Source organism: Chryseobacterium sp. UNC8MFCol, assembly GCF_000482305.1.
In the GTDB taxonomy this organism is placed as follows: Bacteria; Bacteroidota; Bacteroidia; order Flavobacteriales; family Weeksellaceae; genus Chryseobacterium; species Chryseobacterium indologenes.
In genome coordinates this window covers 211420-326762 of sequence record NZ_KI535291.1, presented here as the reverse complement: position 1 = coordinate 326762, position 115343 = coordinate 211420, and the positions used below count along the sequence as shown (strand labels likewise).

The following is a 115343-nucleotide window of genomic DNA, read 5'->3' as shown; positions in this document are numbered from 1 at the left end:
TTTTGAAGAAAAGGCAAGAGAGTCTTTGTGTATCAAACTTGAAAAGTTTGTATATACAAAGACACATCTTGCTATCAGAACGCACGAGTTTTTTAGAGAAACAAAAAAACAATATAAATATTTGATTATAAATATTTTAAAAGACATTATTATGCAATCAAAAAAAATAATAAAATGAAGATATCTTATTACACACTTTTTTGTTCAGGTTTGGAGTGAAACTGTAAACTTTCTACTGAGGTCTTAACAAAACCTGTAAATTACTTTTACAGGATTGCGGTTCATATTTATGATTTTATTGCAGGTAAAATGCTAGGTTATAAGATTTTTTTGGCTGCAAATATTTTATGCAGGTTAAGGTAACAATGCCATATTAGAAGTTTTTAGTTGTGTACTAGTTAAACTCCGCTACAATACTCACTGTCAATTTGACACATTCCAAATTGGTACATTGCTTGTGATAATCTACTAATATTTAAACTATGCCATTAATTACTACAGCAGCCATTGCTGCATTGTACCCATTTTTAATTGAATTAGCTAAGAAAAGTGCTGAGAAAGTTGTTGATACATCAAGTGAAAAACTAACCGAAGGAAGCATTGATTGGTTAAAGTCTTTATTTTTCAAAAATAATGAACCAAAAAATGCACTTAAAGAATTAATTGATGCTCCTGAAGACAAAGAAAGACAAAATGTCATTAAAGCAATAATTGAGAATTCTATTGAAGATAATCCTGAAAATGACAAATTTCTAAAGGAAATTCTTAACAAAGTTCCAAAAACAGAAACTTCTATATACAAAAGTAAAAACGTAAATACTGGTGACGTAAATACCCAAGGTGGTAATTTTAGGATAGGCGACGATTATGGAGTATAAAAATGTAAACACTGGAAATATTGATGCTGAAAGCGTTGAGATTGGAGATAAAATTTATAATAATATTACTCAATTTATAGATGGATTAGGTCTTTTACTTACAGAGTATAAGCAACAGCTTGATGAAATCAACCACCTGATTCTGGCTTTCAAACCCAAAACAGCTCTTGTTTTACTTCAAGCTCTTGAAAAAAGAATAAATGACAGCCAGACTACAGTAGATAATAAAACAAAAAGCAAGTTATTATTCTTAAAAGCTCTTTGTAAAAGAGAATTGTCTGAGTTTACAAGTCAAGAATCTGCAAAAGATTTCATTCACGCTTATAATCTCAATAAAGAGGATGAAGTTTTAAAAACCAAAGCCTGCATAGAATATCTTCATATTCCAGATTCTCAAAAAGCTGTAATATTAGCAGACGAATTATTAAGTATTGATGAGTATAATCTTACAGCTTGGATAGTAAAGACAATAACGTCCAGTAATATCAAACAATTTTTAAAAACTGTTCCTAATGTAATAATCAACGATTACGGTTTTCGTCACAGTATAATTTATCACATTATAAGAGTCGAGAAACTTAATTATCTAGAAGATTTGAGACAATATAATCTTAAGCTAACTTTTGATTTCGAGAAGTACAAAGAAATTAATTTTCAGAACAAGGACTCATTTTTAGTTGCTATAGATCTTTTTGTAAATAGAACTTTCAATGACCATCCTATTCGATACATCAACGGAAAACATTTTTCTATTGAACGTTTTCCAGAATTGAATAGTGGTTTGAGCCTCATCGAGAAATATGTAGTTGGTCTAGAAAACTCAGAAATCGCAGATTCCACCAAAAATCAAAAATTTTATCTCCATTTTTTAAAATACTTAATATCCAATAGCCCTGAAGATATACAGATATTAGAAAGTTTATACAATGAAATAGAAAAACCTAAATGGTTTTTCACTAATGCAATATGCCAGATTTATAATCACCAAGAGCATTACCAAAAGGCATTGGATTCTTTAAATCTATATGAAAAATCAGGAGAAGAACTACATTCTGAATTTTACCTTTTCAAATCAATCGTTCTTTATCTTCTTGAAAAGAATGATGATATTGATGAATTGTATAAAAATTATTTGGAATCGACAGATATTCTTGATGAACGACATTTGTTCAACATTATCAGTGCATTTTTCAATGTTCAAAGGCAAATCGGAAATAAGCACAAATATGTTGAATATCTAGATTTAGCCCTGCAAAAAAACTTTTATCCAAACGAGATTAAGACTTTATTAAAAACAATTGTAGATTTAAGATATATTGAGAAATATGATGAAAAAGAAGTTTATAAATCCCTGAATAGCATAAAAGATAGTGTGGAGTTAAATATTAACTGTAAAAATCTTATTGCTGAGGATTTAGATTTTATAGGGAAAACCAACGAAGCAATACAATATCTGGATTCATATTTAGACAAATCAAAAGTTTCTGGCACCCTACGACTTTACATATTATTACTTGATAAACAACTCTCTGATAAAAATGATTCAGAACAGTTTCGTTACAAAGAATTACTAACTCTTTTAGAGTTTTGGAGGTTAAACAGCAGTTTTGTAGATGAACACCTTTGTAAAATCGAGTATAATCTTTATCTAACAATTAATGACTTTCCAAAGCTAAAAACAATCAGTGAATTTCTATATATTAAATTTCCAAGTAACGAACGATATTTGTATTCTTATTTAGTTTCGCTTGAGAGATCTAGTGATTTTGATAAAATCAAAGATATTTCTGACAGTATGTCTGAGATCTTTAATGATGAAGAGGTAGGAGTTTTTATTTCTGGAATCTTGGGAAGAAATGACATTAATCCAAAAAAGGGATTCGATATACTTTACAACCTGGCAAAAAATCCTAGTAATACAATGGCCAGAAAAAACTATATGGTGGGATCTACTCTATATGATTCATTTTTTGAAAGATATGACGAGATTTGTTTTGGATACTATGTGGTGTATACAATTGGTGATCAAAAATTTCGCGAACAGATTTCTCCAGGTAATGAATTTCATAAGAATTTAATTGGGAAAAAAATTGGAGATCAAGTGTCTATACCTTCCCCAATGACCAATAGAATTAATTCTGTAGTGATTATTGAGATATTCAATGATGCTGTAAACTTATTCCGAGAAATCAATGAAGAGGCACATAATCCGCTAAACAATCTGGGATTTGAATCTTTTCAGACACCTACAAATCCTAAGGATTTTGAGAAAATGCTTATTGAGCAATTTGGCATTAGTGGTTCCCAAGAAAATGAACGAATTAGAGAATCACTAAACAATTATTACAGCTGGAAAATTGGATATACGGAAGTTGTAAGAGCTGTATTCAAAGATAATTTTATAGATGCCTATCTACATCTAACAACTGACTCTGGTAGTAAGTTCACTACACTTCCCAATAGATTAGTCAGGTCAATCACAGATAGTCCTGACATTCTATTCGCATTGGATTTTAGTTCTTTGATGCTTTTTTATTTCTTGGAAAAAGAACTTGATTTCAAATTCATTCATAAGTTTAAAATATCTTATTACATAAAGGAACATATTGAAAATAAAATTTTAGAATTAAAAGGTTCTCACAAAACGTTTATGTATGTTCAGATAACTATGGATGGTGTCAGACCAAGCCCAGTTCCTGAAGATTACAATGAAAAAAGAACTACCTTTTTTCAATCGATTTTAGATTGGGTAAATGAAAATTGTGAAATCGATTATGTTGAAGAAAAGCTAAATGTTCTTCCTAAATTAAAACAAAATGAATCTGATTTCACAGGTAATTTTTCAAATTTAATGGTAGACAATATGTATTTTTCATCTAATGATAAGTACAGATTGATAAGCAGTGACAGTTCTTTAATAAGAATAAAATCTGAACAAAACCTATATTATAATTATATAAATCCAGAAAAATATTTGCTCAGTTATTATCCCGAAAAATGTAACAGTGAGTTTTACAGATTTCTTCTGAAGTCAAAATATTTGGGAATAGGAATAGGACTTGACACCTTAAAAAACGAATTCTATGACTTTATAGCAGGTAGAGAGAACTATTACCCTTTAGTATTAGAGAATCTACAGTTTACAATACACGGTGATGAATCAGTCATTAATACTTGTATTAAATTTCTAAAGCATCTATATTTAATCAATTCATTATCTATGAATGATAAAAACAGATATGCTTCTGAGATATTTAGAAATACATTCTACGGTATTCCATCAAATTTAATTCTTAAATATAAGTCCCAGCTCGCAACCGAGTTTAAGTTGTTAGGAACCAGTTATGATGAAATATTAAAAGAATTTGATTTAGCGGTCAAATTATATTACAATAAATCTTAGAAATTCTTTCAAAAAGATTGCAACCTTTTTTCGAAAGCATCTAAAGTCTTTGCACGGAAATGTTTTTGAAATGGGGTTGCTTCAGACGTCTCAAAAATGCGTTTCCGACCACAGGGAGCAATTGCATTTTTGACAACTTTTTACAAAAAAAAGAGCCAATTGGAATTTATCCCAATTGGCTTTATTATAACTAATTACATTTTAGTCTGCAATAATCGTTGAAGATTTTTAGATTTTCTGAAATTAATCAACTTTTTAAACTCCGGAGTTTTTGAAAATTTTTGAAGTGCCGCAATAGTATCTATGTCTTTGTCGGAAATACTTGAGATTTTAATGCAGACAGTTCCTATATCTCCAAAACAATTTCCTAAACCAAAAAGAAGAGAATAGTAAGTTTCTTTGGAAATAGGACGTTTAAAATGTGGTAAATTAGTTATACCTTCCTCATCTTCATTCATAAATCGTAAGTCCTCATTAAACATCTCTTGCGAAAAGAATAGACCATAATCTATCCCATTGTAAGTTTCATACTTTAGATTATATTGTTCTTTGAGAAGTTCATTTACCTCTATCGCTTTTTCTGGTTTTTTCAAATATATTATCGAGTAAGTTCCCATTTTAAATATTTTTAATTTAAAAAAATACGATTGCCTGTACATCGTGAGGTTCTTTTTGATTAATGTTCACTGGTAGGAGTAAAACATTATCTTCTTTCCAGATTGTAAACTCATTAAAGAAGAAATCAGAAAACTCAATATCTTGTGTAGCCAGAACATTATCATTTCCGTCAGTCGCAGAAAGGTTGAATCTATTCGCTTCAATTCTTTCGATTTTCCAGACTTGGAATTCTTCTTTTTGAAATTTTTCTGAATATTGGTAGGATGCAATGCAGTCAAGAAACCAAAAGCAAGATTCTTCCCGAGCTATAGTTATGACACCATCTGTTAATAACAATTTTCCTATGTAGGAGTAATAAGATTCTGTTCCCATAAAACTGTCATAAAAATCATTGGCTGAAATGTTTGGATTTTTCATAATTGAAATTTTAAAAATGTTTGTATTTTGTTTTATTTTTCGGAAAAGTCACAGATTGCTGTGTTTTAATTTTTTCTGATTATGGAGTTGTTTTTCATTGCTTTTTGACGATAGAAATCCAGTTTCAGCCAAAACCGGAATGGAAAAATGAAATGAAGGCTTCGAAATCTTTTTGCCCGAAGGATTTTAGGAGTGTCTGGAAAAATTATTGAAGCGATGTGGAAAGAATTTTTTAGAAACCCAAAAAGATTTTTTGAGCAGAAAAGGATTTATACTTTTGCAAACTGAAAACAACCTATGTAGTCAGAAAAAAAGCATAAGAATTAGAACCCTTTTTCGATTGTAAAACAAGAAATAAAAATCAATAATTGTATATTTGAATATCCAACAAACACATTATTAAAGAGGGTTTATGAAAAAACTAATTATATTATCACTACTTTTAATCGGAATATCAGGATTTAGCCAAACGAACTGTGAAGCTCTAAAAAAAGAAAACGAAGCTTTGCAATCAACCAATAAAGTTTTGACTTCTGAAAACGATTATCTAAAAAAAGTGCTTGAAATCAATAAGCCAATTCTTGAAACAGAAACAGAAAATTCTTCTTATAGAATCACAAAAGTTACAGGTAATAAAGCTGGGAAAAACATTGAAATAAGTTTCCTTATTATGTCCAAGGATGAGAATAAAAAAATGACAATCGAAGATATTAGTATTGTGGATATCGAAGGTAATGAACACAAAATTGACTTGTATAAATCCAGCAAACCATTTCCTGAATTGGCCAAAAATGTTCCTTTCAGACTAAATTTTTCATTTAAAGATATACAAGGTGAGCCATTGTTTATCAAAATATTTAAATTCAAAACGACCTCACAGCCTGAAAGAAATACATTTGAGAAAACGAAATCAAACTTAGAATTTAAAGATTTAAAAGTTGTTTGGAACTAAGATGACTGAACAAGATTTTTTGAATCTACTTGATTTTAATAATTCAAAAAAATAAAATACTCCGCATCCTTTTTTCAAAAATATCTAAAGCCAAAACAAGGCAATTTTTTTGAAATAGGGTTGCTCCTTATTTTGCAAAAATGCGTTTCCGACCTCAGGAAGGAATTGCATTTTTGCCGCCCGACTTTCATCGGACAGCAAAATCTACAATTTAATCGCTTGAGAATGGAAGTTCTTTAGATTAAGAAAAAAACCTCTGTTCTCAGTTAATCCATCACAGAACAAATTCCACAAAAGCGAACATCCCATTTGAGCCAAAGTTGAATTGATAAACAAATCTTGTCTTGCTAAAGCTTCTGCCAGACTGCAACTTGGCGTATCGTCCTCAGTCTCGGATTGTTTTAGAAGTTCTCCGAATTCCTCAGTAATAAATGGAAGATTACTTCTTGTTTCATATTTATCGGATTTTGGTTGTGCTAAGCTTCCAACAGTAGATAACAAGACTTGCCCCGTATGTTTACCATTCCCAAAATCAATCCAATATTTAGGTTGATTGCTGAAACTTTTATAATCATCTCTCTCTTTTAAAATTTCTGCAACACCAAACCTTGCCTGTACATTATCTACGCAGGTCATTGTAATCGTTGCTTTAGCATCTTCTGAAAATCTGCCGAAGCTATCTTTTTCAAACTTTTGTGTTTCGGCTTTCCAATTGGTTCCTGCCCATCGATTGATGCGGTTGATTAACGCAACGGATTTATACAATCCTCTTTCACATTCTGCAAACCGTTGTCTGCCTATATTGGCATTTGTGACAATATCATCATCCCAAAGACGAACCTGTAATCCTGCGTGTCCTAATTCAATAAGACTGTGGTTCATTTCCATTAAAGCTGTTAAAACTTTAGAACCTGTCCCTCCTCCTCCAATTAGGTTTAATGAAATTGGGTTGGTCGGACTAAGCAAAGAATTGTCTGCAAAATGAACCATTATTTTTGTTGCAATCATCGTAATAAATTTTTGAGGGTTTTATTGTTTTTCTTTAACATTTTGACAGGAAAAGCTTCATTTGATTCAAGCAATTTTTTCCAAAGGTTGACTAAGTTCCCATCAATAGGATTATGATTACCTACCAAATGGCTGAAATAAGAATTGAAAAAGTAGTTCTCCCATTGTTCTATAAATTCTTCGACCGAAGCTGAGTTTTTAATTTTTATATCTACAGTTCCCATACAAACATCACCGTCATTATAGACGTTGAAAAATGGAGCATAATGCAATGGTGTTTTTTCTGTTGGTCTTTTATCGTTTGATAATGCAAAAACAGAAAGAGTTTCTTTATCCGCAATCCATAGCATTGCAGGAACTTTTGCTTTTCCGCTGGGTATTTCCAGATTTTTCACAAAATACATTTGTCGTTCTTGTGCTTTGGTGTACCAAATCACTGAACCTTTTTGGCTTGGGTTAATATGCAAAATGTTATTGGCTAAGATTCCTTTAGATTTTAAAAAGGCTTTCTCGATTTCTTCATCAATGACTAATGATTTTGCTAACGCTTTTGCTTCATTAACAGTTAACGGATGTGCATTGACTGGATTTCCATTTCTGTCCATATCAAAATGTTCAACGTACATTTCATTTTTATCTAAAGATTCGTAAAAAACCAATGCAGATTTTGGTTCGTACAGTATTCCGAAATATTTGTTGGTGTCAATTACATTATTCATTCTAATTTTTTACAGGTTAATACTTGATGTAATTTTTCCATTAAAGCGAATAAACGATATTCAAAATCAAAATCCGCTTTTGGAATTTCTGTTCCATTAATAGGTAAGTAAATAGTTGGCTCTTCAATGCTTCCGTATTCATTGAACTCCGCATTAATGCTATCTTCAATATTATTGTACAAACAGCCTTTGGTGTTAGCTACAAATGAAATGTACATATCCATTGATATAGCTTTATTGGAATAATCGTCATCGTGCGGGTTTTCTTCAGATGATGGTTTATTTCTGAAAATTGTTGTATTTGGATATTCTGAATAAAGAGCAAAAGCTTCGGAAGCAACTTTGTGGCAAATGATGTCAAATTCATTTTGGATTTTAAAACACTTCAAACGCTGTTCAAAAAAATCCAAATTTTTAATATTAAAAATTTTTCGTTCTATTTTGTCTCCTATATTCTTTGACATTTCAAACTCTCTGCAATAATGATGTGAATCCTCTCCTGCTTCATCCTCCTCCATCCATCCTTCGTGCATTTCGTATATCCAATACAGATAACTAGCTTGTTGTCTATAATATGGAACGTTGGCAATATGATAAAGGTAACTAAAAACCGAAAGTAAAAGTTGAGCATTCTTTTTACACATTTTGTCGTGAAGCATTTTAAAAAGTGGTACAACGGGAATAAAATAAAGTGATGTATTAGTGCAGAACTGTTCTTCTTTTGCAAAATGAAACTTTTTGTTAGTTCGTATGAGTTTGAATTGATTCCAATCCGCATTAGCCTGTTTCATTTTCGTTTTTATATCCCACATTGCCAAAGCCAAATTATATGGAAAACCAAAGTCTTTTGTTTGCATTGGCTCTACTCCATACTGTTTGGAAAATTTAGAAAGGGACTTATAAAAGTCCCTTTCTGTGTTAAGTATTTTCTTGCTACCTTGAAAATGTGAAACTTCTTCTTGTTTTGGTAGAAACTTACATTTCAGAAAACCATTGGAAGCATTGCTATTGGTACAGACTTCTGTTTGTCTTTCCGAATTTCGTTCAAGGTCTTTGGTTTTTGAAGCCAATGAGCGAACCTGCCCAATTGTTGATGTAACTCTTCTTGTTGTCTTTCTTCCGGTAACTTGATTTTTCCCGATATGATTTTTTGTTGCATTCATTTTTATTTTGTTGTTGGTTGCTGAAAAATGAGGACTGGATTTAAAGTTATTTGCTCTTAACAAGTCGCAATATTTATCTATCCCTTAGTCCCCATTACACTTTCAAATTTGTACTGTATAGTATCATCTTTAATCTGCGGTGCTGAAACTTTTGCAGTGGTTAATATTGGGTAAGTATTAGCGTAAAAATTCATCACAGCTTCTACACTCCATTTAGGTTCGGGGTCTGTAAGTTTTATTTCGTGTCCATTGTGTTTCAAAACAAAAACTCGTTCTAATAGTGTTGCAAGTAACATTTTTAAGATTTTTAAGGTTAGGTAGTTTCAGTTGGTACATTGTTGTCATTGCTTTCAGTAAAAAGATTGGGGGCAAGAAATTTGGAGTACTCGTCTTGTTTACCGCGGATAACTTCGGCGAAGTCGGGATAATCTGATGCTTTTGGAAGTGCTGTCCAAGCATCTTTATATTTTCCCTCTTTTTCAAGTTCTTCGGCTTTTTGCAATGCTTCTTTATACTTTTTTTCTTTGGTATCTTTTTCCTTTTTTTCCTTGTCCGTCTTTTCCTTTTCCATTGCCGATTTCTTTTTAACTTCTTCAAGTTGCTTCATAAAAGCTTCCATATCCACCATCAATCCAGAAGCGGTTTGCAATGGTGTCGTTATTTGTTCAAAAAAACCGTTATCGAGTTCCTCTGCTGTACCACGAAGATTGAGAGGTGGAATCAATTTCCTTGCTTCGTCTCCACACTGCTCATTACTGAGCAGTATGGAAAGAACAAAGCAATTTTCAGTCGTTGGACGAAGTGTGATTTGCAAATCTCCTGTTAAGTCCATTTTTGCTATATGTCTGAAAAAATTGGTCTGCATAATTCTTATGATGTGAAATTTTGAATCTATAAATTATTTTGTGAATTCCTCCAATGAAAATTCTTCTGTAAAAAATTCTTCGCTTGTGTGTTTTCCGAATGCGTTGTAGATGGCATTTCCGCTCTTAAAAACTTGCATTTGACGGTTGTGCAAATCGTGTTCGGGTTGTAAAAGTTGTTTCAAATCATCTTTTTCCAATTCGACGAAAAATTGATTTTTTTCTGAAAGCCATTCTTCAATTTGAGGGTAGTTTTCTTTAGAGAATTTGAAAAACTCAACTTTGACATCTTCATAGTTGAGCCATTTCAAATCAGAATCATTTTTCACAATTTTCACAACTTCCAATCTTTTCTTTTGGATTTTTTTCCATTCTTCGGTGATATGTATAATTGCAAAATCACAGTCGTCCCATTCGCTCTTTGCTTTTATTAAAAAATATTCGGTTGGTTTGATTGATTTTTTCATTTTCTAATTTTTCTTGTTAATTGGTTTCGTAGATATAAGTTCCACTTACTTTAAGAGGTTCTGCCCCTTGTGTTAATCGGATTTCTGATTTAAAGATCTTGGAAATCTTTCTTGCATATCGTACTGCTGTAGTTCTGTCACATTCGGTGAGATAATAAACTTCTATGTCTTCCCATCCTCGTTTGTCTTTTTTCTGCTTTATCTGAAAATTAAATTGTGCTTCCATAAATTTCACTAATTAGAATGGTAGATCGTCGTCTGTATCTTCCGCAAATGTTTTTTTGTCTTGCGCTTTTTCTGTCACAAAGTTTTGTACATCTTCTCGTTTTCCTCCTCCGTGAAACTTTATATTTGAAGTATGGAAGTTTAATCCAGACCTTATCTCTCCATCCTTACCTATCCACGCATTTGAACTCGTTCTGCCTGATAGTTCAACCAAAGTTCCCTTAGTTAAAGATTTTGCGACATTAGGACTTTGCCAATATGCGCAATTATAATAAGTGGTCTGCTCCACCTTTTCTCCTTGTCTATTTTTGTAGCTGTCATTGATGGCTATTGAAAAATTCACAACTTGCTTGTCGTTTTTTAAGATGTTGATTTCTGCGTTTTTGGTAACTCTACCGATAATTGTGTTCATAATGTTTCGATTTATTTTGTTAATGATTTCGTTGATAATTATTTATTTTATTAATGATTAAAATCTTGAGTGATTTGATTTGGTATCGAGGACACTCGGCTCTCTTTTTTATATTTAAGTTTTGAAAAACAGTATATTTTGTTGTTTTTCTATTTGTTTTTTCGTTGATGTCAAAGAGCGTCTTGAGTTGAATTGATTAGTATAACTGAGGTTCCGGCTTTTTCTTTGCCTATGATTATAGGAAAGCATCAGGCACACAAAACCCGATTCACTTCCCGTAATGGATTACAGTGGTGAATCGGGCTTGAAATCTTTTTGTCCGAAGGATTTAGGAGTGTCTGGAAAAATTATTGGAATGAAGTGGAAAGAATTTTTGTAGAAACCCAAAAAGATTTTTTTGAGTGAATGATGCTATCCTACATTTGCAATAGTAAAAAGCACAAACCACAGTTATGAATTGGTTCAATGAAGTTTTTGTCAACGAAAAACAAAGGAAAATCCATTAGAAAAAAATCGTTTTTCACATTCTGACTTTTGTAAAATGAAATTCAAATAGTTTGATGATTTATCATTCTATAAAAAATTTGCAAATAGGCTTAAAAGTGCTTATAAAAAGGAATAAAAATTTATATTTGCGGTCTTATTAAATATATAAACATACATTATGAAAGAACTTATCGAAAAAATCAACGCAGAATTTGAGGCGTTCACTACAGAAGCAAACCAACAAGTTGAAAAAGGAAACAAAGCAGCTGGAACTAGAGCAAGAAAATCTGCTTTGGAACTAAGTAAATTATTTAAAGACTTTAGAAAAATCTCTGTTGAAGAATCTAAGAAATAATAATTGATAAAAAATAAATCCCAGCTTTTCAGTTGGGATTTGTTTTTGAATACCAAAATAAAAATCTATGCTCAAAAATAAATCCCAACATCTATTTGTTATTACCGGCGGACCTGGAGCTGGAAAGACAACTTTACTAAATGCACTTGAAATTAAGGGAAAACGTGTCATTCCTGAAGATGCCCGCCAAATTATTAAACAACAGATGCAGATTAATGGTGAAGGACTGCCGTGGAAGAATAAAATTTTATATGCGGAGTTGATGTTTGAGGCTTCTTTAAAAACTTATCAAAAAGTAACAAGCGAAGTTTTGGATAAAACAGTTTTCTTTGATAGAGGAATTTTGGGTGCAATCTGTTATATGGAAATGGAGAATATTCCTGTATCCGATGAGATAGTGGCTGTTGTACGCTCAAATCCATATAATCAAAAAGTATTTATCCTGCCACCTTGGTTAGACATCTACGAAACAGATAATGAAAGAAAACAAACTTGGAAAGAGGCAGTATATACTTTTGATTTAATGAAACAGACTTATACAAAATTTGGTTATAAAGTTATTGAAGTTCCTAAGGAAAATATCGACAAAAGATGCGAATTCATTTTCAGTAATATTTGAAATAATTTTATTTCTCCATCATTTTTTCTCGTAATATTTAAATAAAAAACACCCTCTAAATGTTGCAGTACCACTCGTTCAAATCATTATACGACTCATAAATCACGGAACAGTCTTCTACATTTTTGTATCGTTTTTCAATTTTAGACTTGACAGATTTTCCATTGGAGTCATTATCTAAAAACAGTGAGATTTTATTATACTTCTTCAATTCGTTTTCAACTTTAAAAAGCATTGATGTAGAATTGAGAATCAGATAATCTGAGCTTTGTTCTTTTTCCATATTTCTGTAAGTAAGGTAATCGAAAAAGCCTTCAAAGATTGCAATTTCATCAAAGTTATTATTTTGAGTTTTTATTAATGTAACATCTTTCTTACTCAAACAGATTTTAGAATATTTGTTTCGTATTTCGAAACCACCAGAGTCATTTAAAAAGCCTATTCCAAAATACTTTTTTCCATTCATTTTGTAATGAATCTCTCTGACCAAATCCTTTTGCTCATAAACTCTTCGTGATGTTAAATACTGAACTAATGCAAAGTGCCTAATTTCACTCGTTTTTAAGATTTCGTATTCCAATTCTTGATTAGAATCAACTTTCTGAATATCATTCTGGACAGAAAAGCCAAACCTTGCCAAGTATTTCAAAGCATCAGAAACAGAACATTGATTAATTTGCTGCACAATTGAAATCACATCATAGCTTTTGCCAGTCCCGAAATCAAATGCTCTATTTTTCACAAAATCAACAGATAAACTGGGTGTCCTCTCCTCTCTGTCAATTGCAAAGTAAAAAGCCGTTCTTCGGTTTTCTTTGGACGGAAATAAGTTGAACGATTCCAGAACAGTTCTGATTCCTATTTTTTGTTTAATTTCTTCGCAATTCATTTTTTTTCTTTTTAAAGCAAATTTTTCATCTTCATTTTCCTTTTAGATAAAAAAAAACTTTTATCTACTTTTAATATACTTTTAGTAAATCGCCATATCGTATTACCACAAAGGATTTCCATTATTTTTCGAATGAGTGCAATTCCGAATTTAAAATAAGTGCAATTCCGAAACTGAAATGAGCACAAATCCGAAAAAAACCAGATTTTGGAATGAGTGCAATTCCGAAATGCCTTTTTTAATTGTTTATAGATTCTCTCAATTATTCGCGATTTTAATGATAACCAATAATTTTAACTCTATTAGAAAAAATGAAATGAGCGCAATTCCGAAAACAATGACTGAAGCTATCATTTTTTAAGATTTCTTTAACTCCAGCTACCGCAATTCCGAAATCCGAATGAGCGCAATTCCGAATTCACAATATTATCGGGTAACCATTTGGAATTAATTTTCCGGTTCTACTCTCCTGATATATTTGTATAACCAGCTTCTGAATTTCTTGTAAAAAAGCTATCCCTTGAAATATGACAGACTGTATTTTTTTCAATCTGCAGATTTTGATGAATCTTTTAAAAGCTTTTTCTATCAATATTCGGGTCTGGGGAATATTTCTGTATTGATGAAAGAATTGTTTCATTTCATTTTCCTGTAAGCCAAATCTTTTCCGGAAATAGCTTAACCTTTTAGTGATTTCAGGTGTTTTTTGTAAGTCTTCGGACATCAAAACATCTGAAGTAATTTTAGCTTTGTAAGGAAATATAAAGATAGAATCCCCTTTGTATTGGTAGTTGAAAGATAAACTATTGTGTATATCCAAGCTAATTCTTGCAAGCTTTAGAAACTTAAAACAGAAATCATTGGCTGTTTTATAGTTAAGTCCAAATTTTTTGTTCAAAGTCGATAACTTTAGAACTGTTCCACTTTCAGGTATTTTTGAAAGCCAGATGGCGAAAATAATATGTTTGTTGTTTCTTACGTTGTAGACCAAATTATATAAAATGTAGTTGTATTCAGGAATGACCAACAGTTTCTTAAGCCAATAACTGCTGACTAAAAATGTAGTATAACCACGTTTGTCATAACTGGGTGTAGAAATCAATCCACCGAAAGTTTTAATTTCTTTTCCTTTTGAGTTCAAAGATTTATACCAACCCATTTTGAATCGTGCAAGAAACTCATATGCATCAACGACTTGTTGTGTTGAACCACTTGGTGAAATTTTACTGTTTCTGATTCTAATGGACGCAAAAATATTGTTGTCCGTCTCAAACTCTTCATCAAAAAGCGATAATTGTTTAGGTCGGTCTTGCGGACGAAATTGTTCATTACTGATTATAGAAATAATATTGAAAATAACACGCAAAGCATTAATTGGAATATCTGCAGCCTCGTTGTCATCGAAAATAAAGTCATCTACAAAACGATTTCCTATTCTTATTCTTTCCTGACTGAATTCATTCTTAACTTCAAATTTGTTACGGATTAATCGAAAATCCTTATCTGGATTAGCCATTCTATTGTTTAAGATATTGTAAGATTTAATCTAATTATATTTCAAATTGCTTGGAAGGACTAAATCAATTTAATTTTTTCACTTTTAAGCGTTTTCGAGCCATCAGCTAAGCTGTAATATTTAAAAATATTAACTCCTTCTGCTTTAAAAACTCTTTTGTCAGCCTTACCCAAATTGAGAATTCGTACTTTTTGGATGCCTTTATATTCTGCAAGCATACCATTAATAATAACCTTTTGTCCAAGTTTTAAATCGGATATTGTAATTTCTTTTTTACCCATTACTTTTTGAAATTTGATTTAATGATTTTTAATTCTGAGTTAGGGGCGCTTTATATTTGGAATATCTTTTAATGAAATTGGATTATCTTCACTTGAATTATTCATATAGGGCAGTGTACTTTTTAGTGTTGCTTTCCAATTACTGATTGGACGATTAAATGCATTTTTCCATCCTTTATCAACCCAGATTTTATATTTTTTTTCAATGGAAAAATCCATTGGCGAATCATAGCTTTGCAACGTCTTTGCATAACTGATAAATTCTTCCCAAGAAGGGATGATGGTACTTTCATTGGCTAAGTTGTCAATGATTTGAGGGATTTCTAGAATTGCTCTTTTTTGTAAGTTTTCCGTATCAGAATCTTTTTTTATACCTTCTTTTTCCGGTTTAATCTCAAAAGAATAATCTAAAAGTAAACGATAGTAGCAAGGAAGCCCATTGCTGGTCTGAAATTGTATTAGTCCTCTATTTTTGAGCTTATCTTTTGACGCTTTTATGGTAACTCTCGTCAGACCCAACTCTCTTGCTAATTCCACATCAGAGATTTTAAAATCATAGCGGTCTTTTTCATAACCAATTTTAAGCAAGTACAAATACAAAGCAATCTCAGTAGGACTTATTTTGACAATCTTATTAAAATCCCAAAATCGTTGTATTAATTCAAGGTAATACATATTACTTCTGGGCGAAAAGCTCCAAAGCTTTCTCAATGTCAATAATGATTATATTACCCTTTTGGATAATGGCTTCATCCAATATTCCAGATGATTTTATTTCAGAAGCTTTTGAAATGGAACATCCCAGAATTTTTGCCAATCCCTTTAATCCATATTCGTATTTTTGTTGAAATATGAAGTCTTTTGAAATTTCTAAAAACTCTCCAACAGTTAATTTCCACATTGGAGTTTTAAGATTTATTTCTTTCATAGGTTCTGGTTTTGATTGCTGTTTTTCATTTTCGAAATCCAATTTCTTGCAGCTGATTTCCAGCATTTCATTGGTTTATCATTTGTCAAACTCCAATCCTTAGATTGATACAATGAATAAAATTGACACGCTTCTTCAGATACTATATCCCGCTCATTGAAATACATTTCAATCTCATATAGCGCTGGTACAGAAAAATTAAATATTTCCTCTTGCAAGGCTTTTTCTTCCAAGCTTAATTCATTTTTGTTCTTATCTACACTTTCAAAATCAATAATTTCAATCGAGCTTCCTTCGTAAGAATTATAGCTCGGCGAATAATTAATAAATCCTGCATTATGTATCTCCCTAATACATTTATGGTAGGTTGCAAAAGATTTAATTTTACTTAGCTTCATTAACTCTTCGCGACAAACACGAAAGGGATTTTGAAATTTGGTTGAACTCCACAATTGGAAAATTGAAACATATAAGCTGAGATGTGAAGGATACATCCGGCTATCCTGAATAAAAGAGCCTAAGAAACTGATGATATTTTTAGATTTCTCCATAATTATTACTACCAATTAATGTTTGAAATCTTTCAGTAGTTTCTCAATATCCTTGTAATTGTAGTATAATGTCCCTCCTACCTTACTGTAAGATAGTGTTCCATTAATTCTTAAGTTCTGTAATGTGCCTGAAGAAATATTAAGCATCTTCTTGACCTCAGAGGTGCGAAGCCACAACTTTTGTTCTGTAGTATTACCTTGTAATAGTTCTTTGATAGCTTCCAGCAATTCAACTTTAAACTGCTGAAGGTCTTCTTTGGTGATAATGGATATTGCCATAGTTTTAAAATTGTTTTATTTGACAAAATTTCAAAATCACGCAAAATATCTTTCGGTAGTTTCTCGGTACTACCGAAAGATTTTTTTTATATAAAAAAGTTGTTCAAACTTTCCAAGCAATAGGTGTATAACATATAACTTCCGTAATTAAGCGGATATTTTCCCAAAAATATTTACAAATTCTCTGATTATTTGTGTTAGGGTATTTTTCGGTAGTTTGTCGTACTACCGAAAAATTACTTAGATATCTAAATCATCCAGATACTGATTAAGATTTTGTCGGAGTAAATTCAGAAATTTTGACCGATCATTTTTTCTTAGTCTTATTTCACCTAAAGTTTTATGATAGTTACCTAAACTAATATCAAATGATTTCTCTGCCCATCTAAAAATTTCCGATAGTTCGGTGTGACCCGAATTAAAACAATTACTTAGATGTAAGGCAAATAGTAATTCAGTTAGACTCACTTTCGATGCAGACCATACTAGTGGTGATAAAATTTTATTGCTGCGGTTTTCACTTAAATTTGCTATTGACTCTTTCAAATATTCATCAAATAGCTGATTGGCAATAAATCTTGCTACTAGATGATCGTGAGATGTTGTAAAACTTGTATCGAAATTGTAAAAGCCAAAAGATAGCTTCATTTTTAAATCATAAGAATTCCTCACAAATATCTTGTGATCCAAATAGGTGGCATCACGACGATAATAACTGTAAAATTCGGATTGTTCAGTATAAAAATTTTTTAACTTTTCTTGCTCAGCTTCATAATATTCTTTAATAATTTTAATGCCTGCATTAGGCTTATGAGATTCAATATCAAGGATTGTTGAATGATAAATAAATTTTGAAATAAACTGCGGTTTTATTTTCTTGAAAAAATGTATTTCTTGAGCAATTGTATCAAAATGATGGGATGAAATCATTCCTTTAACTTTTCGCACAGCGTTATCAATGAGAATCAAAGATTTTTCAGCGAGTTTGACAACATCATTATCTTCTTTATAAACTTTATTAATCTCTGATTCTAACTCATCATGTAATTGAGTAATTTCTCTAAAAATAGTATTTGTTACCATGTCCTTTTTCTAGAAATTTACAAAAAAACGTTTACTGGAGCCATTTTCAACTTAAACCGAGCTCTTGTTTTCGCTTTTTTATGTAATCCGCTGGACGAATCCCATTAATCTCGAAGAAAAGCTTTGAAAAGTTTTGTCTAGCCACAATACCGCACTCCTCTGCTAAAGCCTCTATTGTAAAATTTAAGTATTTATTATTACTGTTTAATAAAGTTGTAATATAATTAATCCGTAATCCAGCAATATACTTATTAAAATTTACACCTTTATTCTCATTAATATAAGCCGATAAATATCGTGAATTAGTATTGAGTTTAGCGGCTAAGCTATTTTGAGTTAAACGCTTGGTAAATTGGAGTTCCTTCTCAAACTTGTCCAACTTTATTCTAATTTCATGGGACAATTCAGGAGTGAGTAAACTCTTTTTTAACAAATTATCATCTGCTTCATCTACTTTTTTGTCCAAAAGCACATTGTTACCTTCAGCAATTCTCTTTTGAAGTAAATCATACTGCTTTTTTATTTTTTGGTCTTTTATATATTTGTAGGAAAGAATTGTAAATGCAAGTGATCCCGTTACAATAAGAATATTTGCAAACAACATATTATTTCGTCCAGTTGTCTCAATATTTTCTTTTTCTTGTATTAGAGTATTTCGGTCGTAATCCTTATGCAACTTATTTGATAAATAAGGATAATCTTTTGTAACCAAACTGTCAGCTTTTAAAAGCTGATTTGTGTAATAAAGCTGCTTATTAAGATCCTTATCCTTATAATAGCTAATTAGATAATTGTAACCCCTGTAAATCTCAGGAAATATAAATTGTTGTTTTTCGAATATTGAATCGATTGCGCCATAATATTTTATAGCATTGGGTAACTGGTTTCTTACTTCTGATATCTTTCCAAGATAATAATAAATTACCGAGGTCCATGCAAAATCATTTCTTTGCAACAATATCGGAAGTGCCTGCTCTAAATCTAATTTTGCTCCCGAATAATCCTTTTTATGAAATTTTGAAATTCCCCTACACTTAAGAAAGTAACTATTTTCAATAAGAAAATCACCATCATTTCTTGTCAGATGATATCCGAGATCGATTAAACTGTCGCTTTTCAAAAAATTTTTCAGATATCGGTTTACTATTGTCATCTGATGCAGTGAGTTATAATAAGCTTTTTTATAGTTGAAAAGTATATTCTCGTGCATTTTACTGTTCATTTTGGTGCTGTAGAACTCTGCGCAATTTGAAAAATGTTCTAAAGCCTCGTCATAATAACCTAAATGTTCTTTAACTATTCCAAGATGATATAAAACTTTATAATAATGGTACTCATCTTTTGAATCCTTTGAATATTTATATGCCATTAAATATTCATTCAAAGCCAGTTTATATTTTTTTTGATAGAAGTAATAAATGATTCCTTTGCTTAAGTAATCTTTGCTAATATCATCGTTGTTTTTATATTTAATACTTGCCGCCAACGCGCTGTCGGCATATTTCATTTTGTTAGCAAAATCAAATTGCCTACCGTCCCTATATCCTTGGATGAGTTTTGGCAAGTTATTCTGTCTCTTAGATTTTTGAATATAGTCCTTAACGTATGGCATTGCGCGAATGTCGTCAATGGTCATTTTTTGATAATTTTTTCTGATTTCCCAGAAGGTTCTCTCTTTTTTTTGCTGTGAAAATATGTGTTGAGAAAATGCAAAAATGAAGACGAGAAAGTAATTTAACTTTTTCATATGCTATTATTAGAGCCTCACCATTCCAAAATTACGCAATTTGCCTATAAACACTATCTATTTTAGCAGTTTACAAGCATTTTAAACGCAAAACGTACATAAGTCTGATTAATAATACATTATCATTAAAAATCACATGGTACTATTCTAAAATAGTGACGTCACTATTTTAAAATAGTACCGTAATGTAGTTTTTTTCTAGGCACTTGCCAGATAACTTTGGCTTCAGAATTCTACATAATCCGACGTCGGGATAATCAACAAAAATTTATAAAATGAAAAAGTTTATCCCATTTTTGAGCATAATGATTGGATCAGTTTTATCTCAAAGCTGTGTCCAGAGAGATGAAGATATCATCTCAACTAATAATGAAAAATTTGAAATAAAAACTAATCTACAGATGAGATATGATTCTGCAAAAACAGTACAACAAATAATAGATCCTGATCCCCCAGTAAGAGATGGAGATAATTGGAGAATAAAGCCAAGCAATTAATCAATTTACAACCTATGATTCCTCATACCTATATATCAATTGCAACAGGCTTACCATGTCCGGCGAGTGGCATTTGGGAAAGTATGGGGAATTTTAAAACAACCATTGCCCTTTTTAAAGGCGAGCTTATGCCGGATTATTGCGGTCATAAAGTTCGATGGAAACTTTTGACTGAACAGTAATCAAAAAAACTATATATCATGAAAAATTTTCAAATTTATTGTATTACTGCTGTTTCGTATTTTTTTGCCATCCTTTTTATTTATGCAAGTGTGAGTAAAGTACTGGATTTTGAAAACTTTCAGTCACAGATTGCCCAGTCTCCTCTGCTTAGCGTCTATGCTGGAAGCATATCCTATTTTACAATAGTTATAGAATTTATAGCGGTGTTTTTTCTAATGATTCCTGCAAAAAGAATTTTAGGCTTATACTTTTCGCTTGGACTGATGTCTGCTTTTACGATGTATATTTACCTAATTCTCGAGTATAGTGAGTTTGTTCCGTGCTCCTGTGGTGGAATTTTGGAAAATATGGGATGGAAATCCCATTTAATCTTTAATGGGATATGTGTAATTATTGCAGGTTTTGCCATTGTACTGGCTGAAAGACACCAAGGTCAGAAGGCAATTAAGTTTATTTCAAGACCTGTAGTGGTAATCTTCATCAGCTCACTGTCTGTTAGCCTTTTATATCTTCAGTCTGAAAAACAAATAAGAAAAAATAATAATTTCACAAGAAGATACATACCGCATGCAGTAGAAGAAGAAACTCATCTCAATATTGATTATAATTCTTTTTATTTTATGGGAGATGATTCTCATAATCTTTACCTCGGCAACACAACCGCACCTTTAAATATTACTGTTGTAAAAAAAGATCTGAGCGGTTTCTCAAAGTATCGAATACCTTTAGAAACTAAATCATATCAATTTAAAAGTCTGAAAATAGCATGGAAAGCTCCCTTTTATTATATCTATGACGGCACTGTTCCAGTGATTTTTAAGGGAACGATTTCAAATAATGACCCGTTACATAAAGTGACTGAAAATGAGATGTTTTTTGATCAGTTAAATGTTCTTTCGGAAGAAAACTATTTATTTAGATCACAAAGCTCAAAATTCAAAAATTTCGTATTGGGTTATTATCAAAACAACATTGTTAAATTGGAATATGATCTTCTGGGAACTGATGAAGCAGGATATATTGACAATGATGGTCTTTTACTTTCTGACCTGCAGACAAAAATGTCAGTGTATTTATATTACTACAAAAATGAGTTTGTTGCTTTTGATCATGCAAAAAGTAGAAATAGTAACAGATTAAAAATGATTGGTTTTCAAAAAGAGCAGAAAACCGAAACCGTAAAACTTCCTGACGGTTCAACGAAAATTAAGAATCCCCTTCAGCAAAGTGTAAAAAATGCTTTTGTCACCAATAATTTATTGTTTGTCAATTCAAATTCCAAAGCTGTCCATGATGGAACCATGCAGTGGAATAAGTCGAGCATTATTGACCTTTATAAGATTAATCAGCAATATTATTCCGGGAGCTTTCTGGTACCCAATCGCCATGGTGAGAAAGTAAAGGACATGTTTATCGCTGGTGAGTACTTATATATCCTCATTGGAAATGAAATTGTCAAATATCATTTTGCGCAACCGATACTTGAGCAATTTCACAGGTAAAGCCGAAAACCTGTTTTAATCGTAGGCACATCTTAATACAATTATTATGAGAAATCTTAAAACAATCATGATTCCCGTAGCCATCTTAGTGTTTGGTGTCGGAAGTGCTTTTGCTACAAACAAAGCAAAAACAGAGAAGAAAGCAAGTATTTTTGCTTATCATTTTGACCCAGCTGCTCCAGCTGAGAAATGTATTCCATTTGGAGAAATTGACTGTGATGTCATTGGTGGTACAGTTTGCACCGAATTGGTCAACGGTTCACCAAAAGTAATGCAGTCATATCTCAGCGATACGGAATGCGGACAGACATTATATAGAAATTAAAAAGTGAAGGATGCCTTTCGGCATCCTTCTTATTTTTATTCTGTCCATGCTGGTTTTTCTTCTCCTTTCAAATGGTGTCCTAACCATTCCATCGTTTTTTGAAAAAGATCCTTCGAACTCGACCTGGAAGCTATATAATGTCCTTCCTCTGGATATATGAGCAATGTAGCCTCTTTTTTATTTCGCTTAAGCCCGATATAAAATTCCATCGATTGCCCCCACTCAACATTCAGATCTTTTTTTCCTGTCCATAACAAGATGGGTCTTGAAACATTTTCCACATAATAAACTGGATTATTGCGGAAATAAAGTTCCTTATCTTCCAAAAAAGAAGTTTTTAAATTAAATTGTCCGTTTTCATACTGCCAATAAAGCGGACTCATATAATGAAAACTCATTGAAAAATAGGAGCGAACAATATCACTATATCCTGAACCTGCTATGTAGGTTGCAAATCGATTTGAATGGGTTGCAACAAAATTGGTGATGTAACCTCCGTGCGAATGACCAATCATCCCTATCTTATCAAAATCTATTGAATTGTAACCACTTATTGCATCAAGAGATTTATTCACGCAGTCCAGTGCCGATATGCCTGTTCCCCGTTTATCAAAAACAATGTCAGGCATATAAACGAAATATCCTTGTTCCAAAAGAGATCGGATATCAAAGCCTTCAGTTATATTTTGTTCCAAGAATACCGGGTATTCATTGCGTTTGTCACTTTGTATCTCATACACATGGACGATCAATGGATAGCGTTTAGATGGAATATAATTGAGAGGATAATGCAATGTCCCTTTAAGATTAGCATGCTCACTGTTTTGATAATGAATGGTTTCTATTCGAAAATCTGCTTGTGCTTTATCCCCTCTATTTGACTGATAAACTACCTTCTTTTTTTCTGACCTGCTCAAAGTGATCAATTGCTTAGGCAGATTATAGTTTTCTTCTGTAAAAACGTAACTGTTTTTTGAAATATCAGTTTTCTGATAAACCAGTTTTGAAGTGGTAGTTTTAATCAGAGGTAAATATTTTGTATTGGTTTTCTCATAAAATGATTTCACTAACGTAGATGGATCATAAACTTCAAACATAAAACTATTCTCATTAAGCCCTCGACTACGAAAATTGATTTCTAAAAGATAATTTAGAAAATTGCCTGAATAGTCATAGGTAAGAATCTTGTAAATTCCCGGTTCATCTCTGTAACTGAGTTTAAGATGATCTGTTTTTATATCGTATTCCCAAAGTCCCTCCGATCCGTCAAATATGATCTTGTTATTTTTTGTAAAATAGACATTGGCAAAAGAGTTATCTTTAATCTCTGTATACTGTAACGTATTAATATTTAATAGTTTCCAAAATTTATTTTTTTTATAAATTATATACTGACCACCCGGCGAATAAAAAGCGATTTCTTTTATCGTATCAACATATTTAAATTCTTCGTTTCTTTGATCAAATCTGTAAACTTTTGATGAAACCTGTTTTGTCGTATAATCCTGCATTTGGGAAAAGCTGAACGTCAAAAAATAGTTGTCATTATTGATATCTACGACTCTCTCTAGGTTCTTAGTTCCCAACTTAAGAATCTTTTTTTCTTCTGGTTGCCAAAGAAATTGACCTGGTACAGTATTTTTAAATTTCTGTATAAGATTGTTATCTGATGTTAACCAAACTTCAGGATCAGAAGATTGTCTTTTGACCTTTGTCTTTTCCGTAGTGATTATTATGCTTCCATCATTTCTTTGGTATCCGGTAGCAGAATTAAATTGAGGCTTTAGTACTTGCGCAAACTTGAATGTTTTTTTTGAAAACCCATTATAATATACAATGTCTTGAATGTTTCCATCTTTTTTTTCAAAAATTAGTAAAGAATGATTTCTGAGAAACTTTACACTAAATATAGTATTAGGTGTTTTGTACAAAGATACGATGCCATTATTTTTTAAGTCAACTAGGTCATACTCAGTTCCATTTTTAACTTGCATACAAATTGTATCATCATGAAAAAAAACGTTAGAAACTAATCCTATCTTATCCAGTAACTGTTCATTTTTCAAATCATAGACCTTAACTGTGTCAGAACTGTATAGTGCCAATAAATGATCTTTAGGAATCATTCCAAAGCTTTTACATGCAGGTAATTCCCATTGTTTATTTTTATTATAATCAAAAACTTCTGTATGGTCATTATACTTCAGCACTAGTCGGTCGTTACTCCACTTGTGATCTTGTACTTTTACTTTCTGATATTGCTTGTCGGGATTGTTCCGATTTACGATCACAAGAGTATCACTGTTGTCATCATACACTTTATAAAATGCCAGCCACTTGCCGTCTAATGAAGTATCTTTCAGATTAATGTCATAGTTATCATATTTTTCTCTCGATGCCATTTCACTTTTCTCCTGAGAAAATACTTGCTGGATTAAGAAAAACAATACGAATATTAAAAAAGTTTTCATCAGTACCCGAAATTTTGTGGATTAAGATTTGGATTAATGACCAGTTCTTTTTCCGGAATAGGAAAAGCACTGTGAAAAGTTTTCCAGCTGGGTTTTGTTAGAGGAAGCAAGGTTAATTTTTTAAATCTTTTTAGATCATAGAATCGATGACCCATTTCTGCAAAAAACTCATGTCTTGATTCTTCCATCATTTTATCAATGAGCCCATCTTTTGAAAGACCAAAAGGTAAAGGACTAAGTCCTGCTCGCTGTCTGATTTTGTCAACAGCTGCTTTAGCTTCAGATAGTTTATTCTGTTGAGCCATGCATTCAGCATATAAAAGGTACACTTCCTCAATTCTAAAGATGACGGAGTCTTCGGTCGAATTGGCATTGACAGGATTCTTATACTTCAATGGACGGAAATAGGTTTTCTGATTGATTACTGTAGAAATTATCCAAGCCTGCTTTCTTAAATCTCCTGTTTCAAAAGAATTGACTAAAGCATCTGACAGCGAAAAAGATGTTGGCAGACTTGTTGTAAAATTGAACATGATAAATTCTTTTGTCGCATCCGTTGAGTTCGCCGGCTTTAACTGCCACAAAATGTGCTTTCCTGTTTTAATAAAAACCTTACTTAAATCAGATTCCCAAGTGTAAAGCGGTGATTGAATAATCTGGGATAACAGAATTTCTGCTTCACTCCATTTGTCATCCATCATTAAAACTTTTGCCAGTAATAGCTCCGCCGTTTTTTTATTGATGTAGATTCTTTCCTGATTAGCATATTGGTCATTCAGAATACTAATGCTGCCTTTCAGATCATTTTCAAGATATGACATAAGTTGGCTCTTCGACATCTTTTTTAATTGACTGTTGTAAACATAATCCGTTGTATCGGTATACGGAATGTCATCAAAAATCTGTGACAAGTTGAAATATAAAATCGAGCGTATAACCGTAGCTTCTCCAATTAATCGATCTTTGTTTGCCTGTGAAATAGAGGTTGATTCCCTTACACCTTTAATAATTGAGTTTGCATAATAAATGTGTTTATATGCTCTCGACCAAAAATTGTAGATAATCGTATTGCTTGGAATCTGTACATTGTTGTAAATATCAACAAGACCATTCTGAACGTATGGGGAATAACAGTTGAGATCATCCGTATACGTTCCAAGAATAGCAGCTCCACCTGTCGCATCTCCTGAAATCATCGAGCTGCTCCAAAGTTCGGCGTACAGTCCTGCAAGGGCGGCATTGGCTGATGAGACATCTGCAAACACTTCCGTGTTTCCAATTTGATTATAGGGAAGTTCTGTATTGATAAACTGTTCACATGATATCGATCCCAACAGGACTAAGCTTATTGAAACACTTTTCAATGTATTGAATATATTATTTTTCATTTTTTTAATTTTAAAAATTAATCTGAGTTCCTATGGACCATGTTCTTAAGGGTGGTAAATATCCTGTGGCAACAAACTCTGGATCAAGACCGAAATAGTTTGTCCATATAATCACATTTTGACCCTGAACATAAATCATCACTTCAGAGATAACAGAATTTTGAAGGGGCAGCCTGTAATTAAGCTGGATATTTTTTAACCTTATCAATGATGCATCGCCAACAGCTGCTGTACTTCTCATAAAATTGGTATGCGCAGCATTTTTTGTTGCATTTACACCAGTGGTGTACGGCATGTAATAACCGTTTGGATTATTCACAGACCATACATCAGAAACCACCTGCGGTTGATTATTCATCGTTCCGGGAACTGACATATAGCTGTGGTAGTTATAATTTCTCTGCTTTGTAAACTGGAATAAGAAGGACAAATCCCAATTTTTATATCGTAATCTGTTAGACAACCCTCCATAAAATTTCACTGAAAGATCTTCAATACTTTTATTGTCATCAGGGGCTGAGATTTTACCGTCTCCGTTAACATCTGTAAATGAGTAAAGTCCCGTTAGTGGATTAACGCCCGTAAAATTGTACAGTTTTACAATAGATGTGCTGTAACCTACTACATACTGATTGGAAAAAGTGGATCCTTCCAGATTAGGAAATGCTAGAAGACGATTTTCGGGGATCGTAAGATTGAAATTGGATTCCCAAGTAAAATTGTTGGTTTTAATGGGTGTAGCTCTGAATTCAAACTCCCAACCTTTGTTCTCAACAGTTGCCGCTAAGTTAGCCTGAACGGATGTAAAGCCCGTAGTAGCCGGCAATGGAAGTCCAACGAGTTGATTATCTGATCTGTTTCTAAACCAGGAGATATTCATTCCAATAGCATCAGAAAAAAATGAAGTTTCAAGGGCAAATTCCAGCTTTTTTGTTTTTTCCCAGCTAAAGTTACCATTGAACAGCCTGGTGGGTACAAGCCCTACTACTCCATTATAAATACTTGATGAAGCTACTGAATAGGTGTCTCTGAATTGAGCATCACCAATATTATCACTTCCTGCAATACCGTAACTGCCTCTCAGTTTCCCAAAACTTAACCATTTTCTGTCTGCCAAAAAGTTCTCTTTGGAAAATAACCAGGCTGCTCCTATGGCTCCAAAGTTGGCGAATCTATTATTGGGTCCAAATCTGCTGGAACCATCTCTTCTTGCGGTAAGATTAACAATATACTTACTGTCAAATTGATAGTTTATTCTTCCGAAGGCTGCAATATATTTATAATCTGTGGAAATAATATCCGAGAATATTTTTGTTTTTGCTGCATTAATATTCATCATTAATGCATTGCTTTCAAATCCTGAACCCTGAATAGAAGACTGTTTTGACTCCAAAGAATTAACAGTAGCTCCCAGTAGAACACTGACTTTATTTCTTCCCAACACAAAGTCCCCGGTAATCTGTGGTTCCACGTTATATGAAAATGAGGAAAATGAACTCGTGAAGGTACTTGACCCATTTGAACTCGTAAAGTTAAAGGCAGGATTATACCTTGTATGAGGTCGCAGGTTAAATTCTTCAAAATTCTGATAATTGAATCCTGAATTAATGTTAAAATTAATGTTTGGAAAAAGCTGATAAGACACATTTAAACTGTTGCTGATCTGCTTGGTATCGTTTTGATAAGTAGCTAATGTTGATGCTATGGGATTGGTAAAGGTGTTATTTTGCCAATTCAATGAGCCATCAACATTATAAAGCGTAGGAGCATTGGGGCTCAAAGACAAACCGATATTGGTCATATCTTCATTAATGACATTATTGAACTGCTGCGAAAAATTATTTGCAAGAGCAATATTCAGCTTTTTATCTTTCGATCTGTGGGTAAATCCCATTGATAAAACATTATTCTTATACTGATAATCAGCTGGGTAAACCGTTGTCTGTTCATTATGGGTAACATTGATCCGGTAAGTCCATCCGTCTGAGCCTCCCGATAGTCCCACATTGGTATTCGACGTTGTTGCTGTTTTACCTGTTAATTCTTTCTGCCAATCGGTAGAGCGGGATTGATCCCATGCACCATTGATATCGTAAGCCGTAGCCGGCAACATTAAAATATTGTCATTGGCAAATGCAGATTTTCTCATCTGGATGTATTCTGCGGTATTCATCATTTTCATCCTTGATGCTACACTGCTGAAAGCCAGACTTGAATTAACCGTGATACTGGATTTATTCTTAATTCCTTTTTTAGTTGTAATTAAGATCACACCATTAGCTCCCCTGCTTCCATAAATAGCAGTGGCATCAGCGTCTTTTAAGATTTCCAGGCTTTCAATGTCATTGGGACTTATGCTATTCAACGGGTTGATATTTCTGAATGGTAAGATCTGTGCAGAAAATGTTGAGGTAACTGATGTGGCCATAGGCACTCCGTCTAAAACATATAGAGGCTGATTTCCGTCCACAGGACTATTGGATAGGGTTCTGAGACTGTTTCTTCCTCTGATCTGTACATCATAACCGCCACCTGCAACTCCTGTGCTTTGAGTAATGTTAACCCCTGCCATTCTACCCTGCGCCGCTGAAAGAACATTGGTGACTGGCTGATTCTCTATATCTTTTGCTGAAACTTTGGCGATACTACCGGTTCTTTCTCTGTCTCTAACCTTGTAGTAGCCTGCGTTGAGAATAACTTCTTCGATTCCCTTTACTTTCTGTTCTAAGCTGACATTTACGACGGTCTGATTATTTGCTGTAATTTTTACTTCTGCATAATCAGGATGTCTGAACAATAGGATGGGATTTTCTGTATTAACCTCCATTCGGTAGGTTCCGTTATTGCCGGTAATGGTTACTTGGTCGCTTCCTTCCTGAGAAATGACAACTCCCGAAAGTGGTTTGTCTGACGAAGTTACGGTACCGGAAATGGTGCGTGTTTGAGCCTGTGTATTGATACTTACTGTTGTCAGCATAAGGCCAAAGAAAATACCTCCTATATTGTAATAGGATTTTTTCATAGATTTGTAAAGGTTTTTAATTTAATTAATAACTGATTTCAGCTCTTTCCCTTAGGTCTCCAAACTGTATGGGAAGGGGCTTTTTCTTTTTTCTTCTGATTTTAATTTTGCTATTGTTGATTCATGTGGATAATGTAAAGACTTTCCTAATGCCTTTTGGTATGAAAAAGGACTGGTGAGGTTCTGCAAGCAGTGACCGCAAGGCACCGGAAAGAATTTAATATGAATGAAATCTGTGTCCCAAGTTGGCATTTTATTGCCTCAATAGGTTGTACCCTCCTATTGTATCGTGCATGATACTATTTTGTAAGCAGGGCTTAGATTGTAATGTAGAGTGAACGAACAGCATTGGAATTAAAAACAGCGTGGACTCACTACATCATCGCTTGTACTAGAGGTATCGCCAAACACCTTGCAACAAACTCCGTAAGTGAGCCCACGCCGAAGCGTGAGCTACTTTACTTATGGTCTCGTTGCATTTGTTTTGAAAATTGGCGATTTTCTAGTACGAGGTTCTAAGCAATAGCTTCTATAATTCTTTGAAGTATCGCAAAATTACTTTAATAAGTAATTTGTTCCAAATATAATAAAAATATTTATCATTACCGAATTCGGTAATGATAAATATTGTAATAAATGTGAAATTGCAATAAACAGTGCAATTATGAGTGAATTTAAGACTAACGAAATCAAGAAATTAGTCGCTGAAAGAATTAAAGAAATTAAAGGTGATATGCCTTATTCTAAAATTGCGGCCAAGTGCAATATTACCGCGGCGCGAATTAGTGATGTGTCAAATGATAAGATAGATTGTCAATTAAGCACTTTTATTGAAATAGCAACTGGTTTACGTATTCATCCTAAGGAGCTATTTGACATAGTTTTTGATTTTAAAGAATATTATTCAGAATTAGATAATTGAATCTTAATGAGAGTTTCGAGTTTATGGAAGGCTAAAAAAAATGAATGAATTATTTATATGTATTAGCAAACCTGAAGCAATTTTTAAATTTAATTGAATAAAAAACAATAATTATCTTAATATATGAAAATAATCGATGAACTTAAAACTGGAAACATTTTTGAGCTGGCAAATACGAGTCATATTCCTATCGAAAGTATATTTAGCACAAAAGATTAAAAAAAATCTCTAAGAATTCCATTTTGTCAATTTTATCTACTAAAGAAAATTACAATTATTCAAAACCGAAGTTAATTTGATGTTATTTTACCTACCCTACTAAATTGGATAAATCTTAATTTAAAACGTGTATATTTTCTAATAAGATTATTGAGAGGAGAGAACTAAAAAAAGTTTTTGCATATAAATTCCTTGGAACATACAAAGTTATTAAACTGAATAGAATGCTTTGATTTTTATACTTTTGCAATACCTGTCAATGGATGAAAAGGTAAAACTTAATTAAAAACTAAAGTTGTTGACGGTATTAAAACAGAATTGAATTTTAGTATTCAATCTAAAAAAATTTGCTATAACTAATGATTACTAAAGAAATACTCGAAAAAAGACAAATTGGTATATATATAGCCACACTTTTAATAAGTGCTATTATTGGACTGAATTGGGGTAATAGCAAAATTCTTGAGACACTATACAATTGAACCAGTTATTGGAATTTTGCTTTATAGTATGTTTTGTCAGATACCATTTTTGAAACTAAAAAAAACATTTCAAAATCCGTCTTTTTTTAAAGCTCTTTTACTTGGAAATTTCGTACTGATACCATTACTTGTTTGGGTTTTAATAAATATATTTCCTGTAACAATTGTAATTAGTGTTGGCGTTCTTTTAGTTCTTTTGACACCTTGTATAGATTATGTAATTGTATTTACGTTCTTAGGAAAAGGTGATTCTCAATCTGTCCTAGCTTCAACACCCTTATTATTTATCATTCAGATGTTGTTGTTACCCTTATTTCTATGGATTTTCTTGGGAAGAGAAGTAATCAACATAATCCAAATTACTCCTTTTGTTAAATCTTTTATTTACTTGATAATTATACCTTTTATATTATCAGTTTTAACGCAGACAGCTTCAAAAGCTAACAATAAAATAGGAAATACAATAATGGACTTTTCGAGCTGGTTGCCAGTTCCATTTATGGCGTTGACATTTTTTGTTGTTACTGCGTCTCAAATTTCATCACTTTACAATAATCCTGAACCGATTTTAACTGTTATCCCTATTTATATTGCATTTGCCATATGTGCGCCATTTATTGGTATGCTATCATCCAAAATATTTAAGGTAAATCTTTATGGAACAAGGGCAATAGCTTTTTCGACAAGTACGAGAAATTCATTAGTTGTTTTACCTCTAGCACTTTCTCTTCCTTCCCCCGATAATCAATTAGTTGGAGTGGTAATTGTAACTCAGACCATTGTAGAAATTCTCTTTGAACTGATTTATATCAAAATTATTCCTTACATTATAAGAAGATAATCGAATTAGCTTTGCAGTTAATTTGAAATCTTATTATATTTTAAAAAACGAGTTAAGAAGTTTCTTTGCATTCTATGCAAAAAACAAGGTCGCTTTGATTGTAAAAATTTAGATATTTGTATAAAAAAAAAAATATCTTGTCCTAAAAGACCAACAATTTTTCAGATATCTTAATAAAAACATCACAAAGTAATGATATCAAAACACTAATACATCTTTTTGTTTTTATATCTATACCTAGATTACTTATATACAACCTACATCTCTTTTACTCAAGCTAAGAAACAGTCTTCAGCTATCAATCTCGATAATTCTGTTTCTAATTTTGCAATATTTAACTATGAAATCAACTCATTTAGTTCCGAAACATTGATTTTTTTTTAAATCAAACAATGCACACAGATCAGCGGTTTTCTGAAACTGTTATTTGTTCTGAAAATAACTATGCATTGTTTGAATTAGTATAATTAAGGTTCTGTTATTGTAAACATTTTTAATAGTTCATTTTTCCAGCTGCTATTTAGTATGTAAATGCCATTCCTACACCAAAACCCATATCACTATCATAATGTGTACGGATACCAATGTTTTTGGTAATGATGTATCTAAGTTCTGCCATATATTCCATATCAGTGTTTACCATAAAGCCTGCTCTTAATCTTTTTGAAATCGGAATATCTTCACGCATTAATGACAGACGTACAATGCCATCGTGATAGACTTCTGCCTGAAAATTAACCAACATTGGCAAAGTGTACATAAAACCTAGACTAAAAGCTCTGCGTGTATCTTTTTCATTTTTCTGTCCAAATAAATTTGTTTCGTGCTCATCCATACCCATTTTTCGGTAACGCCAATCATAACCGATGAATGGCATAAACCATTGCATTTTACCAATGTATCTACCTAAGTGTGTTTCTACTTCATAACCGTGCATATCATTATAACCTAGACGCCATTCTGTACCTAAACTCCATCTTGCGTTCTGAAGCATTGCGTCACCATCATTTCCATTGGTTGCAAAATCATTCTGTGCCATAAAATGAGGCATATTACTCTCTCGCTGCAACATATTATATGCCTTCTCTTTGTCAGGTAAATTAGGATTTTGATAATCGTCCACTGCAAAAACTCTGTTCATTCCGGACATCATATGATAAAGGATATGACAGTGAAAAAACCAATCTCCTTCTTCATTCGCTAAAAACTCAATGGTATCTGTTTCCATCGGCATAATATCCAACACATTTTTCAGTGGAGATTTTTCGCCTTTACCGTTAATCACTCTGAAATCGAACCCGTGTAAGTGCATAGGATGTCGCATCATAGAATTATTATAAATGGTAATACGTAGAATTTCACCCTTTTTGACAGGTATTTTATCAACTTCTGAAAGAATTTTATTATCCATACTCCACACATAGCGGTTCATATTTCCGGTAAGTGTAAATTTTAATTCCTTTACCGGAGCATCTTTGGGAAGTTCTGTATTATAGGGCGATTGTAGCATTGCATAATTCAGGGTTTTGATTTCTCCTAAAGCATTTGCATTGTAACGGTTGGGGTCGTTATCCATATTCATACTCTCGTGCTTGCTATGGTCTGGTTTTTTCCCTGACAATCCCGTAATTTCAGGATACATCACAACATTCATATCCATTTGATTCAGGCTCATTTTCATTCCCATATCATCTAAATCACCATTCATCTTCATCATATCGTTCATCATCTTCATCCCTTCAAAATATTTCAATCTTGGAAGCGGTGATATTAATTGTTTGATACCATTACCCACAAAATAACTTGCTGATTGTGTGCGGTCTTCGGTAGTGGCCGAAAACTCATAGGCAACGCCGTCATCAGGAATGGTTACTACAATATCATAAGTTTCGGAAACTGCAATGATTAATCTATCAACCTCCAGAGGCTCTACATCGTTTCCATCATTGGCGACTACTGTAATTTTACCTCCTGCATATCGTAACCAAAAATAGGATGAAGCCCCGCCGTTTGATACCCTTAGTCTTACTTTATCTCCGGCTTTTAGTGCTTTTCCATCAACGGTTTTTAAATCGGTAGTAGGATTACCGTTGATTAATATCTTATCATAATAGACATCGCTTACGTCCATTGCCAACATACGTTTCCATTCATTGGTTAATTTTGTTTTAAAATGTCCTTCTCTAATAGCTTCCGCATAAGATTGTGTTGCTCCTTTTTTTATAGCCGCCCAATCGTTGGCATTATGCAGCATTCTATTAATGTTATTGGGATTTAAATTTGTCCATTCGCTTAAAATGATGGGCACAGTTGGCAAATCATCTATTCCTTCTCTAAAGGTTGTATCATCATCACGCTTTTTCATTATAAAACTTCCGTACATCCCAATCTGCTCTTGCAAGCCCGAATGTGAATGATACCAATGTGTACCGTGTTGGATAATTGGGAAACGATAAGTATAAGTTGTACCTGCCTTAATGGGCTTTTGAGTAAGCCAAGGCACGCCATCTTCCTTATTGGGTAAGAACACACCGTGCCAATGCAATGATGTGCTTTCTTTTAATTGGTTATGTACTACAATTTCGGCTGTATCGCCTTCAGTAAATGTTAATGTAGGCATTGGAATTTGACCATTTACGGAGATGGCTCTTTTTTCTTTACCTGCATAGTTTACAAGGGTATCTTTAACAAATAAATCGTAGCGAACAGTTTTTGGTGCAGTGGCTTCTACCCTTCTTTTTAGAGTTCGAGGCATTTCAATAGGCATCGACATATTCTGCATTTTGTCTACCTTTTTTGGCTGCTCCTTTGTGAGATTCGGCATTCCAACGTTCTCTTTGTTTGATGACTGTTTTACCGTTTTAGCCTTTTCTTTTATTAATTTCATACCACACTTTGGGCAGTTACCTGGTTTCGTGGCATGTATTTCGGGATGCATTGAGCAAGTATAAGTTATTTGCTGAAACTTTTCTTTACTCATATCCATAGCTTTCATATCTTGTGCTTGTAAACAGGAAAATGCAGAAAGGATGAATAATATTAGTGTTATCTTTTTCATTGATTATTTTTATTGATTTTAAAAAAATTGCATTTATGGCAACATTGCGTGGTTTTCTGCTTTATATTTTACGCATTGTTTTTAATTTATGGTCGAAAGGCTATCGGCTGTCTTGCTAATCCAATCTATGACGATTTTTTTTTGCCCCCGTGAAAGCTTTGCATTGCTATGCAATATTTTATAAGAAGCTAACGGCATTTCATCGTTTTTAATTTGGTTTGCTATTCCTTCCAATTTACTTATTTGCCTTCGCCTACCTAAATTGCCAAATTCACTAAAGTTTAATTTTTCTTTTCCTCTACCAATATGCCTTTTCATAAACAATGCCATAGGTTGAATATCCGAATACCAAATATTTCTTGTGTTGTTACTGTGGCAATCGTAACATGCATTTTGTAAAATGCTTTGGACATTTAATGGAACGTCATAAACTTTTTCAAAATCTGTTTCGTAAACCTGCCCCTTGTTTACATTGAGGGCAGGCTGGTAAAACTGTATAGCAATAAAAATAAACAGCACTATAGGCAAAATTATCTTTAATACTTTTTTCATTTTAGAATTCCTTTTTCACAGAACCGCAGGTAAGCATTTGGCTACCGTAATAAGGATTTTTAATTACCTTTGCTTCGCTAATCCAAACAGCTCCTTTACCATCATTATACATTGGGCAGAAGTCTTGATACAATTTTTGAGTAGAGCCAAACAATGTGATAAGGTCTGAAATATCTTTACTCATTAATGCCAAATGCTCTCGTTGGTGACCTATTTTTCCGGCATTGGCACCAATATGTTCGGCATGTTCTTTGGCATCGTCAGCAATGTCCATATATTTTTTGTACTTGTCGGCAGGAATGGCTTTCATATTTATCTGATTAAATGTTACCAATAATTGCTTACCTGCATTGGCTGCTGCTTTATCATTATCTCCTACAAGTGCATTTTTTAATGCCAAATAATCTTTTATTATGGGCGCTATAGAGAAGTTTTGAACCTTGTCTTTTACATCTTGTTTTTCAACTTTTTCCGTCATCGTGTCAATTGATGCAGTTGTACTTGCTGTATCGCTTAGCGTTTGTGTTTCAACTGGTAGATTTTCGGAATTAATACTAGTATCATTAGCTTTTGTTTCCGTATTTTTATTTGATGACTCGTTGCACGAAATTGTGGCAACTGCAATTGTAGCCGTTCCTATGATGGAGAATATTAAATTTTTCATTTTAATGATTTTAAATAATAATGTGTAATTTTTTTGTTATTTATTTTCAAATTCTTTAAGCTTTCGCTTCATAAATTCGATTTCTTCTGCTTGGGTTTTGAGTATGTCTTTTTGCAACTGTATCAGTTCGGGGTCAGTAAGGTTTGCTTTTTCAGACATTAATACTGCCGCTGCATGGTGTGGGATCATACCTTTTACAAATTCATTATCACCAACAAATAACTGCTTCCGAATACCAAACCATGAAAAGATACCTATTGCAGCTGAAAGTATGATAATACTCCAATTGATTTTCGTGTTTTCGTACATACCCTTCATTATCCATAATTCTATTATCAACATTGCAGAAACCATTAGCAAAGTCATATATAAATTATTAATGTTGGGTATAAGATTGTTTAATCCATCAATCATTGCATACATTATAAAATACATTGCTGCGAACATAACAACCGCCATAATTGCAAAGCGTTTGTACATTGCCAAAGAATGTTTAACACTATGTACTTCATTTTTAATACTAGGTTGCATTTCGTGTTTGTTTTCAATACCTTCCATAATTCCGTGGTTATTTGTTGTTTATGATTTCTTGTACGCTGCCACAGGTAAGCATTTTAGAGCCATAATATGGATTCTTAATCGCTTCTTCCTTGCTCAGCCAATTTGCTCCTTTCCCGTTATTATACATCGGGCAATGCTGATAATATACAGGGATCTCCTGCTTTGATGCCTTAGCCAACTCATACATATTCTTAGAAAGCAAAGCGAATGCTTCCTTTTGTTGTGCAACATTTTTAGAAGCAGCAATCTTTTCGGTATTTGAAGTCAAGTCTTTCATTACTTTCATCCAAACGGTATGCTCTTCGGTAGAAAGTTTTACCATTTCTATCGCTTTGATGGCTTTCACCAATTCGGCAGCTTTTGTGGATGAATTGCCTGCATCAGTTTTTACCAAAGCATCTTTCACTGAAAAATAATTATCAAAAATAGTTTTCAATTGTGGTGCATTTTGGGCATCGGCAGTTTTTGTTGTTGCCATTTCGTTATGATTTGCGTGTTCGTTTTTCATATCCATACCTGCATCATTAGATTTTGCGACCGGTTTTAATTCCCTGCTGTATTGACAACATCCTGAAAGTTTAGCATACACATCATCCGGAGCTAAAAACTTTTCGCTGTCATAGCCTGCCAAAGCAATACGTTTCAATATTTCATCCTGATTGGTCTTACCGCTGTCATAAGTGAGTTTAGCTATTTTTGTGTCTTCATTCCATTCTACACTGGCTACCTTATTCACATTGCCTGCTTTTTCGATAGTGGCTTTACACATACCGCAATTGCCGTAAATTTTCACGGTTTCTGTTTTCGCATTCTTGAGTTGTGCGAAACTGTTTATTGATGATAGTAATACGGCGATTACCACCATTATTTTTGATAATGATTTCATTTTGAAAATTTTTAATTTAATAAGAAATACAAAAGGGGTGCGAAAACCGGATTTGGTTTTCGACAAGACATAACTTTGGCTGTAAAGCCTCCGTTTTAGCCTATTTTAGGTGGTTGCCAAATGGATGAGTAACCTAAAGAATAGTTGACTTGTTCAAACCCGAATTTTTGCTTTTTGTTTTCAGCAAAAGGGTCTGTTATATTTAAATCAAATGGTATTAGTAAGCTGACAAAAGATGAAGTAGTACTGCATCTGCAAGAGCTGTGTTTACAATTGCCATCGCAGTTGTTACCATCGTCACATTTTTTATCTGACTTGTACTTGCAACTGTCTTTGTAGTGCAATTTTTCAGATTTTTCTTTTGAGCAGGATTTTTTTTCAGTGCTTGTTGATTTTTTGGAACAGGCATAGCTTTGAAAGGGTATCAAAAAGAAACCCAAACAAAATAGTGTTATCACACTCGTATATATTCTTAAATTTTTCAACATAACAAATTTACAAATAAAAATATATTTTCAACAGCTTAGCTATATATATTTCAACTTCTTAGTAAAATTTCACCCAATGCTCTTGATTAAAAATTTAAATTATCCAATAAAAAATTGAAACTCTCATACTTAAATTCCTCACCTATTATTTCATTTTATCTTTTATATATAAGATATTTTTGCGTAAAAAATATCTCCCAAAAATTAAAAATAGGTAGAAATTCCGAAACTGAAGCCTGTCGTGGTTGATGAAGGATTTGCAAAAACATCTTTTTGTTTCTGAAATCTGTAATTAATTCTAAAAACAGTCTGTGCATTTGGTCTTAAACTAATTGCAGGCATTACACTCCATAGGTCATCTCCAATTTTGCTGTTATTTTCTCTAAAGTGGCCTACATTCCAATCTATATATTCAAAACGGCAAGCAACATTAACAACAGCTTTTTCCCAACTTAGAATTTTTCTTTTAACTACGGGTTGCACAATATCAATAAATCCTCCATATTGTCTATCCCCATATTGCTGTGTATAAGTTTCAGGAACATCTACTTTTACCCATGCCCATTCCGCAGTAATAAAAGTTCCCAAATTTGGAAGTGTATTATTATAATCCAATGCAAATACCCTTACACTTCTTTTATCATCGATCTGGAGACCATCATCCTGAAATTTATTATAAATACCTCCCATATAAGAAACTCCAATCTCTCCTGCTTTTTTATGTCTTGTAGCAATTTTGGCGGTTAAAAGAGGGATGCCACTGTTGATTTCTTCAAAACGTTCCGGATTACTTTTGGCAGCGGGCAAATAAGTTTTGTTCTGACTATTATCAATAATTGAATTATCAAAATTTCCGGAAAGATAGGCTTCATAGCCAATCATCCAATCTGCTTTATACATTTTTCCATATAACCCAAAGCCGGCGTTGCTAAATGTTGCAGGCAACATTTGTGTTGCTGATATAGGACGATCAGTAAATTCCCATTTCGGACCATCATGATTTTGGTTGAAAGCCCCAATTGGATTCATGATAATTCCTCCTCGCAAATTAAGCAGGGGATTGAGCTCCACATCAATGGCAGCAAATTCAATATTAATCTCTTTACCACCTTCTTCCCATTCTAGTTCACTAAGAAATTTTATTTTGGACGAAATTGAAGAAGATACGAAAAGTGTCGTTCTTCGTAATTGAAATTGATGTCCTTCTGATACGCCGTCGGTACTGATGTGCTGCCAGTTGACTTCTGCATAGCCTCCGATAGAGACAGGTACTTTTCCTAGGCCTAAGAAAGGGCGTGTGTAGACAGCATCCATATTTAAAGATTGGGCGCTGTCTGCAGGAATTCTTTTTAATAGCTCAGTATCGACCTGTGCTATGGTTGTTTGAAATATTAAAAATACAGTAAGGTAGAGGATTTTTTTCATACGGGTTTCTTTAAAGAAATTTTCAAAAAATCGAATTCTATGTACACCGGAAATTTTCTTAGTGCCCTATCAGCAGGGCCATTTTGTACATGCCCTTTATTGGTAAATTCGCTACCGTGTGCAGGACATTGGAGCTTGTCTCCAAACACTTGTAATTGGCTTCCCTGATGGCTACATTGCATCCATAGTGCCTCATATTCGGTTTCTGAAAAACGAAATACGCAGATAGGATATTTCAGGATATCATTTTGAATGATGACATAAGAACGTTTTTTATCTGGATATTTTGCTTCCACAAAATCTACCAAAGGCAATATAATGTAATCTTCTTCAATTGTTCCAGCAACTATTTTATTGCTTATACACCCTGAAAGAACGATAGGAAGTGCAGTAAGCCCCAAACAGGCAAAACCACATTTTTTTATAAATTCAAGTCTGTCCACTTTTATAATGATTTTAAAAATTTAATAATAGCTTCTTTCTCCTGAGATAATAACTGCATGTATTTATTTTTGCTATTTGTAGCTTCTCCACCATGCAGTTGTATAGCTTCCTCTATACTTTTTGCTCTACCATCATGCATTAAGAAATATTGCCCCCCTTGTGATTTTGGTGATAAACCCAGTCCCCACAATGCAGGAGTACGCCATTCATAGGTCTTTGCAGATCCTTCTGTATATCCATCATCCAAAGCATTGCCCATATCATGAAGCAATAGATCTGTGTATGGGTAAAACTTTTTATTTGATAATGCTGAAATTGAAGATGATGAAGTTTTTAATTCCGGGACATGGCATTTAATGCAACTTATTTGGGTAAATAGAGCCTGCCCCTGCTTAACACTATTGTTTTCTGGATCTCGTTGAATCGGCGTTTTTAATGTACGCAGATAAAATACGACATCTGCAATGGTTTTGTCAGAGACCTCTGGGTCAATGTTCATTCCTGAATAAACATCTTGAGGATTAAATGTTGAAGCAATGCCCATATCTTGATTATAGGCATTAACAGTCTGTTGAAGTAAGCTGTATGTGGATGCTTTTTTACCAAATCGTCCAATATACTTTCCTTCTTTTGGGATAGCAAAGGGGAATGGCGCTTGATACCCTGGAAGCACTATGTAATTTGGAACTCCTGAAATCCCATCATTATCTGCATCAAAAGGATCAGCCATTGCCAAGATATCTGTATCGGATACCAATTCAATAAAACCCAATCCTGTATTTGCAGGCGGAGTAAATTTGGAAAATGTCGCTCCGAAAGGAATTGTCTCCGGAGTAAAACCCGGTATCGCTCTATTCTGTAATTGGGGACCACCTAAATGTAAAAATAAATTACCTGTTTCGTCAACCTGCCCAAAACGAGTCAGCGTAGAAAAAGGTGTGCCCTTTCCGTCACCGGCATGACAACTGCCGCAACTTGTTGCTACAAATGTAGGCCCAAGCCCTTTTTCAACTGTGAAAATTTCATCATTAAAAGCTATATCTCCTTTTAAAAATTGCTGGTTTTCAGCATAAGACAAACCCTCAATTGGACCATCTAGTAATTCACCTTCGTCTATTGCTTCCGGATGAAGGTTATCACAAGCCTGCACGATAATAAAAACAAGATAGCAAAGTACAAAAACAGATAAATATCTTTTACTCACGATTATTTTTTTTACAAATATAAATAAATTGTTAGACTAATCTAACAATTTGTTTATATTAATCTAATTTTACTGTGATATTTAATCTGGATTTCGGTTTTTGAACTTTTATCTTATTTAACACAGAGTCATATTCCAAAAATTTTAAAAGAGTTCTACTCAGAGTAATCGTAATAGAAGATTTTTATAGTGTAAGAAACGGAGGTATAATTCTGTCCAAACTTTTTTTGGCGACGCATACAATTAATTACTAGATTAAAAAAGCAAAGAGGCTGTCCGAAAAGTTTGGACAGCCTCAATTTTTGCTGGTTTTATTTGTGCCCCAATACAGGAGGAGTATATGAATATTTGATTCTCAGAAGGTTTATCTGACTTTTAGGACACTTCCTTTTGCTTTTTTAATCTTCTATAATAAATTTTGTATTGCTATTATCTAATTTAAGAAAATAAACTCCTTTTGGTAGATTTTTCAAATTAACTGTATTCCCATTCTCAAATGGTTTTTCAATTGTTTGAACATTTTGTCCAGCAGAATTAATAATTAATGCAATTTTAAATTTTTTCAAATCTTTTTCGCCAGTTACTCTTAAGACATTTCCTCTAACTGGATTTGGAACAATGGTTAGATTTTTAGATATTGATGAAACATCATCTACACCCATATAAGCTCCCCAAATCAGCGCAACAAATTCAGGGCGGTCTATATATGGATTCCTATTTCCCTGATATGTGAAAGCTGCATTATTTCGTGCTATTTCAAAAGCTGAGACTGGATCTCCATCATTCCACGCAAGTAATTGTTTGAGTTCCCAAGTTTGAAGACCTGGAAATGCCACAGAGCCTAAAATGTTTCCATTGCTGAAACCAGAAAGTTGTGTTTCATATCTTGTTACAAAATATAAAATCATTCTTGCAATATCTCCCTTAAATTCATCTATTGGTTCAAAAACAGTACCTGCGTAGCCTGCGGAAGCCGAACTTCCTAATTTTGAGCCATTTAATGAAGTAAAAGAAACCGTTCCTACTTTTCCAAATGGGTAATTTGATCGCATTCCGTTTACTTTGCCATCAGTTGGTGTCACAAAATGGACATCAGATCTCATTGGTAAGTTTTGATTAAATAAGCTTTGTGGTACTACGTGCTCCCTGTTATAACAATCTCCTTCACTGCTGTAATTACCACACTGGTTAGAACCGTGGTTATAGTTGTATGGATCTGATCCAAGTGGATTTTCTGAATACATATCCATTACAGTTCCGTCGTTTTCATAAAAATAATCTCGGTCTGTAGTTTGAAATGCATTTAATAATCCTGCATACCCTTTGTCTTGGTGCCCATTGGTAATTATTGTTTTAAGTTTTGATTTTAGGGTTGCTCCAGAAAGACCTGCTGTTCCGTCATAATAATTCGTTGGTGCTTGTGCAGAGATTGTACAAAATACAAAGCCCGTCAAAAGATTTAGTAATAATTTTTTCATGCTAATGTTAAAAAATAAAAGGTTAATAAAAGTTGTTTGAATGAATTTTTGTTTGGAAAATATTGTTTGGAGAATACTTAAGTATTATTCAGAAAATGATACATTGTATTTTAACTATTTAGAGTGTGTTTGATGGTTAGATGGTCTGGGATGAATTTTTGTATACTTAACACTAAATTTATAAGTCTGATGTATTATTAGCAAAAGAAAAAAAAGGGCACAACATATCAGATAAAAGATATCCTTTGAGGAAACCCTATGTTTACTATTACGTATTGCTTTTCTTTTTAATGTCCTTTTAAAACTCATTATATTACTTTTAAAAGGACAATTGATAGTTTAGCCCCATCATATTCGTTTTATCAAATTTTTGATAAAATGGCGAAATCATCGAAGCAGACTTACCCTTGCTGATGTTAAACAAAGAATTGATTTTGGGATATAACCAATAAGCTAGTTCTGTTGACAATATCCCAACTCCAGCACCTGCAAATACATCAGTTACCCAATGTTTGTTATTGATTACCCGGTATACACTTGTAAAAACCGCAAATGAATATCCCGATATTCCAAGCCAGTAATTGGTGTCCTTATATTCACGGAATAAAAAGTGGGCAGTCGAAAAGGCAACAGCAGCATGTCCCGAAGGAAACGACATATTATTGGATTTATCAGGTCGCTCTTCTCCGATTAATTTCTTACTTGGAAGTACAATAGCCGCTGTCAAAGCCTGGCTGGTTGCAAAAATAATTGTTCTTTCTTTAAAATTATGTTTACCCTTCATCCCTGCTAAATTCAAGGCATACACCATTGCAGCAGGGACGTACTGTGTATAATTATCCAGTTTTGAATTGGACAAATTATGTTCGTTCACTTCTCCCCTAACATCACGATCTATTTCTTTCATCTGAGGAACAGCAAAACTGATGGCTCCGGCTGTAATCAAGCTTGCCGGGATAATTAATTTCTTGTAACTTAATTGATGATGTTTCAGATCAGATACCTCTAAAGAATCATAGTAATCTACAGTATTTAACTTCAGACTGTCTTGTGCTGAGGCTAAACAACAAATCTGCATCAATATTATGAGCATATATTTTTTGAATAAATTTGTCATGGGAATATGCATTTTGATTTAATTTCTGTAATTATTTCTGAACATAGTTATTGCTGTTCCGATATAAAATCGGAATAAAAACAATAGAATTATATTGATTTAAAGATTAGTTAGATATTGGAGGCTGGTTTAAAAACTTCATTTTATTTATTGAATTACAGTATTTAAAAAAATCTGAAAAGTAATTATTCAAATTTCATTTTCTGAATTCTTACGGCATTCAGAATAGCAATAAGTGAAACTCCTACATCAGCAAAAACAGCTTCCCACATCGTTGCCAGCCCTCCGGCTCCCAGAACAAGTACAATTGCTTTCACTACAAATGCTAGGATGATATTCTGCCAAACTATCTTTTTTGTCTGTTTGCCAATATTAATTGCAATAGGAATTTTTGACGGTTTATCATCCTGAATTACGACATCGGCTGTTTCAATAGTCGCATCACTTCCTAATCCACCCATAGCAATTCCTACGTCACTCAATGCAACCACTGGTGCATCATTTACCCCGTCACCAACAAATGCAACGCTCTCTTTTCTTGCTTTAATCTCTTTAACTTTATTGACTTTGTCTTCCGGAAGTAAATCTCCAAAAGCATTATCAATTCCTATCTTATGCGCAACATATTTAACCACACTACTCTTATCCCCACTGAGCATGGTCACCTTAACATTAAGATTATGAAGTTTTTTGATTGTAATCCCTGCATCTTCTTTTATGCTGTCTGCAATAGTAATAAGGCCAGCAAATTTTCCTTCATATGCTATTGCGATGATAGTATAAACAATTGTGGAAGGGTCAATATCATATTTAATATTGAATTTATCCATTAGCTTAAAATTACCTACCAACAAATCTTTTCCGTTCACAGTCGCTATAAGACCGTGACCTGCAATTTCTTCCGTATTCTCAAGATTGATAGAACTATCAATTTCTCCAACATACTCATGAATAGCGGTTGCGACAGGATGCGTTGACTTACTCTCCAGTGCATTTACCAGCTTAAGAATTTCGTCCTGGTCAAAACCTGGCAGAATTTTAACTTCCTGAACTTTAAAAACACCTTCAGTCATTGTTCCGGTTTTGTCCATTACAACGTTTTGTATCTCAGCAATTTTATCGAGAAAATTACTTCCTTTAAATAAAATCCCATTTCTGCTTGCGGCACCAATCCCTCCGAAATATCCTAAAGGAATCGATATTACCAATGCACAAGGGCATGAGATCACTAAAAATACCAGCGCACGATACAACCAATCTCTAAATACATAATCATCAACAATGAAATATGGTACAACGCAGATTAAAATTGCCAATAAGACGACTATAGGTGTATATATACGAGCAAATTTTCTGATAAAAAGTTCTGTAGGTGCTTTTTGTGATGTGGCATTCTGTACCAATTCCAAAATCTTACTTAATTTACTATCTTCGTAAGCAGTAGTGATTTTTACTTGTGCGACGCTCGTCAGATTGATCATTCCTGCTAAAACTGACTCCCCTTTGCTTTTCGTATCTGGTTTACTTTCGCCTGTTAAAGCAGCGGTGTTAAAGGATGCCGAATCACTTAGCAATTCACCGTCCAACGCTAATTTTTCACCAGGTTTCAATTGAATAATCTCTCCTATTTTAGCTTGTGCAGCTTTTATAGTTTTAGGAATATTATTCTCCAAAATTGTAACCTCATCTGGGCGCTGGTCAAGTAAAGCTTTAATATTACTCTTAGCCCTTGTAACTGCGAGAGTTTGAAAGGTCTCTCCTACAGCATAGAACAACATTACAGCAACACCTTCAGGATATTCTGCGATAATAAATGCGCCGACAGTAGCAATGGTCATCAGTAAAAATTCCGAAAAGACATCACCTTTTACGATACTTTCAATAGCTTCTTTTATAACAGGAAGGCCAACAGGAGCATAAGCAGCCACATACCATATTGTCCTAATCCATCCATTAAACCATTCAATTTTCACGTAATTATCAAATACTATTCCCGTTAATAGAAGCACCAGTGATATTACTGATGGTAAAAACATTTGAAAAATAGTCTTATCCGTGCTTCCGTGGTCGTGCCCGTCTTCATCGTTATGATCATGATCATGCCCGTCGTTCGCTGTATGTTTCGATTTTTCCAGGAGATTATCAGCCTTTTTATCAATCTTTTCCTCTTGTGCAGAGCAGCATAGCTGTTTGCCCTCTGCGTCATACTTGTGAATGTGTTCCATAATATTTTGATTAAATGTTTACATTTTTAAATCTTAAAGTAAGCTAAACGTCGTTTCCTTCATCATGCTTACTTTTGTTTGAAATATTACTTTTTATTATCTTTCTAAACCATGTGAATTTATTAAGAGATAATAATATGTAAATTAAAACGGTAGAAAATATAGCCAGTACATACATATTGAGAGCAACTGCAGAGCCGACTGCCGCCGTAACCCATAAGGCAGATGATGTTGTCAGCCCCATAAGACTGTTGCTTTTATCCTTAAAGCTCAAACCTGCGCCGATAAAGCCGAGTCCCGTTGCTATCGCAGCGAGCATTCGTGCAATAGCAGATTTATCATCTGTAAGGTGAGATGCAATTGCAACAAACAGACACGAAGCCAAGGTAATTGCACCAAAAGTTCTGATTCCCGCATCTTTATGGGATGTTTCCCTCTCAAAACCTATAATACAACCTAATACTATTGACAAAAAGAGTTTAGCTGCAATAATTAACTCAAAGCGGAGATCCATATTCATATCAATTATTTTTTTTATTCTGCTTCAAACCATTATTTTTATAAAGGTAATAGGCTGTTTGATAATTGGCAATTGCCCTTCTTATTATTTCCGGCTTAGGTAATACAGCAATCTGATCGTTTTTTCCTTGTATATATTTAAAAGTCTCAACTTTTTGTTGGGGTGAAAGGATGACGAGATCATCATTCTCCATATAGGCAAGTTTTTGGTAAGTTCCCACAAATATTCTGGGAATATAGTTGTCGCTAATTACATTTTTCCCATACAGATTGCTTGTATATTTCCATCCTAAAAAGTTAAATAAAGTAGGATACAAATCAATTTGAGAACACATTTTATCGATTTTCAAAGACTGCTTGTCCTGAAGATTTACAATCATCGCGGGAATGTGGTATTTTGATATATCAATTTCATTTTTCCCGGCGCTGCTAGCACAGTGGTCTGCAACAATAACAATAACAGTATTTTTATACCATGGCTTATTTTTTATCTTTTTCAGAAATGCTCCTATTGCATAATCTGTATATTTAACTGCTCCTTCTCTTCCTGAACCAGAGGGAATATCAATTTTACCATCCGGATAGGTGAACGGTCGGTGATTTGACGTAGTCATAACAAAGTCGTAGAAGGGTTTGCCACTTTTATATTGCTGATCTGATTTTCTGATTACCTCATTGTAAAGATCCTCGTCACATATCCCCCATGCGTTTTCGAAAGTAATATTTCTATCATCGATTGAAGTTCTTGGCGCAAGATAGTTTTCCCTTGCAAATGCATTTCTGTTTCTATCAATAATGTTATATCCGTTATTCCCAAAATACTTGTTCATATTATCAAAATATCCGTCCCCTCCGTAAAAAAAACTTGTATCATAACCCTGCTCACTGAAAATTGACCCTATTGTTGTCAGCTGGTCATTATTTTTTCGTCTGACGATACTATTACCTGGTGTAGGTGGTATTGCGAGAGAGAGAGCTTCCATTCCTCGAACCGTCCTCGTACCTGTAGCATACATATTTGTAAATAAAACACTTTCTTTTGCAAGCGAATCCAATACCGGAGTTATATCCTGATTATTTCCAAAAGTTTTCATGAAATCTGCACTGAAACTTTCCATTGTAATCATAATTACATTAGGTCTTTGTATAGTTGCTGTGGTAGGTTTAATTTTTCTTTCGATTGAGAAACTGTTCTGCAGAAATATTGAACTGCTGTCTTTCAAATCATTTTTAATAATCTTAAAAGCATCCTTATTATCCATAAGTTGATAAAAATGATCGTAATTGATTTCATTATTATTATAAGCAGAAAAGAATGAATAGATTCCTGATTTTGACAATTCATTTTGATAGCGGTTGGTACTCAAATCCGCAAAATTGTTTTCGACTAAGAAAGCATAAACAAGAGTTGCTGCAAAAATTCCAACCGTTATTTTCAGCCTTGACAAAAATATGGTAGTGCCTTTGAAAGTATCAAAAAAATATTTTTTTCGGATACAGAAAAAAATTACAAAAAATGTGAGAATAATCATCACTGCAATTAATATGGGCAGGGGATAAGATTCATTGATATTATTAATTACTTCGTAAGTGTAAATAAGATAGTCTACAGCGATAAAATTAAACCGGCTTTCAAATTCCTGCCAAAAAGTTATTTCAGCAAAAAAGGAAAAAAACAGAATCAATATACCAAGAGAAAAAGAAAAGTAGGTAATGATTTTATTTAATCTAGAATCTACCAATCGTTGGGGCAAAATCAACAAATAAAGGCTATATGGAAATATGAAAAACAAACCTACCCCTATGTCATATATAAGTCCTAATAAAAATACTCTAATAAAAGATACTGCAGAAAACTCAGCCTTTTGAAATGAGGACAATACAAATCCCAGCCTTAGTAAAAAAGACATTATGATAAATAATAGAAAAAATCTGGTAAGCAATGCATAGCTGCTCTTAAAAAGACTTTTAGGTTTCATACCGAGAATAGATTTATTTTAAAGTTAAATGTGGATAGCGATCCCATGAACCGCCAAGCAAGCTTCCCGAAGTGATTCATAATCCGTAGGTCAGAGCCAACAATTATTACATCAAATCTGTTTTCCATATTCCAGTATTTTTGATTATTAGTATTTTAAATCTTTAAAGATGTGCTTCGCTTTCTTTGTGTCCTTCTGTTTCAATTTGAAAAGTAGTATGAGAAATTTTAAAATCAGTAGTAGCTATTTCTGTAAGTGTTTTTAGTAGAATATTCATATCCTCACTACGGTCAGCAATGACATGTGAACTCATTGCATTTACACCTGAAGTAAGAGACCAAACATGCAGGTCATGTAATTTTTTGACTCCATTTATGGATTCAAGAGATTTCCGTAAATCTTCTATGTTGACATCTTTTGGTGTACCTTCTAAGAGGACATTTATAGCCTCTTTCAAAAGTTTCCAAGTCCTTGGAAATATTAAAAGACCTATTGCAGCAGAAATTAATGGATCAGCATAATACCAACCTGTTGTTAACATTATTATTCCTGCAATCATTACTCCTATTGATGTTAATCCATCTGAAAGAACTTCAAAATAAGCGCCCTTCATATTTAGACTCTCAGAAGAATCTTTACGGATAATTATGATCCCAATGATATTTACCACTAAACCAATCCCAGCTACAATCAACATAGGAGTACTTTGTACCTCTGGAGGACTACTAAATCTCTGATATGCTTCAAACAAAACATATAGAGAAATACCTAATAAAACAACTGCATTAATAACGGCAGCCAATATCTCTGTTCTATAGTAACCAAAAGTTTTCTGAGAAGTTGCTTTTCTTTCACCTATCTTGATAGCAACGAATGCTAAAAATAGCCCTACCACATCTGTCAACATGTGCGCTGCATCAGCTAACAACGCAAGACTCTTTGTTGTAATACCTCCTATTACTTCTGCAATCATATATGTACCACTTAAGCAAAGTACAATCAATAGATTCTTTTTGTGCTTTGATGAGGCTGAAAGATTTTTATTATCATTATTCATAATTTCAAGATGTTATCATGTATTTAAACTACATTTCAAAATAGGAATCATTCTGTCTTTTAGCGGGAATATTTTTCTCACCAATCATTTGAAGAAGGTTAATTTCAATCGTGTGAGCCAAAGCTGTCATTGGCGTATCAACAGGAGTATTCTCAAAAGGATCCTGCATGATAATAGCTGTTTTCTCTATCGTAATAAATATAATAGGGACAATGATAGTAGTCGCTATTTCAACAGTCAACTGAGAATCTTCCAAACCAAAAGGCAGTAAAAAAGCAAAAACATAAATCAATGTATGAAGCAGGATACTGTAAGCTCTTGGAAATACTGTATTTTTCAAACGCTCGCATTTTCCCATGCTGTCACATAATCTCATAAGAACCTCATTTAACTGAACTTCTTTAAAATCTGAAATACGACCTTCTGCAGCAATTTTTCTAATATGTTCAGAATGCTTATCCAAAATTGCATTAGGAATATTTGTTCCTGTAATATTATGGGACTGCAGATAATTCTTCACTTTATCTGAAAATACCTGTTTTCTCAACGCTTCACCTAATGCATACACCCACACGATCTGTCTTTCTGTAAATACCCTGCTCTCCTCAGGTAGTTCAGGAACAAACTGTCTTACTAATCTTATAAAAGATCTTGAGTCATTGACTATAGCTCCCCATACGGTTCTTGCCTCCCACCATCTTTCATATGACTGTGCTGTTCTGAATGCCAGAAGTAATGACACTGCCGTTCCCAGCAAAGCGGGGATGCTTAATGGAATAGATATTTTTTTAAATAAAGATATATCATCCAAAAAACCTATAAGAAAAGCAAAAAATACAATCAATATGATCTGGTACTTAATCTGACGGACAAAATATCCTATTGAAATTCTTTTGTTGAGTAACATAGTTTTTTTGTATTTAATATTTATATGTTTTCTACCTTTTAATTTCGAGGGAAAACCCTTTATTTCTTTTTATTATTTTCAAGACCACATATAACAGCATAGTCACTATGCAACCTGTAATAAAAACATTATTGAAATGAAGGTGGTTATTCATAACTTCTGCCGTAAGATCAAATACAGTAAAAATCAGAAAGATGGCAAAAAGTCCGTTTTTTTCTTTAAGCAAAACTTTTCTGATACTGAACCTCAGCTGATTACTTTTGAACAATGAAAAATTAGGTATAAACGGAGGTACTCTTTCAGTCCACCTGATATAATAATCCCCAAATTTTCTTTCAAGAAACTGCTCCTCAGCAAATATGATTCTTTCATAATAGATCCAATAAAAAAGGATGAATGAAACTATAAACCATATGTTTTCAGTAAACAGAGCTACACCAAGCCACATAAAGAAATTTCCGAGATACAGTGGATTTCTGACAATACTGTAAATTCCTGTTGTATTTAATTCATCAGCCACCTGACCCGCTTTTGTGTTTCTGCCTGATGTATTTTTTGGAGTAAAACCAACTGTGTAAATTCTTATGCTTAATCCGAAAATACTTATAAGGAGGCAAAACAATTCATAATAAACATTACATTCAGAGCTACTTCTGTTCCAGTTGGTCTCAATAAAAACTGCTAAACCAATGAAAAGAATGATAAGCGGTAAAAAACTTCTGTATCTGAACAGCCAGTTACCTTGTTTTTCAAGTTCTTGTTTTAAGGCCATAATCATTAATTTTTAAATAAGAGTGAAACACCTTAAGGTTAATTTCACTCTTTGAGTTTACTAATGCCCATGATCTCCAGCGTTCGATAGTTTAGCATTCACGAAGAAAGCTCCTTTAACGACAATCTTTGCATCTTTTGGAATTTCAGTAACAGGAGTAATAGCGGTATAGCCCATTTCTGATGAACCTTTCGCCACTTCAACTTTTTCAAAATTCATTTTCTTCCCCTGTTCTTTCGCGTGATTTCCAGCTTCCTGTTCATTTTTGTGACCGTGTTCAGCTTCTCCTTCATCATGTCCATGTCCATGATCATCATCTGCCTTCTCTAGAGCTTCATGCTCCTCAGCTTTTTTGTCTGTCTGTACAAATACATAGAACTTACCGTCAGCCTCTACAATTGCCTCATCGGGAACTGCAGGCGTTGTCGCACTCTCAAGATTAATTACACCTGTGATATTCATTCCGTCGATCAACCCCACTTTATTTCCTGTAACATTGGCATGAACAGAAATGGTCTTGCTTTCATTTTCAAAAGAAGAACCAATACTATAAACTTTTGCATTATAAAGCATTTCAGGGTTATTGGTCAGCTTAAACTGTACATTTTGACCTACTTTCATTTTAGGAAGGTCTCTTTCGAAAACTTGAAGATCCAAATGAATCGAACTGTTATCAATCATTTCCAAAACTGGAGACGAAACATCCACATAACTTCCTATCTGCGCATTGATATTACTTATAATACCACTTATAGGAGCAGTAATGACCAATCCTGAACGTAGATTCCTGTTATTAACCTTTCCTGGGCTTATTCCCATCAGCTGAAGTTGTCTCTGTAAAGATGCTCTTTGTGTTCTCAGACTCTTCAGTTCGGCATCAGAACTCTGTAGATTCTTTTTGGCTCCTGCATCATTGTCAAATAGCTCTTTCTGCCTTCTGAATTCCTGCTCTGCAAAAGATATTCGACTGTTTACGGTTAAATATTGCTCCTGCAGCTGAATGTATTCTGGATTACTGATGCTTGCCAACACCTGCCCTTTTCTTACATAATCACCAATCTGAAAATTAATGGTCTTAATAACACCTCCATATAAAGAGGTCACTGTAGCTTTTTTATCATTAGGAACCCTCAACAATCCGTTGGCTTTTATGGTTGACGTTAGGTCTTTCATTTCAACTTGTCCCAGTAAGACTCCTACAGATTTCATTTGTTCTTCTGTAAGTTCAGCAATAGTTTTCGGTCCTTCTTCGTGAGCACCCTCTTCAGCTTGTTCTGTTTTGGGTTTTTCTGTTGTTGCTTCCGCTGTATCTTTCTTTCCGCAACTAACAGCAAAAAGTGAAATTAAAGCTAGAGATACAATACTATATTTGATTTTCATCTTTATAAATTTATTTGTCAGATGAAGTACCTGTAATACTGATTAATTAATAGCATTACAGGCATTTCATTTTATTGATTGATTATTGAATTAATGATAATGACAGATTCATTGACCTGCTGAATGGATTGCAGATATTTCAACTGAATATTGGTAGAAGTCTGCAAAGCAAAAAGATATTCCACATATGATATTTCCCCTGTTTTATATCCCAACTGCCCTGCTTTTGTAATCTTCTCAGCATTTGGAATAGCCAGATTGACATAGTAATCATACTGTTTTATATTTTGCTGATATTGGTTCAAAGCATTTTCAAGCTGTGCTTCCAATTGTTTTTGCTGAAACTTCGCATTGGACTCCGCCATTTGCTTTTGATAATCCAGTGAACGAATTCTCGCCTTGGTTGCACCAAAAGTTAATGGAATAGAAACTCCAATTGTTGCAGAATGAAATCTGTTTCCACCGTTAAAATATTGATCCATTCCATTTACAGTCTGAAAACCAATCAGTGACTGATTTGTATAACCTATTGTGAAATCCGGTAAACCTAGGGACTTTTCAACCTTTTTGTTTTTCTCAGCAATCTCCATATCCTGATAAAAAGCCCTTACCGTAGGATGTCTTGCAACAACAGTACTGTCCAGAACATAATCCGCTTTCAGAGGATGATAATTCTCATCATATAATATGGTAAAATCCTCAGAAGTATTTAAAAGTGCCTTTAGGTTTTTGTAAGCATTAATCAAATACACCCAATTTTGTTTGAGTAACAGATTAATTTCTCCTTTCTGCGTTTCAGCGGTATTAATTTCAATTTTTTTAACATCTCCCGCTTTAAACCTAACTGTTGCAATTCTAATAAAATCGGTATATAAGCTGTCCAGGTTTTGAAGTTTTGTCTGATTGTACTGCAAGTACTCAATCTGATAATAATATGTTCTAACCTGTTTAGCGAGTTCATTTGCAGACACCTCTTTACTTATTTGTTTACCTTTCACCTGCTCGTTAATAAGGTCTTTTTTGGCTTTAAATAAGCTGGGAAATGGAATTGTCTGAGAAATGGAAAACATTTGATCAAACTTTTTCGAGTTATACTGTCCCAATTGCATATCTGCATTCATTTTAGGAAGTTCTTTGGCGGTAGGCAATAATGCTTCCGTGGCCTTAATATCCAGATCTTTTGACTTCATCAGGTTATTGTTGGTTAGCGCCATCTTGGTAGCCTCCTCAAGACTCAACGGATTACCCTGCTGTGCTTTAAAAGTCTGACCTAAAAATAAGAATCCTAATATCACAAGTGTTGCAACTGATTTATTACCTATTTTCTTTATGTTGATTTTTGTATTAAAAATAATATAAAGCATAGGCAATACAAATAATGTCAGGAATGTAGCTGTTACCAAACCTCCAATAACAACTGTTGCCAGTGGTTTCTGAACTTCTGCTCCTGCTCCCGTAGAAATTGCCATTGGCAAAAATCCTAATGAAGCCACCGTCGCTGTCATCAAAACGGGTCTCAACCTCGTTTTGGCACCTACCAATACGCGCTTTAGAATATCGGTTTCGCCTTCTTTTTCCAGTTGGTTGAAAGTGCCTATCAAAACAATTCCGTTCAAAACCGCAACTCCAAATAAAGCAATAAATCCAATTCCTGCACTGATACTGAATGGCATATCTCTTAATATTAAAGCGAAAACACCACCAATAGCACTCATTGGAATGGCTGTAAAAATTAGCGCAGCCTGTTTAAAAGAGTGAAATGTAAAATATAAAAGCATAAAGATCAGTAGCAACGACACAGGAACAGCAATCATCAACCTTGCGCTCGCCGCCTTTAGATTTTCAAACTGACCACCATAGGTGAAATAATATCCCGACGGAAGTTTAACCTGTTGATCCAGCTTTTTCTGAATATCTTCCACAACGCTTTCAACATCTCTGCCTTTGACATTGAAACCGATAACAATTCTTCTTTTTCCTGCCTCACGACTGATTTGTGCGGGACCTAATTTATAACTGACATTTGCCACCTGTGAAAGAGGAACCTGCACTCCGGAATTGGTGGAGATCATCAGGTTATTTACATCATCGATATTAGTTCTGTTCAGACTGTCTAAACGGACAACAAGATCGAATCTTCTTTCATTTTCGAAAACCTGCCCTGCTGCCTGTCCTGCAAATGCAGTACTTACAGCACTGTTAACATCCTGAATATTCAGTCCATAATTGGCCATTCTTGTTCTGTCATATTCCACATTAATCTGCGGTAGCCCACTAACACGTTCTATTTGTGGGGAAGTTGCTCCCTGAACCAATTGAATAACTTTTGCTGTTTTATCTGCATAAATTGCCAATGAATCTAAATTCTCACCAAATATCTTCACCGCAACGTCCTGTCTGATACCGGTCATTAGTTCATTAAAACGCATTTGGATCGGCTGGTTTTTTTCAAAGAAAACTCCTGGAATGGTTTCCAGTTTTTCAGAAATTTCGTCGGCTAATTGTTCATAGGATTTCTTGGTTTTCCATTCATCCTGTGGTTTTAGTACGACAATCATATCCGTGGCTTCCGGCGGCATAGGATCAGTAGGGACTTCTGCAGCTCCTGTTTTTCCGACAACCATTTTTACCTCATCGAATTGCTTGATAATTCTTGAAGCCTGCATTGAAGTTTCTATACTTTGACTTAAAGAACTTCCCTGTGGTAAAATACAGTGAAAAGCAAAATCTCCTTCCTGTAATTGAGGAATAAATTCTCCTCCCATTCTACCAAAAATCAGAACTGCAACGGCAAATATGGCAACTGTTACTCCCACCAGCCAATATTTAATTTTCAAAGCTTTTTCCAAAAGAGGCTGATAGATTTTTTGGAGTCTGTTCATCATCTTATCTGAGAAAGTCTCTTTATGAGAAGGTTTTTTTGATAAGATCAAGGCACTCATCATAGGAATGTAAGTCAGTGACAAAATCAAAGCTCCTAGAATTGCAAACCCTACTGTCTTAGCCATTGGTGTGAACATTTTACCTTCAACACCCACTAAAGTTAGAATCGGAATATAAACGATTAAAATAATGATCTCTCCGAATGCAGCACTGCTTCTAATCTTTGACGCAGAAAGGAAAACCTCTTCATCCATTTCATTTTGAGTCATTACCTTCATACTTTTTCTCATTCCAAGATGATGAAGGGTGGCTTCGACAATAATCACTGCACCATCTACAATCAAACCAAAATCAATAGCTCCTAAACTCATCAGGTTGGCGCTTACCCCAAAAACATTCATCATTCCTAAAGCAAATAGCAATGAAAGGGGAATTGCTGAAGCTACAATCAAACCAGCTCTTAAATTTCCAAGGAAAATAACCAAGACAAAGATTACGATCAATGCTCCTTCAATCAGGTTTTTTTCTACAGTACTGATTGCTCTTCCTACCAGATCTGTTCTGTCCAAAAATGGCTCAATCACAACATCTGCCGGAAGCGATTTCTGAATGGTAGGAATTTTTTCTTTAACTCTTTGAACGACTTCATTACTATTGGCGCCTTTCAGCATCATAATTACACCTCCCACTGCATCTACTTCGCCATTATAAGTCAAAGCTCCATAACGGACTGCGTGGCCTAAGCCAACATTGGCTACATCTTTAATGAAAATCGGAACACTACCCGTTTCATTTTTGACAGCTATATTTTTTACATCTTCAATCGAAGTAACGATTCCGATTCCACGAATAAAATAGGCATTCGGCTTTTTATCAATATAAGCACCTCCGGTGTTTTGATTGTTTTTCTCTAAAGCAGTAAATATATCTGTAATACTTACTCCCATTGCTTTTAGACGGTTTGGATTTACTGCAACTTCATACTGTTTCAACTCTCCTCCAAAGCTGTTAATTTCCGCAACACCAGGAGTTCCGTTAAGCTGTCTGCGGACAATCCAGTCCTGCATTGTTCTTAGCTCCTTACTGCTGTATTTTTTCTCACTGCCTTTTTTAGGGTGAAGAATATATTGATAGACTTCGCCCAAACCTGTACTTACAGGAGCCATTTCAGGTGTTCCCACACCTTTCGGAATTTCTTCGGCAGCTCTTTTTAATTGTTCGCTGATTAACTGACGGGCAAAATAAACGTCTACATCTTCTTTGAAAACAACGGTAATAACTGATAGCCCAAACCTTGAAATACTTCTTGTTTCTTCAATATTTGGGACATTGGCAATACTTTGCTCGATTGGAAAAGTAACGAGTTGCTCCACTTCCTGTCCTGCAAGCGTCGGGCAAACTGTAATAATCTGTACCTGATTGTTGGTGATGTCCGGTACGGCATCAATAGGTAATTTTGTGGCGCTCCAAGCACCCCAAATGACTAACATCAAAGTCATCAAGCCTATGATGATTTTATTTTTGATGCTAAATCTTATGATATTATCTAACATTGAATTTAAGTTTTTATTGAAATTCGAAATGTGTTCATCAATTGTGATGAACCTAAAACGAAATACAAAGATGAACAGGATTACAATGCAATCATATTGCAAAGTATCCATGACAAATTGATGAAAGACACGCACCTTTCATTGAATCAATAAAAACTAAATCTTGGGGGGTTGCCAAATTTGGTCGTATACCAAATACGCAAAGTCATTTTTCTGAAAATGAATCTTTTTTGAAAAATATTCAGTGACCTTTTTTTGAAGTGGAAGAGGTTCACTTTTAAAAGAAGCTACTGTTATCTGACAACAGTTACAAGTACATAATGGAGAACAAATATCTCCTTTGTCTTTAGAATGAGAATCTTCAGAATTGCTGATAGTACTGTAAGAATCTTTAGAATTATTTGGAGACTGCGCATGGATATCATTACAAGGCACTACGGCAAGCACCATGAAATAAATAATTAAAAAGAACTTAACTAATCTCACTTTACAAATATAAATATATTTTTCAAAGTTTAACTAAATATTCTAAAAACTTTTAAAATAAAAATTCTTGAAAAACAAAAACTTATTATTAATAAACTTTTTAAATTTCGCAACTATTAACAAACGACAATCAAATGTAGATTTTTCATCTGTTTTATTTTTGACTAATGATACTGTGAAGCTGTCTGTCTACTACATCAACAAACTAAAATGAATGGTGAAACTTTGATAAGATCTGCCATTTCATTTTTTTATCGATATTTTTATTCCAACTCATCTTTTTCTTCTAAAACTGCAAAACACAAAGTTCTGATTGGTATTAAAAGGTGTTCTGTGGTCTACGGTAAAGCATTCTATTTTATTGAAATGTTCCTTAAAGCGACTTTCCAATGAACTTTCAGAATACTGTTTGATTTCAATACCACTACATTTTATCGGACCTTGTTCTGAAAAGCTCCCGATTACCAAAATTCCTGTTGGTTTAATGTTCTGTTTAACCGTATCGATGTAGCTTTCAATTTCATTATCCTCTGTCAAAAAATGAAAAGCAGCCCTGTCGTGCCAAAAATCATATTGTTCTGTGGGTTTAAATGTACTGGCATCTTCAACTATCCATTTTACACGGTTTGACTTTTCGCCAAGTCGTTGCTTAGCTTTACTAAGTGCTGTCTCTGATATGTCTAAAACTGTAATGTCCTGATAACCCAAGTCAAGCAAGTGATCAACAAAAAAACTATCTCCTCCGCCAATATCAATTATTTTGGCCGTTTTTGATACATTGAATTCTTTAATAAATGCTAATGACGTTTCGGGTGTAGGCTGATACCAGCTTACTTCTTCCAAAGCTTTGGTATTGTATATTTTTTCCCAATGATTTTTTCTATCAGATAATGACATATCTCTTTAATTTTTTGTACTATTCAAATTTAACTCATTTTTTTTTTACTATCTCTCACGTTTAACCACAAACTTACCTTTACCAATAGTATCAAGACGGGAACTTCTACCAACGGTCCAATAACTCCCACAAATGCTTGTGGGGAATAGATACCGAAAATAGATATTGCTACTGCTATAGCCAATTCAAAATTGTTTCCTGTGGCTGTAAATGCGATGGATGCGTTTTTGTCGTAAGGAATTTTTAAGGCTTTATTGATAAAGAAACTAACGAAGAACATTAGTATAAAATAGATAATTAGTGGTATGGCTACTTTTATTACATCCATTGGTAACTCTAATATTTTATCGCCTTTCAAGCTGAACATTAATACTATGGTAAACAGTAAAGCATATAATGTAATGGGCGATATTTTGGGTACAAATTCCCTGTTATACCATTCTATCCCTTTTGATTTTACCAATGCATAACGGCTTATAAAACCCGCTAAGAATGGAATGCCTAAATATATCAATACGCTTATTGTAACATCTTTCATTGATACACTTACATTGAAATTTGCCAATCCTAATTTACTCGGTAACACATTAATAAATAACCAAACTAAGAAGCTATAAGAAAGCATCTGGAAGATACTATTTAATGCCACTAACATAGCTGTATATTCTCTGTTTGCTTTAGCTAAATCACTCCATACGATTACCATTGCGATACATCTTGCCAAACCTATCAGTATCAAGCCTGTCATATAATCGGGTTCATTTCGTAGAAACAAAACGGCTAATCCGAACATCAGCAAAGTACCGATAATCCAATTCAGAAACAACGATATGCCGATTACTTTTTTATCCTTAAATGCTTGGGGCAATAATGAGTAATCTACTTTTGCCAATGGTGGGTACATCATCAGTATCAGACCTATTGCCAAAGGAATGTTTGTGGTGCCGGCTGAAAGAGCATCCGTAATTTTTGAAATACCCGGAAAGAAATGTCCCAATCCTATACCAACTGCCATTGCAAGGAATATCCATAAGGTAAGGTAACGGTCAAGAAATTTTAGTTTTGGTTGCATAGCGTTGCTAATTTGTAAGTTCTTTATATTGGTTTGCTGTCAATAAGTTTTCTAATTCTGTAAGGTCTTTGATTTCAATTTTTATCAACCAACCATCTTTATATGGGTTGTCATTGATAAGTGTAGGTGCTTTCAATAGTAGGTCGATTGTTTCAATGATTTTACCCGATACGGGCATAAATAAATCCCTGACCGTTTTAACCGCTTCAACAGAGCCGAATACTTCATCCTGCTGAAAATTATATCCAACATTCGGTAAGTCTGCATTTACAATTTCGCCCAATTCACTTTGTGCAAATTCTGTGATGCCTATTGTACCAATATTCTCTTGTACTTTAATTCAAGTATGTTCTTTTGAATACTTTATATCGTTTGGAAGTTCCTTTTTATCATTTTTAGGATTAATAACCTCTTCTTAAATTTTCTGCGTATTCGTTTGGTAGTGGGCTTTCTTCAACTGCTTTTGCTGATTTTTCAATATCATAATCAAAGCGTATAAATTCTACACTGATACTATCTTTATCTAGTACTGAACTATCTTCATTGATTGTAAGCATCACGTAGCCACCTCTTACATCATTATCTTTAGGTTTACCTACCGAACCAATATTGATGGCGTGTCTGAAATGATTTTTTCCGTCAATACCAGAATTTAAAATACGGTGGTATGGCTTGTGTGTATGCCCGAAACACAAAATGTCCGCGTCCGCCTGTTCCATAATTCTGAGCATACTTTTTTCTTCTCTATCCTCAAATAAATATTCATTTATTTTTCTTGGACTTCCGTGTACTAATAATAAATTGAGCTTATCTTCATTCAATTGAAATTCTACTTTGATATGTGCAGGAAGTGTACGCAAATAGGCTCTTTCTTCATCTTTCATAATAGAGTTGGTAAATGAAATAGAGATTTTCCCATTATCTTTTTCCCCGTCTGTTTTGTACGCACATCCACAATCGTTGCTCATACGCCCGATGCCAAAATCATAATTTCCTGCAATGGTTGGTATTTTCCTTTTACGGATTTCGTTTACAACTTCATTTGCCCAAATATTATAACCTACCAAATCGCCTAAGCAATAAATACTGTCGGGGTTTCTTTTTTCTACATCTTCAAAGAATGCTTCTAAGGCAGGTAGATTGGCGTGAATGTCGCTGAATAATGCAATTTTCATTTTTATTGATTTTTATGTTTTGAATTTTGTTTTACTTATTAAGATATTAACAACAACCACCTCCTGGCGTACAAGCGTTTGAATTGTTTACAGATAATTCAGTCAAATTTTTCTTTTGTTTCTCTGAAGGAATGCCACAAGCATCCTGAGCCAAACACGCAGTCGTTTTATTTTTTAGTACAAATGTTTTCCCGTTAAACTCCAAATCGTACTTGCCAATTGTTCCGCTTTGATATTCTACTTCTATCTCAGCATCTTCCATTCCCAATTTTTCTTCAGATAACTTGATGATGTTTAATAGTTTGGTCGGCTTTAATCTATGCTCGTAATCATCTGCATTCCATAATTGAAAGTTGACCACTTTTTCATTTCTGATTGTTCCACCACAATCGATGAAATTCTTTGTAATTACACCCACTTCTGTAACGTGAAAGTGTTCTGGTACAAATATTCCGTTCTCTAATTGAAATTCAACATTATCTAATGTTGGTAAGATTTCTTTGATGTCTGATAGTTTCATAAATCTTCTATTTTATTATGATATTTTTCTATACTTTGGAATTCTATTTTTGATATACAAATTTAATCGATACATAATATTGCAATATAACGATATTAAGGAATGTAAAAAAATGCCTTTAACAGCATTGATTTACTTTTACTTCCTGTTCAAAGAATTGATTGAAATACTCTTGTATCTCTTTCCATTTCTTTTCTTCTATACAATAACAAACTGATTTTCCATCTATTGTACCCTGTATAATACCCATATATTTCAACTCTTTTAAATGCTGCGAGATTGTCGCTTGCGCCAAACCTAATTTATCCACCAAATCATTGCAAATGCAGGATTTTTGATTGATAATATATTGAAGTATAGCTACCCTTGCAGGATGTCCAAAAACTTTAAACAAAGAAGCTAATTTATTTTGTTCATCTGAAAACATATCTGATTTTGTAAGCCCCATACTTAATTATTTAATATCGCAATATTACGATATTAAATTTGAAATACAAAAAGATTTAATAGCTTTTTACAAATTATATTTAAAAAAGGTATCAGGATATAACTTCTATTTTTTATAAAATTATATTTTGAACTTGTTACCATCTTTGAGACAAAATCATACACATTATTAATAATTTTCTAAAATTTTTTCTTTACAACTTTTAAAGACAATCTTCTCGCATAAATCCAGTGATAAATGAATGTGAAGCTCTCATTCCTTTTGTTTCTAATTATTAGACACTAAGAAGGATGCTATATCTCTCACAACTTTACTTATAAATACAGGATATCTCTGGAAAAAAATGTTTTTCTTTCTGATCATTAAGCTGGATTTCTTTTTCAATAAAAAATACTCCGCTAACCTCACACAACTCCCTACAGGAAAAATATTAGGATGTTTTTTGCTAAATTCAAATCTTACGATCTCTCTTGGAAATCGAAAGATATATAAATAAAAAATATATGAAGATTATTAACAAAAGATGACTAGCAGCTTTTTTAGGATGTCGAACTTAAGTTTTGTCTTCTTCAAGACATTTTTGAAATCTTAACAGACAAATTTCAATATCTTTTTAAAAAAACTGTATCATTACTTTACAAGGCATATCAACTTCGAATATAGATCCTCTATACAACTATCTTTGTCTGATAATTTAATTATCTCAGAAATCTTTTTACATTCTTTTGTCAAGATATTTTTGTTTAAGTAACATCATGTCCTCACTAACTTTGCTATCTAATATCTTCGCATAATGCTGCGTAGTTTTAATACTTTTATGACCTAGCATTTTACTTACACTTTCAATAGAGACCCCGTTAGATAAAGTAACGGTTGTTGCAAAAGTGTGGCGTGCAATATGGTAAGTTAATTCCTTATTGATACCACACAGATCTGCAATTTCTTTCAAATAGGCATTCATCTTTTGATTACTAAGAATAGGCAGAAGTTTTCCACTATTAAGGCAAGCCGGATGATTTTTGTATTTTTTAATAATTTTCTCTGTTTGAGAAAGTATGGGAATATTAGAAGTAGTTTTAGTTTTCTGACGTTTGGTATAAATCCATTGAGAGCCATCAAGACCTAAATTGATATTTTGATATGTTAGTTTTTGGGTATCAATGTACGCCAGTCCGGTGAAACAGCTGAACAGAAAAATATCTCTAACCAAAGACAATCTCTCATTTGTAAAATCTTTGGTAAAAAGCACTTCAATTTCCTGTTCATTAAGAAACATTCTCGTCACTTCATTAAACTTAGAATGATAGTTCATAAAAGGGTCTCGCTCTATCCATCCATTCGCAAGACAAATACGAACAATCTTACCAAAATTCTTAATATACTTAACAGCAGAATTATTGTTGCAGGATCTCTCGGTTCTTAAAAAAAATTCAAAATCATTTAGAAAAGCATAATCAATCTTTTTAATTTCAATGTCGGTAATACTATATTTCCATTTCAAGAAATCTTTTGTATGTTTGAGACATGTTTTATAACGTGTCAATGTTCCTTGTGCAAATTCTTTTTCAATCAGTTTCTCCATTCGATCATTATGATCCTGAAAAATAGGAATGAGCATTCTGGTCAATTTACCTTTACCAACTAACTTATTTTTAAGAGTCTCACAAGTTACTGTTTCCTTATCTCTGATTAATTCGTGATAGGCATCATAAACTTTCTGCTCAAAAGTTTTCAAATAAAAATTAAGTGATCTAAATTCTTCAGAAGAGCCACTAACCTTCTGCATTGCAGAATTCCATTTTGAAGCCTTTACTGTACGTTTTGTGCTTATCTCGGATATCTTGCCATCAATTGTAATTCGTAAGTAAATAGGAGACTCTCCTAAAGAATTGATTTTAGCTTTTTTTACATAGAAAAGTAAATTGAATGTCTTGTTCATTTCGTAAAGGGTTTGAGATTTAAAATTAATCTTAGCAAAAACTTATCACAAGATATTCAGTTCCTGAACTAGCTACTGAACAGGGTTTGTTGAATTTTCAGTGACCTTTTTAAACCTATTTTAACAGGTCACTGAATAGGTCACTTTCAAATTGTGCTTTTTTAACTTTCTTTGAATAGACATAAAACGAAAAAAGCTTTAAAACATATGTTTTAAAGCTTTTTGCACTACTTTGATATTGTAGTTGCGATCCGGACGGGACTCGAACCCGCGACCTCCGCCGTGACAGGGCGGCATTCTAACCAGCTGAACTACCGGATCATTTTTTTAAAGAACGTCGTTTCTTTTTCGTGGTTGCAAAATTACATCTTTTTTTGTTATCTGCAAATTATTTTTGAAAAAATGCCTCCCAATACTGGAAGGCATTCATTATCAAACTTATTTTTTTTATAAGTGAGCGCTTAATTTTTCAGCGATTACCTCTTTTGGAGCTACACCTACTAATTTGTCTACTACTTCTCCGTTCTTAAAAATAAGAACTGTAGGAATATTTCTGATGCCATACTGCATTGAAATCTCCTGGTTGTTGTCTACATCTACCTTTCCAACTACTGCTTTTCCTTCAAAATCTGAAGCAACTTCTTCGATGATTGGTCCTAATGTTCTACATGGTCCGCACCATACTGCCCAGAAGTCTACTAATACCGGTTTATCAGATTTTAATACCGTATCCTGGAATGAGCTGTCTGTAATTTCTAAAGCCATTTTGTTTCTTTTATTTTAATTAATATTATTTTCTTGTTTACTCTTATTGAGCAGTCAAAATTACGATTTTTACATCATAAGACTATCTATGCTCAACATTAGTTTTTTCTATAGCAAAGTCCTTTGAGATTTCTTTCAGGGCATCCACCAGGGCATCAATATCTGATTGTGCCGTCATATGGCTGAAAGATATACGTAAAGGGGTACAATGATCCATTTCATCTTCACTGAGTACCATCATCATCACCATAGAAGGTTTTGAGGCTCCGGAAGAACATGCACTTCCCTGGGAAATCGCAATTCCTTTCATATCAAGCTGAAGGCCGATCAATGGGTTTTTATAGGGTAATAATGCACTTAATACCGTATAAAGACTGTTTTCTTTCTCAGCACTGCGTCCGTTGAATTTTATCCCTTCTATTTCAGCAGAAAGCCTTTCAATAGCATAATCTTTGATTGACTGCATATGATTGGTATAATCTTCCATATGATTCAGGGAAAGTTCTAATGCTTTTCCAAGTCCTACAATTCCTGCCACGTTTTCTGTACCTGCTCTCAGGCTTCTTTCCTGAGGACCTCCTGTAATGATACCTTTTAAACCTGTTGCCTTTCTGATGAAAGCAAAGCCGGCTCCTTTGGGACCGTGGAATTTATGGGCACTGCAGGAAGCAAAATCAACCGGAATACCGGAAAGATCAAGGTTCATATGGGCCATAGTCTGTACGGTATCCGAATGGAAAAGCGCGTTATTCTCTTTGCAAAGCTCAGCAACCTTTTTTAAATTGATGATGTTTCCGATTTCATTGTTGGCATGCATTAAGCTTACCAAAGTTTTTTTATCTGAAGATTTTAATAATTCTTCCAGTTTATTAAGATCAATATCTCCTTTTTCATTAGGACGGATGTAGTTTACCTCCACTCCTTTTCTGCTTTTCATATCCAAAATACTCTCAGAGACACATTTATGTTCGAGAGGAGAACTGATGATTCTCTCAACCCCAAGGTGTTCTACCGAAGATTTGATGATCATGTTATTGGATTCTGTTCCGCAGGAAGTGAAAATGATCTCAGCAGGAGTTACATGAAGATAGTCTGCAACCTGTCTTCTTACATTTTCAATAAGGATTTTTGCTTCCTGGCCAAAGCTGTGAGTTGAAGACGGGTTTCCGAAATTCATCTTCATCGTACCTACCATTGCATCTATAACTTCATCTGCAAGCGGAGTGGTTGCGGCATTATCTAAATATATTTTATCCATTATTATTTTGAATATTTTAATTCTACTGAGGTAAACTGAAAATCTGCAGGAACTGCAAACATAAACCAGGGATTAGAAATCATCTGAATCTCCATTCCACCGGATGGCGGGCCGGCAGGAACTTCTACGTACAGGACATTATTTTTCACCGATATACTTTTGATCTGCGAAATCTTGTGGCTTCCTGATCTGAAGCTTCCCAAATTATAGACAATAACTTTCTTGTTTTTTGGGAATTCCGGAGAATGAGAAGATTCTTTTCCTTCTTCCACCAATTGAAAGCCTGCCTTCATGACATTACGAAAATCAGTCTCGTCTTTAATGATTCTAAAACCAGGCTGCTCTGTTCCACCTTGTGACTCAGAGGCAAGGAGTTCTGCGTTATTTTGCATGCTTGATGACTTTTGAGAGGGTACATTTGTACAGCTCATTATGATTGCAGAGAATACGATTAACAGCCTTTTCATTTTTTACACTTTTATCATCCAAAATTAATGAAAAAATTGGTAATGTCCCTCATTTGCCCACTTCAACATTGGCCGATCGCCAGAAGTATCACCGAATGCAATAATTTTATCGTACTTAGAATCGTTAATTTCCTCCTTTATTCTGACCAGTTTTTCTTTTCCGTTGCAGTTTTTGCCAATAAAATTCCCGGTGAAAACACCGTTTTTAAACTCTGCCCGTGTAGAAACAAGCTGCATTTTCAATTCTTCTGCAAATGGCTTTACCCAAATATCCAGTGAAGCTGTCACCAATAAACTTTGTGTATTATTCCTATCGATATTTTTTATAAAGTCTAATGCATTCTCCCTTACAATTTTAGGATAATGATGTTCAAAAAACTGTTTAGATTTTAATTCAATTTTTTCCTGGGTTTGTCCTTTGAGAATGGAACCTATGAAACTTTTTTTTACTTTTTCAGTTTCCGCCAGTTTCAGTTTCAGTAAAATAAAGAGCGGAACGTGCTTTAAAAACTGTATTCTATATCTTGTAGAATCGTAAAACTTAAGATACATAAACATAGTATCTTTATAAGTCAGGGTTCCGTCAAAATCAAAACAATACAATTTTTTCATTTTTTAAAGCTTTAATTTTTTAAATATAAATTCAGGGATATTCCTGATAATCATCATGATAATACTCCAAACCGGCAAAACATATGCCACATTCTTCTGCTTTTTGAAAGCGTTATAAATACTGGCAGCAGCTTGCTTTGCGGTAGCTGTTAATTTAGGATTTAACGGTAAACCTTCTGTCATTTTGGTAGCCATAAATCCGGGTTTTATGGTAAGGACATGTACTTTTTTATCAAACAGGTAGTTCCTTAGACCACTCAGATACGCTGTAAAGGCAGCTTTAGCACTTCCATAGATAAAATTACTCTGCCTTCCTCTGTCTCCCGCTACTGAAGAAAGCCCGATAATCGTTCCCGACCTTCTGCTCTCAAACTTCTGGGCAAAATAATTCATAACCGGAACCAGCTTTGAGTAATTAATATCAATGATACGCTGTGTGTTTCTGTTATCATACAGGCCTTCCTCCGTTCCTTCGCCCAAATATCCTACGGCACAAAATAATACATTTGAATTGACATAATCAAATCTGTTGTAATCAATTTCTTTTGTCAGATCCAGTTCAATCACTTCAGACTGCTGCAGAAACTTGACGTCAATATGTCTTGCAAACCTTTCTGTAGTTTCTTTATTTGAGGTAAAAAGATAGATTTTTTCAAATTTTTCTCCTTCCTGAAGTGCTTTTTCCACAAAAGCCTGTGCCACTTCAGATGTACTTCCCAGGACTATCATTATGAGTTGTTGTTTATGATTCTTTTGTGCTGTAAAGACACAAATTTAGGACTTTGAATATTTTTCAGGTAATTGGTCAGAGACGATCTGCTCATACTGTCTTTGGTAAGATAAATTCTCCCTCCAAATTCCTGGACGATACTGTCCAGCTGATCTACCAGTTTTTTTACTTTTGAATTTACCTTAAAATCAAGTGCCAGCGTGTATCCTTCTACAGGAAATGAATTGTAAGCCTGCGGATTATTTTTTCCAAAGAGTTTCAACACCGCCAGAAAGGATCCGTTTCCACTTTTAGCAATGGTTTCCAGAATTCTTTTCATTCCTTCTTTCCCTGCTTCTTTGGGGATCACCATCTGATATTGTATAAAACCTGATTTTCCGTAGATTTTATTCCACTCGTTAATAGCATCCAACGGATAGAAGAACGTTTCATAATCGATAAAATTCTTCACTTCCTTTTTAGTCTGTTTTTTATAATACAACCAGTTGAAAATTTTTACCGTCAATGCATTCAATACGAATCCGGGAAAATAAAAAGGAACTGTAGGCTGCAACTTTTTCTTTAATCGTAAAGGGGTTTTTCCAAGGTGTTGAGGAAGCTCGTGCTGAAAAGCGTGTTCACCTCTCATCAGAATACTTCTCCCGATATTTTGTCCTTTCTGAAGGCAATCGATCCAGGCTACCGTATACGTCCAGCTTTCGCTTTCATCAAACAATCTGAAAATTTCATCCAGATTATCAGCTTTGATACTTTCCTGACGAATGTAGGCAGATTCAATATTTTTAAGTTTAAATTTTGCAGTAAGGATAATTCCTGTAAGTCCCATTCCGCCAATCGTAGCCCAGAACTTTTCTGAATTTTCTTCTCTTGAACAGGTCATGATTTCTCCGTTCTCTGTCATTAGCTTAAATTCGATCAGATATTCTGAAAAACATCCTTCTGCATGGTGATTTTTTCCATGAACATCAGAAGCAATGGCTCCTCCAACGGAAATAAATTTCGTTCCGGGAGTTACATACAAAAAGTATCCCTGCGGAACAGATATTTCAAGAACATCTGAAAGCAATACACCTGATTCGCATTCTATGATTCCGTTTAAACGGTCAAAACTAATGAACTTATTTAATTTTTTGGTAGAAAATATGGATTCTCCCAATGAAGCGTCTCCGTAGCATCTTCCGTTTCCTCTCGCAATAACTTCGTTGTGATTGAGTACAAATTCTTTTATTTTTTTGAAGCTGTCCTCAGATCTCATTTCTTTTTCCACTACCGGGTAATTACCCCAGTTTGTAACTTTCTGTGTAAAATTCGGCTTCATTTTTTAAAGTAAATTTGAATTAAAAATGCGGCAACCCAAAGTAATAAAGTAACCTGTATGTAGCGGTCTCTGTAGACAATTTTTGTAGGAGATTCTGTTCTGTTGTACACCAGTGTCTGCTGCAGATATCTTAAAAGAGCAAACACTACAAAGACAACCGTATAAAATACTCTTTCATGAAACCTGGCCTGTACTTCAGGTGACAGGGTAAACATCAGATAACAAACAATGGCCAGGGTTATCGATATTGATAAGGCGATGTCTGCAAACTGTACATTATAACCGTCAAGTGCTCTTCGTGTTTTTCCGGAAACCTGTGCATTGATGAGCTCTCCTCTTCTTTTTCCGATAGCCAGAACCAGTGCCAGCACAAAAGTCAGTAAAATAGCCCATTGTGAAATACTGATTCCCGTGATATAACCGCCGGCCAATACTCTTAATACAAAACCAATGGCTATAATAAAGATATCAATAATCGGAACATGCTTTAACCTGAATGTGTAGGCTAGGTTCATCACCACATAAAAGCCAATGATGGTAGCAAACTTCCATAAAAATTCATGAAAATAAAGTTGAGCAAAGAATACAAGGGCAATATCTGCAACAACCAATCCAATTAAAATGGCAATTGCTTTTGATTTTGATATGGCACCACTTGCTAAAGGGCGTCTTCGTTTCTCAGGATGTTTTTTGTCTGCTTCAATATCATTGTAGTCATTCAAAATATAAACGACACTGGCAGCCAGTGAGAAAATGATAAAAGCAAAGATACTTTTGGCAAGTAAATCTAAGTTGGTAATATTACCTGAGAAAAACAGAGGGACAAATACAAACAGGTTTTTTACCCATTGCTCCACCCGGAGCAGTTTTAAATATTTCTTCATTTATGTTATTTCAATTGCAAAAGTAATAAATTCAAAATTTCCTGCATAAAAATACAAAAAAAACCGCCGGGGCGGTCTTTTACGAAAATATTTATATGTTAAATTAATTACTGTCCTTGCTTGGCATCATTAATCATTTTCTCGTTGGCAGTAATCGCAAATTCAACTCTTCTGTTTTTAGCTCTTCCTTCGTCAGTATCATTGCTCGCAACCGGCATATTTTTACCTTCACCTTTTGTGAACATTCTGCTACCGGCGATTCCTTTTCCTACCAAATATGATTTTACAGCATCCGCTCTTCTTTGAGAAAGCGCCATGTTGTAAGCATCCTTACCTACGCTGTCTGTGTGTCCGTAGATGTTGATATTGGTATCAGGATTATCACTTAATACTTTAGCTAATTTATCAAGGTTCCCCTGTGCAACAGAAGTAAGGTTTGAAGAATCGAATGCAAAGTTTACAATACTTTCGTTCATAGTAACTTTGATACCGTCTCCTACTCTTTCAACCTGAGCACCTGGTAAAGTTTCTTTAATATCTCTGGCTTGTTTATCCATTTTGTTACCGATAACGTTCCCTGCAACACCACCGATAATACCACCTAATACAGCACCGATAGCTCCGTTTCCACCTCTTCCTACATTATTTCCAAGAATACCTCCAAGTACTGCTCCTGAAGCAACACCTACGGCTGTTCCTCTTTGCTGGTGATTTGAATTCTGAACCGCTTCACAGCTTGTCAGTAATAAAGCTGATGACAAGAAAAGGGCTGCTACATATGTTTTAGTAAATTTCATTTTTTTTGATCTTTTATGTTATTGAATTATTTCATTCCTGCTCTTTCAAAGTTGTAAACAACTTTTACGCTTCCTCCTTCGAAAGGAACATCTTGCTGAAGTGAAAACTGATCTGTAGTCTGGTTAATTAATGTCAATGTATACCCTGCTATGTTTTGTTTTGCTTTAGTACCATCTAAAACTTTTTTAAACATAAATGTATTCCCGTTTTTCACTTCAAATTTGATAGGCTGTGTGATAGCCGGACAACTTCCTCCTCCATTTAACGTATAAGCACCAGTCCAGTTGTTAGGGATAAGTCTCCAGTGACTTCCTACAAAACACTGTGCATCTGCTCCTTCATCGAAAGGTTTAATTTTATATCCTTTTTCGTAATCTATGCTTACAATCTGCCAGTCTCCTTTCATTTTAAGGAAATCAGCTCTCTGATTCTGAGATGTAGCTGCTTTGTTTACAGAGGAACACGACACTGCAAAAAGTGATGTTCCCAACATCCCTGCAAGTAGTAACTTTTTCATTTTGTTGTTTATTATTTTGTTACATTAAAGTTACAAAAAACCGTGCCAAATTTGAAAATAAAAAATAAAAAAGTCCGAAAAAATTCGGACTCTTTATGGTTTCTCCTTAAACACAGGGAGATAAACTATTTTTTAACAGCCTTTTTTGTGGATTTCGAAGGTTTTGCATTCCCTGAAGCTGTAGATTTTCCGTCATAGAAATTGTTATAAGCATATTCTGCTGCTTTTTTCAAATCTATTACTCCTCCAGCCTGGGAATAATCGGTAAATCTATTTTCTGTACTCGGGTTGCTGCTTTTCACAAGCGCTTCAATGATCTGATAAGGTTTCAGATTTGGCATATACGCTAATAAAACAGCTGCTGCTCCTGCTACAACCGGTGATGCCATTGAAGTTCCCTGAAGGTACTTGTATTCGTTTTTAGGAACGGTAGAATAAATCTCCTCTCCCGGTGCGAAAACGTTGACCATTTTCTTATTATAATTTGAGAAACTTGCTCTCAAAGCACTATTTTTATTGGTACTTGCCCCTACAACCAAAACGTTGTTTACAAATGGTTTTTCATCTGCCACATTTTTAAAGTTGGTAGGATATGCTAAATGTTCTGCTACGTCTTCATTTTCGTTACCTGCTGCCTTTACCAAAAGTACCCCTTTATCTTCTGCATACTTAAATGCATCCCAAACTACGTTTTTACCGGGTGAAACGGGTTTTCCAAAGCTCATATTCAGAACTTTTGCTCCGTTATCTACTGCATAACGGATGGCATTGGCAACATCTTTATCTCTTTCATCTCCGTTGGGAACGGTTCTTACAGACATGATTTTGGCTACTTTGGATGCAATACCATACTGTACTTCTTTTCCTTGCGGAAGTCCTGCAATAATCCCCGCTACGTGTGTTCCATGCTCTGCATCCGGTCCTTCGTAATGGTTGTTACCATAATTTTTTTCAGAATAGTCATCATAGTTATCACCTACGATTTCTTTTCTCGGATCATAGCTTAAGTCGTATTGTTTTGACTGCGGAGAATAGTAATCGATAGCTTCTTTCATTTGCTCTCTGATTGCTTTCTCAAAATCAGCTGATGACTTTCCTTTAAATTCAGGGCTTTGTGATACCTGGCCTAAAACCTGTAAAGCAATAGCATCTTTCTGGTCAGACGGAGCTTTAATGGAAGCTATCGTTTCGGCAGTTACCGGCTTTCCTCCTAATAGTTTAACCATATTCGGAACGACCTCATTGATCATTGTATAGGTTTGAAGACCTTGTTTTGCCTCAATACTTTTCTTATTAAAAAGTTCTTTAGCTTTCATGTACATCGCAAAATCTTCCGGCATTTTAGCCTGATTTGCTTTGTTTTTTGCGGAGTCATCTCCCTCAAAAAGCGGCTTATATTTAGCAACCACTCTGGTTACTTCCATATTATCTATATCGATATCTCCGTTTTTCCCTCCGATGAAGTTCCATCCGTGTACATCATCAATGTATCCGTTTCCATCATCATCTTTACCATTTCCAGGTACTTCATTAGGGTTGGACCATACGTTTTTAATTAATCCAGGGTGATCTACCTGAACTCCGCTGTCTAACACTCCAACGACAACCGTTTTAGGTTTTAAGCCTTTAGATTCAAGATATTTGTATGCGTTTTCCGTATTTACTCCATATACTTTTGTACCAGAAAAATCTTTATGATACCAAGTCATCAGATCTTTATCTTCTTTTGGATCAATACTCTTTGCTTTGGATTCCTGAGCATAAGAGAAACTAAAACCTGCTAAAAAAACAGCAGCTAATAATACCTTTTTCATATGTTGATATTTATTTTATAAAGTGAAACGGGTTGCCATTTTATCTGTTAACTGTTGTTGAATGGCAATTTTTTCAAATTATTTTAATTTAATACTTTTTATATAAGTAAGAGATTCCGGTCCTTTGTTACAAATAAGATCTAAAACCGATAAATCTTCCAGAAATCCATACTTATCTGAGAATGTCTGATAATAGTCTTCCATTCCAAATTCTGAAGGAAGCTTTGCTGAGAATTTTTCTCTGAAACTGATCCCTTCGGGATTTTTGATATATTCTTCATTCAAAGAGTATGCCTTTTCTGTTTTCAGTATCTGTTGGATGATTTCTATCCCTTTAAGGTTAAAATCCAAAAGGAATTTTTCTTTCAAATCAAATATTTTCCTGAACTTGTCTTCATAATACTCGAAATAGGGAGAACTTTGATACGCGGTCTGAATGGATTTCCAGTGAAGGGTTCTCCAATCTTCTCTGTAAGAAATCTCGATATCCTTGAATTCTCTTTTTCCGTTATGATTAATGGGAATAATCAGTGACAGCTTACCGTTGGCTCCATAGATATTAGCTCTGTTTCTGTAGGTTTGCTTGGGAAAATTTTCAAACTGTTCAAGTGTAATGTCGTTTTCAGTATCCAAAAGGACTGAAAACCATGAAACCGGGGGCATATAAAATACCGGTAATAATACATTCTTCATATTCATAATGCAAAAATGAAGTATTTTTTCAAATACTTCATTCTATTTTAAGTTTAATTTTATTTACAATTCGTCTTCAGTATTTTTCTTTCTGAATAATTTTACAAAATACTCCCATCCGAAGAACAATATTAAAATCATTGCAGCGATCCACCAGTATGAAGTTTTGTTGGCTTCTCCTGTATTGGTTGCTTTAAACATTCTTTCCCAACGGATTTTAAACGGGGCCTGATAGGTTGAACCACTGTCTGCAAAAGCTCCTTGAAGACTCATCCAGGTAAACATTGGTTTTCCTACAATATTTTCTTCAGGAACGAAGCCAAAGAATCTTGCATCTAATGAAGCATCTCTGTTATCTCCTACCATCATATAATAATCTTGCTGGATGGTGTATTGATTAGCTTCTTTTCCGTTGATGAAAATTTTTCCGTTTTTCTTTTCTAAGCTGTTATGCTCATATTCGGAAATGATCCACTGGAACATTGGAAGTGTTTCGTTATTAATAGCTACCACATCTCCTTTTTTAGGAATTCTTACCGGACCGTACCAATCCTGGTTCCAAGGTTTGTTGATCGGGAAAATAGACTGTGTTGTATCGATCTTTGTTTTAGCTTCATCTCTGTATAATACCGCAGCTTCTCCTTTGGCAGAAACTTCTTCCTTCATATCAATTACCTGCGGAAGTGCCTTGATCTCTTTAGCCGTCTTATCAGTTAATCCCTGGAATCCATATAAATATCCACTATTGGTTTGTACTTCCTGTACAGGTAAAAAGCCGTAGGTATTATATAGTGCAGGAATATCCAATTGGCTTCCTGTCGTTACCATATATCGGTGCTGTACTTCCTGGTCTCCTAAAACAGTTTCCGGTTTTCCGTTTACGAAAAGTCTTCCGGCTCTCATTTCAAAAGTATCCCCTGCGGTAGCCACACATCTTTTTACATAAGGATCTTTTCTGTCGATCGCTGTATGTACAGAATCCTGAGGATAGTTGAAAACAACGACATCATTCTTCTGAGGCTTGTTAAACTGTAAAATTCTTGTGTATGGTAATTTCACGCCGTCAACGTAAGATTTCGGGTCATCTTTCGGATTTCCTTTTTGTCCCGTATCCATAATGGTTCCCTGAAGGAAAGGGATAGCGACCGGACGCATCGGAAGTCTGTATCCATAGCTCCATTTGTTTACAAAAAGGAAGTCTCCTACCAATAAAGTTCTTTCCATGGATCCTGTAGGGATCCCGAATGGCTGGGTTACAAAAACGTGGATAATGGTTGCAAATACTACCGCAAAAGTAATAGATCCCAAAAAGGTATCTTTCTTTTTAACCTCTTTTTCCTCATCTGTAAGGAAAAGATCATTGGCATTTTCATCTTCCACTTCTACATCTTTAGAATAGTTGATGATAGCCATATAGATAAACGGCAAAATTACCGTAAGAATCTGATCTTTAAAAAGAGTTTTTCCAAACTTTTTCACTAAATAAAGGTGGAAAACAGACATCATGATTGGTCCTACAATCGGAAGATAAGACAGGATGGCCCACCACTTCGGATGTTTGGTTTCTTTCAGGATAATGAAATAATTATAGAAAGGTATAAATGCAAATAGGGGGCTATACCCCATTTTCTTAAACAACTTCCATGTTGAAATCCCCATCAATACGGATAAGATAAGGACATACACTGTATAAGTTAAAAAATAATTCATAAATTTTTTGTGCCTATTCTAAATATAAATGATGAGTAATAAATGAGTACAGCTTGTGCTATTTACAATTTACTATTCATCATTCCTGTTATTGGTATGCAATTTAAATAATTTGTTACAAATTAAAGCCCTAAAACGTCTTTCATTTCGAAGTTCCCTTTTTTATCTTTAATCCATTCTGCAGCGACTACAGCTCCTAATGCAAATCCATTTCTGTTGAAAGCGGTATGTTTGATTTCAATCTCATCTACTTCGCTTCTGTAAAACACACTGTGGGTTCCCGGAACTTCATCTTCACGAATAGCAAAAATTCCCAGTTGATTATTCTCTGTTTCCTCCAGTTTCCATGCATCGAATTTCGGATTGTTTTTAAAGATTCCTTCCGCAATAGAAATAGCGGTTCCGCTGGGTGCATCTTTTTTATGAATGTGGTGAATTTCTTCCAGCTGACAGGAATACTCATCAACATTTTTCATCAAAGCGGCTAATTTTTCGTTCAAAGCAAAAAACAAATTCACTCCCAGACTAAAGTTGGAGCCATACAAGAAGGCAGTGTTATTATCTACAGCCAGTTGCTCAATTTCAGCTTTTTTCTCCAGCCAGCCTGTTGTTCCGCAGATTACAGGAATTTTATTTTCAAGACAGGCTTTGATGTTATCATATGCAACTTCCGGCAAAGAGAATTCAATAACAACATCCGGGTTATTAAGATTTTCAGCAGTTGGAGTCTCCTTCAGGCGGGCTACCACTTCATGACCTCTTTTCTGAGCGATCTCATCAATGATCTTACCCATTTTCCCATAACCAACTAATGCTATTTTCATATCTTATATTCTATTTTTTTGACACAGAAACAGTACGTCTGTGCATTTTTATTGTATTAAAATCTATAACTTAAACTGAAACCCGTCTTTGGGGCATCATAACCATACTGATCCTGAATCACTGACGGCTTAAAAGTAAGGTCCGGATCATGACGGCTTTCATACAGGTGGGCATCAACTACAGCATCTACAATGTTCAGGATGTAGATCAATCCTGTAATGGCAATGGCATAATCTCTTTGTCGTTTTGCTCTGTCCTGTACATTACCTAAAGCTTTTTTATCCAACCAAGGACGGCTGTCAACAAATTCATTAGGGGTACCGTTAAGTTTGGCTATATAATATTCACGATATTTTTTGTATTGATTATCATTCCAGATAGCAATACCAACTCCTGCTCCTACAGCTCCCCAAACGATGGGAATTTTCCAGTATTTTTTGTTATAGAACTGCCCTAATCCCGGAAAAACAGCTGAATACAGCCCTGCTCTCGTAGGATTTAGTTTTATGGTCTTTTTTGTGGGTCCATTGGCTTTTTCGAGATCAGCGATAATTTTGGCTTCGGTTTTCCCCGGCTTTACCTTGGCAGTTTCTTCCTGTGGAAGCGCCTGTACCCGGACAGTATCGATAGGACCGACTTGTGAATAAGCCAGCGAAGTAATACATAGGAAAAATGTGAAAAATATATTCTTCATTATTTAATATGGGATAAAATATACTCTAATTCTTCTTCATTTTTGAAGTCGAGGACAATTTTACCTTTTTTACCATTTCCAGAAGCTTTGATCTCTACTTTCACATCTAAGATGTCAGCGATCGTCTTCTGGGCTCTTTTGTAATTATTGGAAAGCTCGGCACTTACTTTTTTAGCTGCCGGAGACTTAGGATTCTTCAATGCAGCAGCAGCCTGCTCTGCTTGACGAACGTTTAATTTTTCTTTAATAATCAGATCAAATAAAACCTGCTGATCTTCTTCTCTTTCGAGACTGATGATAGCTCTACCGTGTCCTGCAGAAATCTCACCACTTCTGATAGCATTCTGAATATCGGGATTCAACCTCAACAACCTGATTGAGTTGGTAATGGTACTTCTGTCTTTTCCTATTCTCTGGCTCAGGTTTTCCTGAGTAAGTCCGATTTCCTCTAAAAGCCTATGATAGGTCAAAGCGATTTCGATCGCATCAAGATCTTCTCTCTGAATATTTTCCACAAGAGCCATCTCAAGAAGCTCCTGATCATTCACTAAACGGATATAGGCAGGAACAGTCGTTAAACCGGCAATTTTACTGGCTCTGTAACGTCTTTCCCCGGATATGATCTCAAACTTTTCACCATCTTTTCTTAAGGTAATCGGCTGGATTACGCCTAAGTTTTTAATCGATTGGGCGAGTTCGTTTAATGCTTTTTCATCAAAATAAGTTCTCGGCTGCGTCGGGTTCGGATAGATGTCTTCAAGTGCTACTTCAACAATATTTCCTACAAACTTATCTGCTCCTTCATCAGTAGCGGAGTTGACAGTTGCTTTGGATTCTGCACTTAAAATGGCGCCCAAGCCGCGTCCCATAGCTCTTTTTTTGTCCTTCATAGATATAATTGATAAATGATGTTTGATAAGTGATGGCTAACATTCACTTAGTGGCCATTTATTATTAATTTAATTCTTTACTAAATTTTCGTTCTTCAAAAGAACTTCTTCTGCTAACTGAATGTACTGAACAGCTCCTTTACTTTCAGCATCATAATTCAAGATACTTTCTCCAAAACTTGGAGCTTCACTCAATCTTACATTTCTGCTGATAATGGTTTCGAAAACCATTTCTGGAAAGTGTAAGTTCACTTCTTCCACTACCTGATTGGATAGTCTTAACCTGCTGTCATACATTGTTAGAAGGAGGCCTTCAATTCCAAGATCTTTATTGTGAATCTTCTGAACATTCTTAACGGTATTCAAAAGTTTCCCAAGTCCTTCTAACGCAAAGTATTCACATTGGATCGGAATAATCACAGAATCAGCTGCTGTAAGTGCATTTACTGTGATAAGTCCTAAACTCGGTGCACAATCGATAATGATATAGTCGTAATCATCCCTTACGGTGGCTAATGCTTTTTTCAGCATATATTCACGGTCTTCCTTGTCTACCAATTCAATTTCCGCAGCTACCAGATCGATATGTGACGGTATAATATCCAGGTTTGGAGTTGCAGTTCTCTTGATACAAACTCTTGTATCTGCACTATGCTCCAGTAGATTATATGTAGAATACTGAACATCCTCAACGCCCAGACCTGATGTAGCATTCGCCTGCGGGTCTGCATCGATAATTAATATTCTTTTTTCCAATACTCCTAATGCTGCTGCCAGGTTTACGGCTGTGGTAGTTTTACCGACACCTCCCTTTTGATTAGCAATACCTATGATTTTTGCCATTATTAGAACTTTAAGTTTCAAAAATACACTTTTTTCTTTGCTCTTGGTGAGTGACGAAAATCAAAATTGAGTTAAAATACTGTTAATAAGAGCCTTAACCGTTAAAAAAATTATCCACAAAAAAAAATCTTTGTGGATAACTATTTAAATTTTGTTTTTCTGTATTAATTTTCAAACTTCATTGAGATCGGAAATTTGAAATAACTTCTTACGAACTCTCCCTTTTTATTTTTGGCAGGAACCCATTTTCCTTTCACGGATTTGATCGTTCTGATCGCTTCGTTATTGAAATCAGCGTTGGTTCCGCTGGCTTTTATTCCTGAAATTGAGCCATCCATTTCTACAATAAAAGTCACTATAGTTTTCATAACTCCATCTGATTCAAATCCTGAACTGTCAAAACTGTTCATTACTTTATTTCTGAATGAGTCTATTCCTCCTGCATAATTAGCTTCTATCCCAAGATCCCCTGCTTCTACTATTTTATTTTTATCTACAGCCTCAGGAATTGTTGGTGGTGCGGTATTGATTACCTGACCAGTTCCTACAGGTGCTGTTGTCGGAACATATGTATTGGGGGCTACCACATCTCCTTTTAAATTATTAGCAAGACCTGCCACAGCGTCATCAGGTACTGGATCCTTTTTCGTCTGATCATCGGGTGCTGTTTTTGATGGAGTTGGCACTGTACTGTCAAACGTTTTTGTATTAGGAGCTGTTGCTGGTTTTACAGGTACAATAGTTACAGGAGGAGCTGGTTCATCAGGTGTAACTGGAGTAAAATCTATAACAACTCCACCTAGTCCCTCATGTGGTACATCTGTTGTAAATGCTGACATAGCAAACGGTGTAATGGATACTGCAGCCATTAAACTTACTCCCACAAAAAGTGCTTTGGTTAATATTCTGTCTGATTCGTTTCTTAATGCATAGGCACCATATTCTTTGTTGCGGTGCTCAAAAAGAACTTCGTTGAAGCGAAATTCCTGGTTTTGATTCTGTTGTTTCATCACTACTTCTTTTTTTAAACGGTTAAAATGTGATTATTAGTTTGATTAGTTCTTATCGATAAGCAATGTATCAATATCAAAATAGCTGCCACAATTTTATCAAAACAACATAATATTATAATATTTTATGACAAAGTTTAAATTTAACATTTCAACATAACAAAAAACTCTACAAAAAACATAGACTAATCTGCATACATACAGGTATTTAAGGATAAAAATGTCTTATACATAGCCAGAAAAAAAATAGACATCACATAAGCAAAAGCAGAAGTATTAAGGGGATCAGCAACCCTATGGAATTTATAATGATGAAGATAATGGATAAGATTTTTGTTCTACGATAGTTTTTAACCGCAAAATAAATCGCAGCACTACTCAAGACTAAAGTAGATACAATAAATAAAACAAGGAGAAAATTAGAAATCATCGATAATGGCATTGCATTATAAATGATCATTACAAGACAATAGACGAGACTGAGAATCGAGCTTATTACGATCTTGTTCACAGGTCCGGTTGCTTTACTATTATTTTCCATGTAAAAATAAAGATAAGTGATTCTATTGACATAAAAAAAGAGACCATCCGATAAGACAGTCTCTTTTTAGTTTATTTTTAAGGTAAATGAATTAGAACAATTCTTTTCTGATGATATTCTGACTTCTTTCAGGTCCTACAGAAACCAGATATACATTGATTCCTAAATACTCTTCAATAAACTCGATATACTTCTGAGCATTATCAGGAAGTTCATCATAGCTTCTCGCTTTGGTAATATCTTCTTCCCAACCCGGTAAATCGTGATAGATAGGTTCGTAGTTGTATAATTTCTCCGTTGAAGATGTGAAATAATCAATAATTTTTCCGTCTTCTGTTTTATAATGAGTAACGATCTTAAGGTTTTCAATTCCTGTAAGAACATCCAGTTTCGTAATCACAAGATTGTTGATCCCGTTGATCATACAAGCATGTTTTAAAGAAACAAGGTCTAGCCAACCTGTTCTTCTCGGCCTACCCGTTGTAGCTCCGAACTCACCACCGATCTGTCTGATTTTTTCTCCCAGCTCATTATCCAATTCGGATGGGAAAGGTCCGTTACCTACTCTTGTACAGTATGCTTTTGCCACCCCGATAAGGTTTTGAAGTGAAGTTGGTGGTACACCCGCTCCTGAGCACACTCCTCCTGTAGACGGAGAAGATGAAGTCACATACGGATAAGTACCGAAGTCGATATCCAGCATTAGTGCCTGAGCACCTTCGAATAAGACATTTTTACCTTCCTGTATCGCTTCGTTTAGTTCAAGTTCTGTATCAACGATTCTGTCCTGAAGTTGTTTTCCGATTTCTAAAAATTCGTTATAGATTTCTTCAACATCCAAAACAGGTTTTCCGTAATATTTTTCAAAAAGAGAGTTTTTAACTTTTAAGTTTTTCTCAATTTTATCTCTTAAAATCTCAGGATTAAGAAGGTCTACCATTCTGATTCCTACTCTTGCTATTTTATCTTCGTAGCAAGGTCCGATTCCTTTTTTGGTAGTTCCGATCTGAGTTCCGCCGTGCTCTTCTTCACGGTAAGTATCCAAAAGGATGTGGTAAGGCATGATGACATGCGCTCTTCTGCTGATAAAAATGTGATCTGTTCTCAAGCCTTTGCTTTCGATCTGATTCACTTCTTTAATGAAAGATTTAGGGTTTACCACTACTCCGTTTGCAATGATACATTTCCCTTTGCATTGAAGAACTCCTGAAGGAAGAAGGTGTAAAACGAATTTTTCATCTCCCACATAAACCGTGTGACCTGCGTTGTCTCCTCCCTGGAAACGCACTACATAGTCCGATTTTGCCGATAAAACATCCGTGATTTTACCTTTGCCTTCATCTCCGTACTGAAGACCTACAACTACATAAGTTGACATATTTTACTTTTGTTTTAAGATTCGTGCAAAATTACTTTTAAAAAAAATGACGACCAAATTATAGAGGAATTTATTTTGATTTGGTATGAAAATCATGAGATTGGGAAAGTATTATTAATATTAATTATACATTCTATTTTCTATAAATCCACTATATTTACTTTAAAATTTAAGCTAAAAGTGATGAAATTCAAAATACTAATCTTATTTCTGATAGTACCGATATTTTGCATACAAGCGCAAAGCAGGGCTACGACGGCAAAGGATTATTTAAGCATGCCGGGACCTATTGCTTTGGGGCAAAAAGAATAATTCATCAAAAACTAATAGAAACCGTTGGAAATTACAAAATCCCTGACATTGAGATACAATAATATAATACCCGAACTGTTATGACTTCATCTCCAACATCAGCGTATCTGCCTTCTAATATGAATAATGAATCGAGACTTTTCTTTACTCTCTTTTCACCGGAAACCGTAAAAGCAACCCTGCTAATTGTTCATGGCATGCAGGAACATAGCGGAAGATATTCAGAAATAGCAGAATATTTTGCCAATCATGGAATAGCTGTAGTAACCTATGATCATCTGGGACATGGAAGATCTGTGAGAAGAAAAAAGGAAATTGGCTTTTTTCAGCTCAGTAAGCCGGACAAAAGACTGGTTGCCGATGCCGAAATGATGGCTGACTATCTTGCAGGAAAATACCCTGATGTTCCCCACTTTATTCTCGGCCATTCCATGGGATCCTTTATTACCCGTTGTCTGCTTCAGACAGCGTCTAAAAAATTTACGGGAGCCATCATTACCGGAACCGGTGGACCGCTGCGCGGCATCAGTTTATTACAAGGGTATTTATCATTAGCTAATTTTATTGCTCCTCACCATCGTACTTTCCTGAATTCTGTTTTTACTAAAGTGAATAATAAACGGTTTAAAAAGGATAAAGACTTCGGAGAAACGAGCTGGCTAAGTATCAATACCCGAAACAGAAGAGCTTTTGAGCAGGATGACCTTTGCGGAATTCCTTTTACTAATAATGCTTTTTATACTTTGTTTACCATTTATAAAAGGGCTACGGCAAGAAACTGGGCTTCTTCCGTTCCGCCATCTTTTCCTTTTTTATTTGTGAGCGGAGAGAATGACCCGATCGGTGATTTCAGTGAAGGAGTAACGCAGACTGTAGACCATTTAAAGTCTGACGGTTTTCAAAATGTAGACGTAAAGATCTATCCGGATATGCGTCATGAGATTTTGAATGAAGAAATACGGGAAGAAGTGTTAAAGGAAATCTACAATTGGATTCTAAAATATTAAAATCCAGCAAATTATGTAAATCCCAAAGATTTTATCAAGTTAAAAATAATGAGAATACATATTTTCGGAGCTTCCGGTTCCGGTGTTACCACTTTGGGAAAAGCACTGTCTGAGAAACTCCATATTGAATACTTTGACAGTGATGATTTTTTCTGGCTTAAAACCCAACATCCATTTACGCAAAGACAACATCCTCAAGTAAGGAATACCATGGTATCGGAGAAGCTTCACACCACCGACAACTGGATTTTTGGGGGTTCAATCATTCATTGGGGTGAGAATGTATTTCCACCATTTGATCTGATCATATTTCTCTATCTGCCATCTGAACTCAGAATGGAAAGACTGAGAAAAAGAGAATTAGAAAGATACGGCGATGCCATCATCACGCATCCTGAAAAATCTAAAAAGTTCCAAGAGTTTATGGATTGGGCTAAAGATTATGATCATAATACCGGTATTGCCAACAGAACTTTAAAAGCTCATCTTGAATGGCTGTCTGATATAGATACACCTTTAATTGAATTGTCCGGTGATTATGAGTTGACTCAAAAGATGGAGATTATATTGAATCAGGTAAAACAGGGAAACCTGCAGGTGAAATAGAGACTTCTTCGCTATACTCGCAATAACTGAGGCTTGCCTTGTCTTGATACCACAATAAGAAAAGAAAAAGTTTTTCAAGGGATAAAAATAAACCTGGAAATAAATTTCCAGGTTTATTTTTTGATAAAGTTCCGGCTAAAGCCAATGGGATTTATTGTATTGACAGGAGGGCTAAAGCCCACCCCTGAATTTAAAAAAAAGATCAGCCAAGGATCAATTGCTGATCCACCTTAATCTCCTCCAAAAAGACTTCATCATGGGAGATCACTAATAACGTACCGTGATAATCTTTAATGGAATTTGTAAGAATCTCAATGTTTTGGAGGTCTAAATTATTAGTAGGTTCATCCAGAACAATCATATCGGGAGTCCTGTTGCTTACTGATAATGCACACAAGAGTACCCTGAGCCGCTCTCCTCCGCTCAGTACCCCGCACTTCTTGTCCCAGGTCTCTTTTCCGAACAGAAATCTCGACAACATTGTTTTGACTTCTGATTCCTGCAAACCATTATCGTTGAAGGTCTGAACAAAATCATAAACTGTTACATCATAAGGAATCAGGGAATATTCCTGATCGATATAGATGCTATTGAATTCAGCCCTTTTTATTATTCCTGACGAAGGGGTAAGATTTCCCAGTAATAATTTTATTAATGTAGTTTTTCCTGATCCGTTCAAGCCTTTAACAGAGATTCTGTCTCCGCTGCGAACTTCAGTACTTATATTTTCCTTCCAAAGCTTTTTATCCTGATATATAAAATTAATGTCCTCCGCTGCAATGAGGATTTTACCGGAATGTAAACCTGAATCATTAAAATTAACTTTCATCTGATCAGAATTTTTTAAAGAAGAACGCAGATCCCTTAAGTCTCCGGATATCCCACTGATTTTCTCAGCATGCACACTTTTGAGTTTTGAGGTATTTTTCTCTGCGTTATTCCGCATAGTATTCATCATTATTCTAGCCACTCCCGATTTTTCCTGCTTTTGTTTTCCTTTGGCATCAAGCTTTTGTTTACGTTCCAAAGTTTCCCGTTCTTTCTCCTTTGCTTTTTTTAAAGCGCGTTCTTTGGCATGGATATCATTGTGTAAAGCTTCTTCTTCTATCTCTTTTTGTTCTGCATAAAAATCGTAATTGCCTCCATAGGTATCAATTCCCTGATTGGTCAACTCATAAATTGTATCCACCAGATTTAATAATGCCCTGTCATGGCTCACAATAACAACCGTTGCCTTCATTTTATCGATAAGGTCATATAACAGCTTTCTTCCTTCGTGATCCAGATGATTGGTAGGTTCATCCAATATGACAATATCAGGCTGGTTGATTTGAATTCCGGCAAGGAATACTTTGGTCTTTTGCCCGCCACTTAACTCATCAAGTCTTTGGGTGAGCTCAAAATCTTCCAGGCCCCAATATTGTAAAGCCGCCTGAGAGCGTTCTTCAATATCCCAGTCGTCATTTAAAGTTTCAAAATAGTGTTCCTCAACATCCCCATTTGTTATTTTCTGAAGAGCCTCCAGTTTTTTGTCTATTTTCAGACATTCTGCAATGGTAAGATGGTTAAAATTCCCAAACATCTGGGGCACATAGAACACTTCGCCCTGAATACTGATACTTCCTTCCAAGGGTTGTAAGGTATGTGCGATAATTTTCAGCAACGTGGATTTTCCCATACCATTACTTCCAACGAGTGCTGATTTGGTTTGAGATTGTATGGATAAGTTTATATGATTAAAAAGCAGATCTCCTCCCGGAAACCCAAAGGATATATTTTGTAGTAAAATCATGATTTCTTTCTTAATTATGGTTAAACACCAGCAACTCACCGGTTACTGTCCTATTGAATCTGAAAGAAATTATATCCTACATGTCTGTATTTATGGGTTTTGAAAGAACAAATATAGTATAAATCCCGGATTAAACACAAAAAGATTTTAATCAAAAATCAAAAATCCGTAACTTTGCCTCCTACTAAAAATTTTATGGAAAGCATTAAAGTTCACGACAAAACTTTCGTTCCCTATTTAAAGGATGCCGAAATTCAGGAAATTGTAAAAGAGACAGCGTTAAGAATTTATGAAGATTACAAGGATGAAGTTCCTGTTTTCATTGGAGTATTGAATGGGGTTATTATGTTCTTCTCAGATCTTTTAAAATATTACCCGGGTGAATGCGAGATTGCTTTCATTCAAATGAGTTCTTATGTAGGAACAGAATCTACGGGAATCGTTTATCAGAAAATGGAGCTGACTAAAGAAGTAAAAGACCGTCACATCATTCTTGTAGAAGATATTGTAGATACAGGAAATACTGTAGAAAGTCTTTTTAAATATTTCCAGGAAACTCAGCGTCCTAAATCTGTAAAACTGGCCAGTTTCTTATTGAAACCGGAGATTTACAAAAAAGACTTCAAACTGGATTATATCGGAAAGGAAATCCCCAACAAATTTGTTCTTGGCTATGGACTGGATTATGATGAATTGGGAAGAAATTTACCTAACCTATATCAATTAGAGGAAGGACAAATCAATCATTAATTGCTATAAGCTTCTAGCTTTTGGCTATTAGCTTTTAAATCAATATCTAAAGAAAGTAAAATATTAACTTAAAAAAGCTGAAAGCAAAAGAGCAAGCCGTCAAAACAAGAAGCCCAATGCCCATTGCCGTAAGCGAATCAACATTATGATAAACATTGTTCTGTTCGGCCCTCCAGGAAGTGGAAAAGGAACACAAGCTCAGAATCTAATCGAAAAATTCAACTTAAAACAGGTTTCAACAGGTGATCTTTTCAGATACAACATGAAAAATGACACTGAACTTGGTAAACTGGCTAAGTCTTACATCGATAAGGGAGAATTGGTTCCGGATCAGGTAACAACAGATATGCTGATTGATGAGATCAGAAAACCAACGGATACCAACGGTTTTATCTTCGACGGATACCCGAGAACTACTGCTCAGACAGAAGCGCTGGAAAAAATCGTAAAAGAAGAATTGAATGATGAGATTGATATCTGTCTTTCATTGATAGTAGAAGATAAAATTTTGGTTGAAAGACTTCTGAAAAGAGGTGAAACCAGCGGGAGATCTGACGACAGCAATGTAGAGATCATCGAAAACAGAATTAAAGAATATTACACTAAAACAGCAGAGGTAGCCGAACTTTATAAGCAGCAGGGAAAATATGTAGAGGTAAACGGTGTTGGAGAAATTGATGAGATTTCCCAAAAACTTTTCGCTGAGATAGAGAAAATTAAATAAGGATTTAGGATTTAGGGATTAGGATTTAGCATAGTTAAATATCTATTCCCTAACCCCTAAGGCCTAAAGCCTAAAAAAATATGTCAAACTTTGTAGATTACGTAAAGATTCATTGTAAAAGCGGACACGGAGGAGCAGGTTCTGCACACCTTCGCCGTGAAAAATATATTCCCAAGGGAGGTCCTGACGGTGGTGACGGAGGTCGTGGAGGCCACGTTATCATGAGGGGAAATGCCCAGGAATGGACTTTACTTCCGCTTCGTTATACCCGCCACATCAAAGCAGAGCGTGGTGAAAACGGAGCCAAAAACCAGCTTACCGGAGCTGACGGTTCTGATATTTACATCGATGTTCCTATCGGAACTATTGCTAAAAATGAAGAAGGAGAAATTATCGGCGAGATCCTTGAAGACAAGCAGGAAATCATTTTGATGGAAGGAGGAAAAGGAGGAAGAGGAAACGAATTCTTCAAATCTTCTACCAATCAGACGCCAAGATATGCCCAACCCGGAATGGATGGTCAAGAAGGCTATGTTGTTTTCGAACTTAAAATTTTGGCAGATGTAGGATTGGTTGGCTTTCCAAATGCAGGAAAATCTACACTTTTAGCTTCTGTTTCGGCAGCGAAGCCTAAAATTGCCAATTATGCCTTTACCACGCTGACTCCCAACTTAGGAATTGTAGATTACAGAAATTACAAATCATTTGTGATGGCTGATATTCCGGGGATTATTGAAGGTGCAGCAGAAGGAAAAGGACTGGGACACAGATTCCTGAGGCATATTGAAAGAAACTCCATTCTTTTATTTTTAATTCCGGCAGATTCGGAAGATCATTATCAGGAGTTTAAAATTCTTGAAAATGAATTGAAGGAATATAACCCGGAACTTTTAGACAAAGATTTCATTATTTCTGTTTCCAAGTCTGACCTTTTAGACAGTGAGCTGAAAAAAGAGATCGCAGCTGAATTTCCTGAGAATAAACAGCCTTTATTCTTTTCAGGGGTTACCGGAGAAGGTCTTACAGAACTAAAAGATGCCATCTGGAAACAGTTGCATGGATAAGAAAAAATTCTGATCTATAATATGATACAACCCCGGGAATATTTCCGGGGTTTCTTTTTTAAATAGGGTTTGCCGGCTCTCTTTGGAATAATTATTGAGAGACCTTTTCAAATTCAAAAACTATGAAATATTTATTAGGTCTATGTGCATTTATATTTTTATTGTCCTGTACTTCACAGAAAAATATTAATCAATATTCTAAAATTGAATACCAGGCTAGCCCGTGTTTTGGGTTCTGCCCTGTTTTTAAGATGACGATCAATCCGGACCGAACAGCTGTTTTCGAAGCCGAGCATTTTAACTTCACGGATAAACCTTCAAAGGATGAGTTCTCGAAACCACGAGAAGGAACTTTTAAAGGAACGATTAAAGAAGCTGATTATCAGAAACTCACAAGCCTTTTGAATGGCCTGGATATCAAAAACTTAAAGGATAACTATGGTGAAAAGAATATCACAGACTTACCTACCTCCTATTTAAGAATTAAATTTACCGACGGAACTTCAAAAAATGTAGAAGATTATGGAAAAAGAGGAAGTGAAAAACTTTCAGAAGTTTATCATTTTTTTGAAGACCTTAGAAAAAATCAACAGTGGACCAAGGTAGAATAAGTGTAATCCAAATTAAAACTCTGTTATTCATAAAAAATGGCTGCGCTAATTCAGGCAGCCATTCTCTTTACAATTAAAATAATATATATCATGCTTCTCAGAACATCATCAGAAAGATATTGTGCATTTGAAACATTGTAATTAATTTGTATTATTTTACCTTTTTCTCTAAGGCTTCTATCCTCTTTTCCTGTTCAAGGGTGTAGAGTGTTAATTCTTCAATTTTCTTTAGCAGGAGGATATTCATTTCCTTTAATTCAATGCCATTTTTAATGGCTTCTTCTGTGGTAGGAACTTCAGGTAAATGTCCGTTTTTATCAATAAATTCCTCAAGGTCATTCAACGACATTAGTTGATAGTCTTTTTCAAAAACATAATCAGCCCAGCCGTTACCTGAAGCAATATCTACTTTCACTTTTTCTGTTCTGATTCCATCTTTTACGAATAATTTATATTTTTGTCCGTCAGCAGCAACACCATCCGCTGGCAATTGAGTGGTAAACTGCCCGATACCGATAGTTCCGTTGTTCCCTACAATCCAGTTTCCGATGTTCAATTCATTAGAAGGGCTTGTGCCTACAGCAGCAATATTATTTCCTATATAAATATTTCCGGTAGCATTATTGATCAAAGGAGCATTATTTGTTCCTATTATAACATTATAGTTTGCATTTACCGTTCTCAGGAATGAATTATGTCCCATTACAGTATTAAAGGAACCATTATTAAGGTCCATTAAAGCACTGTTTCCTATGGCAGTGTTTCCCACCAACGGAACTGAATTGGTGCTTCCCCAGGTACGCATTGCTGAAAATCCAACTGCTGTATTATATTCTCCGGCAATCATACCGCCCAATGTATTGTGTCCTACAGCTACATTGTTGTTACCGGTAACTGAATTTTGCATTGAATTAATTCCCAAAGCAGTATTCAAAGATCCTGTAGTACTCCTTGTCATGGTATTAAAACCTACGGCTGTATTGGCATTTCCTGTTGTATTGGAGCTCATGGATCCCAGTCCTACTGCTACGTTAGCATAATTAATTCCTCCGGCATTGTTTGAGGGTACCTCATTTCCTCCTCCGATGTATAGATTATTGCTCCAGGTTTGTGAATGCGTATCAAAAAAAACCAGCCTTCCGTTAGGCGAAAGTTTCATTTTTTCAGCTCCGTTTATTTTAAAAACCAATGGTTGATTGTCTGTAGTTCCGATAAAGTTGGTTGCAGAGTTTGTTCCGGCATTTCCGGTGGTGCTCCATGATTGAGCATGTACCTGCAGACCCGCAATGGCAGCAAGCAAAATAGCGATTTTTTTCATAGTTATTTACTAGTTTTACTCCAAATATACGCATAACCAAGATAGCTTACCAGTACGTGACATTAAAAAATCATAAAGTTCCAGGATTCCAATTTGTTCATTAAAAAGAAGCTCTTTCAACATAAATATAACCAACTATAAATAAGTATTTTACACAACATAGCAATAAGCTAAAATTCTTAAAAATATTTAGAGTACCTTTGCAAAATGTAATTCTTTCATACTGAAGGAATTTTTTATTTAAATTTTAAAATAATTCATTTGAATTTTACAGACTTAAACTTAATAGAACCTATTGCCAAGGCAATCAAGGAACAAGGATATACTACTCCTACCCCTATCCAGGAAAGATCTATTCCTGATATTTTACAAGGGAGAGATTTTTTAGGGTGTGCTCAGACCGGAACAGGTAAAACAGCAGCCTTTTCTATTCCTATATTACAGAATTTATCAAAAAATAAAATTTCAAACAATCATATAAAAGCTTTAATTCTTACTCCTACGCGAGAATTAGCTATTCAGATTGAAGAAAACATTAATGCATACGGAAAATATCTTCCTTTAAAACAACTTGTTATTTTTGGAGGCGTAAAGCAAGGCAACCAGGAAGCTGCCCTGAAAAAAGGGGTTGATATTCTGGTAGCAACGCCTGGAAGGCTTCTTGACTTTATTGCTCAGGGAATCATCAGCCTTAAAAACCTTGAGATATTTGTTCTTGATGAAGCGGACAGAATGCTTGATATGGGCTTTGTACATGATGTAAAAAGAATCATCAAGCTTTTACCACAGAGAAGACAAACGTTATTCTTTTCTGCAACTATGCCCGGAGAAATTCAGAAACTGGCTAATTCTATCCTTAATAATCCTGTAAAAGTAGAAGTAACACCGGTTTCTTCTACTGCAGATACCATCAAACAATCTGTTTATTTCGTGGAACGTGAAAATAAGCTGAATCTGCTTTCTCACATCCTGAAAAATGATATCGCTGATTCTGTACTTGTATTTGCAAGAACAAAGCACGGTGCAGATAAAATCGCGAGAAAACTTCAAAAGGATAATATCTCGGCAGAGGCGATACACGGTAATAAATCTCAGAATGCAAGACAAAATGCACTGAATAATTTCAAATCCGGGAAAACCAGAGTTCTGGTAGCTACAGATATTGCTGCAAGGGGAATGGATATTGATGAGCTGAAATTCGTGATCAATTTTGAACTTTCAGATGTTTCCGAAACGTATGTACACAGAATCGGAAGAACAGGAAGAGCCGGAGCTGAAGGGACTTCAATCTCTTTTGTGGATGGTCTTGACCTGTTAAATTTAAAAAATACGGAGAAGCTTATCGGAAAGAAAATTCCTATCATAAAAGACCACCCTTTCCATACTGATGACCTTGTTGCTGAGAAAAGAGATTCCAATAACAAACCTGTACGTTCAGGTGGGGAATCGCAGGGACCAAAACAACCTTCAAGAGCGCCTAAAAGTAATGGAAACAGGAAAAAGAAACCTTCTACAGCCGCTTCCGTAGGATTTAAAAAGCCTAAAAACAAAAATTTCACAAGAAAAAAATAAAGACAAACCCTTTTCAGATCTGAAAAGGGTTTTATTTTGATGATCAATCTTCGTGGAGTTTATTTAAAAAGATTCCGGGCATTCTCTGTCGTTATCCTGTCTATCTCAGAAAAATCTTTTCCGTAGATATTCACAAGTTTCCCGGCGACGAGATCGAGGTAAGCGCTTTCATTTCTCTTGCCTCTGTGCGGAACGGGAGCCAGATAAGGAGAGTCTGTTTCCAATACAATTTTATCTAAAGGGATTTCTTGTAAAAACTGATCAATTTTCCCGTTTTTAAAAGTGACTACTCCACCTATGCCTAAAATAAAATTCAGATCAATGGCATGTTTTGCCTGCTCAAGGTTTCCTGAAAAACAATGAAAAATACCTCTTAACTGGGGATGTTTTTTTCGTTCCAATACTTCAAATGTTTCATCAAAACTTTCTCTCGTGTGGATGACAATGGGAAGATCCATTTCTATAGCCCAATCGATCTGTTGTTCGAAAGCCTTCACCTGTATATCTAAAGTCGACTGATCCCAATACAAATCAATTCCTATTTCTCCTATGGCCGGAAACTGCCTTTGATCGAGATAATTTTTAACAATTTCCAGTTCCTTTTCCCAGGATTCCGGTTTTACATAGCATGGATGTAATCCCATCATTGAAAAAATCTGTCCCGGATATTCGGTTTCCAGCTGTAACATCTTTTCGTGTGATTCGGAATCGATGGCAGGAAGATAAAATTCTGTAATTCCTTTGTCTAAAGCTCTCTGGATGGCTTCCTTTCGGTCCGCATCAAATTCTTCGGCATAGAGGTGGGTATGTGTATCAATCATTTTTTTATAGTTTTAACAGATCTTCATACGGGTTTTCAAGATTCATCAGTATTCCGAAGGCAGGTTCGGTCTTTATGCCCTGTTTTTTAAGTTCTATTATTTTTTGTTTAAATTCTTCTCCTTTCTCCTGTAGTATTTTGTACTCGGCGATCATGTGCCGGTATGCATTCTGTTGCTCAGAAGGTTTATTCTGTCCAAAAATTTCAATCGGAAATTCTTCCAGCATAAAGTTTATAACGATACTTTTTTCTCCATTTATGACCGTGTTTTCCACTTTCATATCGGTACCGGACGGTAGTAAGGGTACTATATCTTCCAAAAATTCTTTTTCAAATCTGAGATCTACTTCACAAATGACATCGAGATCGCTGCTTTCAATATCAATTTGTATAGGAACTGTACCTGTCAGTAATGGAGAGTATGGTTTTAATTTTTCTAAAACTTTATATTTTGTAAGAACTTCAAGCGCTCTTTTCTGTCGTTCATTACCATTTCTCAAATAGTTAATCCTGGTAAAATCGATCATTTAAAATATTTTATGCTTTACCTTTTCGCGTTGCTTTTCAATCCTTTGATCCAGTTTTTCTCTGAATTCAATAAATTTCGGATCTTTTTTATCATTTGTTTTATGTTCCAGCGCCCTCATGATTTTAAAATTTTCTTTGATAAAATCTTTGGTATCATTTGAAAAATAAGCATCCCCGAATTTATCGAAAGTATAATTAACCGCCTGTGTACTGGGATGAATCATATCTTCTTTATAAAAGCGGTAATCCCGCAGATCATCCATCAATATTTCATACACCGGCAGATATTGGCAATCTTCAAACATCGAAATAGACTCGTGGATGGCTGTAATCAGCTTAGACTTACTGAGTTGATTTTCAACCATGCCATCTTTGGTATGGCGTACAGGTGATACGGTAAATAAAATCTGAACTCCTTCTTTACAAATATCCTTCAGATCCAGAATGGTATTATAAATGGCGGCGGTAAGTTCCTGATGGGTCAGCAATCTCTTTTCAAAAAACTTCTGTGGAATTTTATGACAGTTTGCAACGAGTTTTTTTTGGGGGAGAAATTCGTAGATAAACGAACTTCCGTAGGTTACAATCACCCAATCAGCTTCCTGCAGGAAAGCGTTACCTGCTTCAATAGCCCCATTAATCTTATCTAAGGTCTGGTGAATATATCGGGTATCAAAGCTTGTATGGTGATCGAGAGAGATGTATTGATCATGATAAGTGATTAAATCTTCCTCCTCATAAAATGCTGAGTCGTGAAGTATCCTGACTTCATTATGAATTGAAAACGGGTTAAAAATGGTTCCAAAAGGATTATTAAGTGTCTGAAGCTGACCTTGCTGTAACAGGTCGGTCATTTCGGAAGCAAAACAGGAACCTACTGAAAATATTTTATCTTCAATCTCAATTTTCTTTTCTGATGCCGGAATATCAACTTCTGTTCTGAATTTCATTGTACAGGTATTAGATTGCAGGAAACACGCTGCAGGTAAATTGCTGTTACCTGCTGCATGCCTTCTGCTCCCTCTATTAACTTTCTCTTCTCAACAAATAATTTGCCAGTTCGATAAACGGTTTTTTCTTTTCTTCCGGAATATCGATTTTCTGAAGATAGCTTTGTCCTATTTCGTTATGTTTTTCGATAAGGCGAAGTGCTTTTTCATCTACTTTCGTTCTTCTGAAGATCTTTTCAACGCCATATACCTTGTCAATATTTTCAGTTTTCTTTGAATACCAGTAATCCAGCTCTTTTCTTTCTTCTTCTGTAGCATGTTCTCTTGCCAGCAGGTACAAAACCGTTTTTTTATTTTCGTAGATATCTCCTGCATGTTTCTTTCCAAACTGTGCCTGATCTCCGAAAACGTCAAGATAGTCATCCATGATCTGGAAGGCGATTCCGATATGTTTTCCGAAGTTGAAGATGGCTTTTGCATCTTTAAAATCTGCTCTTGCGATCAAGGCTCCGATTTCAAAAGAAGAGGCGCTTAAAACTCCTGTTTTGTAAGTAATCATTCTGATATAGTCATCAAAAGTTACATCTTTCTGAGTTTCAAAATTGATATCATATTGCTGCCCTTCACACAATAAAAGACCTGTATGAGTGAAAATCCTGATACATGCCTTGAAAATTTCAGGTTCCAGATCTTCAAAGAATTTATATGCTTTCAACATCAATCCGTCTCCTGAAAGGATTCCCACATTGATTCCGTGTAAAGTATGGATGGTAGGTTTATTTCTTCTTAGGGGGGCTTCGTCCATAATATCATCATGGATCAGCGTGAAGTTATGGAAAAACTCAATTGCCAACGCGGGCTTTATAGCCTCTTTAAGGTCGCCGCCAAACAAATCACAAGCCATCAGTACCATAATGGGACGAAGACGTTTTCCTCCGTGGGAAATAATGTAATTCATCGGTTCATATAGTTCCGCTGGCTTATCTTTAAAAGTGTACTTATTGATGGCCTCCCCAACAAGCTGCTGGTATCTGTCTAAAAATTCCATAAAATCTTATAATTTGAACAAAAATACGATTTTTAAAAAGTTAGGAAAATAAAAATGCAGACTCTTTTTGGTAAAAGTTGCCTAATTTTTCTGGAAGCAATGAATGACTATGATAAATTATTTTTTTATAGATTAATCATAGAACAAAACCAATGGTATGTATAATATATTAAAAGCCATCTTATGATAAACATAAGATGGCTTGGTATTTATCAAGATAATTCACTGTAATGCTATTTTAGTGTATTAGCTTTGAATATCTGATCATTTGTGTGACAAAATCAAGTTTCATTTTAAGAACTTTGATAATCACTTTTAAGATTTTAATGGTATTTTAATATTGATTTTGTCATCAAAAATTTTATACCCTTTACGTTTAAGATCTTTTATATATTTTGAACAACCTAATAGAGTTGCAGTATATTCATTATGCCTAGATTGAATTTCTAAATCATATTTTTCCGTTTTTTTGATCTTATAGTAAAAATTTATATTTAAAATGTCAAGCTGCACTATCAAAGAATCTTTTTTATTTACCAATAATAAATCGGCTTTGCAATCTTCCAGATCTCTTGAATAATAGCCTTTCGGGATCATTTTTTCTGGAACATCATACAATTCATTATTCTCGTACACATATGTTTTACCAATAAATCCCTGAGGATCTATAATATAATTATCATCTGTATGATTAATGATTTTATATGTGTAGGGGCTAGCTCCGTCCAAATATCTTTGCATTGACACACTGGAATCTAGTAAAATAATTTCCAGATCACTTCTAGTATTTACCTTTATCTGAGACAAATAAAAACTGTAAATACATATTGCAATCAATATACAAGTTCTTTTCATTTTATATTTATTTAATAAGCAAAAATGATGGTACAAAACCCATTTTCACTTTATGATCAAGACCTGTTGAATCCATAACTCCTGTCCATTTATATTCTTCAAAATAGGCTCTATATTCCATAATATCAGTAATGCTAGAAAGCTGCCAAAATGTTTTATAGAATCCTGAAACATAATCAATAGAGTGCCTCATTTCATGTATAAATACTGTGGCCAGTTTATAATTAGACTTTGAAGTCAGTCCAGGAGCCAATATAACTTTTCCTTCCGCATTTGTAATTCCCCATGCAGAATCTTTTCCACCAGAGTTCAAAGTACCTCTTGCTGTAATCGTTAGTTTTGCATTATCACCTTTTTCCCATTCGGCAATTGTATTGGCGTCAGCAAATTCTGCCCATTGTGCACTATTATCCCAATATTCTTTAAATATGGTCTTATAGGCATTTAAAGTTGTTTGATTTGCCTTATCTTTTGGATTTACTTTATTATCTATTAAAAATTGGTTTAGTTTTTCTTTATACTCTGACATTGCAGCCATTGTATGCAGCGCATGATTCAGCCCTGCTACAGTTCCTCCAATCAGAGCTCCCTGCCAGAAATTCCCTCCTGATAAAGCTGAACCTACACCTCCTGCTAAAGCTCCGAAACTGATCTGCCCTACAGCAGAACCAGCAGCTCCTTTGGCGATAGCTCCAAAAGCACTTGCTCCCAAACTTCCTAAAGCACCTGATAAAAATGCTTGTCCGAAATTATATCCCTGCATTAAAGATAAGGCACCCTGAGCTACCGCATGCGCTCCCGCTTGTGCTAAAACACCTAACGTCGTCCCAGCAAACTGTGTAGCGGCGGTATATCCACTTGCTGCAGTAGTAAAAATTCCTCCTATTCCTGCTGTCACGGCTCCGCTTATTGCTCCGAAGGTAATGGATTTCAAGAATCCGCCCCAACTCCAGTTGCTGGAAAAAGAAGCACTAATGATGTAAGAAACGGCTCCTATTGCCGCCCCTATAACGGCTGCTGTAGCAACTGTTCCCCAAAAGACAGGCAAGGCTGCAAAAATAGCAAAAACAAATTCTCCATTCGGATCGTTATACATCAGTGGATTATTCATCACATATCCGTATTTATTATAATTTTGGGTATTGGTAGGATCCTGAATATTCTCATCGGCATTTAAAAATCTTCTTAATAACGGATCATATAATCTTCCATTCATGTGAATAATTCCTACTTCTCCAAAATGTTCATGGCTGGTATACCCACGATCAATCATAAGATCATTCGACTGGCTGAGGATGGAAGCTTTATCTGTGATAATCGCTCCGTTTCCTATTTGTAAATGAGTGAAGTTCCCCCATGCATCAAAATGTCTTTGTTCAAGCTTATTTCCTGCTTCATCACTCACCGCTAAGATACTTCCCAAATAATCTTTATGCAAAAATTTATAAGATCCGTTAGCCTCCGTATAATTCTTCACAAAGATAATATTGCTTTCATAAGGATTCCCACCAATATACAGTATATGTTTTTCTTTTCCTGTCGTATTGTCAGTAATGATTTCATAGCTTCCGTCTTCATTATAGAATTTGGTAAATTTACCATCAGCTTCTGCAGCGAAGTTTCCTCCGTAAGTAACCCTCTGCCTCATTGCTGTTAATCCATATTGGAAGGCAACATCGCCCTTTTCTCCATCAATGAAGACAGGATCATTATTTTCATTATAAACAATAGTCTGAATGAGATCATTATTGTAATTTTGAGTTCCGGCAGCATTTAAGGTCATTCCTGTTGCCTGATAAATTTTGGCAGAATTCTCAAACTTAATCGTCCCGACCTGATCATTTTGGATGATTCTCCCCTTAACATCATAAACATTTCTGTAAGCCGCAGGTTTTACTCCTGTTACAGGATCTGTCCAGTTGACTAATCTATTGTTATCATCATAATCGAAAGTCTCAACAATATTAAAGTCGCCTCCTGTTGTTCTGCTCTTCAATTCATTTCTGATGGCATCGAATGAATAGGAAAGCTGTAGAATGCCCGGCTTTATTTGGGAAGAATGGTTGATACCAACTAAGAAACCGTTAGTATCGTAAGTATTGTTAATCTGCGTCGATCCTAATTTAGCTTTCGATATTTGTCCCTTTACATTGACTTCATCAAGCTGCCAAAGGATTTTCCCTGAGTTTTTATCTTTGACCTGATAAAGCTCACCATTCCATGTACTGTATACATTTTCTATGTTCACTTTGGTAAGAGTACCGGAAGAGTATACCTGTTTTTCATAAGAAACTATTCTTCCTTTATCATCGTAGGTCATGCCTTTCTGGATAAAATACTTACCATTACTGCTTTCCGAAGAAGATAAAATTCTCCCCTGGGGATCATAAGAAACATTGTAACCAAATGCCTTTCCTTTGGAAGTTCCGGATTTGGAAATCAGTTTTCCTTTGTCATTATATGAATAAGAAATAGTTTTATTGGTTGCCTGCCCACCATCGACGGTAGAAATTTCTTTTTTATTAATTAGCTGTCCTAAATTATTATAAGCATACTCCTTGGTACCTTTTGGGCTGATAAATTTCTTTGGTTGTCCGAATCCTCCATATTCATATTGATACAACCCATTGGAAGGATCATTAAATTCCGATTTGTTTCCCCATGCATCATACTTCGTAGTCACGATATTTTCGGCATATTGAGCCTTTATCTGTTCTCCTGCAGCATTATAGGAAAATGTAACGGTTCCTCCCTTATCGGTAGTTGTTAAGATATTTCCCAAGGCGTCCGCAGTTTTAGTTGTCACCCTACCATATCCGTTCAGTTCTTTCACTGTAGTAGTTAACCCTGAAACGCTGGTCTCCATTTGTTTCCCTGTAAAAGAAGTAGCCTTTATTTTAGCCGGGAAAAAAGTATCGTCATACTCTATGATATTCCAATCACTTACCCCCTGCCCTTCGAAAAAGGGTTCTGATTCCTTTGATTTTCTTCCTAAAATATCATATTGCGTAGCTTTTAAAACAAAGTATCCCTGTCCAAAAGCTTTGGTTGAAGAAGTTATTTCCTGACCAAGTGTATTGGTGTATTTCTTTGAAATATTTCCACTTGGATCATATTGTGTAATAATCAAATTGGTAAAATAATCTTTTTCATATTGATATGTTGTTGTACCCAGTAAATTGGTTTTAGCCTTCACAAGCTTACCCCATGGATCATAGGTGTTGATAAGGGTATTATTGAGAGGATCAGTTTGGGTTAAAATTTGCCCCCAATCATTATAAGTAATGTTGGTCTGCAATCCGAGATTATCAATTTTTTTAACGACGAATCTACCTTTGTTATCATATTCTGCCTGCGTAGTCTGGCTCTGAGAATCTATGCTATTTGTGATGATTCTTTGAATAACATTTCCAAACCCATCATAAATGTAGGTATCCAGTATATATCCGGAATTATCTCTGTTCCATGTTTTTTGGGTTTTCAATAAGTTGTTTTCGTATGTGTATTCTTCCTTTGCAGATTTGTTATCTCCATAGGCCTGTCCTATGTCAGTTTTAGACTTGGGAAGACCAATATAATAATCAGCTCCAATTCCAGATGGATTATGAATATACTCAAAAGTAGACGTAGTAATACCATAACCATTGTTAACATTGTAAATGCTTTTTGACGGAAGGTAATATTCTCCATAAGTGATATTATTCACATTGGTGATGCCTGTTAAAAAATCCTTGGTTTTAATCTCTTTTGGTAGCAGTGCTGTAACAATTTTCGGTTTATCAGCATTAGGTATGGAAGTGACAACCTGTCCGTTCAGCAATTTATCGATTTGATATTGTGTAAATTTAAAACTTAATAATTGCGAATTATTCTCAGAGATATCTCCCGGGAAAATCATATTTTCATTATTAGTTCTGATTGACCATTCTTTTAGCGGAACCCCGTCATTTAAAGGATCAATCTCTTTTCCTGTCCATACTTTGGTATTTTCAAGCCCATCAGCATACCAGGAAGAGCGGGCTGTCTGACGGAAGCCTACTATACCTTTCCCCTGTAAATGAGCAATATATCCTCTGTATCTGAAATCCTGCTTCCTGCCTGACATCCTGATCTGACTTACCCCATACATCTGAGATAATCTATCCATTTCCATGTACGGATAAAGTTCCTTTTTTACCGGAGAATATATATTGGGATTGATGACAGGATCAAGTTCTTTATAATCAATATCATACTGAATACCACCCTGAAAGATACCTGAAATATTTTTATCAGCATTGAGATTATAATGTTGGTAACTGATCAGTTTTCTTTCTCCATTATCAACACTCTTCAATAAAAATAATATTTTAGATGATTTATTATTCACTCTGAAATCACCAAATAGCGGGTTTACAACTACTTTAGCTCGCTGCGAATAATAAATACGTTTCCTGGTGAAACGCCATTTAAATTCTGTATCTGCAGCATTATAATACGGTTCTGCATAATTGTCAATAGACCATGTAGACAACTGATTATTATTAGCTGCAAATATTATTGTAGAATTGACAAGGTCACTTTTCCCATCATTATCCAGATCAATCAATCCCGGTTGAGAATAGTTGACAAGAGAGGTAGGGTTCTGAGATACCTTTTTGTAATACATTAGTCCCTGAACACTTTCAGATAAAGACAGGCCGGTATTTAAATAGATAGACCATCCTGTCATATAGATATCGTTGGTTGCATTCTCATGCAAAGGCAGAAGCATTTCAATATTTCTGTCCCCATTCAGATCTCCAAATTGTAGCCCATCTATCAATCCTTTTACGGTATGTAAATTTTTCAGATTGAGAACATAGGTATTGTTTTGCTTTTTCAGTTCATATTGTCGAACACTGTTTAATGGGGTATTAACTGTTCTAGTAGTAGATGAACCATTCTCGTTCATGTATTCTTTGGTAAAAAAAGTTACATCCGTATTTCCACCGGTAGCCTCTACAAAAACAACATCCTGTGTTCCATCGTTGTCAAAATCCATAATTCCCCCTTTACTGAGAATATCTTTAGGTGTAGTACCGGGGATAATATGGATTGTATTGTTTTTTATATCATCATTATCTACAACTACATATCTATGCCCAACTGTTTTGCATTGCCATCTTCCTTTAGGCGGATCTGGAACAATCACAACATATTTGCATTTACTATCTTGTATTCCCATTACAAGTTCAGACATTCCATCAGAATCGATATCTGCTTCTTTTAAAGTGATAAGACTTGATTTGTTACTTCCATATTCATACTCAGGATCCGGATCAGGCAGATATATACCATTACCAAACTCATAGGTATTGTTGGCTATCGTTTTAGAATATTCTAAAACAAGAGGATTATTATAAGTATTTAAAACAGAAGCGTCACTTTTTATAGAGTAGTATTTTAATTCTATATTTCCTGTAGACGGAGGATTAGAGCTTGAGTTTGCTTTGGAAATAATAAGCCCTTGTTTCGTTTTAATATAATTGTCTGCTGATTTTATATTAAAAGTGGTGAAACTGCTGCTAGGCCAAAAAGTGGTTGAAGCGCCCAAATAAACAAAAGAAGGACTGCTGCTGTTGATAGCATCGAAATAAATATAATATCCATCAGGTCTGCCACTCTGAGCAGGCTGCATTACGATAAAATCAACCAATCCATCTCCATTATAATCTCCGGTCGTCACAATATTATTGTAATCAGCAAAATTACTTTCACTGCTCGTGGTGGTTAATGGTTTTGCAGTAAAGGTAACCGGATTGGCTGCATCTCCTATACTGTTACCTTCCGTTACACTTTTTACAAACTGATAGTTAACCCTGTTATTGGGATCACTATTGACAGTTTCCACGGAATAGTTCATAGAATAGCTTTTGAAGGTACTACTCCCTGCGTTAACTCTTACTGTAGTTAATATTTTACTCTGTAAGAATGGCACCCCTTTCACATAAGATGATTCCTGGATATTTCTGGGAGCGTAGTAAAAGTTAATCTGATTGTAATGAGCTTTCCCCAGTGTTTCATTTCCGCCCCATTGGATGGTGTTAATAGCAGCTGTATTACTACTTTGAGTATAGTTATAAGTAATGTAGTTTCCTTTGCTATCTTTCCATTTTACGATATTATATTCTATCGGGGTTCTTGCCTGGCTTGTTCCTGAAGCTACGGCCCCATACCAGGCTTGAGATCCATCTTCAAAAGTCACTTCCCAATATTCAGGTCCTTGCCATGCCTGCCCACTAATGGCTCCTTTTGATTTTATTCTGGCATTTGAAAACCTTTCTGTCACATATTCAGCATCGTCTTTTCCATATTCACCTGACTTTAAGATTAATCTTTGACCATTGAAGGTGTAATAATCGGAATAATCTAACTGAATCCCTTTAAGTTCTCCGTCTTTTTCAACGGTTTTTCCGATTCTGGCTATCGATGTGATTCCGGCTAAGTTCCAGCCATATCCGGCAATCCCATTTCCAGAGCCACTTGTATACACCAGGTTAATTTGTGGGGCTACGCTTTTTACTCCCGGAGGTAAAGCAACTGGTACGGTAAATTGTAGCTGTCCCGATACATTGACATCAATATTTCCTTTCGTATCATGAAAGCTTTGGCCTTGTGGCGCACTGGTACCACTTGGATTATTAGCGCCAGCATTTGAATCTGCTGGCCCACCGCCTGGGTTGTCAGTCGATGGCCCAATCTTAGCAATAAATGGATTAGAGCTGCTTGATTTAGCAGAAAAACCTTGTGCAAATATTATACTCTGCGGATCCTGAACTGTTCGGGATGTAGTTTCTGCCTGATAAAGTATGGTTTGCGAAAATCCCGCCACAGAACATAAGGATAGTATAAAAGATGAAATAAATTTCATATTCATATAATTATTTTATAAGTGATAATTGATAGGTTGTAGAAATAGTATTGAATAGAGAAAAAGAATATTTTTAATCTTCAATGTCCCAATTCTTGAATATTACTCTTATCGTTTGGTAATATTTCTACTAAAAACTCTTCCGTCTTTTAATGTAAAGCGTAGTATGTAAACGCCCCAGTCATAGCCTGTCATATTGATTTTCACCTGACGATTTAATCCTGGTGTATTCTGCTGCTGGAATTTCCAGTGAACAGTACTATGTTGATACAATGAGACAGATTCAATCAGATTATCAACTTCTTCCGTCCAGTCTATGGTCAAATAGTCATTTACCGGAACAGGATAAAGCCTGATCTGTTTCCAGAAGGCTTTCTCATCAATGGTTGAAGATTGTTGGGTAACTGTTTGCGGTTTTAACAGCTCCTGTAGTTTAATCTCTTTTGGTACAGTTTCTTCCGATTTTTTCCCGGTACTGTTTGTTCCTCTGTATCGTTGGTTTCCAGCTTCATCATATTTAAAATAGACTTCAGTTTGTGAATAGCCGAGAAAACCTATCAATAGAGAGAACATTGAAAGGAGTTTTGTTTTCATAGATGGTTATTTTGATGGAGTAAAAGCACTTAACTTATAGCTTTAAATCTTAAAGTTTTTTAGATTAAGATCTAAGTATTTTGCTTTTCTTCCACTAGTTTTTTTTTGAAATCACAAACATTAAAGAAATCTTTAATCAATTGTAATTCTAATTTCAAATATAATAAAAAAACTAGTGTAAATATCTGATCTCTTCATCTTATTATTAATTTTTAAAAAAATATCTCTTGGAAAAAAATATAAATTACAGTTAAAAAAGCTATTATTTTTTAAAACAACAAAAACATTTTTAAGTAAACATATTTTTTTAAAACAAATCCTAACTCACATTGAAATAGCATTTGTCTTATCCAACTACATTCATTTATAGAAACAAAAAACTTTGCCCAAACGGACAAAGTTTATATGTTTATTTCAATTTTTATCTTAGAAAAGGAAGGTTACAATAAGATAAGTAACTCCCGCTACAATAGCTGAAATCGGAATTGTCAGTACCCAGGCCCAAAGAAGGCTTACTGTAATCCCCCATCTCACTGCCGATATTCTTTTTGTCAATCCTACCCCGATAATAGAACCTGTAATCGTATGTGTTGTAGATACAGGAATACCGAAATGGTCTGTAATGAATAAGGTGATAGCTCCTGCAGTTTCTGCACTTACCCCTTCCAATGAGGTTACTTTAGTAATCTTGGTCCCCATTGTTTTAATGATTTTCCATCCTCCACTCATTGTTCCTAAAGCGATTGCAATAAATGAAACGAGAGGAACCCAAATATAGTGTTGGGCAAAGTAATCAAAACGTTCTGCTGAAGGGATGTTCAAATACTGGGTATCCTGAAGCATATTAACGTGATAATAAATAACCGCTGCCCCAATGATCCCCATTACTTTCTGAGCATCATTCAGACCGTGTCCCAAGCTAAACAAAGCGGAAGAAGCCAGCTGTAATCTTTTGAAGGACTTATCAGCTTTGTGAGGGTTTGATCTTTTATAAAGGTGTACAATGATAAGAGTGATGATGATTGAGATAATCATCCCTATAATCGGAGCCATGAAAATGAATAAGAAGATAGGAATCACTTTATCAAACTTCACGACACTCTGGTGAGTCACCTGGTTGAAAGCTTCTTTAGCCGTATCCCAGAAACCAAGAGCCGGCTGTGCTGCTGCCACCTCATGGTAATCCATCATGAAAGCATGCATTAATGCTGCTCCCAAGAATCCACCGATCAATGTATGTGAGGATGATGAAGGAATTCCGAACCACCATGTCAACAGGTTCCAGGCAATTGCTGCCACCAGACCGGAAAATATGACTTCAAGGGTGATAAAATTCTCATTAACTGTTTTGGCAATTGTATTACCGATTTTGAATTCTCCAATAATATAAGCAGCAATAAAGAATGCTGCAAAGTTCCATAGGGCTGCCCATAGTACGGCCTGGAATGGAGTTAAAACTTTTGTAGAAACAATAGTTGCAATTGAGTTGGCTGCATCATGAAAACCATTGATGTAATCGAAGATTAATGCCAGCGCAATAATAACTACAAGTAAAATAGGAAATTCCATTTTTTGCGATGTATTATGCGTATTTAATCATGATGTTCTCAATGGTATTGGCAACATCTTCTGCCTTATCAGTTACAATTTCAAGATAGTTCAATACAGATGAAACTTTGATGATATTGATTGCATCGTTGGTTTCAAATAGTTCCACCATTGAATTGGAAAGTAAATCGTCTGCAATGTTTTCAATAGAATTTACTTTGATACAAGCTTCTTTCACCTGCTCCATATTTTTGAAACCTTTAAGGTTTTTCATGGCATTCTGAATTTCAAGACATGCTTTGTGGATCAGTAAAGAGAAGTCGGAATACGCCTTCATCTCCGGCGATTTGTATAAGAAAATATATTTTGTAGAAGCGTAGATATAATCAGCGATATCATCTAATCCTGTTGCCAAGGTGTGAATGTCTTCACGGTCAAAAGGAGTAATGAAGTTTTTTCCTAATTCTACAAAAATCTCATGCGTAAGTTCATCATTTTTATGTTCGAAGTCGCTCATTTTCTTCAACATAGAATCATCATTAAGATCGAAATCTTTAATTCCTGTATTGAATTCTTCAGACATTGCAACTAGATTTTCAGTTACTTTTTCAAAAAGTACAAAGAAGATTTTATCTTTTGGTTGAAAAGCGTGGAAAATATTACCAATTCCCATTTTTTAGTATTTATAATTCGTGTGCAAATTTCCTAAAAAAGGACCGCCCACGAAACTATATAACATTAAGTTTTGTTAACATTCGCTTACCTTCTGATTATCAAATAAAAAAACCGACATTACTGCCGGTTTTATATGGTTTACACAAGGGTTAGTTTGCCACTTCAGCCCTCATATCTTTTCCTTTGAATTTCATGGACTGAATATTGCTAAGGACATTGTCTTTGAATGATTTTTCAACTTCGAAGAAAGAGAATTTCTCTAAAATTTCAATATCACCGATTTCAGCTCTTTTCTTGGTTTTTCCACCAGCGGTAGCTTTGTTGATAATATCTAAAACATCGAGTTTTTTCAAATGGTCTTTTTTCCCAAGGTTGAAGAAGAATCTTACCATGTTTTCATCTTTTCTTCTTGGTTTTCCGCCACGGTCTCTGTCTCTTCCACGATCTCTGTCGCGACCTCTGTCCCTATCTCTGTCACGGCCACGGTCTCTTCTTGAGTAATCGTCATCTCTGCTGCTCAGTTTCTGCTCAGCAAGGTCATGCTTATCTTTGTAATATAAAGCAAGATCTTTCAATTGGAACTGCAGCAACTGGTGTACCAATTCTTCTTTTGTGAAGTTGCTCAAATCAGGAATTAAGCTATCATCAAATTCGAAAAGATCTTCGTGCTCTGTGAATAATTTTTCAAAAACACCACCTACCTGAGCTTTGATAATATCTTCACCGGTAGGAATAAATCTTTCGTTAATTTCAATCTTTGTAGCAGATTTAATCTGCTTCAGCTTTCTGCTTTCTTCCGGCTTGATTAAAGCCATAGAAATACCGTCCTTCCCTGCTCTACCTGTTCTTCCGCTTCTGTGAACGAATACTTCAGGATCATCAGGTAAAGAGAAATGGATCACGTGAGTCAGAGAGTTTACATCCAGACCTCTTGCTGCAACGTCTGTTGCTACAAGAATATCAATGTTTTTTAATCTGAATTTCTTCATCACCGTATCTCTCTGCGCCTGAGAAAGGTCTCCGTGAAGAGCATCAGCAGCATAACCGTTCTGCATCAGGAAATCAGCTACCTCCTGAGTTTCCATTCTCGTTCTACAGAAGATAATAGAATACTGGTTAGGATTAGCATCGATCAATCTCTTCAACGCTTCTTTTTTCTGGCGGTAACCTACCACGTAGTATTCGTGAGTAATGTTCTTCTTCACTTCGTTGATAGAACCTACTGAAATACGGTGTGGCTTGGTAAGATAGTTTTTGGAAATTCTTTCCACTTCTTTATTCATCGTAGCCGAGAATAAGAAAGTCTGTTTAGTTTCCGGAGTTTCGCTCAGAATGGTTTCCAATTCGTCTTTGAATCCCATAGAAAGCATTTCATCGGCTTCATCTAATACCAACCAATGAATAGCAGAAAAGTCTAATGCTTTTCTGTTGATAAGATCAATTACTCTACCAGGAGTTCCCACAATAATCTGTGGCTTATCCTTCAAAGATCTCATCTGATCTACAATACTGCTTCCACCATAAACTGCTGTAGTTTTGATGTCTTTCATGTACTTAGAGTAATTCTTTATGTCCTTCGAAATCTGAAGACATAATTCCCGTGTCGGACAAAGCACCAATAATTGGATTTTGCGACTCGTATCGTCAATCATATCCAAAATCGGAAGCGAAAACGCTGCTGTCTTGCCTGTCCCTGTTTGCGCAAGTGCGATCAAATCGCGAATATCTGAAAGAATAAAAGGGATAGTCTGTTTTTGGATTTCTGTTGGGCTTTCGTAACCCAGTTCGCCAATTGCCTTAAGGATATCAGGACTTAAATTGGTTTCCGTAAATAAATTCATTAACTATTTTAAAATTTTTGCAAAGATACAATAAATATTTGACTTGTTTTTGAACAAAGTTTTAAATATACAAACTTAAATTCAGAATCTTTTACTATTTTTTTAATTTTTGGAAAATTAAATCCAAAAAAAACACCCTTACATTAAGGTATTATTAAATATTATTTTTTTTTATTAAATTGGATTAATTTTTTATGTATTATGTATGAACTTTTAAAAATAAAACCACAGAACGCGGATTATTCCATTTAAAATACCCTTTTACAGGCTTTGATTTTTTGGAAAAGTGTAAAATTGAACGTTGAAAATGAAAAACAGCTGTTTTACCAACATCATTAACCTGCCACAAATAACAGGCAGTAACAAGCAACTCACAAAGAGCAACCAGATAACCATCCACCCACAAAAACACTACACAAAATTATGTCAGCAAGTATTTCTCCCGATACATTCGGTTTTTTAAAAAAATTAAACAAAAATAATAATAGAGAATGGTTCAATGAAAACAAAAACCTCTACACAGAATCTCAGGGAAATGTGATCAGTTTTCTGGATGATCTGCTTAAAGAAATGTCATCATTCGATGCAGAGCTTGCAAAAATTGACAGTAAAAAAGCACTATTCAGAATTTACAGAGATACCAGGTTTTCAAAAGATAAAAGTCCTTATAAAACCAATTTCGGGGCTTCCCTGGGAATGGGAAAAGGAAGTCAGAAAGGAGGCTATTACCTTCATATGGAACCCGGCAAATCTTTTTTGGCCGGAGGAATTTACATGCCTGAACCTTCGGTACTGAAAGAAGTACGCAAGGAAATATCTTTGTACGGAAATGACTTTCTCAACATTTTAAATCAGAAAGATTTTAAAAAACATTTTCCTGAACTTGATCAGCAGGATAAGCTGAAAAAGATACCTCAGGGTTTTGAAAAAGAAGATCCGATGGGAGAATATCTGAAACTTAAAAATTTTATTGTTCTTTATCATCTTAAGGACGAAGAGGTCCTGGATAAAAATGCCGCCGGCAAAATGTCAAAGATATTTAAACTCATGAAACCATTTAATGATTTCCTCAACACTCCTTTTCTTTGACATTACATAAGCTTTTAGGTATACACCTTATCATTACTGCTTGTTTCAGACCCTGTGAAGAAACTATCATAGAGCAGAATAAAACCTCTAACCTGTCAAAACTCATATCTCTCAGAAATAACTCACATACACTACTTACTGACTATCAGTATTTTATATTTAACATTTTTTAAGATATATTTTACATTTTTGTTTATCTTTGCTGTTCGTCAAAAAGTCAAGGATGTCTTTATACCAAAAAATTGCAGAAAACCTACAATATATAAGTCCGAGTTTTTATAAAAAAAGATACTTTAAAAGTTTAAATAATCTTAATAAGGATAATTTTTCGGCACGCAATGTAGAACCGGAACTGGTATGGATCAAAGAGTACCTTCCCAAAAATGCTGTAATACTTGATATTGGTGCGAATGTAGGAACCTTTCTTTATCAATTGGAAAACAAGCTGGATCATGAGCATATTTACGCTTTTGAGCCTAATAAAAAGCTATTCTTGCGATTAAAAAGATTATTTCCTTCCATGCATGTACTTCCTTTGGCCCTTTCTGACGAAAATATGATGGCCGAATTTAAAGTTCCTGTCATCAATGGAAAAACAATTGCATCCCGTGGGACCTTAAACACTTCTTACAAAGAAAAAGGTGAAGAAAAAAGCTACACCGAGCAAGTAAAGGTGATTAAACTCGATGACTGGGCAGCTTTGGAGCATTTCAACAGACTTGATTTTATTAAAATTGATGTTGAAGGAAATGAGATCAAGACCCTTTCCGGAGCCAGGGAAACCATAAGACAGTTCCTTCCTACCTTAATGGTTGAAATGGAACAAAGACACCACCAAACACCTATATGGAACGAGATATCTGAAGTAAAAAGCTGGGGATATGAGGCGAAATACCTTAACAGGAACAGCTTCACCCTGGAAACACTTACGGAGGAAATCATATCACAAAATACAAACGACGAAAAAAATAAAACTCAGTACATCAACAATATTATTTTTATACCTAGAAACCCTTAAAATAACTTTATGAGTGTAGTAGCGAGACAAGGCTTCAAATATTCCATTATCGGCTATATTGGTTTTTTGCTGGGCACAGTTTCCGCAATTTTCATTTTCCCGAATGATTTTGAATTTTATGGAAAACTTCGCTATATCCTTCCTACTGCTGAAATGCTGGTACCCTTTGTGGTATTGGGAATCTCTTATTCTAACGTAAAATTCTTTCATACGGTAGAAAAGGACGGTAAGAAACAAAATATGCTGTCGCTGTCATTGCTGACCGTTTTTATCAATTTTCTGATCTTCACGGCTGTTTTTTTTATCCTGCCTTATTTTTACCCTAAATTCAAACATTCAGAAGCATGGAAGATCAAAGAAATGATTCTTCCATTAATTTTAATTCTTTCTTTCTGCGCTATTTTTAACAAGTATACTTCGAACTATAAAAGAATTGTTGTTTCCAATATTTTTGACAATCTGTTTCCGAAAATAGCTAACCTCGGGGCATTTTGCCTTTTTTATTATTTTGCGTTATCACAGAAAATAGCCTTTGCTTTCTTTTTCGGAATATTTACCCTGATGCTTTTCGGATATATTTATTACACCAATAAGCTTGAAAAGATACAGCTGGATTTTAATACCGATTACTTCAAAAAGAATAATTTCTGGAAAGAATTTTTCAATTACAGCTTTTTTGGATTCCTGGGGACTTTCGGAAATTATCTGGCTATCAACAGTTTTATGATCGGAGAGTTTATGGGAATGGAAGAGGTAGGAATCTATTCTGTGCTATACGCCCTGATTTCCCTGATCTCTATCCCACAACTTGGATTATTTAATATTTCCGCTCCTATTATTAACAAGACCCTTGCTGACGGAGATATGGAAGAACTTGACAGATTCCACAAAAAAACATCTTTATCATTATACTTTTTGGGAGCTGTATTATTCTCATGTATCATGGTTGGATTTCCTTATCTGACGCAATTTATGCCGAAAAACGGAACGATGCTGAGAGAATATGAGCCTGTAGTCTGGATCTGGGGATCTGCGGTTCTGATAGATCTTGCCACCGGCTTCAACGGGAATATCATCTCACTCTCAAAATACTACCGTTTCAATATCCTGGTGATGCTTTTATTAGCCGGATTAACGATTGGGTTAAACTATTACTTCATCAAGAATACCCCATTAAAGCTTATCGGAATCGCTTTGTCTACTGCTATTTCATTATCGATCTACAATATTATCAAAATTGTTTTCAATTACATTGTATTCAAGGTTTCTCCTTTGAGTATTGAAATGATCTTTGTTTCGATCATCTGTACCTTAGCGATTACCGTTGCGATCGTACTTCCGAATTTTAGCAGCAACCTGATCAATATGATATACAAACCTTCAGTTGTTTTGCTGCTGATCTACATCGGAAATTACTTCACAAAGATATTCCCGCTGGAAGATTACCTCAACATGAGATTTATTAAGAGTATTTTTAAATTTTAAAAAGGAAATGAAAGGCTGATTTTTTGCCTTAATCAGAGGAAATAAATTGGTCTAAAACCTGTTTCAGTTTTTTCTGAACCTGTGCTTTACTGTAATTTTTCTGAAAATCATATGTCTTTTTCGAAAGCTCTTCAAGCTGGTCAAAAATGTTTTCTTTTTCAGGAATGATAAACTCCAGCGTTGAAGGATAGTTTTTAGGGAATACAGCAAGTTTGCCGTATCCGATCGCATCTCCAAGATTTCCTGTCATTTTGGTCACACCGTATGTTTCATTGACACTGAAAAATTCTGTTTCCTGTTGGATGGGACACCAAAGAACATCAGCTTTCTGCATCCATTTTTCAAATTCTTGTGAGGAAACTCTTTCAGAAAAGCAGGTGATCACAATATTTTCCGGCGCTTTTTCAGAAAGGCTCTTCAATTGTTTCAATTCGTTGCCTTTTGCCTTTCCCAGAAATACAAATTCACCATACGCATCCGGTTTTAATTCCTGAATTGTTTTAAAAATATAATGATAATCCCTCCTCTTCTGGGAAACCCCTCCCGGAATAACAATAACCGGTTTTTTATTTTTGGGCTTCTCAAAATCTTTTGTATAAAAAATGGGAAGAAATTGATATCTGTCTGAGCTTAATGCTTCATCCAGCACCAAACGGGAAGCAGATTTCCGGTATACCGCTGAAGAATAAAACAAGCCTTCTTTCAACAATAATTTTAACCTGTAAATGATATCTCCTTTAAAAATACTTTTTGTAAGATCCCATTTTGAGGTTTTGCTAAAATTAAGATTATGGGTAATAACAGCAGTATTGTATTTTTTTGTAATTGCTAAAAAGGTATTGAAAAAACGATGAACCGTACCTACAATCACCAGATCATAGTTTTTGCCTTTCAATTGATCCAAAATCATAGAACTGTCAGATAAAAATACAGGCTCATCTTTGTGACTGACCTGATCTTTAATTTTTTTTGAAAAATAATAGTCTACATCAAAGTCTCCGGCACCTTTCATAATATTCATGAAAGCCTGTGCGATCTCAGCATGAGTGTCTATTTCTATGTAAGCTATTTTCTTCACTGATTAATTGAGATTAAAATCTTTATTCCGGCTAATTTCGACTTAGTTTTTGATTTATGAAACAAACGATCATTTTTATTGATGCTTATAGTATTCCTTGATCATCGTCATCACATCTTCAGCCACTTCTTCTTCAACATTTTCCAGCGCTGGTCGTTGATTACTTTCTGTTCTTCTTTTGTAATCTTCAGTTCCAGTTTTTTTGACCGGCAGCTTTCATAAGATCTGACAATATCAAAAAAGAATGAAGGGGATTTACTTTTCATCGCCTCTTTCGAAGAAGCAATATAAGCAAGGAACCGGTTTAATCCTAAGAAATAAAAATACCTGCCGTAATAATCTGCAGGCCTTATGGTATAGTCCGCTCCTTTTACTTTAATTAATTTTACATGAAGTTCCGGTAAGACTACTTCTTTCCAACCGAGATTCTCAAGTAGAATGGCATCAATATTATCCCATCCCAGCGTTTCTCTTAAGCCGCCCATCTGCACAAAACACTCCTTTCTGTAAGCTTTCATGGGGCCTCTTACATGATGTTTATTAGAATTTCCTTCATATATCCAGCTTCCGCCCTTCTCTACATACAACAATCCTCCTACAAGTCCGTACTCAGGATTTTTTACAAAGGTGTCTGCTACTGTTTCCAAATAATTTTCAGGTAAGATAATATCTGCATCAAATTTACAGATGACGTCAAAGTTATCCAAAACTTGGGTCTGCAATCCGTTTTTAAAGGCATGTACAACCTTTGAGCCGGGTTGGTGCTCAGATTTTTGCAGATTCATCGTTTCGAAACGAAAATCAGTCCCGGTATATTTCCTGATTACTTCGGAAGTCTTATCTGTAGAACCGTCATTGACAACGATTACTTTAAAATCTTTACAGGTTTGTTGTAATAAAGAATCCAGAGTAAATGAGAGGTTCTGTTCTTCATTATGGGCCGGAATTATGATTAAAAACCTCACGAATTAATTTATAAATGGTGAATGATAAGTGATAAATGATAGTAACCTTTCATTTATCACTTATTGTTTTATATTACTTATTATGCGGTTTCAGCATATTTTTAGGATCCAGAATTTCATCCAGTTTTTCCTGAGAAAGAACTCCTTTTTCCAATACAAGATTGTAAACGCTTTTTCCTGTTTCCAGGGCCTCTTTGGCAATCTCTGTCGATTTTTTATAGCCGATGTAAGGATTAAGGGCTGTTACAATACCAATACTGTGTTTTACCATATTCAGGCACACTTCTTTGTTGGCAGTAATTCCTACTACACATTTATCACGCAGGGTATCCAGAGCATTGCAAAGGAAATTGATATTTTCCATGATTGCATGAGAAAGTACCGGCTCCATTACGTTAAGCTGCAACTGTCCTGCTTCTGCAGCAAAAGTCACGGTAAGGTCATTTCCGATGACTTTAAAACAAACCTGGTTGACCACTTCAGGAATTACGGGGTTTACTTTCCCTGGCATGATGGAAGATCCCGGCTGCATCGGAGGAAGGTTAATCTCAAAAAGACCTGCTCTTGGTCCTGAAGAAAGTAATCTCAAATCATTACAGATTTTGGATAGTTTTACGGCAAGACGTTTTGTTGCTGAAGAATAGATCACATAAGATCCTGTATCAGGCGTAGCTTCCACTAAATCCGGTGCGGAAATAATAGGAAAACCTGTAATCTGGGCTAAGTTTTTCGCACAAAGAGTCGCATAGCCTACCGGAGCATTCAATCCTGTACCGATGGCTGTTGCTCCCATATTTACTTCTACAAACAGGCTTGCATTATTATTTAATTTAGAAATATCTTCTTCTAAAGTAGCTGCATAAGCTTCAAATTCCTGCCCCAATGTCATCGGAACAGCATCCTGAAGCTGAGTACGTCCCATTTTTATGACATCCTGAAACTCCACTCCTTTGGCACGGAATGCATCTACGATTTTTTCAAGTCTTTCCACTAAACCGATATTCATCTGCAATAGTCCCATTTTGATCGCAGTAGGATATGCATCATTGGTTGACTGTGAAAGATTGATATGGTCGTTAGGTGAGCAGAATTCGTATTCTCCTTTATTTTTTCCTAGTTTTTCTAATACGATATTGGCAATAACTTCATTCGCATTCATATTGATTGAAGTACCTGCCCCACCCTGGATCATATCTACCGGAAACTGTTCGTGATATTTTCCGGCAATAAGCTCGTCACAAGCTTCTGCTATTTTAAAATAAAGGTTCTCATCAAGAAGCCCCAATTCATAGTTTGTTTTTGCGGCAGCTTTTTTTACAAAAGCCAACCCTTTGATAAAATCCGGGTATGAAGACAACAGCTGCCCCGAAATTTTAAAATTGTTGATCGCTCTTTGCGTCTGCACCCCATAATAAGCGTCTATTGGAACGTTCAGTTCCCCTAAAAGATCACTTTCTTTTCTGAAATTTTCCATTACAGATATTTTACTGTTTTTGATGGCATAAAGGTAGCAAAAACGCATCTAAACGATGCGTTTTAATTTGATTTATTTTACCGGATATTTTTGGTTTAAAGATTGAAGTATTGCCCATGTTTCGGCATCCATAATTCCATCATAATTTTGCGGACGGTAATGATACTGGAAAGCTTCAATAGTCTTCTTCGTAGCATCATCCCATTTCCCACTCGGTTCTATCCCATATCCGAATTTCTGCAATGCCGTCTGGATAAGGAAGATAAATGAAGAATCATTGTATCTGGCAGGTAACTCTTCCTCCGCAAGATCAAAATAAGTTTGTTTGGCAGCTTCATCATACCACATTCCCAGCTGATACTGGTCGTATAGTCTCTTCCATGGGAACATTGGCCCTGGATCCTGTTTCCTTGTCGGTGCAATATCAGCATGTGCCAAAACATTTGTTGCCGGGATCTGATACCTTGTCGCAATATCCTTTGCCAATGCAGCTACTTTTCTTATCTGCTCATCACTGAAAGGTGCAAATATTCTTTTACCGCTGGCATCTGTAGAATAGCCTGCATTTACAATTTCAATTCCGATGGAGGTATCATTAAGGTTTTTATCATTTCTCCAGGAGCTTACACCGGCATGATAAGAACGTTTGTTTTCATCTACAAGCTGATAAATCTCGTTATCACCGGTATTGTTTACCAGGTAATGTGAACTTACCGCTTGCTGGGTAAGAACCATAACCGATTTATCATCAGGAAGTGCGGTGTAATGTAAAATCAGATAACGCTGTCTGAAGTTTTGTGCAATAGCCGGAAAATAGGTTTTCACTACTTTATACCCTATAGGTTTTGCCGTTACGATTGAACCATAACTTGCGGTATTGTCATTTTTTGTTGGGTCTGCTATATTAGTCGTAAAAAAATCTACTCCATGCTCCGAGACAACTTTGGGTTTATTGACTTCGGGAGTCTGTGTTTTAACGACCGGTTTTGGCTGTACCACGGGGGTTTTCGGTTTGTATGTATTTTTTTTTACATTTTGTTGGGAAGTACACGAAAAAACGAATGTGCTTAATCCGATGATATATAATGTCTTACGCATCAGTTTGGTTTTTGAATGATTTATTACCTCAAAAATACACAAATTTTTCTTGAATTTTATTTGGTAAATAAAGAAATCTATTCTATATTTGCACTCGCAATAACGGAACAACGATCATTAAAAAATAAACAAAAAGGAGGGTTGCCAGAGTGGTTAATGGAGCAGTTTGCTAAACTGTCGACGCGAAAGTGTCGCAAGGGTTCGAATCCCTTACCCTCCGCACTCTATATATTTCGGGGCGTAGCGTAGTCCGGTCATCGCGCCTGGTTTGGGACCAGGAGGTCGCAGGTTCGAATCCTGCCGCCCCGACTTTTTTTAATGCGCTTATTTAACTAAGCGAGAATCAACTTCTAAGGGTGCGTAGCTCAGCTGGATAGAGCATCTGCCTTCTAAGCAGACGGTCAAAGGTTCGAATCCTTTCGCGCTCACAAAAAATCTCATCATTTCTATGGTGAGATTTTTTGTTTTATATTCGTTTCAT

At 34.9% G+C, this 115343-nt stretch carries 104 protein-coding genes and 4 tRNA genes; 24 read left to right on the top strand and 84 right to left on the bottom strand.

From position 1 onward, the window contains the following. The first annotated feature begins 482 nt into the window (after positions 1–482). A complete protein-coding gene (locus tag M030_RS0119300) occupies positions 483–878 on the top strand; it encodes a hypothetical protein (protein ID WP_002981150.1) in 396 nt (131 codons plus the stop codon). Then, positions 868–4281: a hypothetical protein gene (locus M030_RS0119295; protein ID WP_002981151.1), complete on the top strand. Its 3414-nt coding sequence runs from the start codon at positions 868–870 to the stop codon at positions 4279–4281. The genes M030_RS0119300 and M030_RS0119295 overlap by 11 nt, the downstream gene beginning before the upstream one ends. Before the next feature lie 194 nt (positions 4282–4475). Here the strand turns inward: M030_RS0119295 and M030_RS0119290 are convergent, their stop codons facing one another. Next, positions 4476–4898, bottom strand: a complete 423-nt coding sequence (locus tag M030_RS0119290) for a hypothetical protein (RefSeq protein ID WP_027374947.1) — start codon at positions 4896–4898, stop codon at positions 4476–4478. Between the two features lie 16 nt (positions 4899–4914). Then, entirely contained in the window at positions 4915–5316 is a 402-nt protein-coding gene (locus M030_RS0119285) for a DUF6876 family protein (RefSeq protein WP_002981153.1), read from the bottom strand. A 412-nt stretch (positions 5317–5728) separates the two neighbouring features. On the opposite strand from M030_RS0119285, the gene M030_RS0119275 reads away from it, so the two are divergent. Further along, a complete protein-coding gene (locus tag M030_RS0119275) occupies positions 5729–6268 on the top strand; it encodes a hypothetical protein (RefSeq protein ID WP_002981155.1) in 540 nt (179 codons plus the stop codon). Between the two features lie 204 nt (positions 6269–6472). On the opposite strand, the gene M030_RS0119265 is transcribed toward M030_RS0119275, so the two are convergent. From M030_RS0119265 to M030_RS0119230, 8 genes are all read right to left on the bottom strand, one after another. Next, entirely contained in the window at positions 6473–7276 is an 804-nt protein-coding gene (locus M030_RS0119265; protein WP_002981156.1) for a PRTRC system ThiF family protein, read from the bottom strand. After that, positions 7273–7995 carry a PRTRC system protein B gene (locus tag M030_RS0119260; protein WP_027374946.1) on the bottom strand — a complete coding sequence of 241 codons (723 nt, stop codon included), beginning with the start codon at positions 7993–7995 and terminating at the stop codon, positions 7273–7275. The genes M030_RS0119265 and M030_RS0119260 overlap by 4 nt, the downstream gene beginning before the upstream one ends. Then, positions 7992–9158: a hypothetical protein gene (locus M030_RS0119255; RefSeq protein WP_002981158.1), complete on the bottom strand. Its 1167-nt coding sequence runs from the start codon at positions 9156–9158 to the stop codon at positions 7992–7994. The genes M030_RS0119260 and M030_RS0119255 overlap by 4 nt, the downstream gene beginning before the upstream one ends. Before the next feature lie 77 nt (positions 9159–9235). Further along, complete coding sequence (locus tag M030_RS0119250; protein WP_002981159.1) at positions 9236–9454, bottom strand: PRTRC system protein C; 219 nt, start codon at positions 9452–9454, stop codon at positions 9236–9238. Positions 9455–9471: 17 nt separating this feature from the next. Next, positions 9472–10023, bottom strand: coding sequence for a PRTRC system protein E (locus M030_RS0119245; protein WP_002981160.1), 552 nt, complete (start codon positions 10021–10023; stop codon positions 9472–9474). 33 nt (positions 10024–10056) lie between these two features. Further along, entirely contained in the window at positions 10057–10488 is a 432-nt protein-coding gene (locus M030_RS0119240; protein WP_002981161.1) for a hypothetical protein, read from the bottom strand. Between the two features lie 16 nt (positions 10489–10504). Beyond that, the gene (locus tag M030_RS0119235; RefSeq protein WP_002981162.1) at positions 10505–10714 is read right to left on the bottom strand and encodes a hypothetical protein; all 210 of its coding nucleotides are present in this window, start codon (positions 10712–10714) and stop codon (positions 10505–10507) included. Positions 10715–10726: 12 nt separating this feature from the next. Next, positions 10727–11125: a single-stranded DNA-binding protein gene (locus M030_RS0119230; protein WP_002981163.1), complete on the bottom strand. Its 399-nt coding sequence runs from the start codon at positions 11123–11125 to the stop codon at positions 10727–10729. Between the two features lie 664 nt (positions 11126–11789). On the opposite strand from M030_RS0119230, the gene M030_RS0119225 reads away from it, so the two are divergent. Both M030_RS0119225 and M030_RS0119220 read left to right on the top strand, forming a co-directional pair. Continuing rightward, positions 11790–11966: a histone H1 gene (locus M030_RS0119225; protein WP_002981164.1), complete on the top strand. Its 177-nt coding sequence runs from the start codon at positions 11790–11792 to the stop codon at positions 11964–11966. A 67-nt stretch (positions 11967–12033) separates the two neighbouring features. Next, on the top strand, positions 12034–12585 hold the full coding sequence (locus M030_RS0119220) for an AAA family ATPase (protein ID WP_002981165.1): 552 nt from the start codon (positions 12034–12036) through the stop codon (positions 12583–12585). 55 nt (positions 12586–12640) lie between these two features. Here the strand turns inward: M030_RS0119220 and M030_RS0119215 are convergent, their stop codons facing one another. The 9 genes from M030_RS0119215 to M030_RS0119170 form a co-directional block, all read right to left on the bottom strand. Then, positions 12641–13474 (bottom strand): toprim domain-containing protein, encoded by an 834-nt coding sequence (locus M030_RS0119215; protein ID WP_002981166.1) that lies wholly within the window; start codon positions 13472–13474, stop codon positions 12641–12643. A 418-nt stretch (positions 13475–13892) separates the two neighbouring features. Further along, positions 13893–14990 (bottom strand): hypothetical protein, encoded by a 1098-nt coding sequence (locus M030_RS0119205; protein ID WP_002981167.1) that lies wholly within the window; start codon positions 14988–14990, stop codon positions 13893–13895. Between the two features lie 59 nt (positions 14991–15049). After that, positions 15050–15271, bottom strand: coding sequence for a hypothetical protein (locus tag M030_RS0119200; protein WP_002981168.1), 222 nt, complete (start codon positions 15269–15271; stop codon positions 15050–15052). A 39-nt stretch (positions 15272–15310) separates the two neighbouring features. Beyond that, a complete protein-coding gene (locus tag M030_RS0119195; protein ID WP_002981169.1) occupies positions 15311–15946 on the bottom strand; it encodes a helix-turn-helix domain-containing protein in 636 nt (211 codons plus the stop codon). 1 nt (position 15947) lies between these two features. After that, positions 15948–16199, bottom strand: coding sequence for a DUF3853 family protein (locus tag M030_RS0119190; RefSeq protein WP_002981170.1), 252 nt, complete (start codon positions 16197–16199; stop codon positions 15948–15950). Beyond that, the gene (locus M030_RS25070) at positions 16196–16750 is read right to left on the bottom strand and encodes a hypothetical protein (protein ID WP_002981171.1); all 555 of its coding nucleotides are present in this window, start codon (positions 16748–16750) and stop codon (positions 16196–16198) included. Before M030_RS25070 ends, M030_RS0119190 begins: the two co-directional genes overlap by 4 nt. A 15-nt stretch (positions 16751–16765) precedes the next feature. Beyond that, positions 16766–17029, bottom strand: coding sequence for a helix-turn-helix domain-containing protein (locus tag M030_RS0119180; protein ID WP_002981172.1), 264 nt, complete (start codon positions 17027–17029; stop codon positions 16766–16768). A gap of 240 nt (positions 17030–17269) precedes the next feature. Beyond that, entirely contained in the window at positions 17270–18112 is an 843-nt protein-coding gene (locus M030_RS0119175; RefSeq protein ID WP_002981173.1) for an RteC domain-containing protein, read from the bottom strand. 46 nt (positions 18113–18158) lie between these two features. Next, positions 18159–19859 carry a helix-turn-helix domain-containing protein gene (locus M030_RS0119170; protein ID WP_002981174.1) on the bottom strand — a complete coding sequence of 567 codons (1701 nt, stop codon included), beginning with the start codon at positions 19857–19859 and terminating at the stop codon, positions 18159–18161. 275 nt (positions 19860–20134) lie between these two features. On the opposite strand from M030_RS0119170, the gene M030_RS0119165 reads away from it, so the two are divergent. From M030_RS0119165 to M030_RS0119150, 4 genes are read left to right on the top strand one after another with little or no spacing between them, the layout of a single operon-like run. Further along, a complete protein-coding gene (locus tag M030_RS0119165; protein WP_002981175.1) occupies positions 20135–20356 on the top strand; it encodes a hypothetical protein in 222 nt (73 codons plus the stop codon). A gap of 14 nt (positions 20357–20370) precedes the next feature. Next, positions 20371–20538: a hypothetical protein gene (locus tag M030_RS25795; protein WP_002981176.1), complete on the top strand. Its 168-nt coding sequence runs from the start codon at positions 20371–20373 to the stop codon at positions 20536–20538. 18 nt (positions 20539–20556) lie between these two features. Continuing rightward, on the top strand, positions 20557–22041 hold the full coding sequence (locus M030_RS0119155; RefSeq protein ID WP_002981177.1) for a MauE/DoxX family redox-associated membrane protein: 1485 nt from the start codon (positions 20557–20559) through the stop codon (positions 22039–22041). Positions 22042–22087: 46 nt separating this feature from the next. Continuing rightward, positions 22088–22366: a DUF6520 family protein gene (locus M030_RS0119150; RefSeq protein ID WP_002981178.1), complete on the top strand. Its 279-nt coding sequence runs from the start codon at positions 22088–22090 to the stop codon at positions 22364–22366. Positions 22367–22401: 35 nt separating this feature from the next. On the opposite strand, the gene M030_RS0119145 is transcribed toward M030_RS0119150, so the two are convergent. The 3 genes from M030_RS0119145 to M030_RS0119135 form a co-directional block, all read right to left on the bottom strand. Continuing rightward, positions 22402–24492, bottom strand: a complete 2091-nt coding sequence (locus tag M030_RS0119145) for an alpha/beta hydrolase family protein (protein ID WP_185097404.1) — start codon at positions 24490–24492, stop codon at positions 22402–22404. 344 nt (positions 24493–24836) lie between these two features. Next, the gene (locus M030_RS0119140) at positions 24837–26225 is read right to left on the bottom strand and encodes a RagB/SusD family nutrient uptake outer membrane protein (protein ID WP_002981180.1); all 1389 of its coding nucleotides are present in this window, start codon (positions 26223–26225) and stop codon (positions 24837–24839) included. A 10-nt stretch (positions 26226–26235) separates the two neighbouring features. Continuing rightward, positions 26236–29247 (bottom strand): SusC/RagA family TonB-linked outer membrane protein, encoded by a 3012-nt coding sequence (locus M030_RS0119135; RefSeq protein ID WP_002981181.1) that lies wholly within the window; start codon positions 29245–29247, stop codon positions 26236–26238. Positions 29248–29911: 664 nt separating this feature from the next. On the opposite strand from M030_RS0119135, the gene M030_RS0119130 reads away from it, so the two are divergent. Beyond that, positions 29912–30169 carry a hypothetical protein gene (locus M030_RS0119130; RefSeq protein WP_002981182.1) on the top strand — a complete coding sequence of 86 codons (258 nt, stop codon included), beginning with the start codon at positions 29912–29914 and terminating at the stop codon, positions 30167–30169. A gap of 681 nt (positions 30170–30850) precedes the next feature. Beyond that, on the top strand, positions 30851–31711 hold the full coding sequence (locus tag M030_RS24545) for an arsenic resistance protein (protein ID WP_002981184.1): 861 nt from the start codon (positions 30851–30853) through the stop codon (positions 31709–31711). A gap of 520 nt (positions 31712–32231) precedes the next feature. On the opposite strand, the gene M030_RS0119120 is transcribed toward M030_RS24545, so the two are convergent. The 46 genes from M030_RS0119120 to M030_RS0118895 all read right to left on the bottom strand — a co-directional run bounded on the left by M030_RS0119120 (position 32232) and on the right by M030_RS0118895 (position 81148). Beyond that, a complete protein-coding gene (locus M030_RS0119120) occupies positions 32232–34769 on the bottom strand; it encodes a multicopper oxidase domain-containing protein (protein WP_002981185.1) in 2538 nt (845 codons plus the stop codon). An 81-nt stretch (positions 34770–34850) separates the two neighbouring features. After that, on the bottom strand, positions 34851–35321 hold the full coding sequence (locus M030_RS0119115) for a heme-binding domain-containing protein (protein WP_002981186.1): 471 nt from the start codon (positions 35319–35321) through the stop codon (positions 34851–34853). Between the two features lies 1 nt (position 35322). Continuing rightward, positions 35323–35985: a DUF3347 domain-containing protein gene (locus tag M030_RS0119110; RefSeq protein WP_002981188.1), complete on the bottom strand. Its 663-nt coding sequence runs from the start codon at positions 35983–35985 to the stop codon at positions 35323–35325. Positions 35986–36021: 36 nt separating this feature from the next. Then, positions 36022–36543, bottom strand: coding sequence for a DUF305 domain-containing protein (locus tag M030_RS0119105; RefSeq protein WP_002981191.1), 522 nt, complete (start codon positions 36541–36543; stop codon positions 36022–36024). A 10-nt stretch (positions 36544–36553) separates the two neighbouring features. Further along, a complete protein-coding gene (locus M030_RS0119100) occupies positions 36554–37432 on the bottom strand; it encodes a DUF3347 domain-containing protein (protein ID WP_002981193.1) in 879 nt (292 codons plus the stop codon). Positions 37433–37649: 217 nt separating this feature from the next. Further along, positions 37650–37841, bottom strand: a complete 192-nt coding sequence (locus M030_RS0119095) for a hypothetical protein (protein ID WP_002981195.1) — start codon at positions 37839–37841, stop codon at positions 37650–37652. 283 nt (positions 37842–38124) lie between these two features. Then, a complete protein-coding gene (locus tag M030_RS0119090; RefSeq protein WP_002981197.1) occupies positions 38125–39345 on the bottom strand; it encodes a hypothetical protein in 1221 nt (406 codons plus the stop codon). Continuing rightward, positions 39342–39788, bottom strand: coding sequence for a Rieske (2Fe-2S) protein (locus tag M030_RS25065; RefSeq protein WP_002981199.1), 447 nt, complete (start codon positions 39786–39788; stop codon positions 39342–39344). The genes M030_RS0119090 and M030_RS25065 overlap by 4 nt, the downstream gene beginning before the upstream one ends. Positions 39789–39790: 2 nt before the next feature. Then, positions 39791–40993 carry a di-heme oxidoredictase family protein gene (locus M030_RS0119080; RefSeq protein ID WP_002981201.1) on the bottom strand — a complete coding sequence of 401 codons (1203 nt, stop codon included), beginning with the start codon at positions 40991–40993 and terminating at the stop codon, positions 39791–39793. 398 nt (positions 40994–41391) lie between these two features. Next, positions 41392–42471, bottom strand: coding sequence for an endonuclease (locus M030_RS0119075; RefSeq protein WP_002981203.1), 1080 nt, complete (start codon positions 42469–42471; stop codon positions 41392–41394). Positions 42472–42790: 319 nt separating this feature from the next. After that, complete coding sequence (locus M030_RS0119070) at positions 42791–43588, bottom strand: phosphatase PAP2 family protein (protein WP_123901653.1); 798 nt, start codon at positions 43586–43588, stop codon at positions 42791–42793. A gap of 185 nt (positions 43589–43773) precedes the next feature. Continuing rightward, positions 43774–45813: a heavy metal translocating P-type ATPase gene (locus M030_RS0119065; protein WP_002981207.1), complete on the bottom strand. Its 2040-nt coding sequence runs from the start codon at positions 45811–45813 to the stop codon at positions 43774–43776. Between the two features lie 43 nt (positions 45814–45856). Further along, positions 45857–46333, bottom strand: coding sequence for an MgtC/SapB family protein (locus tag M030_RS0119060; RefSeq protein ID WP_027374943.1), 477 nt, complete (start codon positions 46331–46333; stop codon positions 45857–45859). Between the two features lies 1 nt (position 46334). Next, a complete protein-coding gene (locus M030_RS0119055) occupies positions 46335–47780 on the bottom strand; it encodes an LTA synthase family protein (RefSeq protein WP_228375287.1) in 1446 nt (481 codons plus the stop codon). 694 nt (positions 47781–48474) lie between these two features. After that, entirely contained in the window at positions 48475–49368 is an 894-nt protein-coding gene (locus tag M030_RS0119050; RefSeq protein ID WP_002981213.1) for a cation diffusion facilitator family transporter, read from the bottom strand. Between the two features lie 28 nt (positions 49369–49396). After that, on the bottom strand, positions 49397–50275 hold the full coding sequence (locus M030_RS0119045; RefSeq protein ID WP_002981215.1) for a bestrophin family protein: 879 nt from the start codon (positions 50273–50275) through the stop codon (positions 49397–49399). Positions 50276–50306: 31 nt separating this feature from the next. Beyond that, complete coding sequence (locus M030_RS0119040; RefSeq protein WP_034689560.1) at positions 50307–51047, bottom strand: methyltransferase family protein; 741 nt, start codon at positions 51045–51047, stop codon at positions 50307–50309. Positions 51048–51107: 60 nt separating this feature from the next. Further along, positions 51108–52427: an efflux RND transporter periplasmic adaptor subunit gene (locus tag M030_RS0119035; RefSeq protein WP_002981220.1), complete on the bottom strand. Its 1320-nt coding sequence runs from the start codon at positions 52425–52427 to the stop codon at positions 51108–51110. Positions 52428–52498: 71 nt separating this feature from the next. Next, a complete protein-coding gene (locus tag M030_RS0119030) occupies positions 52499–56863 on the bottom strand; it encodes a CusA/CzcA family heavy metal efflux RND transporter (protein ID WP_027374942.1) in 4365 nt (1454 codons plus the stop codon). 156 nt (positions 56864–57019) lie between these two features. After that, on the bottom strand, positions 57020–57349 hold the full coding sequence (locus tag M030_RS26025) for a DUF6660 family protein (protein ID WP_123901651.1): 330 nt from the start codon (positions 57347–57349) through the stop codon (positions 57020–57022). Between the two features lie 273 nt (positions 57350–57622). After that, the gene (locus tag M030_RS0119020) at positions 57623–58246 is read right to left on the bottom strand and encodes a class I SAM-dependent methyltransferase (RefSeq protein ID WP_002981225.1); all 624 of its coding nucleotides are present in this window, start codon (positions 58244–58246) and stop codon (positions 57623–57625) included. A gap of 29 nt (positions 58247–58275) precedes the next feature. Then, a complete protein-coding gene (arsB, locus tag M030_RS0119015; RefSeq protein ID WP_002981227.1) occupies positions 58276–59319 on the bottom strand; it encodes an ACR3 family arsenite efflux transporter in 1044 nt (347 codons plus the stop codon). A gap of 7 nt (positions 59320–59326) precedes the next feature. Next, positions 59327–59659: a glycine cleavage system protein H gene (locus M030_RS24530; protein WP_081457775.1), complete on the bottom strand. Its 333-nt coding sequence runs from the start codon at positions 59657–59659 to the stop codon at positions 59327–59329. Between the two features lie 61 nt (positions 59660–59720). Further along, positions 59721–60494, bottom strand: a complete 774-nt coding sequence (locus M030_RS0119005; RefSeq protein ID WP_002981231.1) for a metallophosphoesterase family protein — start codon at positions 60492–60494, stop codon at positions 59721–59723. A 46-nt stretch (positions 60495–60540) separates the two neighbouring features. Next, entirely contained in the window at positions 60541–61014 is a 474-nt protein-coding gene (locus tag M030_RS0119000) for a DUF6428 family protein (protein WP_002981233.1), read from the bottom strand. A 118-nt stretch (positions 61015–61132) separates the two neighbouring features. Beyond that, on the bottom strand, positions 61133–61462 hold the full coding sequence (locus tag M030_RS0118995) for an ArsR/SmtB family transcription factor (protein ID WP_002981234.1): 330 nt from the start codon (positions 61460–61462) through the stop codon (positions 61133–61135). Positions 61463–62177: 715 nt separating this feature from the next. Next, complete coding sequence (locus tag M030_RS0118990) at positions 62178–63401, bottom strand: site-specific integrase (protein ID WP_002981237.1); 1224 nt, start codon at positions 63399–63401, stop codon at positions 62178–62180. A 247-nt stretch (positions 63402–63648) separates the two neighbouring features. Then, positions 63649–63722: transfer RNA gene (locus M030_RS0118985), tRNA-Asp, on the bottom strand. Between the two features lie 126 nt (positions 63723–63848). Beyond that, positions 63849–64166 carry a thioredoxin gene (trxA, locus tag M030_RS0118980; RefSeq protein ID WP_027374941.1) on the bottom strand — a complete coding sequence of 106 codons (318 nt, stop codon included), beginning with the start codon at positions 64164–64166 and terminating at the stop codon, positions 63849–63851. Between the two features lie 82 nt (positions 64167–64248). Further along, complete coding sequence (locus M030_RS0118975) at positions 64249–65424, bottom strand: cysteine desulfurase family protein (RefSeq protein ID WP_027374940.1); 1176 nt, start codon at positions 65422–65424, stop codon at positions 64249–64251. A gap of 2 nt (positions 65425–65426) precedes the next feature. Further along, positions 65427–65891, bottom strand: coding sequence for a protease complex subunit PrcB family protein (locus M030_RS0118970; protein ID WP_027374939.1), 465 nt, complete (start codon positions 65889–65891; stop codon positions 65427–65429). A 24-nt stretch (positions 65892–65915) separates the two neighbouring features. Next, entirely contained in the window at positions 65916–66503 is a 588-nt protein-coding gene (locus tag M030_RS0118965; protein ID WP_027374938.1) for an HAD-IB family hydrolase, read from the bottom strand. A 3-nt stretch (positions 66504–66506) separates the two neighbouring features. After that, a complete protein-coding gene (locus tag M030_RS0118960) occupies positions 66507–67232 on the bottom strand; it encodes an SDR family NAD(P)-dependent oxidoreductase (RefSeq protein WP_027374937.1) in 726 nt (241 codons plus the stop codon). Further along, positions 67232–68551: an FAD-dependent oxidoreductase gene (locus tag M030_RS0118955; protein ID WP_027374936.1), complete on the bottom strand. Its 1320-nt coding sequence runs from the start codon at positions 68549–68551 to the stop codon at positions 67232–67234. Before M030_RS0118955 ends, M030_RS0118960 begins: the two co-directional genes overlap by 1 nt. Next, a complete protein-coding gene (locus M030_RS0118950) occupies positions 68548–69435 on the bottom strand; it encodes a decaprenyl-phosphate phosphoribosyltransferase (protein ID WP_027374935.1) in 888 nt (295 codons plus the stop codon). The genes M030_RS0118955 and M030_RS0118950 overlap by 4 nt, the downstream gene beginning before the upstream one ends. A gap of 107 nt (positions 69436–69542) precedes the next feature. Beyond that, positions 69543–70232, bottom strand: a complete 690-nt coding sequence (locus M030_RS0118945) for an OmpA family protein (RefSeq protein ID WP_027374934.1) — start codon at positions 70230–70232, stop codon at positions 69543–69545. A 26-nt stretch (positions 70233–70258) separates the two neighbouring features. Continuing rightward, positions 70259–70750, bottom strand: coding sequence for a lipocalin family protein (locus tag M030_RS0118940; protein ID WP_027374933.1), 492 nt, complete (start codon positions 70748–70750; stop codon positions 70259–70261). 125 nt (positions 70751–70875) lie between these two features. Further along, positions 70876–72564: a S8 family serine peptidase gene (locus tag M030_RS0118935; RefSeq protein ID WP_027374932.1), complete on the bottom strand. Its 1689-nt coding sequence runs from the start codon at positions 72562–72564 to the stop codon at positions 70876–70878. A gap of 78 nt (positions 72565–72642) precedes the next feature. Further along, positions 72643–73263, bottom strand: a complete 621-nt coding sequence (locus M030_RS0118930) for a WbqC family protein (RefSeq protein WP_373277726.1) — start codon at positions 73261–73263, stop codon at positions 72643–72645. Between the two features lie 57 nt (positions 73264–73320). After that, positions 73321–74967 (bottom strand): signal peptidase I, encoded by a 1647-nt coding sequence (gene lepB, locus M030_RS0118925; protein ID WP_027374930.1) that lies wholly within the window; start codon positions 74965–74967, stop codon positions 73321–73323. 122 nt (positions 74968–75089) lie between these two features. Continuing rightward, the gene (gene dapB, locus M030_RS0118920) at positions 75090–75791 is read right to left on the bottom strand and encodes a 4-hydroxy-tetrahydrodipicolinate reductase (RefSeq protein WP_027374929.1); all 702 of its coding nucleotides are present in this window, start codon (positions 75789–75791) and stop codon (positions 75090–75092) included. Between the two features lie 56 nt (positions 75792–75847). Then, positions 75848–76486 (bottom strand): DUF5683 domain-containing protein, encoded by a 639-nt coding sequence (locus tag M030_RS0118915; RefSeq protein WP_027374928.1) that lies wholly within the window; start codon positions 76484–76486, stop codon positions 75848–75850. Continuing rightward, positions 76486–77376, bottom strand: coding sequence for a ParB/RepB/Spo0J family partition protein (locus tag M030_RS0118910; RefSeq protein WP_027374927.1), 891 nt, complete (start codon positions 77374–77376; stop codon positions 76486–76488). Before M030_RS0118910 ends, M030_RS0118915 begins: the two co-directional genes overlap by 1 nt. Before the next feature lie 69 nt (positions 77377–77445). Beyond that, positions 77446–78219 (bottom strand): ParA family protein, encoded by a 774-nt coding sequence (locus M030_RS0118905; RefSeq protein WP_027374926.1) that lies wholly within the window; start codon positions 78217–78219, stop codon positions 77446–77448. Between the two features lie 164 nt (positions 78220–78383). Continuing rightward, positions 78384–79229: a hypothetical protein gene (locus tag M030_RS0118900; protein WP_027374925.1), complete on the bottom strand. Its 846-nt coding sequence runs from the start codon at positions 79227–79229 to the stop codon at positions 78384–78386. 632 nt (positions 79230–79861) lie between these two features. Beyond that, positions 79862–81148, bottom strand: coding sequence for an adenylosuccinate synthase (locus M030_RS0118895; protein WP_027374924.1), 1287 nt, complete (start codon positions 81146–81148; stop codon positions 79862–79864). Between the two features lie 392 nt (positions 81149–81540). On the opposite strand from M030_RS0118895, the gene M030_RS0118885 reads away from it, so the two are divergent. Further along, positions 81541–82467, top strand: a complete 927-nt coding sequence (locus tag M030_RS0118885) for an alpha/beta fold hydrolase (RefSeq protein WP_034722866.1) — start codon at positions 81541–81543, stop codon at positions 82465–82467. Positions 82468–82515: 48 nt separating this feature from the next. Then, positions 82516–83073 (top strand): AAA family ATPase, encoded by a 558-nt coding sequence (locus tag M030_RS0118880; RefSeq protein WP_027374921.1) that lies wholly within the window; start codon positions 82516–82518, stop codon positions 83071–83073. A gap of 202 nt (positions 83074–83275) precedes the next feature. Here the strand turns inward: M030_RS0118880 and M030_RS0118875 are convergent, their stop codons facing one another. Continuing rightward, positions 83276–84865, bottom strand: a complete 1590-nt coding sequence (locus M030_RS0118875) for an ABC-F family ATP-binding cassette domain-containing protein (RefSeq protein WP_027374920.1) — start codon at positions 84863–84865, stop codon at positions 83276–83278. A gap of 195 nt (positions 84866–85060) precedes the next feature. Between M030_RS0118875 and M030_RS0118870 the strand changes: the two genes are divergently transcribed. The 4 genes from M030_RS0118870 to M030_RS0118855 all read left to right on the top strand — a co-directional run bounded on the left by M030_RS0118870 (position 85061) and on the right by M030_RS0118855 (position 88014). Beyond that, positions 85061–85615 (top strand): phosphoribosyltransferase, encoded by a 555-nt coding sequence (locus M030_RS0118870; protein ID WP_027374919.1) that lies wholly within the window; start codon positions 85061–85063, stop codon positions 85613–85615. A gap of 145 nt (positions 85616–85760) precedes the next feature. Next, on the top strand, positions 85761–86339 hold the full coding sequence (locus M030_RS0118865; protein ID WP_027374918.1) for an adenylate kinase: 579 nt from the start codon (positions 85761–85763) through the stop codon (positions 86337–86339). A gap of 80 nt (positions 86340–86419) precedes the next feature. After that, complete coding sequence (obgE, locus tag M030_RS0118860; RefSeq protein WP_027374917.1) at positions 86420–87403, top strand: GTPase ObgE; 984 nt, start codon at positions 86420–86422, stop codon at positions 87401–87403. Between the two features lie 122 nt (positions 87404–87525). Further along, positions 87526–88014, top strand: coding sequence for a DUF6438 domain-containing protein (locus M030_RS0118855; protein WP_027374916.1), 489 nt, complete (start codon positions 87526–87528; stop codon positions 88012–88014). A 151-nt stretch (positions 88015–88165) separates the two neighbouring features. On the opposite strand, the gene M030_RS0118850 is transcribed toward M030_RS0118855, so the two are convergent. After that, positions 88166–89332 carry a hypothetical protein gene (locus M030_RS0118850; RefSeq protein ID WP_027374915.1) on the bottom strand — a complete coding sequence of 389 codons (1167 nt, stop codon included), beginning with the start codon at positions 89330–89332 and terminating at the stop codon, positions 88166–88168. Between the two features lie 261 nt (positions 89333–89593). On the opposite strand from M030_RS0118850, the gene M030_RS0118845 reads away from it, so the two are divergent. After that, complete coding sequence (locus M030_RS0118845; RefSeq protein WP_027374914.1) at positions 89594–90904, top strand: DEAD/DEAH box helicase; 1311 nt, start codon at positions 89594–89596, stop codon at positions 90902–90904. A gap of 59 nt (positions 90905–90963) precedes the next feature. Here the strand turns inward: M030_RS0118845 and M030_RS0118840 are convergent, their stop codons facing one another. The 10 genes from M030_RS0118840 to M030_RS0118795 all read right to left on the bottom strand — a co-directional run bounded on the left by M030_RS0118840 (position 90964) and on the right by M030_RS0118795 (position 106655). Further along, entirely contained in the window at positions 90964–91725 is a 762-nt protein-coding gene (locus tag M030_RS0118840; RefSeq protein ID WP_027374913.1) for a TatD family hydrolase, read from the bottom strand. A 4-nt stretch (positions 91726–91729) separates the two neighbouring features. Further along, positions 91730–92251 carry a DUF4269 domain-containing protein gene (locus M030_RS0118835; RefSeq protein WP_027374912.1) on the bottom strand — a complete coding sequence of 174 codons (522 nt, stop codon included), beginning with the start codon at positions 92249–92251 and terminating at the stop codon, positions 91730–91732. After that, positions 92252–93202, bottom strand: coding sequence for a GSCFA domain-containing protein (locus M030_RS0118830; protein WP_027374911.1), 951 nt, complete (start codon positions 93200–93202; stop codon positions 92252–92254). Positions 93203–93278: 76 nt separating this feature from the next. Next, positions 93279–94250 carry a polyprenyl synthetase family protein gene (locus M030_RS0118825; RefSeq protein ID WP_027374910.1) on the bottom strand — a complete coding sequence of 324 codons (972 nt, stop codon included), beginning with the start codon at positions 94248–94250 and terminating at the stop codon, positions 93279–93281. A gap of 315 nt (positions 94251–94565) precedes the next feature. Continuing rightward, entirely contained in the window at positions 94566–95105 is a 540-nt protein-coding gene (locus M030_RS0118820) for a hypothetical protein (protein WP_027374909.1), read from the bottom strand. Positions 95106–95112: 7 nt separating this feature from the next. Beyond that, the gene (locus M030_RS24525; protein ID WP_185097403.1) at positions 95113–101997 is read right to left on the bottom strand and encodes an RHS repeat-associated core domain-containing protein; all 6885 of its coding nucleotides are present in this window, start codon (positions 101995–101997) and stop codon (positions 95113–95115) included. A 108-nt stretch (positions 101998–102105) separates the two neighbouring features. After that, a complete protein-coding gene (locus tag M030_RS0118810) occupies positions 102106–102591 on the bottom strand; it encodes a hypothetical protein (RefSeq protein ID WP_027374908.1) in 486 nt (161 codons plus the stop codon). Positions 102592–103017: 426 nt separating this feature from the next. Beyond that, positions 103018–104160 carry an inorganic phosphate transporter gene (locus M030_RS0118805; protein WP_027374907.1) on the bottom strand — a complete coding sequence of 381 codons (1143 nt, stop codon included), beginning with the start codon at positions 104158–104160 and terminating at the stop codon, positions 103018–103020. Positions 104161–104173: 13 nt separating this feature from the next. Next, complete coding sequence (locus M030_RS0118800; protein ID WP_027374906.1) at positions 104174–104812, bottom strand: DUF47 domain-containing protein; 639 nt, start codon at positions 104810–104812, stop codon at positions 104174–104176. A 151-nt stretch (positions 104813–104963) separates the two neighbouring features. Further along, positions 104964–106655, bottom strand: a complete 1692-nt coding sequence (locus tag M030_RS0118795; protein WP_027374905.1) for a DEAD/DEAH box helicase — start codon at positions 106653–106655, stop codon at positions 104964–104966. 423 nt (positions 106656–107078) lie between these two features. Here M030_RS0118795 and M030_RS0118785 point away from each other — a divergent pair, with 423 nt between their 5' ends. The 3 genes from M030_RS0118785 to M030_RS0118775 all read left to right on the top strand — a co-directional run bounded on the left by M030_RS0118785 (position 107079) and on the right by M030_RS0118775 (position 110247). Next, the gene (locus tag M030_RS0118785; RefSeq protein ID WP_027374903.1) at positions 107079–107744 is read left to right on the top strand and encodes a DUF2461 domain-containing protein; all 666 of its coding nucleotides are present in this window, start codon (positions 107079–107081) and stop codon (positions 107742–107744) included. Positions 107745–107967: 223 nt separating this feature from the next. Then, the gene (locus tag M030_RS0118780) at positions 107968–108762 is read left to right on the top strand and encodes an FkbM family methyltransferase (protein WP_027374902.1); all 795 of its coding nucleotides are present in this window, start codon (positions 107968–107970) and stop codon (positions 108760–108762) included. A gap of 9 nt (positions 108763–108771) precedes the next feature. Beyond that, entirely contained in the window at positions 108772–110247 is a 1476-nt protein-coding gene (locus M030_RS0118775) for a lipopolysaccharide biosynthesis protein (RefSeq protein WP_027374901.1), read from the top strand. Between the two features lie 28 nt (positions 110248–110275). Here the strand turns inward: M030_RS0118775 and M030_RS0118770 are convergent, their stop codons facing one another. The 4 genes from M030_RS0118770 to M030_RS0118755 form a co-directional block, all read right to left on the bottom strand. Next, positions 110276–111325 (bottom strand): hypothetical protein, encoded by a 1050-nt coding sequence (locus M030_RS0118770; RefSeq protein ID WP_027374900.1) that lies wholly within the window; start codon positions 111323–111325, stop codon positions 110276–110278. Between the two features lie 110 nt (positions 111326–111435). Beyond that, positions 111436–112290, bottom strand: a complete 855-nt coding sequence (locus tag M030_RS0118765) for a glycosyltransferase (protein ID WP_027374899.1) — start codon at positions 112288–112290, stop codon at positions 111436–111438. 73 nt (positions 112291–112363) lie between these two features. Continuing rightward, positions 112364–113764 carry an aspartate ammonia-lyase gene (gene aspA, locus M030_RS0118760; RefSeq protein ID WP_027374898.1) on the bottom strand — a complete coding sequence of 467 codons (1401 nt, stop codon included), beginning with the start codon at positions 113762–113764 and terminating at the stop codon, positions 112364–112366. Positions 113765–113836: 72 nt separating this feature from the next. Next, entirely contained in the window at positions 113837–114862 is a 1026-nt protein-coding gene (locus M030_RS0118755; RefSeq protein ID WP_027374897.1) for an N-acetylmuramoyl-L-alanine amidase, read from the bottom strand. A 135-nt stretch (positions 114863–114997) separates the two neighbouring features. Between M030_RS0118755 and M030_RS0118750 the strand changes: the two genes are divergently transcribed. The 3 genes from M030_RS0118750 (at position 114998) to M030_RS0118740 (ending at position 115290) form a co-directional block, all read left to right on the top strand. Then, a tRNA-Ser gene (locus tag M030_RS0118750) sits at positions 114998–115082 on the top strand. A 14-nt stretch (positions 115083–115096) separates the two neighbouring features. Continuing rightward, positions 115097–115171 (top strand) — tRNA-Pro (locus M030_RS0118745). Positions 115172–115216: 45 nt separating this feature from the next. Next, positions 115217–115290 (top strand) — tRNA-Arg (locus tag M030_RS0118740). The last annotated feature ends 53 nt before the right edge of the window (positions 115291–115343 follow it).

What these genes read in the sequence shown, in the direction of transcription:
- M030_RS0119300 (WP_002981150.1), top strand. Translation starts at nt 483, where the DNA reads ATGCCATTAATTACTACAGCAGCCATTGCTGCATTGTACCCATTTTTA.
- M030_RS0119295 (WP_002981151.1), top strand. Translation starts at nt 868, where the DNA reads ATGGAGTATAAAAATGTAAACACTGGAAATATTGATGCTGAAAGCGTT.
- M030_RS0119290 (WP_027374947.1), bottom strand. Translation starts at nt 4,898, where the DNA reads ATGGGAACTTACTCGATAATATATTTGAAAAAACCAGAAAAAGCGATA.
- M030_RS0119285 (WP_002981153.1), bottom strand. Translation starts at nt 5,316, where the DNA reads ATGAAAAATCCAAACATTTCAGCCAATGATTTTTATGACAGTTTTATG.
- M030_RS0119275 (WP_002981155.1), top strand. Translation starts at nt 5,729, where the DNA reads ATGAAAAAACTAATTATATTATCACTACTTTTAATCGGAATATCAGGA.
- M030_RS0119265 (WP_002981156.1), bottom strand. Translation starts at nt 7,276, where the DNA reads ATGATTGCAACAAAAATAATGGTTCATTTTGCAGACAATTCTTTGCTT.
- M030_RS0119260 (WP_027374946.1), bottom strand. Translation starts at nt 7,995, where the DNA reads ATGAATAATGTAATTGACACCAACAAATATTTCGGAATACTGTACGAA.
- M030_RS0119255 (WP_002981158.1), bottom strand. Translation starts at nt 9,158, where the DNA reads ATGAATGCAACAAAAAATCATATCGGGAAAAATCAAGTTACCGGAAGA.
- M030_RS0119250 (WP_002981159.1), bottom strand. Translation starts at nt 9,454, where the DNA reads ATGTTACTTGCAACACTATTAGAACGAGTTTTTGTTTTGAAACACAAT.
- M030_RS0119245 (WP_002981160.1), bottom strand. Translation starts at nt 10,023, where the DNA reads ATGCAGACCAATTTTTTCAGACATATAGCAAAAATGGACTTAACAGGA.
- M030_RS0119240 (WP_002981161.1), bottom strand. Translation starts at nt 10,488, where the DNA reads ATGAAAAAATCAATCAAACCAACCGAATATTTTTTAATAAAAGCAAAG.
- M030_RS0119235 (WP_002981162.1), bottom strand. Translation starts at nt 10,714, where the DNA reads ATGGAAGCACAATTTAATTTTCAGATAAAGCAGAAAAAAGACAAACGA.
- M030_RS0119230 (WP_002981163.1), bottom strand. Translation starts at nt 11,125, where the DNA reads ATGAACACAATTATCGGTAGAGTTACCAAAAACGCAGAAATCAACATC.
- M030_RS0119225 (WP_002981164.1), top strand. Translation starts at nt 11,790, where the DNA reads ATGAAAGAACTTATCGAAAAAATCAACGCAGAATTTGAGGCGTTCACT.
- M030_RS0119220 (WP_002981165.1), top strand. Translation starts at nt 12,034, where the DNA reads ATGCTCAAAAATAAATCCCAACATCTATTTGTTATTACCGGCGGACCT.
- M030_RS0119215 (WP_002981166.1), bottom strand. Translation starts at nt 13,474, where the DNA reads ATGAATTGCGAAGAAATTAAACAAAAAATAGGAATCAGAACTGTTCTG.
- M030_RS0119205 (WP_002981167.1), bottom strand. Translation starts at nt 14,990, where the DNA reads ATGGCTAATCCAGATAAGGATTTTCGATTAATCCGTAACAAATTTGAA.
- M030_RS0119200 (WP_002981168.1), bottom strand. Translation starts at nt 15,271, where the DNA reads ATGGGTAAAAAAGAAATTACAATATCCGATTTAAAACTTGGACAAAAG.
- M030_RS0119195 (WP_002981169.1), bottom strand. Translation starts at nt 15,946, where the DNA reads ATGTATTACCTTGAATTAATACAACGATTTTGGGATTTTAATAAGATT.
- M030_RS0119190 (WP_002981170.1), bottom strand. Translation starts at nt 16,199, where the DNA reads ATGAAAGAAATAAATCTTAAAACTCCAATGTGGAAATTAACTGTTGGA.
- M030_RS25070 (WP_002981171.1), bottom strand. Translation starts at nt 16,750, where the DNA reads ATGGAGAAATCTAAAAATATCATCAGTTTCTTAGGCTCTTTTATTCAG.
- M030_RS0119180 (WP_002981172.1), bottom strand. Translation starts at nt 17,029, where the DNA reads ATGGCAATATCCATTATCACCAAAGAAGACCTTCAGCAGTTTAAAGTT.
- M030_RS0119175 (WP_002981173.1), bottom strand. Translation starts at nt 18,112, where the DNA reads ATGGTAACAAATACTATTTTTAGAGAAATTACTCAATTACATGATGAG.
- M030_RS0119170 (WP_002981174.1), bottom strand. Translation starts at nt 19,859, where the DNA reads ATGAAAAAGTTAAATTACTTTCTCGTCTTCATTTTTGCATTTTCTCAA.
- M030_RS0119165 (WP_002981175.1), top strand. Translation starts at nt 20,135, where the DNA reads ATGAAAAAGTTTATCCCATTTTTGAGCATAATGATTGGATCAGTTTTA.
- M030_RS25795 (WP_002981176.1), top strand. Translation starts at nt 20,371, where the DNA reads ATGATTCCTCATACCTATATATCAATTGCAACAGGCTTACCATGTCCG.
- M030_RS0119155 (WP_002981177.1), top strand. Translation starts at nt 20,557, where the DNA reads ATGAAAAATTTTCAAATTTATTGTATTACTGCTGTTTCGTATTTTTTT.
- M030_RS0119150 (WP_002981178.1), top strand. Translation starts at nt 22,088, where the DNA reads ATGAGAAATCTTAAAACAATCATGATTCCCGTAGCCATCTTAGTGTTT.
- M030_RS0119145 (WP_185097404.1), bottom strand. Translation starts at nt 24,492, where the DNA reads ATGATTCCTAAAGATCATTTATTGGCACTATACAGTTCTGACACAGTT.
- M030_RS0119140 (WP_002981180.1), bottom strand. Translation starts at nt 26,225, where the DNA reads ATGAAAAATAATATATTCAATACATTGAAAAGTGTTTCAATAAGCTTA.
- M030_RS0119135 (WP_002981181.1), bottom strand. Translation starts at nt 29,247, where the DNA reads ATGAAAAAATCCTATTACAATATAGGAGGTATTTTCTTTGGCCTTATG.
- M030_RS0119130 (WP_002981182.1), top strand. Translation starts at nt 29,912, where the DNA reads ATGAGTGAATTTAAGACTAACGAAATCAAGAAATTAGTCGCTGAAAGA.
- M030_RS0119120 (WP_002981185.1), bottom strand. Translation starts at nt 34,769, where the DNA reads ATGAAAAAGATAACACTAATATTATTCATCCTTTCTGCATTTTCCTGT.
- M030_RS0119115 (WP_002981186.1), bottom strand. Translation starts at nt 35,321, where the DNA reads ATGAAAAAAGTATTAAAGATAATTTTGCCTATAGTGCTGTTTATTTTT.
- M030_RS0119110 (WP_002981188.1), bottom strand. Translation starts at nt 35,985, where the DNA reads ATGAAAAATTTAATATTCTCCATCATAGGAACGGCTACAATTGCAGTT.
- M030_RS0119105 (WP_002981191.1), bottom strand. Translation starts at nt 36,543, where the DNA reads ATGGAAGGTATTGAAAACAAACACGAAATGCAACCTAGTATTAAAAAT.
- M030_RS0119100 (WP_002981193.1), bottom strand. Translation starts at nt 37,432, where the DNA reads ATGAAATCATTATCAAAAATAATGGTGGTAATCGCCGTATTACTATCA.
- M030_RS0119095 (WP_002981195.1), bottom strand. Translation starts at nt 37,841, where the DNA reads ATGCCTGTTCCAAAAAATCAACAAGCACTGAAAAAAAATCCTGCTCAA.
- M030_RS0119090 (WP_002981197.1), bottom strand. Translation starts at nt 39,345, where the DNA reads ATGAAAAAAATCCTCTACCTTACTGTATTTTTAATATTTCAAACAACC.
- M030_RS0119075 (WP_002981203.1), bottom strand. Translation starts at nt 42,471, where the DNA reads ATGAAAAAATTATTACTAAATCTTTTGACGGGCTTTGTATTTTGTACA.
- M030_RS0119070 (WP_123901653.1), bottom strand. Translation starts at nt 43,588, where the DNA reads ATGACAAATTTATTCAAAAAATATATGCTCATAATATTGATGCAGATT.
- M030_RS0119065 (WP_002981207.1), bottom strand. Translation starts at nt 45,813, where the DNA reads ATGGAACACATTCACAAGTATGACGCAGAGGGCAAACAGCTATGCTGC.
- M030_RS0119060 (WP_027374943.1), bottom strand. Translation starts at nt 46,333, where the DNA reads ATGAATATGGATCTCCGCTTTGAGTTAATTATTGCAGCTAAACTCTTT.
- M030_RS0119050 (WP_002981213.1), bottom strand. Translation starts at nt 49,368, where the DNA reads ATGAATAATGATAATAAAAATCTTTCAGCCTCATCAAAGCACAAAAAG.
- M030_RS0119045 (WP_002981215.1), bottom strand. Translation starts at nt 50,275, where the DNA reads ATGTTACTCAACAAAAGAATTTCAATAGGATATTTTGTCCGTCAGATT.
- M030_RS0119040 (WP_034689560.1), bottom strand. Translation starts at nt 51,047, where the DNA reads ATGGCCTTAAAACAAGAACTTGAAAAACAAGGTAACTGGCTGTTCAGA.
- M030_RS0119035 (WP_002981220.1), bottom strand. Translation starts at nt 52,427, where the DNA reads ATGAAAATCAAATATAGTATTGTATCTCTAGCTTTAATTTCACTTTTT.
- M030_RS0119030 (WP_027374942.1), bottom strand. Translation starts at nt 56,863, where the DNA reads ATGTTAGATAATATCATAAGATTTAGCATCAAAAATAAAATCATCATA.
- M030_RS0119020 (WP_002981225.1), bottom strand. Translation starts at nt 58,246, where the DNA reads ATGTCATTATCTGATAGAAAAAATCATTGGGAAAAAATATACAATACC.
- arsB (WP_002981227.1), bottom strand. Translation starts at nt 59,319, where the DNA reads ATGCAACCAAAACTAAAATTTCTTGACCGTTACCTTACCTTATGGATA.
- M030_RS0119005 (WP_002981231.1), bottom strand. Translation starts at nt 60,494, where the DNA reads ATGAAAATTGCATTATTCAGCGACATTCACGCCAATCTACCTGCCTTA.
- M030_RS0119000 (WP_002981233.1), bottom strand. Translation starts at nt 61,014, where the DNA reads ATGAAACTATCAGACATCAAAGAAATCTTACCAACATTAGATAATGTT.
- M030_RS0118995 (WP_002981234.1), bottom strand. Translation starts at nt 61,462, where the DNA reads ATGGGGCTTACAAAATCAGATATGTTTTCAGATGAACAAAATAAATTA.
- M030_RS0118990 (WP_002981237.1), bottom strand. Translation starts at nt 63,401, where the DNA reads ATGAACAAGACATTCAATTTACTTTTCTATGTAAAAAAAGCTAAAATC.
- trxA (WP_027374941.1), bottom strand. Translation starts at nt 64,166, where the DNA reads ATGGCTTTAGAAATTACAGACAGCTCATTCCAGGATACGGTATTAAAA.
- M030_RS0118975 (WP_027374940.1), bottom strand. Translation starts at nt 65,424, where the DNA reads ATGGATAAAATATATTTAGATAATGCCGCAACCACTCCGCTTGCAGAT.
- M030_RS0118970 (WP_027374939.1), bottom strand. Translation starts at nt 65,891, where the DNA reads ATGAAAAGGCTGTTAATCGTATTCTCTGCAATCATAATGAGCTGTACA.
- M030_RS0118965 (WP_027374938.1), bottom strand. Translation starts at nt 66,503, where the DNA reads ATGAAAAAATTGTATTGTTTTGATTTTGACGGAACCCTGACTTATAAA.
- M030_RS0118960 (WP_027374937.1), bottom strand. Translation starts at nt 67,232, where the DNA reads ATGATAGTCCTGGGAAGTACATCTGAAGTGGCACAGGCTTTTGTGGAA.
- M030_RS0118955 (WP_027374936.1), bottom strand. Translation starts at nt 68,551, where the DNA reads ATGAAGCCGAATTTTACACAGAAAGTTACAAACTGGGGTAATTACCCG.
- M030_RS0118950 (WP_027374935.1), bottom strand. Translation starts at nt 69,435, where the DNA reads ATGAAGAAATATTTAAAACTGCTCCGGGTGGAGCAATGGGTAAAAAAC.
- M030_RS0118945 (WP_027374934.1), bottom strand. Translation starts at nt 70,232, where the DNA reads ATGAAATTTACTAAAACATATGTAGCAGCCCTTTTCTTGTCATCAGCT.
- M030_RS0118940 (WP_027374933.1), bottom strand. Translation starts at nt 70,750, where the DNA reads ATGAAAAAGTTACTACTTGCAGGGATGTTGGGAACATCACTTTTTGCA.
- M030_RS0118935 (WP_027374932.1), bottom strand. Translation starts at nt 72,564, where the DNA reads ATGAAAAAGGTATTATTAGCTGCTGTTTTTTTAGCAGGTTTTAGTTTC.
- M030_RS0118930 (WP_373277726.1), bottom strand. Translation starts at nt 73,263, where the DNA reads ATGAATATGAAGAATGTATTATTACCGGTATTTTATATGCCCCCGGTT.
- lepB (WP_027374930.1), bottom strand. Translation starts at nt 74,967, where the DNA reads ATGAATTATTTTTTAACTTATACAGTGTATGTCCTTATCTTATCCGTA.
- dapB (WP_027374929.1), bottom strand. Translation starts at nt 75,791, where the DNA reads ATGAAAATAGCATTAGTTGGTTATGGGAAAATGGGTAAGATCATTGAT.
- M030_RS0118915 (WP_027374928.1), bottom strand. Translation starts at nt 76,486, where the DNA reads ATGAAGAATATATTTTTCACATTTTTCCTATGTATTACTTCGCTGGCT.
- M030_RS0118910 (WP_027374927.1), bottom strand. Translation starts at nt 77,376, where the DNA reads ATGAAGGACAAAAAAAGAGCTATGGGACGCGGCTTGGGCGCCATTTTA.
- M030_RS0118905 (WP_027374926.1), bottom strand. Translation starts at nt 78,219, where the DNA reads ATGGCAAAAATCATAGGTATTGCTAATCAAAAGGGAGGTGTCGGTAAA.
- M030_RS0118900 (WP_027374925.1), bottom strand. Translation starts at nt 79,229, where the DNA reads ATGAAACAACAGAATCAAAACCAGGAATTTCGCTTCAACGAAGTTCTT.
- M030_RS0118895 (WP_027374924.1), bottom strand. Translation starts at nt 81,148, where the DNA reads ATGTCAACTTATGTAGTTGTAGGTCTTCAGTACGGAGATGAAGGCAAA.
- M030_RS0118885 (WP_034722866.1), top strand. Translation starts at nt 81,541, where the DNA reads ATGACTTCATCTCCAACATCAGCGTATCTGCCTTCTAATATGAATAAT.
- M030_RS0118880 (WP_027374921.1), top strand. Translation starts at nt 82,516, where the DNA reads ATGAGAATACATATTTTCGGAGCTTCCGGTTCCGGTGTTACCACTTTG.
- M030_RS0118875 (WP_027374920.1), bottom strand. Translation starts at nt 84,865, where the DNA reads ATGATTTTACTACAAAATATATCCTTTGGGTTTCCGGGAGGAGATCTG.
- M030_RS0118870 (WP_027374919.1), top strand. Translation starts at nt 85,061, where the DNA reads ATGGAAAGCATTAAAGTTCACGACAAAACTTTCGTTCCCTATTTAAAG.
- M030_RS0118865 (WP_027374918.1), top strand. Translation starts at nt 85,761, where the DNA reads ATGATAAACATTGTTCTGTTCGGCCCTCCAGGAAGTGGAAAAGGAACA.
- obgE (WP_027374917.1), top strand. Translation starts at nt 86,420, where the DNA reads ATGTCAAACTTTGTAGATTACGTAAAGATTCATTGTAAAAGCGGACAC.
- M030_RS0118855 (WP_027374916.1), top strand. Translation starts at nt 87,526, where the DNA reads ATGAAATATTTATTAGGTCTATGTGCATTTATATTTTTATTGTCCTGT.
- M030_RS0118850 (WP_027374915.1), bottom strand. Translation starts at nt 89,332, where the DNA reads ATGAAAAAAATCGCTATTTTGCTTGCTGCCATTGCGGGTCTGCAGGTA.
- M030_RS0118840 (WP_027374913.1), bottom strand. Translation starts at nt 91,725, where the DNA reads ATGATTGATACACATACCCACCTCTATGCCGAAGAATTTGATGCGGAC.
- M030_RS0118835 (WP_027374912.1), bottom strand. Translation starts at nt 92,251, where the DNA reads ATGATCGATTTTACCAGGATTAACTATTTGAGAAATGGTAATGAACGA.
- M030_RS0118830 (WP_027374911.1), bottom strand. Translation starts at nt 93,202, where the DNA reads ATGAAATTCAGAACAGAAGTTGATATTCCGGCATCAGAAAAGAAAATT.
- M030_RS0118825 (WP_027374910.1), bottom strand. Translation starts at nt 94,250, where the DNA reads ATGGAATTTTTAGACAGATACCAGCAGCTTGTTGGGGAGGCCATCAAT.
- M030_RS0118820 (WP_027374909.1), bottom strand. Translation starts at nt 95,105, where the DNA reads ATGAAAAGAACTTGTATATTGATTGCAATATGTATTTACAGTTTTTAT.
- M030_RS24525 (WP_185097403.1), bottom strand. Translation starts at nt 101,997, where the DNA reads ATGAAATTTATTTCATCTTTTATACTATCCTTATGTTCTGTGGCGGGA.
- M030_RS0118810 (WP_027374908.1), bottom strand. Translation starts at nt 102,591, where the DNA reads ATGAAAACAAAACTCCTTTCAATGTTCTCTCTATTGATAGGTTTTCTC.
- M030_RS0118805 (WP_027374907.1), bottom strand. Translation starts at nt 104,160, where the DNA reads ATGGAATTTCCTATTTTACTTGTAGTTATTATTGCGCTGGCATTAATC.
- M030_RS0118800 (WP_027374906.1), bottom strand. Translation starts at nt 104,812, where the DNA reads ATGGGAATTGGTAATATTTTCCACGCTTTTCAACCAAAAGATAAAATC.
- M030_RS0118795 (WP_027374905.1), bottom strand. Translation starts at nt 106,655, where the DNA reads ATGAATTTATTTACGGAAACCAATTTAAGTCCTGATATCCTTAAGGCA.
- M030_RS0118785 (WP_027374903.1), top strand. Translation starts at nt 107,079, where the DNA reads ATGTCAGCAAGTATTTCTCCCGATACATTCGGTTTTTTAAAAAAATTA.
- M030_RS0118780 (WP_027374902.1), top strand. Translation starts at nt 107,968, where the DNA reads ATGTCTTTATACCAAAAAATTGCAGAAAACCTACAATATATAAGTCCG.
- M030_RS0118775 (WP_027374901.1), top strand. Translation starts at nt 108,772, where the DNA reads ATGAGTGTAGTAGCGAGACAAGGCTTCAAATATTCCATTATCGGCTAT.
- aspA (WP_027374898.1), bottom strand. Translation starts at nt 113,764, where the DNA reads ATGGAAAATTTCAGAAAAGAAAGTGATCTTTTAGGGGAACTGAACGTT.
- M030_RS0118755 (WP_027374897.1), bottom strand. Translation starts at nt 114,862, where the DNA reads ATGCGTAAGACATTATATATCATCGGATTAAGCACATTCGTTTTTTCG.